This window comes from Kribbella deserti (assembly GCF_042434725.1).
GTDB lineage: Bacteria > Actinomycetota > Actinomycetes > Propionibacteriales > Kribbellaceae > Kribbella > Kribbella deserti.
The window spans coordinates 112,741-227,091 of the sequence record NZ_JBHLTC010000001.1 but is presented as its reverse complement, the minus strand read 5'-3'; the positions used below and the strand labels follow the sequence as shown (position 1 = coordinate 227,091).

The window sequence follows — 114,351 nt, the reverse complement described above, 5'->3', positions numbered from 1 at the left end:
GTCATCTGCCGCAAAACGCGAACGGTTACGCGGTAATCGTCTTCGGTCAGGCCGGCCAGCATGGTGGAACGAAGGGCGTGCACCTTCTCTTCGAGTGAGGCGTGTCCCGCGCGGCCGGCTGGCGTGAGGGTGTAGCGGCCAGCGTCGTCCTGGGCGAGCCAGCCGCGTTGAGTCAGTTCGCTGATCGTCTCGTCGAGGGTGATCGCGCCAGGGCCCCAGAAGGGTCGCATCACGTCGATCAGCGCGACTGCGTCTTGCGGTGCTGTGCGCACAGTGTTCATGGTCTGCCAGTGCCGCCGCGTGAGCTCTTCGGCAGCGAGGACGCTGTCGAACGCCGCCTCGAGGAGACCGTCGAGGCGCTTGAGCCAGTAGCCGATAGGCCGTTCCATCTTCATGCCTCCTGCCATGTACATGTTCGTTAGCAAGTAAATGCGGAAGAGCATATAGTGGACCGCTATGGGACGCGACCGGGATGAGGACGTCGAGGCAGTCGAACGGGCCATGGTGGCTCTGCGCCGCAGCCAAAGCAGGCGTACCCTGGCCCGTCTTGCCGCACGCCGGCCGACGCGATCTGGCAGCGGTCGCGGGACGACAGCGACCGCCGCATCGGGAGTCGGTGCCGAGGTGCTGGACGCCGTCGAGGAAGCCGAGGAAGCGGGCAGACCGGCGACCGTCAGCAGTGTGGCCATCGCGCTTGGGATCGATCAGCCACGTGCCAGCAAGCTGGTCGCCGCGGCCGTGACGGCAGGGCTGGTGCGGCGCGAGGCCGATCAGGCCGATGGCCGCCGAGCCCTGCTGGTGCGAACTCCGGCCGGGCGGCGCCTGTCAGCTGAGGTTCACACCTTCCGGCGACAGGTCGCCGACCATGCCATGGCCGACTGGCCGGCTGGCGACCGTGCTGACTTCGCTCGCCTACTCACCAGATTCGTCGACTCGCTGGGCGCGGTAACCCGCTGAAGCGTCTTCAAACACCTGCGCAGGTGTTTGCTACTGGAGCCAGCCGTTGTCGCGTGCCGCCCACGGGTTGCACTCGTAGACCGACGGCGACACGCGAGCCGAGGGGTCCATTGATGGGTGGCGGCCCCACTTGAACCAGTTCGCGATGTTGCGGTTGGTGCCGTGCTGCCGCAGCTCGCCGGGACGGTCGCCCGCATGGCTGTTGTTGTCGAGCGCCTGCCGGGAAAGCGACCTGGTGATGGACCCGCGGCCGGTGTTGGTGCCGTAGAACATGCCGGAGAAGCACCAGGCCTGAAGTTCCAGCTGGCGGGAGAGTAGTTGGCCGGCCTGGCTCGAATAGCCGACGGCCCGACCACGCGCCACGTATGCGTCGAATATCCCGGCCTGCTGCTGAAGGTGGTGTCCGTACTCGTGCGACAACACCGCCAGCGCGTACCCCTCGCCGTACCGGGCAATGGACCGCATCGTGTCGAACGGCATCACGATCGTCTCGTCCACCGAGCAGTAGAACGCTTCCCGGCCGGTGTCGTTGCTGCCGCACCCTCCGGCGTACTGGTTGCCTCGGGCACCCGCCCACAACCGTGGACTCGTCAAGGTCAGCCCGAAGTGCGCCAACGTCCCCCGCCAAGCCCGGTCATGACAGGCGATCGCGGCACTGTAGTAGGCCTTCGCGGCAGCAACCTGCAACTTCCACGCGGGCAGCCGGCAGTTCACCGCGCTGATCCCGTACCCCTGCTCGAGATGAATCGGGTTCGACCCCAGCAACGGATCGTTCCGTACCGGCCCGGAAACCGTCGGCGACCAGGTCGTTCTGCTCGCCGTCGGGGTCGGGACAACCGTGGGCGTATTGAAGCTGGTGGGCGTATTGATGCTGGTGGGCGTTGGGATGCTGGTCGGCGCGACCGGGGATGGGGTCGGAGTTGCCATCTCGGTCGGGCTGGGCGCGGTCGCCGTCGGTGTGTCCGCCGAGCCGGAAGGTTCCGCGGCACCGCACGCCGTCGCCACCATCGCGACCGCGGCCAACGCCGCCGGCCAGAACCTGGTCACCACAACACCAACTCCTCTTCGAGTTCCAGCCAAACGGTCAATCGACTGCCACGACGGCCTTCTGACGAGCGCGGGACCCACCAGGTTCCGCGCCCGGCACTTCCGGCGTACTGTTCGGCGTCGGCGCGTTCGCCGTACTTGCATGGCGCCGACCCCGGTACGGCGCCACGCGTCGCAGCCCACCGTCGGCCTGAGTCGTCTGAGCCTGTACGCCGGACGTGGCGGCTCCCCTGCTCGGCAAGGCGATTGCTACGCGCACTCGGTACAGGTGCGGGCGACCGGGCGGGCCTGAAGGCGGTCCGAAGCGATCGGGCGGTGACAGCGCTCGCAGATGCCGTAGGTGCCGGCCGCGACACGTTCGAGCGCCGCGTCGATCTCGGTCAACCGCCTTTGGGCCTGGTCCGCCAGGGCGCCGAGTTGCGAGCGCTCGAACGCGATCGTCGCGCCCTCCGGATCATGTTCGTCGTCGGCGTTGCTGTCGTAGGAGGCAGCGACGACCTGGTCGAAGTCATCACTCAAGTACGCGAGCCGCTTCAACGTCTCCCGCCGTTCCCGCTCCAGCCGCGCCCGCGGATCGTCCATCCACCCATTCTGCTGCAGAACCCACGTTGACAGCCGAGTGTGCGGCTGGCTGAATGAACGCCTCCGTGCCTGGAAGGAATCCCGTGCGTCTTGCTCGCGCTCTCGCCGCCATCATGCTCGTGGCCGCCACCTTGTCCACCCCGCAGCCCGCGCAGGCGGCCGCGTTCGAGCACCCCGGCGTCCTGGTCAGCCGCGGTCAGCTCGACTTCGTCCGCGCCAACCTCGGCAACGAACCGTGGAAGTCTGCCTGGGAATCTCTGCAGCGCAGTTCCTACGCCTCCCTGACCTACACGGCCACGCCCCGCGCAGTCGTGGAATGCGGCATGTACGGCAATCCCGACCACGGCTGCTCGGAAGAGCGCGAGGATGCCAATGCGGCGTACACCCACGCCCTGCAGTGGTACCTCACCAAGGACTCCCGCTACGCCAAGAAGGCGATCGAGATCATGGACGCCTGGTCAGCCGTGATCACCGACCACACCGGGAGCAACGCGCCGCTCCAGACGGGCTTTGCCGGCGCCAACTTCTCCCGCGCCGCCGAACTCATCAAGCACACCTACACCGGCTGGACGCAGGCCGGGCGGTTCGCCAACAAGCTGCGCAACGTGTACCTCCCGACCGTGATCACCGGAATGCCCAACCACCAGGGCAACTGGGAACTGATCATGACCGACGCCGCCATCGGCATCGCCGTACACCTCGACGACCGCGCCTCGTTCGACCGGGCGGTCACCACCTGGCGCGGCAGGCTGCCCGCGTACATCTACCTCGAGACGGACGGCGCGCTGCCCAAAGCACCACCGAACAGCAAGCACAACACCAGAGCCGAGCTCATCGAGTACTGGCACGGGCAGACCACCTTCGTGAACGGCCTGACCCAGGAAACCTGCCGCGACTTCGGCCATACCGGCTGGGGACTCGCAGCCATGTCCCACGTCGCCGAGACCGCCCGCCATCAAGGCGTGGCCCTCTTCGGCGCTGCCAAGGACCGCCTGCGCCACGCCATGGAGTTCCACTCCCGCCTACAACTAGGCGCGAAGCCGCCATCGTGGCTCTGCGGCGGAGCGCCCATCCTCGGCCTCGGCCCCAACCTCGAAGTCCCCTACAACGCCCTCCACCAACGCCTGGGCTTCGACCTCCCCCACACCCAAACCTGGGTCCAACAAAAACGCCCCGTCGGCGCCGCCCGCTTCCTAGCCTGGGAAACCCTCACCCACGCCAAAAACCCCCACTAACGCGGGCCAACCGAACTCACGCGGATGGCCGTCGTTTCCTGGGGCAGCTGGCGGTCCCGTCTACCCACGGCGGGCCTTGGGCGGCGTTGTTGTCCCGGCAGACGTGAGGTGGCGGGCTATCGGAAAGCGGTGGCAACCTCCCGGCGTATAAATCAGAGGCCCTCTCCCAATTGGGAAAGGGACCAGGCTGACGGCTATGTTCGGGGTCCGGCCCCGGTCTAGGTAAGTGCTATGCGCCGACCGACGCCCATCTCCTCGGCCTCGTCATCAGTGACGATGGCGTAAACCCCCGGTGGCAGCCCCGGCAGTGCGGCTACATCTGCGGCCACGGCCAGAAGCATCTCTTCGCTCGCCCCGGTGATGAAGTACAGGAAATCGTCGCCGAGCTCCTCACTGTCGTCGTACACCTCGAAGGCCCCGCCCGCTTCCCGTTCAGCAAGGTACTGCTCCACCTCACCGATCCATGGAAGCGGATAGTCGTCCGGCACAATGTCCGTGCTCCGAGGCCAAGTGGTGCCTGGAGGAGAACCTGTACTGATGAGCGGTACGTGAATCTCAACAATGCGCTGCGCCATGGCCAGATCCCAGTCAGCGACCAGCCTGACTACTCCGTGTCCGTTAACGGCCCACGCGTCGAGCACGCCGCGACCCCAAACCTCCGCATCGCGCCGACAGCTGCCGACCAGATGCGGTGCGGCGAGTATCAAGGGACGAGCTGAACGCGCGAAACTGGGCCAGCGCTTCCCCAACTTTCCCTTACTGACCCAACAACGAAAACAGGCCAGGAGCGACGTTCCTCCTGGCCTGTGGTTACTGCGGTGGAGCTTAGGGGATTCGAACCCCTGACCTCTTCCATGCCATGGAAGCGCGCTACCAACTGCGCCAAAGCCCCTTGCCTTGTGTCGGTCCGGCCGGATGGTGTCCGGCCCTTGCGACTCGGAAATACTAACCGAAGGCCTGCCCAGATACGAAATCGGGGGTCTACTGCTGGGGGTCGTCGCTCATCACGGGTTCGGGGAGGGAACCGGCGTTCCATTCCTCGATGCGCCACTGGCCCGTACGGCCTGGGAGCAGGGAGACCCAGTTGCAGTTCGAGAGGCCTCCGAAGGCGGGCCAGTAGGCCTCGGGGATGCCGAGGAACCGGCAGATGCCGACGCGGGCGGCGAGGCCGTGGGTGGCGACGACGACGGTTTCGGAGGAGTCGGCCGAGTCGATCGCGCGTTGCAGGGCCGGGGCGAAGCGGGCCGCGACCTCCTCGACGGTTTCGCCGTTGGAGCCGCGACGCTGGGATTCGCCGGCCTTGATCCGCGCGGCGGCTTCTGGGTGCATGGCGGCGAGTTCCGCCATGGTCAGACCCGCCCAGTCGTCGACGTCGATCTCGCGCAGGGCCTCGTCGTACTCGACCTTGAGGCCCGTCAGCGCGGCCAGCTCGCCCGCGGTGGCGGCGGCGCGCTGGAGGTCACTGGAGAAGAGCCGGGCAGGCGCCAGCGACGCGAGGCGCGCAGCGGCGGCACGCGCCTGGGCCTGGCCGACCTCGTCCAGCGGGATGTCGGCCTGGCCCTGGACCTTGTCCAGCAGGTTCCAGGAAGTCCGCCCGTGGCGCCAGACGATGAGCCGGCCGGCCGTCATTCGGCAGACTCCCCCGCGGCCTTGGTCCCGTCTGCGGCCTCAGCCGAAGCAGGCGCGTCGTCCGAACCCGAAGCGTCCGAATCCGACGCCGGAGCAGCGTCCGAAGCGGAAGCGTCCGAGGCAGGAGCGGGAGCGGGCATGGTGCCGTCCGCGTTGGGCAGGGGGATGATCGGGCAGTCGCGCCAGAGCCGCTCGAGGGAGTAGAAGGAGCGCTCCTCGTCGTGCTGCACGTGCACCACGATCTCGAGGTAGTCCAGCAGGACCCAGCGGCCCTCGCGCGCGCCTTCACGCCGGACCGGCTTGGCGTCGAGGGTGCGCAGCTTCTCCTCGATCGCGTCGACGATGGCGCGGACCTGGCGGTCGTTGGACGCCGAGGCGACCAGGAACGCGTCGGTGATGGCGAGCTGCTCGGAGACGTCGAACGCGAGAACGTTCTCGGCCTTCTTGTCGTGAGCCGCCTCGGCTGCGGCAATGAGCAGCTCGACGGCGCGTTCGGTGGCAGGCAATGTGTTCCTTCAGTCGGAGGTGTAGAGGCCGCTCTTGGCGATGTACTGCACGATGCCGTCCGGCACCAGGTACCAGGTGGGATCACCCTTGGCGACGCGCCGGCGGCACTCGGTCGAGGAGATCGCCAGCGCGGGCACCTCGAGCAGTGTGACCCGGTTCATCGGCAGTTGGTCCAGGGGCAGGTCGAGCGATTCGGTGCCCGGCCGGGTACAACCGACAAAACGCGCCAGCTCGAAGATCTCCCCGACGTCTCGCCAGGTAAGGATCTGGGCCAGCGCGTCCGCACCGGTGATGAAGAAGAGTTCCGCGTCCGGGTGCACCTTCGACAGGTCGCGCAACGTGTCGATGGTGTACGTCGGCCCGGGCCGGTCGATGTCGACCCGGCTGACCGAGAACCGCGGGTTGCTGGCGGTCGCGATGACCGTCATCAGGTAGCGGTCCTCGGCCGGCGAGACCTCGCGATGTGTCTTCTGCCAGGGCTGACCGGTCGGCACGAAGATGACCTCGTCGAGGTCGAAGTACGCCTGGACCTCGCTGGCGGCGACGAGGTGGCCGTGGTGGATGGGGTCGAAGGTTCCGCCCATCACGCCCAGCCGCCGCCTCGCCGGTGTGGCCATCAGTCAGCTCCGCCGGTCAGCGCTGTTGCCGGCCCTTGCCGAGGATCAGAGTGACCGCCAGCAGGGCGAACAGCACGATCAGCGCGAAAAGGCCGTAAAGCCACTTCGACGTTCCGCCGCCAGCCGCGGCTTCTTGCAGCGCCACCACCAGTGGCGTCAGGAGCGAGAGCATAGTGCGCAGCCTACCTCTTCGGCTCGCGCGCTCCCGCCCGGGTCAGCTCCGCTTGGCAGCGCGGGACAGCAGCTGGCGCCAGGTGGAGGGCGCGGCAGCGGCGCAGCGGTGTTCAGCCGCCTCGCGGTGCAGCTCGTCGATGTGGGCACGGGCAACGTCGAGGGTGATCATGATCCTTCACAAAGGTTTGGTATCGAAGCCGGGGCGGTCACCCCGTCTGCTTTAAATTGTACGACAATCAGACCAAGTTTTCCAACGAATCGATGGTCGATCGCCACTTTCACCAACGATTCTTCCCGAGGAGGCATTGTGGACGCTACGGATCGACGGCTCTTGGACGCGCTCCGTGAGAACGGCCGGGCCAGCTGGGCCGAACTCGGCCGAACGGTCGGCCTGTCCGGTCCCAGCGTCCAGGAACGGGTCCGCCGCCTTGAGGAGCGCGGCATCGTCCTCGGGTACCGCGCGGTGGTCGCGCCGGAGCGGGTGGGCCTCGGTACGAGCGCCCTGGTCGGCCTCTTCCAGCGCGACGACGCCGAGACCGATGACGTGGTCGCCGGCGTCCGGGCGATTCCCGCCGTCGAGGACTGCTGGTTCGTCGCCGGTGACGAAGAACTTGTCGTGAAGGTACGAGTGGCCGACGTGGCTCAACTCGAGGCCGTCGTCGGCAGCCTGCGCCGGGTCCAGGGCGTCGTACGGACGAGGACTACTGTGGTGCTCTCGACCCGCTGGGAGGCCCGCCCCGCGCCGTTGCCGGACAGCCCGAAGGAATGACCCGATGAGTTTGCGCGACGGCGATTGCGAAGTCTGGATCGCCCGCACAGACCTGGCCCGGACCACTCGCGCTGATGCGACGTACGCCGAGCCCGCACACGCCCGTACGACGCACAGCGGGCCGAGTTCGGCGTACGGCGGGACTGGTTCGGCGTACGGCGGGACTGGTTCGGCGTACGCGGGGTTGGAACACGCCGGTACGTCGTACCCCGGGTTGATCGGGGACTTGAACGAGGTGGAGCGCGAGCGGCTCGCGGCCTATCGGCGTACGGCGGACCGGAATCGGTTCGTACTCGGTTGTGCGATCACGCGACGGGTGGTCGGGGCTTACCTCGGCGTTGATCCGGCGGACGTGCCGCTGGATCGCACCTGCCAGGACTGCGGTAAACCGCACGGCAAGGTACGGGTGGCCGGGGATCCGCTTCGGTTGTCGGTGTCGCACTCGGGCGATCTGGTGCTGGTGGCGTTCCACCGGAGCAACGAGATCGGGGTCGACGTGGAGCAGGTCAACCCCGATCTCGATACCTCCACCCTTGCTTCGGTCGTGCTGGCCCCGGAGGAGGTAGAGGCCCTCGCGTCCGTGCCTTCGGCGGAACGGGCGCGAGCGTTCACGACGTACTGGACTCGCAAGGAAGCGGTGCTCAAGGCAACCGGTGATGGCATGCGGGTCGAGCTGTCGCGTCTGGTGATCTCGTCACCGTCTTCGGCCGCGAAGGTGCTGCGCTGGCGGCGGTTTCCAGCGGAGCACATCCACCTGCAGGACATCCGGTTACCCGATGCCGGTCACGTCGCTGCGCTGGCCGATCTCGGCCCGAAGGCTGTTCCCGTCGTCACGCGCGATGCCGCGACCATCCTGAGTTGATCCGAACGGTCAGTACGGGATCGGCTTCCACGCCGCGTTCTGGCCGACGGTGACATCGCCCTCGATCTCGCGGCGCATGTCCCGGATCTTCAGGCCGATCTTCTCCGCGAGTGCGAAGGTCTCGTCGGTGTAGACGGACTTGCGCCAGGCGTCGCACATGTACGCGCGTGTCTTCAGGTACTCGGTGTAGCGATCGTGGTGTGCGTCGTCCAGGCCGAGCGCCGCGAAGATCGCGATCCGATCGCCGTCCGGCTTGGCCTCCCGCCACCACTTCGGGTACTTGCCCTTCATCTCGGGCGTCGGGTCGAGCCACCACGGGAATTGCAGCAGGCTGCCGTTGCCGCTGTGGCTGGTCCGCAGACTCCAGACGGCGAGATCGCCCGGGCGGGTACGGACGTAGATGTTCTTGCCGTGCTTGAGTGAAACCGTGTTGTGCGACTTCTCGCGCAGGTTGAGACCACCGGTGTGCCGAGAGTGGTCCTGCAGGTAGATGCCGAATCGCAGGATCGTATAGCGCCCTTGCCAGTCCGGGGCGTTCTGGTCCTGCCGGTCCGCGTTGTCCTTGTGATAGCCGTGCTGCTTGGAGTTGATCGTGAACGAACTGTCGCCCGCGTAGACGATCTCCTCCTTACCGAGCAGCTTGCGCGCCACGTCGACCATCTTGCCGTCGAGCAACGAGTGCCGCAGCAATGGCCTGGAAAGCAGATCCCCGGCCACACCGAGCGACGCGTAAGCGCCATCCCGGAACGACTGGACCTCTTCAGGGCTGTAAGCGCCACGGATGATCTGGTAGCCGTTCTCCCAGAACTTGGGGACGTCCACCTTGAGACCAGACATCGACTTTCCTCCTAGTTCGCGCCTACCGCTCGCCCGGCGGTAGACCTGAGCACATCTCAACACCGTGATGCGCGAACCCCTTGGAATGTTGCGCCCGTTCCGCCCGACTTTCTCGTACGCCATACGCCACCCTCGAAATTCGTTGCCTCGGTCCCCCAACCGGCCGCCCGGCAGCAGCGCCGGCGCGGGCGCGACCGGGCGGCCGCGGCCTTCGCGCGGGGCGCAGGCTCGAGCGCACGGCCGGTTGCGCGGTCAGGTCGGGTCGGTCGGGTTGATCGGGGCGGTCGGGTTGATCGGGGCGGTCGGGGCGCCGACCAGGTCAAGCAGGCGGACCGGCGGCGCGATTCCGGTCCGTGGGTGAGCGAGGTTCGGCAATCGGCAGCTCATGGCAAGGCAACCGGCAGTACCGGCGAACGGGCATGCCGCTTCGCCGGTGCTAGCCGCCGGTGCCGACCGAAGGTGCTGGACGCCGGTCGTAGAAGCGGCGTCCGGAAGGGCCGAACTGTCTCGGATCAGCCCCGGATCTGGCCCTCGCCGACCACGACGTACTTCGTCGAGGTCATCTCCGGCAGGCCCATCGGCCCACGGGCGTGCAGCTTCTGGGTGGAGATCCCGATCTCGGCACCAAAGCCGAATTCCCCACCATCGGTGAACCGGGTACTCGCGTTCACCACCACCGCCGCGGAATCCACCGCCTGCACAAACCGGCGCGCGGCCGACTGCGACCTGGTCACGATCGCGTCGGTGTGGCCGGACCCGTACTGCCGGATGTGCCGCACAGCCGAATCCAGCGAATCCACCACTGCGGCGGACAGATCGAGCGAGTTGTACTCTGCCCCGAAGTCCTCCTCCGTCGCGGCAACCACATCCTTGCCGAGAGCAACCACCTTCGGGTCGCCGTGCACGGTGACCCCAGCCTCGGCCAACGCGGGCAGCGCCTTCGCCAGGAACGCCTCGGCCACATCCGCGTGCACCAGCAGGGATTCCGTCGCGTTGCACACGCTCGGGCGCTGGGTCTTCGCGTTCATCAGGATGCTCAAGGCTTGGTCAAGATCGGCTTCGGCATCCACGTACACGTGGCAGTTGCCGACGCCCGTCTCGATCACCGGCACGGTCGATTCGGACACCACGGCCTTGATCAACCCGGCACCACCGCGCGGGATCAACACATCCACCAGACCGCGAGCCTGCATCAGCTCCTTGACGGCTGCACGGTCCTCGGGCACCCCCTGGACCACGTCGGCGGGAAGACCAGTCGACTCGGCCGCATCACGCAGTACGCCGACGATGGCGGCATTCGACTTGGCGGCGGACGACGAACCGCGCAGCAGCACGGCGTTGCCCGACTTCAGGCAGATCCCAGCCGCGTCGGCGGTGACGTTCGGCCGGGCCTCGTAGATGATGCCGACCACGCCGAACGGAACTCGGACCTGACGCAGCTCCAGCCCATTCGGGAGGGTGTAGCCGCGGACGACCTCCCCCACCGGATCCACCAGGCCCGCGAGCTGCTCCAGCCCGACGGCCATCGCGTCCACCCGGCCTGGGTCGAGCGCGAGGCGGTCCACGGTGGACTCCGGCGTACCGGCTTCGCGGGCGGCGGCCACGTCGAGCGCGTTCGCCGCGACGATGTCGGTGGTGTGGTCGCGGAGGGCCTGGGCCATCGCCTTCAGCGCGGCGTCCTTGTCGGCGCGGGAAGCGGCCGCCAAGGCGTAGGAGGCCTCGCGGGCACGCTGGCAAAGCTGGATGATCTCGCTCACCCGACAATCGTAGGGCGAACGGCGACGGTGGTGTGTGCCGTGCCTGTTCTTCTGACTTGAGTTTACAGCGGAGGGCCTGTTTGAGCGGCCGGTTATCCACAGGGCGTGTGCTCAGATCGCTTACAGGTGGGCCGATTAGGCTCAGCGCCGAGTACTGCTGCACGGACTGGGCCGATGACCAGCTGCTGGACAGGTGATGTGGCGAGGCAGGATCCGGGCAACTCGTCGTGGGGCCTGCTTTCAGGAATGCCGACCTGGTCATGGGTCAGCGGGACAAGTCCATCTTGGTGAGTCCACTGGACATTTTCGGGGCCGGAAAATGGCTGGTGGACTCACTAAGATGGGCTGCGGCGGCAGACCACGCGAATCCGGGCCGCGGAGGCGTCGGCTGCTTGTCCAAGGGATGGCATGGCGCCCAGGGCGCCGCACGGTCCGCCAAGTCGGCCGGAAAGGGCCTCAACCCCACTTCGATTGGCGCCAAGCCCGCCGCTGGCGGTGCGGCCGTTGTGGTTCCAGCGCGAGTGCGGGCTGAGTGTGTGCAGTACGTGGGCTCGCGCGCTGACCGGACCGGGGAGGGACTCGGGGTCAGGCCTGACCTGGGAGGACTTGGGGTCAGGTAGAGGGGCGCGGCGGGTGCGGTGGTCGCGTTCGAGGGCTGTGGCGGAGGCGTGGGAGGCGGGCAAGGAGGTGGGCCGCGGGGACGGCTAGGGCTAGAGCGGTGGTCAAGGCTGGGTTGGTGGGGGCCTTGGGGATGTTGCGCATTTCGCGGCGGGCCCAGAGGGCGTATGGGATGACCACTAGCGGGGTTGTCATCAGGCCGGGTGTGTAGCGGCGAAGGGCGGCCGACTGGGCCAGATGCGTGACCGCATGCAAAGCAAAACCCGCCGAAGCGCTTTGGAATAAGGCACTTCGGCCTCCCGTGCGAGCGCCCTGGACGGATGCTGCTGCCATCACGACCCCGACCAGCCCGATCGCGGTCGCCGCCTCGGCACGGGACATCGGCAACGCCGAGCGCAAAACCGGGTCCAATCCGGAGTGCACCGACCCCGAAGGCACCCAGTGCGTCGCCCCCGGCGACGAGGGAGAGGTCGAAGGGAAGGTGGCGGGAAAGGCCGAGCGGAGCGCTGTGTTGATTTGGTCGGGTGCCTGGTGGGACCACCTGGGCATGGTGGCTAGTTCCTCGAGGTCATGGAGGATCCAGGCCGCTAGGAGGCCCCAGGCGAGCTTCATTTCAGGATGACGAGGTCGTCGCGGTGGACTACCTCGCGTTCGTACGAGGCGCCTAGTTCGCGAGCCAGATCCCGGGTCGAACGGCCTAGGAGATCCGGGAGTTCCGAGGCGTCGTAGTTCACCAGGCCGCGTGCGACGACCACGCCGTCGGGTGAGACCAGGTCGACGGGATCGCCGGCCGAGAAGACGCCTTCGACCTTGCTGATACCTGCCGGGAGGAGGGACGTACGGCGCTGAACGACGGCCCGTACGGCGCCTTCGTCCAGGCTGAGCCGGCCTAGGCCCGACGTGGCGTGGGCGAGCCACAGCAGCCGGGTCTTGCGACGTCGGCCCGTCGGGTGGAAGTACGTGCCGACCTTCTCGCCTCGGAGGGCCTCTCCCACTAGACCAGCCGAGGTGAGTACGACCGGGATGCTCGCCTCGGTAGCGATTCCAGCGGCCTCGACCTTCGTCTGCATGCCGCCAGTGCCTACGCCGGATGAGCCGGTACGGCCGATCTGCAAGGCCTGGAGGTCCGAAGGCCCACGAACCTCCGTCAGCATCGTCGTACCGGGCTTGCGGGGGTCACCGTCGTACAGACCGTCTACATCGGACAGCAGCACCAGCAGGTCGGCGTGGACCAGGTGGGACGTGAGAGCTGCGAGGCGGTCGTTGTCGCCGAAGCGAATCTCGGTGGTTGCGACGGTGTCGTTCTCGTTGACGATCGGTACGACGCCGAGCTCGAGTAGTCGCGCGAACGTCCGGAACGCGTTGCGGTAGTGGCTGCGCCGGGTGACGTCGTCAACGGTCAGTAGGACTTGTCCGACCTTCAGGCCGTGCGTGGCGAAGGCCTCGCTGTAGCGGGCCATCAGCAGACTCTGGCCTACGGAGGCGGCAGCCTGCTGGGTGGCGAGGTCGCGCGGGCGGGACCGCAGACCCATCGGAGTGAGACCTGCGGCGATCGCGCCGGAAGAAACCAGCACCACCTCGGTACCGTCGATGCGCCGGGCCGCGATCGCGTCGACGAGCAGGCGCATCCGGTCCAGGTCGATGCGTCCACGCTCGGTGAGCGAGGAGGAGCCGACCTTGACGACGATCCGGCCGGCTCCGGTGACCTGGGGCCGCAGGCTCATTCGATCGCGGCCTTCCGGGCGGCCTTGGCCGCGGCCTTCTCCGCCGCCTTCGCCTCGGCAGGGCTGAGGTCGACCTCGTCCTCGACCCAGCCCTTGCCGTACTCGGACAGGTCGGCGGGCGCTTCGAGCTCGCCCGCCTTGAAGGCGTGGTACTCCTCGTCCTTGTCGCGACGGCGCTTGACGGCCGGACGCGGCTCCTCAAGGCGGTGGTCCTCGCCACGGCGGGCCAGAATCTCGGCACCGGCCTGCACCTCGGGCGCGAAGTCGAACACGATCGCGTTCGGGCCGTCGCCGATGATGACGGCGTCACCCTCGACCGCGCCAAGCTTCAGCAGTTCGCGCTCGACACCAAGCCGATTCAAGCGGTCGGCCAGGTAGCCGGTGGCCTCGGCGTTGCCGAAGTCCGTCTGGCGGACCCAGCGCAGCGGCTTCTCCCCCTGTACGAGCCAGCCGTCGTCGGTCTTGATGACCTTGAACTCGGGCCCGCTGACGGCGGACGGCCGGATGATGATCCGGGTCGCCTCCGGCGCTGGCGTCTCCTCGCGACGGGTACGAACCACCTCGGCCATCGCGAACTTGAGGTCGTCCAGGCCCTCGTGGCTCGCGGTCGAGATCGGGAACACCTTCATACCGGCCTCGCGCAGCTCCGCGGTCACCATTTCGGCGATCTCGCGGGCGTCGGGCACGTCGATCTTGTTCAGCGCGACCAGGCGCGGCCGGTCCTCCAGCCCACCATGGGCGGCCAGCTCGGCCTCGATCACCTTGAGGTCGTTGAGCGGGTCGCGGCCCGGCTCGTACGTCGCGCAGTCGACCACGTGCACCAGGGCGGCGCAGCGCTCGACGTGGCGGAGGAAGTCGTGCCCAAGGCCGCGGCCTTCGCTCGCGCCCTCGATCAGGCCTGGTACGTCGGCCACGGTGAAGGTGGTCTCGCCCGCGACGACAACACCCAGGTTCGGGATCAGGGTCGTGAACGGGTAGTCCGCGATCTTCGGCCGGGCGCGGCTGATCGAGGCGACCAGCGAGGACTTCCCGGCGCTCGGGTAACCCACCAGGCCGACATCCGCGACGACCTTGAGCTCGAGCACGATCGTGCGGGCCTCGCCGTCCTCACCCAGCAGGGCGAAGCCGGGGGCCTTGCGGGCAGCACTGGCCAGTGAGGCGTTGCCGAGGCCGCCCTTACCGCCCTGGGCCGCGACGTACTCCGCGCCGGGGCCGACCAGGTCCGCGAGGACCTCGCCGTCGGGCGTGCTGACGACGGTGCCGTCGGGCACGGGCAGGATCACGTTGCCGCCGTTGGCGCCGGCCTGGTGATCGCCCTTGCCCTGGTCACCGTTCTTGGCGGAGCGGTGGCTGGACCGGTGGTAGTCGACCAGCGTGGTGACGTCGGGATCGACGCGCAGGATGACGCTGCCGCCGTCGCCGCCGTTACCGCCGTCGGGACCGCCGAGCGGCTTGAACTTCTCGCGGTGCACCGAGGCACAACCGTTTCCGCCGTTGCCACCGGTCACGTTGACGGTGACCCGGTCGACGAAGCTGGGAATTGCCATGGTGAACCTCTCCTACTGTTTGCCGTTGCCTCAAGCAACGCTTCTGCATGCTTCAGACAACAACGTGAAAGGCGGGCCGCGAAATTTCCGCGACCCGCCTCACTAAGGCTGTTACCGATACCGGGTGGCGGTACTACTCCGCCGCGACCGGGGTCGGCACGATGTTGACGACCCGGCGCCCGCGACGGGTACCGAACTCGACCTTGCCCTCCGCCAGCGCGAACAGCGTGTCGTCGCCGCCACGGCCGACGAGGCTGCCCGGGTGGAAGTGGGTGCCCCGCTGGCGAACGATGATCTCGCCGGCGTTGACCAGCTGACCGCCAAAACGCTTCACGCCGAGGCGCTGCGAGTTGGAGTCGCGACCGTTACGGGTGGACGCTGCGCCCTTTTTGTGTGCCATTTGTCAGCTCACTTCTTCTTAGCGTCGATCGCGGTGACCTTGACCTGGGTGTAGTGCTGGCGGTGCCCCTGGCGCTTGCGGTAACCGGTCTTGTTCTTGAACTTCAGGATGTGGATCTTGGGGCCCTTGGTCCGGCCCAAAACCTCAGCCGATACGGCAACCTTGGCCAGCGAAGCCGCATCGGTCGTCACGGTGTCGCCATCGACGACCATGACCGCCGGCAGGGTGACAGTGTCGCCCACCTCGTCGGTCAGGCTGTCGATCTCGATGACATCGCCGACGGCGACCTTCTGCTGGGTGCCGCCACTGCGCACGATCGCGTACACCGTGGATCTCGCTCTCTGTTTGTTCGGAAAAGTCTCTACACACACACTGCGGGGCCTGCGTCAGACCTGCTCGCGGCCCACACAAATGAGGCACGCGAGACGCGCGCCGAAAGGCAAGTTTACGGCGCGCGTCACAAGCGGGTCAAACTGGGGTCATCACACCGGTCGCCGCGGCGATCTCGGCCAGCCGCTGAGCAGCGTCACCGGGGTGTTCCGGCTGCTCCTCAACGGCGTCCTGCTTTGCCTTACCCCGGCCACGACCGCGCCGGGACGTCTTCTTCGCACCCTCGTCGGGCGCGTGACCGTTCGCGGCCGCCTGACCGCTCTGCTGGCCATTCTGGCCGTTCTGAGCGCCCGGGCCGGCCTGATGACCGTTCTGGCCGCCCTGGCTGTTCTGACCGCTCTGGCTGTTCTGGCCGCCTTGGCCGTTCTGCTGGCCACGGCCGCCATTACCGCCGCCACCCTGACCGCCGCCGGAGCCGGAGCCCGAACCGCCGTCGGACCGCTTCTTGGCGTCCTTCGGCTCGTCGTGCAGGATCAGCCCGCGCCCACCACAGTGGTCACAGTTCTCGCCGAAGGCCTCCAGCAGGCCGGTGCCGATCCGCTTCCGCGTCATCTGCACGAGGCCGAGCGATGTGACCTCCGCCACCTGATGCTTGGTCCGGTCGCGGCCCAGGCATTCGACCAGCCGGCGCAGGACCAGGTCCCGGTTCGACTCCAGCACCATGTCGATGAAGTCGACCACGATGATGCCGCCGATGTCGCGCAGCCGAAGCTGGCGCACGATCTCCTCGGCGGCCTCCAGGTTGTTCCTGGTGACGGTCTCCTCGAGGTTGCCCCCGGAGCCGGTGAACTTGCCGGTGTTGACGTCGACGACGGTCATCGCCTCGGTCCGGTCGATCACCAGCGAACCACCCGACGGCAGCCAGACCTTGCGGTCGAGCGCCTTCTTGATCTGCTCGTCGATCCGGTAGTTCGAGAACACGTCACCGGACTCCGGCGACCACTTCTCGACCCGGTCGGCCAGGTGCGGCGCGACGCCGGAGACGTACTCGCTGACCATGTCGAACGCGTTGTCGCCGGAGATGACCAGCTTCGCGAAGTCCTCGGTGAACAGGTCCCGGACCACGCGGATCAGCAGGTCGGGCTCGCCGTACAGCATCTGCGGGGCCTGGCCGGACTTCGACTTCTTCTCGATGTCCTCCCAGTACGCCTTCAGGCGGCTGACGTCGGCGGTCAGCTCCTCCTCCGAGGCGCCTTCGGCCGCGGTACGGACGATCACGCCCGCCTCGTCCGGAACGATGTCCTTGAGGATGCCCTTGAGGCGGTTCCGCTCGGTGTCCGGCAGCTTGCGGCTGATCCCGCCGTTGCCACCGCGCGGTACGTACACGACGTACCGGCCGGGCAGGCTGATCTGGTTGGTCAGGCGGGCGCCCTTGTGACCGATCGGGTCCTTGGTGACCTGGACGAGCACGGCCTGGCCCGACTTCAGCACGGCCTCGATCTTGCGCGGGCCGTTACCGGCGCCCAGCGTGGCCCAATCCACCTCACCGGCGTACAGCACGGCGTTGCGGCCCTTGCCGATGTCGATGAACGCGGCCTCCATGGAAGGCAGCACGTTCTGCACCCGGCCGAGGTACACGTTGCCGATCAGCGAGCTCTGCTCGGCCTGCGCGACGTAGTGCTCGACCAGCACGTTGTCCTCGGACACGGCGATCTGGGTGAGATCGTCGCGGGCCCGGATGACCATCGTGCGGTCGACCGACTCACGGCGGGCCAGGAACTCGGCCTCGGTGACGATCGGCGCGCGACGGCGGCCGGCGGCGCGACCCTCGCGGCGGCGCTGCTTCTTGGCCTCCATCCGGGTCGAGCCCTCGATGGCGGTGATCTCGTTCGCGGTGTTCTTGCTGCGGGGTTCGCGGACCCGGACGACGATCTCTTCGGGGTCATCCGGAGCGGCCGCGGCGTCCTCGCCCTTGCGGCGACGGCGGCGGCGACGGCGGCGCGAGGAAGAACCGCCCTCGCCGTCGGTGTCGTCGCCATCCTCGCCGTCGGCCTGGGCCTCGGCGTCGTCGTCCTGGCCGTCGGTCTCGCCCTCGGCGTTGTCCGCGGCGTCGGTCTCGTCGGAGTCGTCCGAACCGTCGGCGTCACCGTTCTTACGGCGGCGACGGCCTCCGCGACGACGACGGCGACGGCGGGTGCCCTCGCTCTCGCCCTCGGCGGCTTCGGTCTCTTCGGTCTCGTCGGCCTCGTCCTCGCCGTCGGTCTCCTCGAGCTCCGCGTCGACGTCCTCGTCCTCTTCGTCGGCCTCGACGGCAACCGGGGTCTCCTCGACCTGGTTGCGGCGCGACCGGCTCCGGCGCGAACGGCGCGGCGCCTCGTCGGCGTCACCCTCGCTCGGGACCTCAACGCTCGGCGTCTCGGTGACAGTCGTTTCGGCGGCCTCGTTGGCAGCGGCACCGCGCTCATCCACGGCGGCACCACGCGTACGGCGGCGACGGCTCGTGGTCGGGGCGGCCTCGGCCGGGGCGTCGGCCTCCGGCGCGGAGGTGGGCGCAGCGGGAACCTCGACCGGCGGCTGGAACAACACGGCCGCGACGGCGGGCGCACGGCGTCGGGTACGACGAGTGCTCTCGGGCGCTTCGGCCTGAACCTCGACCGGCGCCTCGGCAGGAGCCTCGGCGGCAACCGCAGCCTCGGCGTCCTCGGTGGAGTCCTCGGCGGAGGCGGCCTCGGCGAGCGCGCTTTCGGCGGCCTTGGCGGCGCGGTTGGAGCGGCTACGGGTACGACGGCTGGAACGGCTGCTGCCGCTTTCGGCCGGGGTCTCGGACCCCGCGGACTCGGCGGCAGAGGTCTCATCGGCGCCGGCGGTCGTGGCGGCGGCCGGAGCCTGCTCGGCATCGGCGGTCGGACCGTCGGTCACGGGCGAATCAGCCGACAGCAGGTCGGGCTGCGGCGCGGGCGCCTTCTTGGTCGCACGCTTGCGCGAGGTCTTCTTCGCCGGCGCGGCGTCAGCCGACGCAGCCTCGGCCGGAGCGGTCTCTACCGAAGCGGCCTCTGCCGAAGCGGTTTGAGCCGGAGCGGACTCGGCCGCGGTCTCAGCGGGGGCGAAGGCCTCGGCGGGCGCCTCGACCGGAGCGGCGGCGGCCTTCTTGGCCGTGCGCTTGGCGGGCGACTTCTTCGCGGCGGTCTTCGCAGCGGTGGTCTTGGCAGCCGCACTCTTGGCGGCGCGCTTGGTCGGCGCCGGCGCGGGGTCCGCGCTCGCGGCGTCGGACTGGGTGCTGACCTCGGCCTCAGGCGCCGATACCTCGGCGGCGGATGCGGCGGCCTTCTTGCTGGTTCGCTTCGCGGCGGTGCGCTTCGCGGTCTGGCCGGTGGCGCGCTTGCGGGCGGGACGGGACGAGGTGCCGGTCTCGCCGGTACTTCCGTCGGTCGCGCTCTCGTTTGTGGTGGTCGGCTCGTTTTCGAGCATGCGGTGCGGTCTCCTCAGGCCCCCGGCGCGCCCCCTGGCCCCTGTCACGGGCCCGGCGCAGCCGCAAGGCGGTCTCGGTTCGCCGCCCGCGACAGTGCCGGAGCGGCGGAAGCCTGCTGGATCCGCTCTCCCGCGGGTGCTAAGACGCAGGTGGAGCGGCGGCGTCGCTCTCCGCTGAATGCGTCTGGTGGGCGGGGTCCGCCTGTCCGGTCGCGGTCGCCTGGGTGGCGTCGCGGTCTCGGGCGAGCGGATCGTCCACAGTGCCGGTGTCCGCTTGCAGCGGCCCCTGCGCGAGCCTGGTCAATAAAGCCGGGCCCGTCACGGCGAGCGTCGCTACTTCGAGCACGCCGGCGAGAACGTCGTCGGGTCGAACAGACGGGGTTCCGTGCTGTACGACCACTTGCAGTATCGCACACGTCTGTGCGTCCGGCCCGCCAGTGACGACTGCGAGTCGGAGAACCGCTCCCCGGCAATCGAACGAGCGAATACCCCGTTTGGTCATGCGTTCGACCAGAACTTCTTCCGCCGCGAGGAATTGCTCGACCGCTTTGGCTGCCTCGTCAGGATCCGTACCGGGTAGGCGGATCTCCCACTCGCTGGCCTCCAGCTGGTCCGCCAGCGAACCCGGGCCAGCGACAACCACCTCGAGCACGTCCAGCCCGGGCGGCAGCGCCTCGTCGAGCGCCCGCCGGACCTGCTCGGGCTCCCGCTCGGATGTGAGCGAGATCTCCAAGTACTCCGCTTCGGAGGCGGCCCCGGTCGGCGCGGCGCCGGCGTACGAGATTTTCGGGTGCGGGCTGAATCCGTGCGAGAACGCCACCGGCAGCTCCGCCCGCCGGACGGCCCGCTCGAAGGCCCGCTGGAAGTCCCGGTGCGAGGTGAATCGCAGCCGCCCCCGCTTGGCGAAGCGGATCCTCAGCTTCTGGACGGCGGGCAACTGCTGTGACGGCGGGGCCTGAGTCGGTGACACCTCGCCATTCTGGCAGCCGCCGCCGGGAAACCGGTCAGAGCGTCGCGCATTGGCCTCCCCTGGGTCCGGCGACACGGTTCGGCGCCTGCAGATTCGTGGGCGCCTTGGTGTTGGCCGCACACCGCAACGGTCCCGCGATCGTGTTACCCGCGACGGCGGCGGGCTCACTGGTACGCGCGGCGGTGATCTCGACCGGACCGCCGATGGTGGAACCGATCACCTCGGCCGTGCCGGTGGTGCCGTTGAGGGCGACTGGTCCCGCGACCGTCGTCCGCAGCAAGTGGACCGCTGCCGCCGAAGTGGCCCGAACCGGACCGCCGATGAACGCGTCGGTCGCGACGAGGGTGGCGCCGGCCGCGACCTTGACCGGGCCGTTGATCCGCGCGCCGTTGAGGCAGGTGACACCGGAAGTGATCGTCAACGAGGCGTTGTGCGTGCCGGTCAGGGTTCGTCCGCAGGCGGCGGGTGAGCGCAGCAGGGTGGCGACGAACCTGCGCGGGTCACCAACGTTGCCTGCCGCATCGATCGCGCGGTACTCGATGCCGTGCCGCCCATAACCAGGCGGTACGTCGTCCCACGGCACGATCCGGGCCGGGCCGAGTTTGCCGTAGACGAGCGAGTCGATGACCGTGCCTTCGGCGGTGAAGGTGAACGGTTTGCTCGCGTCGGTCGGCCAGCCGAAGTAGTTGTACCAACCGTCGCCGTTGACCCGGAACTCAGGCACGACGTAGCCGTCGGTGTCGTCCGAGGTGGTGAGCCCCATCGTGAACGGACCGTTGTAGATGTACTCCGGGCCGGTCGCCTTCTGAACCGTGACCAGCGGTTTCGACATCTGGTGTTCCACCAGGGCTTCGCGGGCGTCGATCGTCCACGTCCGGGTGGAAGCGCCGACCGAGGCGGTCAGCGTGTGCCTGCCGGTCAGGCCCAGCGGCGCCAGCTCCAGGTCGCGGTCGTTGCCCGGGTTGGCGACGGGCTTGCCGTCGACCTGCCAGGAAACGGCCGGTACGGCGTCGTCGGCCTGCGTCGTCTCGACGTACACGACCTGATCGCCGCCCACCGGGTGGTCCACCGAGGTCGAGGCCACGATCTCGGGCTCCGCGTCGAACGATCCGGCCGAGAGCGAGGCGTTGACCGTCCAGGTCCGGCTGGCGGTTGGGCGGACGGCCGGGTCCCGGATGAAGTCGGTCGGGTCGGTCACGGTCGCCTTCAGCGTGTGCGCACCGGTCAGGCCGAGCTTCGCCAGATCCAGCTGGCGCCGGTTGTCCGTGCCCTGAACTGGGACGCCGTCCAGCGTCCAGGTCACGTCGAGCTCATGCGACAGCGGGTGCAACGTCTGCAACCACACCACCTGGTCGCCCGCGACGGGCCCGGTAGTCGGCGTACTCGCCTGGAACAAGGCCGCGCGGGACGAGATGCGCTGCGTCATCCGCTCGCGGGAGACCTGGTCGAAGTAGTAGCCGAGCACCTTCATCATCGAGTGCCGGCTGGGCCGCCAGACACCCGATCCCGCATACAACCCGGCCTCGTAGCGGCCGATCACGCCGCCGGACTCACTCGGCTCCCCCAGCCATCGGAACCACTTCTTCTGCTGAGCGGCCATCTGCTGCTCGGTCAGCAGGGTGTGGTGGATCGAGGTGGGCTCGCCACCCTCGTAGGGCGCGCCACGCTCGCCGCGGGCGTAGTAGTCGTACTCATCCTGCAGTCCGCCGAGGGAGTGCCCGAGTTCATGCGGGGTGATCAGCGCGGACATCGCGTTGCCACCGGAGGCGGTCGCGTAGGTCCCGCCGGTACCGCCGTAGGTGTCACTGTTGCCGATGGCAAGGACCTGGCGATTGGCCGCGGTGGTGCCGGGCACGAGATCGGCGTACTTGATGGCCGCGGCGGTGCCGACCACCAGGGCACGTTGCACGCTTGCGGGATTGCAACCGCCCCAGAAGCCCATGTTCAAAGGGGTTTCGACCTTGGGTGAGGTCAGGTTCGGATCGCAGTCGACGCCACTTTGCGGTGACGGGATCTCGATCGCGTAGACGTTGACGTAGCTGCGATAGGACTTGAACGGCTCGATGCTCCACAACACGTTCAGGTGTTTGTCCACCTGCTCGCGGAACTTCGGCAGCTCGGCCGCGGTGTAGCCGTCGCCCATCACGACCAGGTTGAACCGCGACGACGCGGGCCCGGTCACCTGGATCGGCACCACCTTCGCCGCCGGCTCAGCCGCCGCCAGTGGCGCCTCGAGTGGCGCCGAGGCCGCCGGCGCCAAGGGCAGCGCCGCCAAAGCCGTCGCCGCCACCGTGCCCGCCGCGAGCAGCCGTCGGAACCGAATCCGCATGATGAGCCTCCACCCCACGTCAGGCAGATCCCGGGCGGAACCTGACCACCCCAAAGGCTACGGACCGCCACCGACAATTGTCAGCGCGTGTCCGCGAAGGGTTTCCCGCGAAATCCCGCGCCGATCCGGCCGGACCGCTCGACTTCGGCGGTACGGCGGGTGAGCATGTGCGCACAGGTCGTACCGCGTCCGCCTGCCCGGCACCCGCCAGCCGCGGTCCGACAGAGTGGGGGTACGCCCGTATGACATGGACGAAGCGCCGCAGTACCGCGGTGGTCGGATGCGCGGCCGCTGTCGCCGCGGTGGCCACCGGGCTGCAGGGATTACCTGCCCCGGCCCAGGCCGAACCGCCGCCGGACAATCGATCACAACTGCTCGACGTGAGTACGCCGACCCGGGCCGATCGCGACAAGCTGATCAAGCTGGGTTTCGACGTGACCGAGCAGGCCGACGCCGACTCCGTCACGGTGTTCGCCGGTGACGAGCGCGAGCGCAGCCTGCTGAAGTCCGCCGGCTACGAGTGGACCGTCAAGGTCGCCGACGTCACCGAGCAGAACCGCCTCGACCGCGCCGCCGACGCCCGGTACGCCGCCGCGACGGCCGTCTCACCGCTGCCCAGCGGCCGGGACTCGTACCGGCGTCTGCCGGACTACGAGGCGGACCTGGCTCTGCTGGCCAAGAAGTACCCGAAGCTGGTCAAGCCGATCACGCTGCCCTACAAGTCCGGCGAAGGCCGCACGGTCCGGGGCATCGAGATCACCACCAACCCGGCCAACGTGAACGACGGTAAGCCCGTGTTCTTCCTGATGGGCGCGCACCACGCCCGCGAATGGCCGTCGGGTGAGACCGCGATGGAGTACGCGTTCGACCTGGTGAAGAACTTCGGCAAGGACAAGCGGATCACCTCGATCGTGCACAAGACCCGCACCATCGTCGTACCGATCGTGAACGTGGATGGCTTCAACACCTCCCGGGAAGCCCTGCCGAAGGGTGACTTCTCGAAGTTCGACTATGAGATGAAGCGCAAGAGCTGTGAGGTGACGGCCAAGACGCTGCCCGAGGAAATGGGTGGCGACTGTGGCAACAACCCGCAGGGCGTTGAGCGTGGTACCGACCCGAACCGGAACTACCCGGGCTTCTGGGGTGGACCGGGCGCAAGCTCCAACTACCGCAGTACGACGTACCGCGGCGACGGCCCGTCGATCCTGCCCGAGGTCCAGAACGTGCGCTGGGTCGTCTCGAACCGCCAGGTGACGGGTCTAGTCACCCTGCACACCTTCTCGAACCTCGTACTGCGTCCGCCGGGCCTACTGGCCGCAGGCGCTCCGCCGGACGAGCCCGTCTACAAGGCGCTCGGAGCCTCCCTGGCCGGTGCCAACGGCTACGTCAACCAGCCGAGCTACCAGCTGTACGACACCACCGGTACGACCGAGGACTGGAGCTACTGGGCCACGGGTGGCTTCGGCTTCACCTTCGAGATCGGATCCGCCTTCCACCCGCCGTACGCCGAAGGGGTGGTCGCGCATTACCTCGGCCAGGCCCCCGCGCCCGGCGCCGGTAAGGGCGGTAACCGCGAGGCGCTGCTGCGGATGAGCGAGGCGACGGGCAACGCCAAGCTGCACTCGACCATTCTTGGCGCCACCACGCCCGGCCGGACCCTGAAGATCAGCAAGACCTTCCAGACGCCGACCTCGCCGGTGATCCAGCCGGACGGCACGACGAAGGACCCGATCATCTACACCGACCGGCTCGAGTCGAGCCTGGACACCGGCCTCGGTCTGTTCAAGTGGTCGGTCAACCCGTCCACCCGGCCGTACGTCGCCGGCCGCTGGGGCCGTGACCCGGTCGCGCCGACGCAACCTGGTGTGACGCTGACGAACCCGGCGGGCATTCCGGCCAAGGGCCAGTCCGAGACGGCGACGTTCACGATCAAGGCGCCGCCGGAGGCCGACAACGGCAAGGCCACGATCAAGATCGGCTGGAACAAGCCGAGTGTGGACTGGGACGTGTACATCATCGGGCCGGACGGCAAGCAGGTCGCGCAGGCGGCCTCGGTGGCCGATCCGGAGGTGGCCGTGCTGCTTGACCCGGTTCCGGGGAACTACACCGTTCGGGTGGAGAACTTCGACGGTGGCGAGACGGCCGACTGGACCGGCTCGGTCGAGTTCGCTCCGCCCACGCCGGCGTCGTACACCGGCGTGAAGGAGAGCTGGAAGCTGAGCTGCTACACCAAGGGCGGCAAGCTGCTGGGCAATCGCGACGTGACCGTCGACCGGGGCAAGACGGTCTGGGTCGGCGACCCTTGCCGCCGCTTCAAGGGCTGACCGGCTGACAGCCGCTTCAAGGGCTGACCGGGCTGATACCAGTGGGGGCGGTGGACCTTCCGGCGATTCCAGGATCGCCGGAAGGTTCACCTGCCCGGGCCCGGGTACGGCATCATGAGTGCCCCGAGCACGTGAGGAAAGGGACCATCGATGACGGAACCGGCGGCACCGGTCGACCCGGCCATGGACGCCGGCGCGGGTGACGGCAAGGGCATCTACTGGATGCTCAAGCACGTGCTGCTCGGCCCGCCCGTGCGCCGCGTCTTCCGCCCCAAGGTCGAGGGCGCCGAGCATATTCCGGCGACCGGACCGGCGATCATCGCCAGTAACCACCTCTCGTACGCGGACTGGATCTTCATGCCGCTGGTGGTCGACCGGCGCGTCACGTTCGTGGCCAAGTCCGACTACTTCGTCGGCGGCGGGCTCAAGGGCCGGTTCCAGCGCGGGTTCTTCAAGGGCACCGGCCAGGTCCCGATCGACCGGACCGGCGGTTCCGCCTCCGACGGCGCGCTCAAGGCCGGGCTGAAGGTGCTCGACCGGGGTGAGCTGTTCGGCATCTATCCCGAGGGCACCCGGTCGCACGACGGCAAGCTCTACAAGGGCCGTACCGGTGTCGCCCGGCTGGCCCTGGAGGCCAAGGTGCCGGTGATTCCCTGCGGTGTGATCGGTACCGACGTGGTCGCCCCGCCCGGCAAGGTGGTCGCCTCGCTGGCCTCCCCCACGGTGAAGTTCGGCGAGCCACTCGACTTCTCCCGGTACGACGGCATGGAGGGCGACCGTCTCATCCTTCGGGCGGTCACCGACGAGATCATGTACAAGATCATGGAGCTGTCCGGCCAGGAATACGTGGATCTTTACGCCACCAAGGCCAAGGAACTGGCCGGCCGGGCGGTCACCGGGGCGCCGAAGAAGGTCCGCAAGGCCGACTAGCGTTCCGGAGCGAGGCGCTCAGCCGAGTAAGCTCGGGGTGTGACTCAGGGTGTGAACGGACCGATCGCGTACCAAGGTGAGCCCGGCGCCAACTCGGCGATGGCCTGCACCGAGATGTTCCCCGGCCGCGAGCAGTTGCCGTGCACCACCTTCGAGGACGCGCTGGAGGCGGTGACCAGTGGCCGGGCCGAGCTGGCGATGATCCCGATCGACAACTCGATCGCCGGCCGGGTCGCCGATATCCACCACCTGCTGCCGGAATCCGGGCTGCACATCATCGGCGAGCACTTCCTGCCGATCCACTTCCAGCTGATGGTTGCCCCAGGCACGGAACTCGCCCAGATCAAGACCGTGCGCAGCCACGTGCATGCGCTCGGCCAGTGCCGCAAGATCATCCGCGAGCACGGCTGGTCGACCGTCGTCACCGACGACACCGCGGGCGCGGCCCGGGAGGTGTCCGAACTGGGCGATCCGACCGTCGCGGCGCTGTCCCCCTTCGCGGCCGCCGAGTTGTACGGGCTGGACATCCTCGCCCGCGATGTCGAGGACGAGCACCACAACACCACCCGGTTCCTGGTGCTGTCGCGCGAGACCAACATCCCGCCGGTCGGCTCCGGCCCGATGGTGACCAGCTTCGTGTACCGCGTACGCAACGTGCCCGCGGCGCTTTACAAGGCGCTCGGCGGGTTCGCGACCAACGGCGTCAACATGAGCAAGCTGGAGTCGTACCAGCTCGGTACCTTCTTCGCCACCCAGTTCTACGCCGATGTCGAGGGCCATCCCGAGGACCCGAGCGTGGCCCTCGCGCTCGAGGAACTGGCCTTCTTCTCGGTCGAGGTGCGCCTGCTCGGCGTCTACCCGGCGCACCCCTATCGCGCCAAGATCGCCGAACCGCTCGAAAACCGCGCCCTCCGCCCCCACCACTGACCCCTCGCCCGGGCGCCGTACGTCCCCTGGGTTGCATTCATTCGTCGGAATCTGCCCTCGTGGCGCGCACCGACCCGTGTACGCAAGCCTCGGAAAAGGGCAGATTCCGACGACTGAATGCCATGGCCGTTAGCTGCCGGTCGGAGAGGTCCCTTTCGGTAAGCGATTCCCCTATGCTTCCCTCTCGTTGAAAGTTTCTTACGACGACAGAGGGGATCTCGTGAACCTGAACCGTGCTCGCATTGTCACTGTGCTGTCCGCCATCCTGCTCGCCTTCGGTGGGCTCGTCGCCACCACCGCACCGGCCCAGGCCTCGTCGCAGGCGTGTGACCTCCGGGTCGCGAAGAACGTCAACTACAGCGCCCTCATGCTGTACGTCGGTACCGGGCTGGACGGCTGCTCCACCAGCGTCACCGAGGTCTTGGTAGAGCTCCAGTTCGCACCGGCCGCCGCTGGTCCGTACGTCACCACCGCCCAGAACTACGCCTACTCCGGTGGCGCCGCTTGGTTCGAGGAGGCCGACGGCCGCGGCTGCGGCTACTACATCGGCGTCGCCCGCTGGCAGGACCAGGTGGAAACCACCCCGGACCCGGTCTACGCCTGCTTCGGCTGACCTCGTCGTGGCGGCCGGTGGCGATCCGCCCGGCCGCCACGGGCTGCATTCATTCGTCGGAATCTGCCCTCTCAGCGCGCACCAACCTGTGCACGCAGACGTCAGAAGAGGGCAGATTCCGACGAATGAATGCCACGGCGTGGCCGGTTAACCGGTCGCCGGGTGGACCGCGCGTGGATAGGGTCGCGCGCAATGGAACTCATTGAGATCGACGGCGTTGACGCCGCACAGTTCGCCCGTTTCCACGCGCTCCGCGACGACGTACGGCGCCACGACCAGGAATTCCCCGTCGGCCTCGGACTCACCGAGTGCCAGGTGCTGTTCGCCCGGCAGGACGCCGACCTACGGGTCGAAGGCCTTGCCGTGGTCGACGGCGACACCTGGCTCGGGATGGCCTGGCTGGACTGGTGGCTGCAGGAGAACACGCACATCGTCGAGGTGGAAATAGCGGTTCACCCGGCTCATCGTCGCCGCGGCGCCGGTACCTTCCTGCTGAAGGCCGCGACCGCTCGGGCGAAGGCGGCGGGTCGGACGGTGCTGTCGACCACGATCCTCGGCGACTACGAGACCGGCGATAGCGCTGGTACGGCGTTCGCCGCGGCGCGTGGGTTCAGCCGCAAGCACACGGAGTACCACCAGGTCTTCGAACTGCCGATGGCGGCGGAGCGGCTCGACGAGCTGGAAGCGCGGATCGCCGGGCAGCACGACGAGTACCGGTTGGTGCAGTGGCGCGAGCACACCCCGGACGAGTGGATCGAGCAGTTCGCCGACGCGTTGAGCGTGATGGGCGAGGAGGTTCCGATGGGCGAGCTGGATCGAGAACCGATGCGCTGGACGCCGGAGCGGATCCGCCAGGCCGAAGAACGACGGCTCGAGCAGGGCCGGTTCTGCCACACCACGGCAGCCATCGCGCCCGACGGCACCCTGGCGGCGTACACCCAGATGGGCGGGGCCGCGGGCAATCCGGAACGCCTGTACCAGTGGGACACGCTAGTCCGGCCCGAGCACCGCGGCCGGCGCCTCGGCATGGGCGTGAAGATCCCGAACCTGCGGTCATTGCAGGCCGAGCTGGATCACCCGGCCGTGCTGCACACCTGGAACGCGGTGGAGAACGGCCCGATGATCGCCGTCAACAAGTACCTCGGCTTCCGCCCGGTGGCGCAACGCACCAACTGGCAGCAGACCCTCTAAACAGCTGAGGGTCAGACGACCGAGAGCGGCAGGAGCTTTTTGCCGGTGGGGCCGATCTGGATCTCGGTGCCCATCTGCGGGCAGACGCCGCAGTCGAAGCACGGGGTCCAGCGGCAGTCCTCGACCTCGATGCCACCGTCGGGCTCGAGCGCGTCCTGCCAGTCCTCCCACAGCCAGTCCCGGTCGAGGCCGGAATCCAGGTGGTCCCAGGGCAGGACCTCGGCGTACTCCCGCTCACGCGTCGTGTACCAGGCGAGATCGACCGGCTCGCCGGCCAGCGCGGTCTCGGTGGCGGCGACCCACTTGTCGTACGAGAAGTGCTCGCTCCAGCCGTCGAACCGGCCGCCGTCGCGCCAGACCTGCTCGATCACGCGGCCGACCCGGCGGTCACCGCGCGACAGCAGGCCTTCGATGATGCCGGGCTTGCCGTCGTGGTACCGGAAACCGATGGCCTTCGCGTACTGCTTCTCGCTGCGCAGGGCGTCGCGGAGCTTGGCCAGCCGCGCGTCGGTACCCTCGGCGTCGAGCTGCGAGGCCCACTGGAACGGCGTGTGCGGCTTCGGCACGAATCCGCCGATCGACACCGTGCAACGAATATCCCGGCGGCCGGAGACCTCGCGGCCGGTCTGGATCACGCGCTTGGCGAGATCGGCGATGGCCAGCACGTCCTCGTCGGTCTCGGTGGGCAGACCGCACATGAAGTACAGCTTCACCTGGCGCCAGCCGTGGCTGTACGCCGCGGCGACGGTGTTGATCAGGTCTTCCTCGGTGACCATCTTATTGATCACCTTGCGCATCCGGTCCGAACCGCCCTCGGGGGCGAACGTCAGACCCGAGCGCCGGCCATTGCGGGAGAACTCGTTGGCCAGCGTGATGTTGAACGCGTCGACCCGGGTGGACGGCAGCGACAGCGACACGTTGCTGCCCTCATACCGATCGCCGAGGCCCTTGGCGACCTCCGCGATCTCGGAGTGGTCGGCGCTGGAAAGCGACAGCAGGCCGACCTCCTCGAACCCGGACTGCTTGAGGCCGTTCTCGATCATGTCGCCGATCGTGGTGATGCTGCGCTCGCGCACCGGCCGGGTGATCATGCCCGCCTGGCAGAACCGGCAGCCGCGCGTACAACCGCGGAAGATCTCGACCGAGTAGCGCTCGTGCACGGTCTCGGCCAGCGGCACCAGCGGCTTGCGCGGGTACGGCCAGGCGTCGAGGTCCATCACGGTGTGCTTCGCGGTCCGCCACGGCACACCCGGGCGGTTCGGCGCGACGCGCTTGATCCGGCCATCGGGCAGGTACTCGACGGTGAAGAACTTCGGCACGTAGACGCCACCCGACGCCGCGAGGCGCATCAGCAGCTCGTCACGCCCGCCGGGACGGCCCTCGTCCTTCCATTCCCGGATGACCTCCGAGATGGCCAGCACGATCTCTTCGCCGTCACCGAGCACGGCCGCGTCGATGAAGTCCGCGATCGGCTCCGGGTTGAACGCGGAGTGACCACCGGTCAGCACGATCGGATCGTCGTCGCCGCGGTCCACGGCGTACAGCGGGATGCCGGCCAGGTCGAGCGCGGTCAGCATGTTCGTATAGCCGAGCTCGGTGGAGAACGAGATGCCGAACACGTCGAACGCCCGCACCGGGCGGTGGCTGTCCAGCGTGAACTGCGGGATCTCGTTGTCGCGGAGAACCTTCTCCATGTCCGGCCAGACCGCGTAGGTCCGCTCGGCCAGGATCCAGTCCCGCTCGTTGAGCACCTCGTACAGAATCTGGACGCCCTGGTTCGGCAGACCGACCTCGTAGGCGTCGGGATACATCAGCGCCCAGCGCACGGTCGCCGCGTCCCAGTCCTTACTGACCGAGTTGAGCTCACCGCCGACGTACTGGATCGGCTTCTGCACCGTCGGCAGCAGCGGCTCCAGGCGAGGGAACAGGGATTCAACAGTCATCAAAGAGGAACTTCCACCCGGCAACAGAAACCCCACCAGCCTAACCCCCGCGCTCTACCGCTATTACCACCACCACCGTTCAGCGCAGGTGGTGGGCCAGCAGCGTGGTGAGGTGCTCGGGGTGGGCCAGGTTGATCAGGTGGGCCGAGTTCTCGATCAGCTCGAACTGGGAGCCTGGAATCGCGTCCGCAACGGCTCGTACGGCGTCGGCCGGTACGGACTCGTCCTGGTCTGCCGCGATCAGCAGGGTCGGTACGTCGATCGAGGCCAGCCCGTCGCGCAAGTCCATCGCGCCGATGGCCTCGCAGCAGGCGGCGTACCCCTCGTCGGGGGTGTTCACCACCTGGTGGCGGACAGCAGCGACTAGACCCGGGCTGGCCTTCGCGAAGTCCGGGAGGAACCACCGGCCGATGGCGGCGTCCGCGACGGCCTCAGTGCCCTTGGTCCGCACCAGCTCGGCACGCTCGGTCCACATCTGCGGAGAGCCACCAGCCACGGCAGGCGCGCACAGGAGCGCGAAGGCCTTGAACCGCTCAGGCGCGTTCTGCGCGAGCCAGAGGCCGACCATGCCACCGATCGAGATTCCGGCGTACGACGCCTGCTGCACGCCGAGGTGGTCCATTAGCTCGAGGATCGCTCCACCGAGATCAGCCATCTTGTACGGCCCAGGCGGTGTCTCCGAGCCGCCGTGCCCGAGGTGGTCGAAGGCCACTACCCGGAACCGCCCGGCCAATGCGTCTACTTGCGCCTGCCAGAGCAGGTGGGTCGTCCCGAGGGCGGAACCGAGAAGGACAACGGGAGCGTTCGAAGGACCGGTTGCCAGGTAGTTCAAAGCCATACCGAATACCTTAGCTTCGCTCGCGCTGGGTGGGCCCTAGGCTGGCGCGCATGGGGAGCCTTGGTGTGCCTGGTCTTGAGGCCGTTGTGCAGTTGGCGGAGGTCGTTCGCAGCGGGTTCGTGGAGAGCCGGCACTTCGGGATCGCCGTTGTGCTTTCTCCAGCCGGCGAGGTGTTGTGCGCGTTGGGGGACGTTGACGGGTTGGTGCTGCCTCGGTCGACGGCCAAGCCTCTGCAGGCGGTCGGAAGTCTTGTGGCCGGAGCCAAGCTCGACCAGCGACAGACGGCTGTGGCGGCTGGGAGTCACACCGGGGAAGACCAGCACGTGCTGGTCGTACGGGAGATCTTGGCGTCGGTGGATCTGGGCGAGGACGCGCTGGAGTGTCCGCCGGATTGGCCGGAGAACGAGGCGGCTCGGTTCGGGCTGATCCAGGCGTTTGGTGGGCCGGAGCGGATCTTGATGAACTGCTCGGGCAAGCACGCCGCGATGCTGGCCGCGATGGTGGCTTCGGGCAATGGTCCGGCGGGGTATCTGTCGCCGGGGTCGTACGTGCAGAAAGTGGTTGCGGCGGAGCTCGGGCGGTTGACGGGGCATACCGCGTCGGTGGTCGCGGGTGACGGGTGCGGGACGCCGTTGTACGACGTATCGCTGCGGGGGTTGGCTCGCGCGTTCGGGCGGCTCGCTGTCGCGTCGTCCGGTACGCCGGAGGGGCGGGTGGCTGCGGCCATGCGGGCTCATCCCGAGCTGGTGGGTGGTACCGGGCATGCGAACACGGAGGTGATGCGCCTCCTCCCCGGCTTCCTCGCCAAGGGCGGCGCCGAGGGAGTCCTGGCGATGGCGTCGCCGGAGGGGTATTCGGTGGCGCTGAAGGTGATCGACGGAAGCCCTCGAATCACGACGGCCCTGGCCCTGACCCTTCTCTCCACCGTCGGGCTAGACATGACGCCCGCGCATTCCCTCACCACTGTCGCCGTCCTTTCTGGCGGCAGCCCCGTGGGCCGCATCCAGCCCACCGTTTAGCCACCTTCGGTACGAGGCTGGTACTGCGGCGAGCCCCCACTGCGTCAGTTCGTCTGGATTCGCTCGCCCCTGCGTACTGCGGCTCGCTGTGGTCATCCACCTAGGCGGGCGAAGTCGGACGAATCGTCGTCTACGTCCGCGCTGAACCACCGAGCCGGTGGACGCGTGGGCACCCGTCCCCCTGGGTCTTTCGAATTGTCGGGCGGGCTATCAGGGGGACGGGTGAGGTGGGACCGGTTGCGTCGCCTGGTCCCGTGGAGGCGCGGCCCGCCACCAGGCGAGTGCCAGGTCCATCCGTTCGGCGATCCGCGTCCCGCTTGTCGGGGTTGCCCTCGGCGGGCGATCGGCGTCCGCTGATCCGGTTGGCTCGGGCACGCGCCGTACAGCCGCTGGCCGTCGTGGTGGAGGTGGTTCGCTGCCGAGTTTTTGCGCGACTGCCTGGCTGCAACCGGGTAGTCGCGCAAAAACTCGGCAGTGGGGACACCAAAAGCCGGTAGTGGCGTTAGAAGGAGTTGCTGCGGAGGTGGATGTTCTGGAGGAGGCCTACGGCTAGTAGGCCGGAGAACATGGATGAGCCGCCGTACGAGACGAACGGCAGCGGCAAACCCGTTACGGGCATGATGCCGAGGGTCATGCCGATGTTTTCGAAGGCCTGGAAGCCGAACCAGCAGACTATGCCGGTGGCCACGAGGCGGCCGAAGGCGTCGCGGGCGTTCACGGCGATTCGGAGGCCTCGCCACAAGACGATGGCGAAGAGCGCGATGATGCCGCCCGCGCCGATCAGGCCGAGTTCTTCGCCGGCGACGGTGAAGACGAAGTCGGTGTGTTGTTCGGGGACGAAGGCGTTCTGGGTTTGCGAACCGTGGAAGAGGCCTTGGCCGAAGACGCCGCCGTTGCCGATGGCGATGCGGGCCTGGTTCACGTTGTAGCCGATGCCGCGGGGGTCTTGTGAGGGGTCGGCGAAGGCGGCGAAGCGGGCGAGTTGGTAGTCCTTCAGGACGTGCAGCTCGATCGCCAGTACGGCGGTGGTGACCGCGACCAGGACCAGGCCGATCAGCCAGCGCTTGGAGACGCCCGATACGGCGATGATGCCGAACACCAGGGCGCCGAGCACCATCACCGTGCCGAGGTCTGGTTGCAGGACGACCAGGGCGACCGGGATGGCGGCGAGTGCGAGGGCCTGGGCGACGTCGATCGTGCGGGCTTCGTCGCGGTGGTTCGCTTCGCCTTTTTCGGCGATCAGCAGGGCCATGCCGACGATCACCGCCAGTTTGGCGAACTCGCTTGGCTGCATCGACAACCCGGGCATGTGGATCCAGGAGCGGGAGCCGTTCACGACGGCGCCTACGCCGGGGACCAGGACGAGGATCAGCCCGAGCATCGAACCGACGTACACGAAGGGGGCCAGGATGCGGACCCAGCGGTGCGGGGTGATGGCGGCGACGATGGCCAGTACCAGGCCGATGCCGAAGTTCATCAGGTGCCGCAGGAGGAACTCGTACTGGTCGCCACCGGTAAGGGTGTCGCGCTGGAACGTGGCGGACCAGATCAGCATCGCGCCTACCGCCGACAAGGCGCCCACCGCCAAGACGAGCAGCCAATCCGCCTGCCACAAGGTGGAACGACGATCCAGCCGCGAAGGCCTCGAACCGGTCAGCAGGCTCATGGCTTACGCGCCGGGGGTTTGATGTTGTAGAGGCTCTCCCAGATGTGGCGAACCGCCGTACCGGAACCGCCGGAGCCGGAACCGGCCTGGGACAGCATCATCACGACGGCGTAGCGATCGGTGTACGTCGCGAGCCAGGAGGTGGTCTGTTTGCCGTAGACCTCGGCCGTACCGGTCTTGGCACGGACCGGGACCTTGTCCAGCGGGAAGCCGACGAACTTCCATGCGGCCGTTCCGGACCGGGTGGTCTCCTTGAGCGCCTTGTCCATGTACGCCAGGACGGACGGCGAGACCGGCAACCGGCCGGAGGACTTCGGCGGGACGGTCTTGACCTTGCCGCCCGGGCCGACGAGGCGCTTCGCGACGCGGGGTTCCCAGAGGGTGCCGCCGTTGGCCAGCGCGGAGTACATCATTGCCAGCTGCAACGGGGTGATGGTGGTATCGCCTTGCCCGATGGAGAAGTTGACCGCGTCGCCGGCGCGATACCGCCAGCCGTCGACGCAGAACTCGCGCGAGAACTGCTTCAGGAAGGCGGACGTGCCCGGTTCGGGATTGGCCGCCATCTTGCAGTAGTAGTCCTTCTGCGCGTCGTAGTACTCCTTCTTCCACTTGCGATCGGCGACCCGGCCCGAGGCCTCCCCCGGGAGGTCGATACCGGTCGGGCGGCCGAGCCCGAAAGCCTTGGCCATGTCGACCATCGGGTCTTTCGCGTTGACGTCACCGGAGTTGCCGCCCGCGCGCAGCCACAGGTCGTACGCGATCCGGTAGTAGAAGGTGTCGCACGAGATCGCCAGCGCCCGGTCGAACCCGATCCGCCCGTACGACGCGGACTCGTAGTTCTTGAACCGGCGATTACCGACCTCGAAGTACGACGAACAGTCCAGCCGGCTCTTCAGCGAATAGCCCGCGTGGACCGCGGCGGCCGTGGTGATCGGCTTGAACGTCGACGCGGGCGCGAACTGGCCCTGCAACGCGCGCGACAGCAGCGGCGTACCAGCCTTTGGTGAGTACAGGCCGTCCAGCTCGCGCTGGCTGATCCCGCCGACCCAAACACCCGGGTCGTACGTCGGCTGGCTGGCCATCGCGACGATCTGACCGGTTTTCACGTCCATCACCACCGCGGCACCGGAGTCCGCGATGTACTTGCGGCGGGTGTTCTTGTCGTACTGCTTGCGCGCGGCGAGCATCGCGGCGTGCAGCTCGCGCTCGACCGTGGCCTGGATGCGGGCGTCGATACTCGTCACCAGGGTCGAACCGGGAACAGGCGCGGTCTGCTTGGCGATGCCGGTGGTGAGGCCCACGCTGTCCACGGTCACGCTCTTCACGCCGGGCGTTCCGCGCAGCATCGCGTCGTACGTGCGTTCGACGCCGGCCCGGCCGACGAGGTCCGATCGGTGCGTGAGGGGGTCCTGGCCGGCCGCCTTCATCTCGTCGAGTTCGCCGGTGGTGATCGGGGACAGATAGCCGAGCAGGTGTGCCGCGTTCACCTTGTACGGCGCGGGGTAGGCCCGCAGCGCGGCGGACTCCGCGTTGACGCCGGGGAAATCCTCGCGGTGCTCCATGATCGCGATCGCGACCTGCTCGCTGACGTCCTTCGCCACCGGGATCGGCTGGTACGGCGAACCGTTCCAGCAGATCGGCGGGCGGCTCGCGCCGGGCTCTCCGCACAGTTTCGTCCGGGCGGTGAGCTCGGCAGGGGTCTGGCCGAGCACCTTCGCGAGGCGGGTCAGTACCTGCGTGGCCTGGGCCTCGGGCAGCTTGACCAGGATGGTCCGGTCCACGGTGATGACAAGCGAGACGCGGTTGCCGACCAGGGTCCGGCCGGAGGAGTCGACGATGTTGCCGCGGGCCGCCGGGGTGAGCACCTCGCGAACGCGGTTCTGGTCGGCCGCGTCGGCGTAGTCGTCGCCGATCATCACCTGGAGCCACCAGAGCCGGGCGAACAGCGTGAGCAGCAAGGAGAAGATCAGCACCCGGATCACGAACAGGCGCAGCCGCGGTCGCTCCGGCGCGGGGTTGTAACTGCTCATGACAGCACCCTTCGCCGCTCGCCGGGCGGAACCACCAGGCGCATCAGCCAGAGCACCAACGGAATCACCAGCACGGCGGCGAGCAGGTCGTAGCCGGTCGCGATACCGAGCCGCTCACCGAACGTCGACCAGTCGACCGATGGGTCATGCAGCAACGAGCCGGTCGCGGTGAAAACCGTCAGTGACAGGGCGGTACAGACCACCACCGTGACGGCGGTCGCCCACGGGCCGACAAAGCTTTCGCGCCGGGCCAGGCCTGCGACATACCCGGCGAGGGCCAGCGCGAGCGCCCAGCGGCCGGCGGTGTGGTCGGCGGGTGGCGCGAGATCCAGCAGCAGCCCGCCCGCGAATCCCGCGATCGCGCCGAATTCCGGTCCGCGGGCGAGCCCGAGCGCGAGCACGACCACCAGCGCGACGTCACACGTCACACCCGCGATGGCCAGATGCGGAAAAGTCGAGAGTTGCAGGGTCACCGCGATCGTCAGGAGCAAGGCGGCGAGCCCGAGCCGCAGGCCGGTCATCAGCGCGGCCCCGGCAGCGGCCGGCGCGGGCCTCGGGCGGTGGGCCCGACGACCACACCGACGGTGTCCAGCCGGCCGGCATCGACGTACGGGCGAATAGTGGCGGTGGTGCCGAACGTTCCGGCCACCGAGCCGACCGAGGCGATGTAGCCGATCGGAACGCCCGGCACGTACGGCGCGTTGCCGCGCGAGCCCCAGGTCAGAATGCGCGCGCCGACCTTGGGACGGGCCTTGATGTCGACGAGGCGGTACTCCAAGGTGGCCTGCGAGCCGATCTCCCCGCGGCCGGTGACAAAGCCGAGGGCCTGGGTGGTGTCGAGGCGGCCGCCGACGGTCGAACCGCGATCGCCGATCAGCAGGACCGTCGCGGTGGCGGCGCTGGCGCGCACGACCCGGCCGATCAGGCCGTCGCCGTTCAGCACGGTCAGATCCGCCCGCACGCCGTCCGCCGTACCGGCGTCGATCGTGATGGTCTGGCCGAACCCCTGCGCCGGGCCGATCGCGATCACCCGCGCGGGCGCGATCTGGTAGCCGACGCTGCTCGCCACCCGCAGCAGCTTGTCGAGTTCGACGGCCCGGCTGCGGGCGTAGTTGCTGCCGCGAAGCTGTGCGGTCAGGCGGCTGTTCTCCGCGCGGAGGCGCTCGTTCTCCGCGGTCAGCCGGTCCGCGTCGGCGAACTTGGCCTTCAGGTCGTCCACCGGTTCGCGAGCAGACGTCGCGCCGGCCTGCAGCGGGCCGAAGATGCCGGCGGCGGTGTCCCGCAACGGGTCGATCGGCGAACCGGCCGAACGGCGCGCGTCGAGAATCATCAGGGTCAGCGAGGCGAGCACGACCAGGGCGAGCACGGTACGGCGGCGGCGGATGTCCTTGGGCAGGCCTGCGGACCGGACCACACCCCGGGTGGGTGGTGCGCCGAGATCTTTCAGCATTCGTCGGTCCCCAGGGCTAGCGGCGGTCGGTGACGAGGATGCGTTGCAGCGTCTCGATGTTGTCCACGCACTTGCCGGCGCCGAGCACGACGGCGTCGAGTGGGTTGTCCGCGACATGGATCGGGATACCGGTCTCGTGCCGCAGGCGCTCGTCCAGGCCCTGCAGCAGCGCACCGCCACCGGTGAGCACGATGCCCCGGTCGACGATGTCACCGGCCAGCTCGGGCGGCGTCTTGTCCAAAGTGGCCTTGACCGCGTCGATGATCGACGAGATCGGCTCCTCGATCGCCTTGCGGATGTCGGCCGCGGAGACCTTCACCGTGCGCGGCAGCCCGGACACCATGTCCCGGCCGCGGATCTCGGCGGTCGGTTCCTCGCGGGCCGGAAAGGCCGAACCGATGGTCATCTTGATCTGCTCGGAGGTTGCCTCGCCGAGCATCAGCGAGTACTCCTTCTTGCAGTACGTCTGGATCGCCTTGTCGATGGCGTCGCCGCCGACCCGGATCGACTGGCTGGTGACGATGCCGCCGAACGAGATCACCGCGACCTCGGTGGTACCGCCGCCGACGTCGACGACCATGTTGCCGGTGGCGTCGCGAACCTCGAGGTTCGACCCGAGCGCGGCTGCCATCGGCTCTTCGATGATGTAGACCTTGCGGGCGCCGGCCATGTAGCCCGCGTCGCGCACGGCACGCTGCTCGACCGCGGTGATACCCGAGGGCACGCAGACGACGATCCGCGGCTTGGCGAAGTACCGGCGGCGGTGCACGCGCTGGATGAAGTAGCGCAGCATCTGCTCGGCGGCGTCGAAGTCGGCGATCACGCCGTCCTTCAACGGCCGGATCGCGGTGATGTTGCCCGGGGTCCGGCCGATCATCTTCTTGGCCTCGTGCCCGAAGGCGACCGCCTCGCGTGGTTCGTCCGTTCGGGTCGCGACCACGGACGGCTCGTTCAGCACGACACCACGGCCACGCACGTAGACCAGTGTGTTCGCCGTGCCCAGATCCACCGCCATGTCGCGGCCGAGCATGCTGTTCGCCATCGCGCTGCCGCCTCCCCGCCGATTGCTTCGATCCTCAGGCTAGACGCGCCACGCCCGCTGCCCGGCGACCGACACGTCACCGGCAGCCGCTCACGAATCGTATCCGACCGACTACGCACTGGAGTTGCCCGGGGTTCGGGCCTCGTTACCGAACCGAGAAGGTCAACGAACGACCGCCGCCGAGGTTATCTGCCGAGGTCCGAATGACTGGGTTCTCAAGGCGGAAGCCTGTTCCGGTGCGGCAGCTGGCCGAGGGCGGCAGGGCGAGATCGGGCGCCGCCGACCGCGATGGTGCGGCTGCGAATCCGCTCAGCGGTTTAGGATCGGACTTCCGCGTGGGTCCAGAGTCCGGCTCCGGGGCTATTTGGTGTGCCTGACGGTGGGAGAAAAACCAATGACCGAGCAAGCCGGGGACTTCGGCAACCTGGCGATGAACCTGCACAACCAGACGGGTGTGCTGGCCACCGTCGAAACAGTGCTGGAGTTCGCCGTCGAGGCGCTTCACTACGACCACGCCTCAGTCATGCTGATGCGCCGCCAGCGGGCCGAGACGTTGGCAGCGACAGACTCGCTGATCACTGTCGCGGACCAGTTGCAGATCGATCTCGGCGAGGGGCCAAGCCTCCTGGCCATCACCGGTGACGCCAACGTACTCGTGAAGGACACCGCAACGGACGACCGGTGGCCGAAATGGGCACCGACCGCGGCCGCCAACGGAATCCGCAGTGCGCTGGCGATCCGGCTGTTCGCCGGACACGCCGCCAGCGGCGTCTTGAACCTGGTTTCGACGACGCCGTTCGTCTTCCATGAGGGCGATCTCGAAGCAGCTCAACTGCTCGCACTGCATGCTTCGATCGCGGTCTGCACCGCCCAGGTCGAGGCCAACCTGAACCTAGCCGTCGACTCGCGCAAAGAGGTCGGCCAAGCCGTCGGACGGCTGATGGAGCGCTACAAGATCGACTCCATCCAGGCCTTCACAGTCCTGCAGCGCTACTCCCAAGACCGCAACCAGCGCTTGCGCGATATCGCCCGCCACGTGATCGACACCGGCAATCTGCCGGCGTAGCACCGCCCCGCGCCGACCCCCAGGCGGCGACTGGACCTCGACGGTGACCTGCAGCGCCCTGAGACCGGATGCAACCAGCCGGCCCTGCCAGGACTCGTTGGTGGACAGCGCTTGCTCAGGGGAGGAACCATCATGAAGTTCTCAGTGCTCGCTTTACCGCTTGCTGCCCTCTTACCCGTCGTCGGGGCTCTACCGGCCGCTGCGACGGCTCCAACCGCTAGGGATTGCCTGGAGTCGTTGAACCAGCATGTGGCGTTCGGAAATCGCGGAATGCTCACGTTGGACCTGAAGCACCGAACGCTCAAGGTACGCGCTCACGACATCGAGGGCGGCCAGTGCGGTGACGCCTGGGTTTCGATCGCTATCAGCCGGTACGACGGCTCCAGCGTCCGCAACGTCAACGCCGTACCGGAGCCGGGTCAGGCCTACGTCGTCGCCTCGCACCCGATGGGATGGGCTGACACCGGCCGTTGGCGCGTCCGCCAGCTGGCGGTGACTATGAACGGCCAGACCGTCGTGAAGAGCTACACCCTGACGGACTCGCCTTCGACCGCCTTGGTACGCCGGGCCGCCGTACTAGCGGGGACGGTCGTACCGAACGACTCGACGGGCTTCACCGCGTCGGGGACGTTGAAGGCCTACAACTCCGTGGGCGGCCTGTCGCCACTTCCGGCCGGTAGGCAGATCTGGATCGAAGTACGCCCGCGCTCGGACACCTCCGCGCCGTACAAGATGGTCGGAGAGACCGTGACGGACTCCAGGGGGCACTGGAACTTCAGCACCACGAAGGAGTTCTGGAAGTACGACGTGCGGGCGGTCTTCGATCAGCCGATGGAGACGATCTCCCCGGCCTACAAGTGGCTCGGGCTCGTCCTGTAGCTCAAGGCAGGTCGGGGAACCAGAGCTTGATCTCGCGCTCGGCGGACTCCGGGGAGTCGGAACCGTGCACCAGGTTCTCGCGGTTCGACAGCGACAAGTCGCCACGGATCGTGCCCGGAGCCGCCTTGCGCCCGTCGGTGGCGCCGTTCAGCCCGCGAACCACCTCGACCGCCTCGTCGCCCTCGAGCACCAGGGCGACCAACGGCCCGCTGGTGACGAAGGTGCGCAGCGGCGGGTAGAAGTCCCGCTCGACGTGTTCGGCGTAGTGCTGGTCCGCCTGCTCGGCGTCGATCGTGCGCAGTTCCATCGCGACCAGGCTCAGGCCCTTCGCCTCGAACCGGCCGAGGATCTCACCGACCAGGCCACGCCGCACGGCGTCGGGCTTGAGCAGTACCAGGGTGCGCTGCGACATGTCACTCTCTCCGGGTGTTCGGGCGGAACTGGCTGGGACGGTCAGCCTAGCGGGTGAGCACGTTGTGAGCGGACTGGGATGCGACCGGCTCGCACGTTCGCCGCAACCAATCGCCGATCGTGCGCATCGTTGCTGGTGAAGGCGCGCACTTCGCGCTCAATCGATCTCGGAGGAACTTGCCGTGAAAACCCGTACCCGACTGCTCGCCACCAGCGCCGCCGCCGTGCTGGCCGCCACGACCCTCGGCACGGTCGCGCCCGCGCAGGCGTCCCCCCACGCTCTGCAGACCCCGCAAGCTCTGCAGGCCTCGCAGGCGGAGCTGCCGTGCATGGAAGGTGCGATGGGGAAGGGCTACGTAATCAACTACGCGATCTCGAACACGCAGACTTCGTCGAAGATGTACCTGACCTTCTGGGCGCAAGACGGCGAGGCGCCCAGCGACCCGCCCAGTCAGCGGTTCGTGAGCCGGCCGGACGGATCGAAGAAGCACACCGTCACGTTCAACTTCGGCCACGCTTCCGGGGGCAGCCCCACGATTGCCTATGGCAACGACACCTACAGCTACGGTCCTGACGACGCCGGCACCTGGATCCTGTACGACAAGGCCGGTAAGCCGTGGCGCCGGTACGCCGCGGTCTGGGCCACCCGCTTCACCGCACCGCCCGCGCCGCGGGTGGTCACCGCCGGCACCCGCGTGACCATCAACCACCAACTGCTCGCCTCCACCGCCACCTCGGCCATGGTCGGCGTACCGGGCAACCGAACTGTGTCGCTGCGGACGCCGGCCAACACCTTCACCAACCTGAGCACCGTCGCCGGTTCGACCGGTAAGTCGTCCGTCACCTATACCGCGACCAGCAACCGCACGATCGACGCCTGGTACAACGGCCGCGTGACCTGCAAGTCGTACAACAACGCCAGTTCCGCACCGCAGATCGTGAACGTACGGCGCAAGATCACCCGGACTGTCAGCGACAGCACCCCGGCGGTCGGCCAGTACGTGAAGGTCACCGGCACGGTCTTCCCCGCGGCCAACGGCCAGAAGGTCTACCTGCAGCGCTGGAACGGCAGCCAGTTCGTCAACCTCGTCGCGGTTGGTACGACCAGCGGCAAGTACACGACGTACTTCAAGCCGGCCACCAAGGGCACGCACATCCTGCGGCTGTTCACCGCGGCGGACTCCTGGAACGTCGCCAGCATCTCCCCCAACGTGAGCGTCAGCGCGCACTGATCCGCGTTCCACCTGCCCGGCTCCGGAAAACTTCTTCCGGGGCCGGGCAACCTTTTGTTCGCGGGCTTCCGTCTTGCAGTCGTCAACTGCCAACTCACGGAGGTCCTCCATGATCGGAACCACAGGGCGGCGCACAGGTGCGATCGCCGCTGCGATCGCGCTGGCCGGCGCCGGCGCGTTCGCCGCCGCCCCGGCCCACGCGACAGGCTCGGCGGGTTCAGCCCGTACGGCGGGCTCGGCTGTCGCGGCCCCGGCGCCCTCGGCCCAGGCCTGCCTGGACAGCGTCAAGAACGTGCGCTTCCACGGCACCAACGGCCAGCACGTGATCGGCTATCCGCGGTACAACGTCTCCACCACCGCGGTGGGCGAATCCGGCGCTGAGCTCAACCACAAAGTGGTGTCGATGCATCAACGGCTGATCCTGAACCAAGGCTTGTCCGTCTCAGCCATCAACGCGCCACACGTCTGCAAGGGCGCGGTGACGACCTTCGGCATCAGCAAGGCCGACGGTAGCGCCTACCGGAACGTTCCGGCGGCGTACTTCATCACGCGCACCGCCGACGGAGAGCTCCAGGGCTGGCTGAACGCGTCGCATCCGATCGGCCTCAAGGACACCGGTGTGTGGAAGGTCCGCCAGGTCGCGGTCGGCCTGGGCGGAAAGCTGGCGGTCAAGCCGATCAGCAACGCCAGCATCCGCGTGCTGCGCGCGTCGTACCTGACGGTTGTCAACAACAAGCACCACGACGTCCGGTACAACGTCCTCCTGAGCCGCATGAAGTCCGGCGAGCGCGGGAACGAAGGCCGCGCCATGCTCAACAAGCTGAGCCAGTCGAGGAAGACGGGTAACCAGTGGGTCGTCACAAAGCCCGGTAACCGCACCGTCAGGCTCGGCGAACGCCAACTCGGCGTCACCGGCCACCTCCGCGCCCTCGCCAGCACCCACGGCATCGTCGGCCTGAAGGACCAGACCCTCATGCTCCAGGCCCGCAGCGGCGGAGCCAAGGGAGCCTGGCGAACCATCCTGGTGGAGAACAAGAGCACCCACGCCAACGGGTACTTCCTGATCCAGATCAACCACGCGAAGGTGACCGGCCAGGAACTGCGCCTGCACTACCGCTCCCCCTACCAGACGATCGCCTCGTCCTACCGCTACATCGGCAAAATCCGCTGACCAACCCACTCAACCGCACCTGCCGCGACCCGTCTCGGGGCCGCGGCAGGTGCTTTTTCCCCTGCCTCCGGCGACCCGCCACCCACGGACCTGCGTGCGCCGCGCGACGCCTGGCCGCGCATGCCGGATCCCGGCCCTTATTCCGACGGTCGACCGTCGGAATGGGGGGTGGACCCCTCTTCAGATTTGGCACGTCGACCCCCTGCTTCAGGGGTCGACCTTCGCCACCGGCAGACGGAAACCCCCGCCAGCGACCGAGTGCGGCGCGTGACCCGGTCGACCTGCGGCCGGGGCCCGCGAGACGCGGGGAAGTCGCCAGGGCCGCGAGGCGCGGGCCGCGGGGCGCGGGGTAGGTCGCCAGTGATCAAGGGTTGACCTGGGCCGCCTGGCTAGGCGACCGGGGCAGGCCGTCGTACGGAGGGCGGGCGGGCGAATGCGTAGTGCAGGCGAATGCGGACGCATCGGCGTAAGCGTGGGGCGTGCTGTTGCCACCCGGGCGAGATGGCGGGTTAGGCCGGGTCGGTGGTGGCGGCGGCGTTGGCGGCTTTGGCTTCGTCGATGCGGCGGCCCAGCTTGATGGCCATTACCCAGAAGGAGGCGAAGGCCAGGCCGAGCACGAACATGACCGGGACGATGAAGCCGAGGCCGACCGCGCCTACCTGCACGATCCAGCCGAGTACGTAACCCGCCTTGTAGCGCAGCAACCCGGCCGCGATCAGGGTGAACAGCGCCAGACCGAGGCAGACGGCCAGGGACACACCCTTGGAGATGTCCGCGACCGAGATCATCACCGGGGTGACAAGGGCCAGCACGATGGCCTCGAAGGTCAGCACGATCGCCGCCAGGGACCTCATCGCTTGGATCCCTTCAGCAGGTGGCGGGCCTCGCCGGCGGTGATGACCGAGCCGGTGATGAGTACGCCGCCGCTGCCCATCGGGGAGTTCTCCTCGGCCAGCCGGACCGCCTCGCTGATCGCGTTGTCCAGGCGCGGTTCGACCAGGACGCGGTCCTCGCCGAAGACCTCCATCGCGATTTCGCCGAGTTCGCGGGCCGACATCGCCCGCGGGGTCGAGTTCTGGCTGCAGACGATCGTCTCCATGATCGGCTCGTACGCCTCGAGTACGCCGTACACGTCCTTGTCCCGCATCACCCCGACCACGCCGATCAGCGGCGCGAACGCGAAGGCCTCGGACACCGCCTCGGCGGTCGCCTTCGCGCCATGCGGGTTGTGCGCCGCGTCCACCAGCACGGTCGGGCTGCGGCGGATCACCTCGAGCCGTCCGGGCGAGGTGACCTCGTTGAAGCCGTTGCGGATCATGTCGAGGTCGAGCCGATCGTCCTGCGCCCCGGCGCCCAGGAAGGCTTCGACCGCCGCGAGAGCCGTCGCAGCGTTGTGGGCCTGGTACTCCCCGTGCAGCGGCACGAAGACGTCCTCGTACTCCGCGCCGAGGCCGCGCAGCCGGAGCAGCTGGCCGCCGACCGCGACCTCGCGAGCCAGTACGCCGAACTCGAGGCCTTCGCGGGCGATGGTGGCGCCGACCTCGGCGGAACGGCCCATGAGTACTTCGAACACCTCGACGGTCTGTTGGGCCATCACCGCGGTGGCCCCGGCCTTGATGATGCCGGCCTTCTCCCCCGCGATTCCGACCGGATCGTCGCCGAGCAGGTGGCTGTGGTCCACGTCGATCGGGGTGATCACGGCAACCGTGCCGTCGGCGACGTTCGTGCAGTCCCAGGTGCCGCCGAGGCCGACCTCGATCACGGCCACGTCGACCGGCGAGTCCGCGAACACCGCGAAGGCCATGGCCGTGATCACCTCGAAGAACGACAGCGGTACGTCGAACTCGGCGTCGACCAGTTCCAGGTAGGGCGCGAGTTCTTCGTACGCCTCGACAAAGCGTTCCTCGCTGATCGGCTCACCGTCCAGCGTGATCCGCTCGCGCACGCTCTCCAGATGCGGGCTGGTGAACCGGCCGGTACGCAGGCCGGCCGACCGCAACAGCGAGTCGATCATGCGCGCCGTGGAGGTCTTGCCGTTGGTGCCGGTGAGGTGGATGACCGGGTAGGCCTGCTGCGGGTCGCCCAGCAGCTGGACCAGGCGCTGGATCCGCTCCAGCGTCGGCGAGATCTTGCTCTCCGGCCAGCGGGCCTGGAGCTGCGCCGAGACGTCGGCGTACGAGGTGGTCGTCATGAGAGCACCTACTGTAGTAATGCGGTCGAAGCACCCCTTGACGGGCACTAGGATTGCATGCATGACCGAGACGTCCCGCGTTCCTGACAAGCCCACCCTCGAAGGCCTCGAGGAGAAATGGGCTGCGGTATGGAAGGAGCGGCAGACCTACGCCTTCGACCGGACGGCCGAGCGGGCCGATGTCTACTCGATCGACACCCCGCCGCCGACCGTGTCCGGGTCGCTGCACGTCGGGCACATCTTCAGCTACACCCACACCGACCTGGTGGCGCGGTTCCAGCGCATGCGCGGCAAGAAGGTCTTCTACCCGATCGGCTGGGACGACAACGGCCTGCCGACCGAGCGCCGCGTGCAGAACTACTACGGCGTCCGCTGCGACCCGACCCTGCCGTATGACCCTGACTTCACGCCGCCGGCCAAGCCCGACGCGAAGAAGCAGGTCTCGATCAGCCGGCAGAACTTCGTCGAGCTGTGTGGCGAGCTGACCCACATCGACGAGCAGGCCTTCGAGGCGATGTGGCGCCAGGTCGGCCTCAGCGTCGACTGGTCGTATCTCTACACGACCATCTCCGACGACTCGCGCCGCACGTCGCAACGCGCCTTCCTGCGCAACTTCGCCCGCGGCGAGGCGTACCTGTCCGAGGCGCCGACGATGTGGGACGTCACGTTCCAGACCGCCGTCGCGCAGGCCGAGCTGGAGGCCCGGGAGTATGCCGGCGCCTTCCACCGCGTCGCGTTCCACGGCCCGGAAGGCCCGATCTACATCGAGACCACCCGGCCCGAGCTCATCCCCGCCTGTGTCGCGCTGATCGCGCACCCGGACGACGAGCGCTACCAGGCCCTGTTCGGTACGACGGTCCGCTCGCCGCTGTTCGGTGTCGAGGTGCCGGTCGTCGCGCATGCCGCCGCCGAGCCGGACAAGGGCGCGGGTATCGCGATGTGCTGCACCTTCGGCGACCTGACCGACGTCCAGTGGTGGCGTGAGCTGCAACTGCCGGTCCGTACCGTCATCGGCCGCGACGGCCGGCTGCTGCGCGACACCCCGGAATGGCTCGAAGGCTCCGAGCTGTACGGCGAACTCGCGGGCAAAACGATCTTCAGCGCGCGCGAGCTGATCGTGGCGAAGCTGCGCGAGAGCGGCGACCTGGACGGCGAGCCCAAGCCGACCACCCGGATGACGAACTTCTTCGAGAAGGGCGACAAGCCGCTCGAAATCGTCTCCACCCGCCAGTGGTACATCCGCAACGGCGGCCGCGACGCCGAGCTGAAGTCGGAGTTCCTCGAGCGCGGTGACGAGCTCGGCTGGATCCCCGAGCACATGAAGCACCGGTACATGAACTGGGTCGACGGCCTGAACGGCGACTGGCTGATCTCGCGCCAGCGCTTCTTCGGCGTGCCCTTCCCGGTGTGGTACCCGATCGGCCACGACGGCGAGCCGGACTACGACCACCCGCTGATGCCGTCCGAGGCCGATCTGCCAATCGACCCGACGTCGCAGTGCCCGAGCGGCTACGACGAGTCCCAGCGCGGTAAGCCCGGTGGCTTCGAGGCGGACCCGGACGTGATGGACACCTGGGCCACCTCGTCGCTCACGCCGCACATCGTCTGCGGCTGGGAGCGGGACAACGACCTGTTCGAGCGCACCTTCCCGATGGACCTGAACACGCACGCGCACGAGATCATCCGCACCTGGCTGTTCTCCCGCGTCGTCCGGGCCCACTTCGAGAACGGCACGTTGCCGTGGGCCCGCTCGATGGTCTCCGGCTTTGTCGTCGACCCCGATCGCAAGAAGATGTCGAAGTCCAAGGGCAACGCGATCGTGCCTTCGGAGATCCTCGACAAGTACGGTTCGGACGCGGTGCGCTGGCGTGCCGCGATGGCCCGGCCGGGCATGGACTCGCCGTTCGACGAGTCGCAGATGAAGGTCGGCCGCCGGCTTGCGATCAAGGTCCTGAACGCGTCGAAGTTCGTGCTGTCGTTCGGCGCCACCGAGGAGAACCCGGCCGCCGTCACCGAGGCCAACCCGACTGTGGTGACCGAGGCCGTCGACCTGGCGATGCTGCAGAGCCTGCGGCAGACCATCACCGAGGCCACTGCCGCCTTCGAGGCCTACGACTACACCGGCGCGCTCGAAATCACCGAGCGGTTCTTCTGGACCTTCTGCGACGACTACGTCGAACTGGTCAAGGAGCGGGCGTACGGCGGCCGCGGCGAGGCGGCGGCGGCTTCCGCAAAGTCCGCCCTGGCCATCGCGCTGTCGGTCCAGCTCCGCCTGCTCGCGCCGTACCTGCCCTTCGCGACCGAAGAGGTCTGGTCGTGGTGGCAGGACGGGTCGATCCACACGTCCTCGTGGCCCGAGCCGGAGGTCGACGTCGCCGTCACCGCGCACGACCCGCAGGTGCTGGTCGCCGCCGGTGAGGTGCTCGGCAAGATCCGCGGCGCCAAGTCGACGGCCCAGGTCTCGATGAAGACCGAGGTCGCCAAGATCGAGGTCACCGGCCCGGGCGAACGGCTCGAACTGGCGGCCCAGGCCGAGGCCGATCTGCGCGCCGCCGGCCGGATCGTCGGCGAGATCGTCTGGACCAAGACCGACGCCGAGACCATCGAGGTCGTCGCGACGCTGTAATTGCCACGCGGTGTGGTGGCCCCGGTGCCCGCTGGAGTGTGCGAGCATCGGGGCGACGCGGCGCGAACGCGACGCACGTCCTGAGGAGCCTGAGGCGATGAGCGACCCCAAGACCCCGGCGGAAACCCCCGCCAAGCCCCCGGCAACCCCGGCCCCGGACCCCACCCCGGCGCAGTCCGACCCGGCCGCGGCGACCCCGGCGACCCCTGGTGGCACGGCAGCGCCTGCCGACCCGTCCGCGGCGACTCCGGCCGCCCCGGCGACTCCGGCCGGCCCGGCGACTCCGGCTGCCCCGGCAGCTCCAGAGGCGGCTAAGGCTGCGGAAGCACAGGCAGGTCAAGAGGCCAAGTCGGCGGAGGTTCCGGCGGCTGAGGCGGCTAAGCCTGCGGAGGCCGTAGTACCGGCTGCAACGGCGGATGCCGGTACCGCGTCCGTTGAGGCCACTGCTGTCGACGAGAAGCCTGCTGCCGGTGAAAAGCCCGCCGACGTCAAGGCGGCTGACGAGACGGCTAGCGAGGCGACGGCTGGCGGTACGGCGGCCAAGGCTGGGGAAGCTGACAAGAGTGACAAGTCGGCGGACAAGGAGGACACCGGGGAGATCCCGGTGGTGCCGCCTGGTCCGCCTGGTCCGCCTGGTCCGCCTACTGACGGGGCTACCCCTGCTGATGGGGGTGACCCGGGCAAGCCGGCTAAGGCGAAGCGCAGCCCCTGGCTGACCGTCGGTACGATCCTGGCGGTGCTGCTGGTCCTGGCCGGCTTCGGGTACTTCGCCGGCCTCGGCCCGATGAGCCGGCTGAGCACCACCCGGGACATCAAGACCCCGGACAAGCTCGGCGGCCTGAGCCGGATCACCGACGCCGAGACGCGCAAGCAGCTCGAACTCGACACCACCCGGGAGACGTTGAGCCGGGTCAACAACGGCAAGAAGGCCACTGTCGAGGCGTACGGCGATCTGAACGGCGACAAGATGTTCATCGTGATCGCGCTGCGCGGCAAGATCGACCTGGACAAGACGATCAAGGTCGATGGGGCCACGCCGGACCAGGTCAAGAAGATCGGCGAAGCCTCCTGCGTGCCGAGCGCCGAGAAGCTGATGACGCGCTGCTTCCGCATCTCGAACACCCTCACGGTGATCGCGCAGGACGCCATGAACAAGCTGAACGTGGACGCCGTCGGCCCGATCGCCAACGAGGCCTACGAAGCAATGAAGTAGTAATTTCGCCAGCAGAGCAAGGAAGATCGCCCGGACCCCTCACCTGGATCCGGGCGATTCCTTTGCGCTGACCTCAGAACAGCAATGGCCAGCGAGACCTCAGAACAGCGGGGTCATCGTGGTGGTGTTCTTCGCCTTCATCGGCAGCGGGTCGAACGGCTTACGGTCCTGCTCGCAGGTCGTGCCGTCGGCCGGCGCCTTCAGATCCACCAGGTAGTTGGTGATCAGGTTGTCGGCGCACTTGCTCTTGTAGAGCATCGTGTGACCCCAGCCGTTGACCGTGACCATGCGCCCGTTCGGCCAGAAGTCCGTGTACGGCCGGGTCGCGCGGTACGGCGTGGCCGGGTCGAACTTGGTACCGATCACCAGCACCGGCTCCTTGGTGGTCTGCTTCCACGGACCGAGGTAGGCGTCCGTGTCGCGGATCGGCATGAACTCGCACGGCTGGCCGATCCAGGTCCGGGCGCGGCCGAAGTGCGGCGCCACCTTGTCGGCCGCGTCGGCGTACTGCGGGTAGGCGAACGGACGGCCGCTCTGCCGGGACTCGATGCACGGCTGCAGGCCCGAGCCGATACCGCTGTAGTCCTCGGCGCGGCGGATCCAGCTCAGCACTGACGACGGCACCCGCTGCGTGGCGACGGTCGCGCGCTTGGCCGACTGACCCGAGGCGACGGCCAGCTGAGTGATCAGGGCCGAGAGGTCGGCGTATCCGGCCGGGTCGTACAGGCCGAAGAAGATCGTCATCACGGCCGTCTGGTAGTTAACGGAGAACTTGGTGCCGTCGGGCAACGTGACCACGGCCGGTTCGACCTTCAGCCGCTGCAGCATGGCCTCCGTGACCTTGGCGGGGTCGCCCAGACCTGCCAGCGGGCAGGCGCTCGCTCCCGCCTGCGCGCACTGCCGGTTGAACTCGGCTAGCACCTCGGTGCCACCCTCGCCCTGCCGGATGCGGGCCCCGAGCGGACGCGAATCGCCGTCCGAACCGGAGTACCACTCGGGCTGCATCGTGCCGTCGAGCACCAGCGCCCGGACCTTGCCCGGGAAGAGCTTCGCGTACGTCGCGCCGAGGTAGGTGCCGTACGAGTAGCCGATGTAGGTCAGCTTCTTGTCACCGACGGCCTGTCGCAGCAGGTCCATGTCGCGGGCCACGTTGGCCGTCGACATGTGCGCGAACCGGTCCGGCGAGGTGGTCATGCAATTCAGGGCGAGCTGAATGCTGCCCTTGAGGTACTCCCGCTCCTGCGCCTTGCCGAGCGGGAAGATCTCCTGGCCTTCGAAGAACTTCGCCTCCTCGGCCGCCGTCGGGAAGCAGGTCGTCGGGTCGGACAGCCCGACACCTCGCGGATCGAAGCCGAGGATGTCGAACCGGGCCCGGAGCTGTGGGCTGTAGGCGGTCAGGCCGATCTGGTGCAGCGTCTGCACGCCGGGACCACCAGGACCGCCCGGGTTCATGAAGACCGTACCGAGCTTTGCGCCCGGGTTCGTCGCGGGGAGCCGGGTGAGCGCGATCGTGGTGGTCGCACCACGTGGCTTGTCGTAGTCGGTCGGCACCTCGACCGAGGCGCACTGGAACGGCTTCAGCTCCGGCTTGTCACCGCAGCTACCCCAGGCGATCTTCGGCACCACCGGCCCACGCGCCGCGGTTGAGGCGGCGGTGGGGGCTGCCGCGGTCGCGGCGGGTACGGCGATGGCAAGCGGAGCTACCAGGGCAGCGGCGAGGACCAGGGCCGAGGTCCGTCTTCTCGTGAGCATGGCTCTCCAAGTCGTTGTGGACACGTCGCGTCCACCCTAGAAAACGACCGTGCGACCGCGCGTCCACCTCTGGGCGGGGCCGACCCCTCCCCCTACAGACGGTCCCTATAGCCGCGTCCCTGAGCGCGATCCGTGCAGACCGGTCCAGAACGCGAAAAGGGCCCCGGTTGAATCCGGGACCCTTTTCGCTGTGCCTGCTGGTCGATCAGGCGGTCTTCTCGCGCCGTTCGCGCTTGCGCTCGATCTGGTCGCGCGGGATCAGCGTCGGATTGACGTTGTCCAGCACCACCTCGGCGTTGATGACCACCTTGGCGACGTCATCACGGCTGGGCACCTCGTACATCACGTTGAGCAGCACCTCTTCCATGATGGCGCGCAACCCACGCGCGCCGGTGCCGCGCAACAGTGCCTGGTCCGCGATCGCGTCGACCGCGTCGTCGGTGAACTCGAGCTCGACGTTGTCGATCTCGAACAGCCGCCGGTACTGCTTGACCAGCGCGTTCTTCGGCTCCGACAAGATCTTGATCAGCGCGTCGCGATCCAGCGGCGAGACCGTGGTGATCACCGGCAACCGGCCGATGAATTCGGGGATCAGGCCGAACTTCAGCAGATCCTCCGGCATCACGTCCGCGTAGCCGCTGGTCTCCTTGATCTTCTCGTCGTCGCGGGCCAGCGTGAAGCCCAGCGTCTTCTTGCCGACACGCTGCTCGACCATGTGGTCCAGACCGGCAAACGCACCGCCAACGATGAACAGCACGTTCGTCGTATCGATCTGGATGAACTCCTGATGCGGGTGCTTGCGGCCGCCCTGCGGCGGGACCGAGGCCGTCGTACCCTCGAGGATCTTCAGCAGGGCCTGCTGCACGCCCTCACCGGAGACGTCCCGGGTGATCGACGGGTTCTCGCTCTTGCGGGCGATCTTGTCGACCTCGTCGATGTAGATGATGCCGGTCTCGGCCTTCTTGACGTCGTAGTCAGCGGCCTGAATCAGCTTCAGCAGGATGTTCTCGACATCCTCACCGACGTACCCCGCCTCCGTCAGCGCGGTCGCGTCGGCGATCGCGAACGGAACGTTGAGCATCCTGGCCAGCGTCTGCGCCAGATAGGTCTTGCCACAGCCCGTGGGGCCGATCAGCAGGATGTTCGACTTGGCGAGCTCGACCGCCTCGTCCTTCGCGTGCCGGCCCGAGCTGGCAGAGCTCTGGCCGTCGCGGACCCGCTTGTAGTGGTTGTACACCGCCACGGCGAGTGCCTTTTTCGCCACGTCCTGACCCACGACGTAGGCGTTGAGGAAGTCGTAGATCTCGCGAGGCTTCGGGAGCTCCGTCAGACCGACCTCGGAGCCCTCGTTCAGCTCCTCCTCGATGATCTCGTTGCAGAGATCGATGCACTCGTCGCAGATGTAGACGCCTGGACCGGCGATGAGCTTCTTGACCTGCTTCTGGCTCTTGCCACAGAACGAGCACTTGAGCAGATCTCCGCCGTCACCTATGCGTGCCACCGGGAGTGATCCCTTCTCTCAACAGTCGAGGTCGACCGGTGTTCCGGGCCGAACCCGGACCCAGTTCGACGGTACCGCGCCGAGGGGCGATTCGCCGTGCTTACCCACGCGTCGATCGCTACGCCGGTGGCGAACGCACGCCCCTCTTGACAGCACCGTCGATAACCGGTCATCCGGAATCAGACCCCGGCCGGGACCGGTGCCTTGCGGCTCTCCAGGATTCCGTCGATCAGGCCGTACTCCACGGCCTGCTCCGCGGTGAGGAACTTGTCCCGCTCGATATCGCGCGAAACCTCCTCGATCGACTTGCCGCTGGCGTCGGACAGCATCTTCTCCAGCAGCGAGCGCAGGCGCAGGATCTCGTTCGCCTGGATCTCGATGTCGCTGGACTGCCCGTAGGTGCCCTCGGTGGCCGGCTGGTGAATGATGATCCGGCTGTTCGGCAGCGCCAGCCGCTTACCCGGCGAACCGGCGGCGAGCAGCACGGCGGCGGCCGAGGCGGCCTGGCCGAGGCACACCGTGGCCACGTCGGCCTTGATGTATCGGATCGTGTCGTAGATCGCCGTCAGCGCCGTGAACGAGCCACCGGGCGAGTTGATGTAGATGCTGATGTCGCGGTCGGGGTCCATCGACTCCAGGCACAGCAGCTGCGCCATCACGGCGTTCGCGATCTCGTCCGAGATCGGGGTGCCGAGGAAGATCGTGCGCTCCTCGAACAGCTTCGTGTAGGGATCGACCCGGCGCATGCCGTAAGACGTGCGCTCCTCCCACTGCGGGATGAAGTAGTTCATGGTGTGTCCTTAAGGTTCAGTGGAAGGTCAGGAGTTGGGGCTACCGCTGCTGAGCTGAGCGGCACTCGCGACCACGTGGTCGATGAAGCCGTACTCCTTCGCCTGGTCCGCGGTGAACCAGCGGTCACGGTCGGCGTCGTTCTCGACCTGCTCCAGCGGCTGACCGGTGTGCTCCGCGATCAGCTTGAACAGCTGGGCCTTGATGTGCAGCGACTGCTGCGCCTGGATCTTGATGTCCGACGCCGTACCGCCCATACCGCCGGAGGGCTGGTGCATCATGATCCGCGCGTGCGGCAGGGCGAAACGCTTGTTCTTCGCGCCGGCGCAGAGCAGGAACTGGCCCATCGAGGCGGCCAGGCCCATGCCGACCGTGGCGACGTCGTTCGAGATCCACTGCATGGTGTCGTAGATCGCCATACCGGAGTCGACCGAACCACCTGGCGAGTTGATGTAGAGCCAGATGTCCTTGTTCGGGTCCTCGGCGTTCAGCAGCAGCATCTGAGCGCAGATCGCGTTCGCGTTGTCATCCCGGACCTCGGACCCCAGAAAGATGATCCGGTTGGTCAGCAGGCGCTGGTAAATGTGGTCGTCGAGTCCGCCTGATCCGCTGCCGCCGGCGGCGGTGGGGATGGCTGCGTTTGTCTGGTTCACGAAGCCGACATTACTGGGCCGCATCGACAGACCTAAGCGGGTCCGGCGGGTGTTCGCTCACGGCGCACTGTGTCCGCCGTCAGCCAGCGACCGAAAGCGGTGCAGCCGGGCCTCCCCAGCACCCAGTCGTACGTCGAACGCGGACCCCACGGCTGGCGAAAACAGAACAGCGGCCGCCTTTGCGGGCGACCGCTGTTCGGAGTTTGCTGCTGGAGATCAGGCCTTGACGGGCTCTTCCTCAGCGGCCGGCGCGGCCTCGGCCTCGGCGGCCGGGTCGGCGTACGTGCCGTCGGGCTGCAGGGTCTTCAGCTCGACCACGTTGCCGGAGGCGTCGGTGACCTTGGCGTTCTCGACCAGGTGGGCGAGCGCCTTGCCGCGAACGACCTCGGACACCAGGCTCGGCACCAGGTTGTGCTCGACGGCGTGCTGGGCGAACTGGTCCGGGCTGACACCGGAGCGCTGCGCGTGCCGGATGATGTGCTCGGTCAGCTCCTGGTCGTTGACGCTGAGCTCCTGCTGCTCGGCGACCATGTCCAGCACGAACTGCGCGCGAATGGCGTCCTCGGAGCGCTTCTTCAGGTCCTCGTCGAACTCTTCCTCGGTCTGCTCCTCGGTCTCGAGGAACTGCGCGAAGGTCATCCCGGAGTAGCCGAGCTGCTGCTCGAGGTTCTCCCGGCGGGCGGCGAGCTCGTCGGTCAGCAGGCCCTCGGGCACCGGCACGTCGACCAGCGTGAGGATCTTCTCCAGCACCGCGTCGCGGGCGTCGCCGGCCTGCTCGAGGCGCTTGCCACGCTCCAGGCGGGCGCGCACGTCGGCCTTGAGCTCCTCGGCGGTGTCGAACTCCGAGGCGGTCTGGGCGAAGTCGTCGTCGAACTCCGGCAGCTCCTGCTCCTTGACGGCGGTGACGGTGACGTCGACCTGCACGTCCTCACCCTTCAGCTCACCGCCGACCAGCTGGGTGGTGAAGGTGGCCGACTCGCCGGCGGACAGACCGAGCACGGCCTCGTCCAGCCCGTCGAGCAGCTGACCGCTGCCGACCTGGTACGACAGGCCGGTGGCCTGCGCCTCCTCGACCTTCACGCCGTCCTTGCTGGCCGACAGGTCGAGGGTGATGTAGTCCTTGTCCTGCACCGCGCGCTCGACCGGGTTCAGCGAGCCGAAGCGCTGACGAAGGGCCTCCACCTGCTCGTCGACCTCGTCGTCGCTGATCGCGATGTCCTCGACGCTGGCCTCGATACCGTCCAGGTCGGGCAGGGTCAGCTCGGGACGAACCTCGACCTCGGCGGAGAACTGCAGGCTCTCCTTGTCGTTGAACTCGGTCACGTCGACCTCAGGCCGGCCGATCGCCTTGACCTGGTTGTCCTGCACGGCCTGCGAGTACAGCTTGGGCAGCGCGTCGTTGATGGCCTCTTCGAGAACCGGTCCACGACCGACCCGCTGGTCGATGACCTGCGGGGGAACCTTGCCCTTGCGGAAGCCCGGGACGACGATCTGCTGGGCGATGCTCTGGTACGCCGCGTCGAGGCTCGGCTTGAGCTCCTCGAACGGCACCTCGACGATGAGCCGGACCTTGGTCGGGCTCACGGACTCGACGGTGCTCTTCACGGTGGCGGTTCTCCTTGGTCGGTGACGCTGATCGGTACTGCACCCGCGCAGCCGTTTACACGGCCTCGCGGAGGGTTTTGTCGGGGCGACAGGACTCGAACCTGCGGTCTCCTGCTCCCAAAGCAGGCGCGCTAGCCACTACGCTACGCCCCGGTGGCGACCGCACGAGTCTAGTGGACGCAGACCCATGCTCGCTGCCACCCCCTGTTCGGCCCCGATTGGGCACTCCCGGACGAGTTGTGAAATCATGTCCGGGCGCCACTGGAAACCGGCGCGAACGCGGGTGTAGCTCAATGGTAGAGCCCCAGTCTTCCAAACTGGCTACGCGAGTTCGATTCTCGTCACCCGCTCCAAGAAAAGGCCCCCAGCCACCCGGCCGGGGGCCTTTTGCGTGCGGTGAACACCCGCGCTGGCAGAGTCGCCGGTATGGGCGACGCGGATCGGGACCGGCAGGTGCTGGTTGTTGGGAGGACAGGCGGGCCGCCCTGCTCGGATTTGTCAGGCACGACGCCGAATTTCTCAGCCAGCGGATCGCCCGGACCCTGACCCCCTGCCAGGACCCCGTTCCCCAGGTGGGCCACGCGCGGCCGCCCGCGCTCATCTCCTCGTTGTCAGTGGTTGAGGCGGTAGTGGAGGTGGGTTACGCCGGAGTCGCCGGGGAGGACTCGGGTTCGTTCGAGGGTGCGGGGGTCGGGGCCGGGGTGGCCGAAGAGGGGTTGGCCGGCGCCGAGCAGGATCGGGACCAGATGGAGCTCGAGCTCGTCGAGTAGGCCTGCGGCGAGGGCGCGTTGGGTGATGCCTGAGCCGTGGACCAGCACGTTCTTGTCCCCCGCGGCTTCCTTGGCGGCGCGTACGGCGAACTCGAGGTCGTTCACGTAGTGCACCAGGGGCCAGTCGGCCGCCCAGGCGGGAGCCGGGTTCCGGCTGAGGATGTAGATCGGTACGCCGTCGTGGTGGTCGCCGCCCCAACCGCCCGCGGGTTCGAACGTGGCTCGCCCGGCGATCACCGCGCCGGTCGACATCATCTCGTTCCAGATCTGCCGGTTCGCCGGTCCGAGCCTCTGCACGGCGGCATCGAAGTCTCCCGCGTGGTCCGCCGGGAAGATCCACTCGTGCAGCCGCTCGCCGCCGTCGCCCAGGCCGTTCTCGGGACTGACGTTGGGTCCGGTGACGAAGCCGTCGAGAGATACCGACATGTAGAGCACGGTCGAGGCCATGGCTGGCTCCTTCGGTTCGGTTCTGGCGTCACCGGGACATCGGAACAGCGTCCGGAAATTCGACATGGCCGCCAACGGTTTTCGTCTAGGCTCACGCGCTGTGGAGTACTTCGTCTATGGCCGTGACCTGCCCGGCGCCTTCGACCTCAAGGTGCGGCTCCGCGAGGAACACTGGTCCTTCATGGACGAGTACGCCGACCGGCTGATCGCGCGCGGTCCGACGATGACCCCCGACGAGTCGGCTTCGACCGGCAGCCTGCACATCGTGGACCTCCCGGACATCGCGGCCGCTCGGGCCTTCGCCTACGAAGAGCCCTACTACCTGGCCGGCGCCTTCGAAACCGTCCTGCTCCACCGCTTCCGCAATCTCGCGGGTCGCACGATGTGGGAGTTCACCGAGGCGGTCGAGGACTACGAGCGGTTCCTCGTCTTCAGCCTGGATCCGACGGCGCCTGAACCCGCCGCGTCGAAACACCTGATCGTGTACGGCGATCTGCTGGCCCTCGACGGCGAAACCCGCATCGGCCACGCCGTACTGCTCGAAGCGCCATCCGCCGAGTCCGCCGCCACCGTCTTCCCCGCCACCGCCAACGCCGAAGTCCACCCCTGGCGCTTCGGCGGCCGCAACTAGCCACCCCGGAGGACGTCCGCACCTCCTCGCCGTACACCAGAGGGCGATCCGACGGTGGTTACGGAGCGTGGCGGTGCCGGCCTCGTCCAGGGAGTCTGGGAGGCCGGCCCGCGGTTTTCGTCAACCGGCGATAGTGCGCCGATTGGGCACTGTTAGCCGACGATGCCGGATTCGGCGTGGGAGATCTGGACCGTGGTGTTGAGGGCGGTGATGCGTAGTTCGACCGCCGTGACCGAGATCCAGCCCGTGGTGCGGCTGAGCTTGTTGAAGGTCAGGGTGCCCAGGCCGGCCACGTTGATCTGCTGGTTGGGAGCTGTCGGTACGGGGACCGAGCGGCCGTTGATGACCAGGGAGCCGATCGAGGTGCTCCAGGACGTGTAGTACCTACCGCCGGTCTTGGTGGCCGACGTTCGGGCTGTCACGGCGGACAGCTTCACCGCGCCATTGCCAAGATTGACCGAGGCAACGGTCGCCGACATGTTGCCGGTGGCAATGGTGGGTCGCAGTGATCCGGCCTGGCTGGTGCTCAGACCGTTGACGGTGACAACGTTCGGCACGGTGAGGCCGGCCACGTTGACCGTTCGCAGGGCGCCGTTGGTGCCGTAACAGGTGGTCTGCAGCGAGGTCGGCCCGGAGGTGACGATGTTGCCGACGTTCACCTGGGTCGTGTAGGCCTTGCCACGCAGCAGCGCGGTGCTGGGTCCGCCGACCGAGGCGCTGGTGAGCAGCAGTGCGATCGTCGCGCCCTTGGGCAGATACGGGTTACTGACGGTCGAGTGGATCAGGACCGCTACCGAACTGGCCGTTGCGCTCTGCGGCGTCTGGGTCTTGATCGTGCGGTTCAGCTGCAGGAATCCCAGCCCCGGCACGTTCACCGTGGTGTTGGGCGCGGGGTTCAGCAGACCGGGAACGGACAGGCCGGCGATCTTGACCCCCGCGAAGCGGGACCCGGAGACCATCTGGAACTTGCCGTTCTTGTAGACCGCCTGCGAGTAGCTCTGCGCGCCGACCAGCTCGAACAGCAGGCCGATCCGGATGTTCGCGGCCGTTGCGAAGCTGGTGGTGCCGTCGCCGCGCGAGTCGTTGTGGGTAAAGGTGCGGGTGGCAACAGTATGCGCCAGTGCCTGTCCGCCCACGACGGCCGACGCCAGGGTGTTCGACCGGAAGAGCGGTACTTGCCTGGTGCAACCGAAGAAGCTGGCTGCCTGCGGGCCGGAGTTCACCAAGCCACTGGCGACCAGCGTGCCGTGCGCATAGCCGCTGTAACCGAACTGCGCCGACGCGTTCGCCGGGAGCGTTGCCGCCACCAGACTCGATCCGGCGACGACGAGCGCGACGGATGCCGCCGTGAGTGCCCTGATCCTGGTTCTGACTGTCATGACATGACTCCTCTTGGAGTGCGATGTGCGGGCCCCACGCGCGGTCGATGCGATCGAACCGCGGCACGGTGGAGAACCCTTGTGCAGCATTGCTCTGCTGCGGAGTGACGGACGCGATGAGGCGCGGCCGTCAGGAGCCCCGTTCACTGGCTACATCGTGGCCGGAGGCAACAGTGTTACAGAGGGTAACGATTTGACTGTCATTGTCAGCGGATCCCGATCAGAGCGGCTTATCTGCCAGCAAACGGGTACCGAGACTGGTTAACAGCGTGCCCAACGTCATCGCAACGGCGAGGGCGAGCGCCCCCAGGGCCTCGGAAACCGGCTTCGTCTTCGTCATGCCTGGAATCCTGGCGCCCGCCCACGCCCTAACGCCTGAGTAGCACTACCCGATCACGCTAGGCGCCGCACCGGCCGGCGAAGACGTCGGCTCGTCCGTCGCCGGTCAGGTCGGCGAGTTCCAGACTGCCCAGCGGGCACGTGGCCGACGCCAGTGGCGCCCACGACACGCGTCCGCCCGAGGAGTAGAACCACTGGGTTCCACTCGTGCGGAACACGTCCGTGCGCCCGTCGCCGTCCAGGTCGCCGAACCGCAGCGCGGATACCGGCGCACCGGACGTGGCCAGCGGCGTCCAGTTGCCGGCGCCGCCCGCCGAGTACTGCCAGCGGTCGCCAACGAGCGCGAACACATCGGTTCTACCGTCGCCGTCGAAGTCGCCGAAGCCCATCCAGCCGACATCGAGCCGAGCCGTGGCAAGCGGCCGCCACGCGGACGTCCCGGCCGACGAGTAGTACCAGCGGGTGCCGTCCGTGCGGAACACGTCGGTCTTGCCGTCACCGTCGAAGTCGCCGAACCGGAGATCCGCCAGCGGCACCGAAGAGGTGTTCAGCGCCTGCCAGTTCCCGGTCGCCCCGGACGAGAAACGCCACTGCTCCCCGGCGACGGAGAAGACGTCGGTCCTGCCGTCGCCGTCGAAATCGCCGAACCGCGTCCCGGCCCGGGTCACGTTCGACAACGCCCCGGCGACAAACGGCCCGGTTCCACCCGGCGAGTAGTAGAAGCGGTGCCCGGTAGCGCGGAACACGTCCGTCTTGCCGTCGCCGTTGAAGTCGCCGAAACCGAGTTCGGACACGTCGAACGTGTACGGCCGGAGGTCCTGCCAGTTGCCCGTGCCGGAGGCGGACATCCGCCAGCCGACGGGACGCCGGCCGCCCAGCTGGTGACAAGTCCCGGTGGTGGTGCCGTAGGTGTTGGTGCCGACGGTGAGGTTGCCGGTGAAATGACGCTGCAGTACGGCGGCATCGCGGCTGGCGTGCGCGAAACAGTTCCCCGAGACCCAGGCGCCGGTGTACGGCCTGCCCCGTACGGCGATGGCGGCCTGCGCGCTCGAACGGAAACTGTTGTGCTTGATGTGGATGACGTCCCCGGCGTACGGCGCGCCGTTGCCCAGGGCCTCGTTCTCCCCGTGCATGTCGAAGCCGTGCGAGCGGGCGTTGTCGACCACGAGGTTGTACCTGGCGTCGTACCGCTGCGTGCGCAGGCCGTTGCCCGCGATGGCGTGCCGGTTCTGCCGGAAGGTGTTGAACTCGATGACCGCGCTGGAGTTGTTGTACAGCACGACGCCATAACCGAGGCCCGTACGCCGGTTGTTGTGGATGTCGTTGTTCGCGATCCGCGCCTCCAGCGTGTCGGCCAGATACACCGCGCCGTGCGACCAGGCGGACAGCTCGTTGTTGTCCACGGTCAGATCCGAGGCGTCGACGGCCTCGATGCCACGGGAGTTGTCGTACTGGTAGGCGTCATCGCGGATCTCCGGGTCGGGCCCGCGCAGCCGCAGGCCGGTGATCCGTACTCCGCTGCCCTTGAGCGCGAACTGCGCCCAGGCCTCCCGCTGCCCGAGGTCCAGCTCGGTGTTGAACAGCAGAGCGCCGGGCGAACCGGCCTGGCCGCGGTCGCTGGCCAGGGTCACACCGGCGGGAATGGCGATCCGCTTGAGCCCGGTCAGGTTGATCGACGCCGTCCCGGTGACGAAGACGGTGTCACCCGCCTTCGCTGCGGCCAGCGCGGCGAGCAACTCCTCCTTCGTATCCACCTCGATCACGGCGGCAGCCGAGACCGCAGCGGCCGGAGGTGGAGCTGCGGCGGCCGGAGCTGGAGCCGCGGCGGCTGGAGGTGACACGGCGGCGGCTGGAGGTGGCACGGCGAGCGCGAGCACCGCCATCACGCTGATCGCGCCTCGGGAATAGAGCGTCTTCGCTGACACCATCTGCCCCTTCATTGAGCCTCACTGTCCGCGACGGGCGCGCCGCGGGCCGTCACCATACAGTCCGCCCAGGCCTTCCGCGAGGGCTACGAAGCAGTACGGCGAGGTGGTACTCATAGCGGTTCGCAATGAGTTCGCGGGGCTCTGGGCGAGCGCGGCCGGTGCATTGATCACGGGACACGCCGGTAGCCGAAGCCGGCACCGAAAAGACAGGACAAGCGCTTACCGGCTGGGCGATACTGGAAATCGCGCCGTTTTGCGGTCGCCGATCCCCACTGCCGAGCATGATGGGAAGTGCGCCCCTCCAGATGCCGTCCGAGCAGACAGTCAAAGCTCCCTCGATCCGACCCGTCTCCTCCAGAACCCCTCGCCGCAGCCGTAATCTGCTCCGGCTGACCCCCTACCTCCGGCCGCACAAGTGGCGGCTGGTCACGATGTTCAGCACCGCCATTCTCGGCGTCGCAGCCAGCCTCTCGATTCCCCTGGTCATCCGCGCTGTCATCGACGGGCCGGTGGTCCGCCGCGAACTCGACCTCCTGCTCCCCCTGGGCCTGCTGGCGCTGGCGCTCAGCCTCGCCGAGGCCGGCCTGGTCCTGATGCGCCGCTGGGCCCAGTCCCGGGCCGTCAGCGATCTCGAAGCCACTCTCCGCCGTGACCTGTACGTCCGGTTGCAGGCTCTGCCGATGGACTTCCACACCCGCTGGCAGAGCGGGCAGTTGCTGTCCCGCGTCACCGTCGACCTGTCCACGATCCGCCGGTTCATGGGCTTCGGCCTGTTGTTCCTGGTGATCAACATCCTGCAGCTGGTGGTCGTCACCATCCTGCTGCTCAATCTCTACTGGCCGCTGGGCATCATCGTGGTCGCCGCGGCCGTGCCGATCATCTGGATGTCCCTGCGGTTCGAGAAGAAGTACCTGGCGATCTCTCGCCGGGTGCAGGACCAGCAAGGGGATCTGGCCACCACGATCGAGGAGTCCGCGCTCGGCTTCCGCGTGATCAAGGCCTTCGGCCGCCGCGAGCACGTGAAGTCGCAGTTCAACGACGACGCGGTCAAGCTCTACGGCTCCTCGATCGAGAAGGTCCGGCTGGCCTCGCGGTTCTGGACCTTTCTCGAGGTGATCCCGAACCTCACGCTGGTGATCGTGCTGCTGCTCGGCGCGTTGGCCGTCGGCAACGACACCATCACCTTGGGCACGCTGGTCGCCTTCCTCACGCTGATGCTGTCGCTGATCTGGCCGGTGGCATCCCTCGGCTTCATTCTCGCGATGGCCCAGGAGGCGATGACCTCGGCCGACCGGATCACCGAGATCCTCGACACCCATCCCACCATCACCTCCGGTCCGGACGAGCTCACCGAGCCACGCGGGCATCTGCGGTTCGAGGGCGTGGGGTTCCGGTTCTCGCCGGACTCCCCCGATGTACTGCACGACATCAACCTCGACCTGCCACCCGGTACGACGCTCGCTCTGGTCGGCGCCACCGGTTCGGGCAAGACCACCCTGACCGCCTTGGTCCCGCGGCTGTACGACGTCACCGCCGGGCGGATCACCATCGACGGCCACGACGTGCGGGACCTGACCTTGCCGTCGCTGCGCTCTGCCGTCGCCTCGGCCTTCGATGACCCGATCTTGTTCTCCATGAGCGTCCGGGAGAACCTCACGCTGGGTCGGCCGGATGCGACCGAGGAAGACATCCAGCAGGCTCTGGAGATCGCCCAGGCCACATTCGCGAATGACCTGCCGTGGGGCCTGGAGACCCGCGTAGGTGAGCAAGGCATGTCGTTGTCCGGTGGCCAGCGCCAACGACTTGCGTTGGCCCGGGCGGTTCTGGCGAGGCCTGCGGTGTTGGTACTGGATGACACCCTCTCGGCGCTCGACGTACACACCGAGGCCTTGGTGGAAGAAGCGCTGCGCAACGTGCTCTCGGAGACCACCGGCATCGTGGTGGCGCATCGGGCCTCCACGGTGATGCTTGCGGATCAGGTCGCGCTCCTGCAGGGCGGAACGATCACCCACGTCGGTACGCACGCGGAACTGCTCGCCACGGTTCCGGCGTACAGGAACCTTCTTGCGGCGGAAGAGGGGGTTCACGCATGACCCAGACGTCAGAACAGGCTTGGCGCGGCTATGCCGAGGAGAACGGCGACGACCTTCCCCAGGCGGCTTCACTCGTACTGAAGGAGCAATCGCGCAAGCTGCTTGGCGAGCTCCTTCGCCCGCACAAGAAGCTCATCTGGCTACTAGTGGTCATCGTGGTCGTGGAGAACGCGGCCCGCCTTGCCGTGCCGTACTTGGTCCATCTCGGTATCGACCACGGCATCCCGCCCATCCTGGCGGGAGAGGGTGCAACCACCCTTGTCACGGTAGTGAGCTTCGTACTGGCCTCGGCGATCATTCAGGCCTTCGCCCGGCAGATGTTCCTCATGCGGTCTGGGAAGCTCGGGCAGACGATTCTGCTTGGACTGCGTCGCAGGGTGTTCGACCACTTCCAGCGGCTCAGCCCGTCGTTCCATGACAAGTACACCTCGGGCCGGGTGATCTCGCGTCTGACCTCGGACGTGGATGTCATCGACGAGATGCTCGAGACCGGGTTCGACGGCCTGGTGACGGCCGTACTCACCTTGTTCGGTACGGCGATCCTGCTGCTGACGCTGGACCTCAAGCTCGGGCTGGCCGCGCTGCTGTCGTTCCCGGTCCTCTTCGCGATCACGGCCTGGTTCCGCCGCCGTTCGGCCCAGGTCTACCGGCGGACCCGCGAAACCGTCGCGCTGGTGATCGTGCACTTCGTGGAGTCGATGACCGGCATCCGCGCGGTGCAGGCCTTTCGCCGGGAGCCGCGCAACGAGGAGATCTTCCATGGGGTGAACGACAAGTACCGGGCGGCGAACCTCGAGTCGTTCCGGATCAACGCGATCTTCATGCCGTCGGTCAAGGGCGTCGGCAACATCACGATCGTCGCGATTCTGGTGTACGGCGCGTGGGAGGCCTACCACGGCCGGGTGACGGTCGGCGTACTGACGGCCTTCACGTTGTACCTGCGGCAGTTCTTCGAGCCCCTGCAGGAGATCAGCCAGTTCTACAACACGTTCCAGTCGGCCAGTGCCGCGCTGGAGAAGCTCTCGACCGTCCTGGCGGAGGAGCCGGACGTACCCGAGCCGGCCGAACCGGCCAAGCCGGCTGACGCCCGCGGGCAGGTGGAAATGCGCGACGTGCGGTTCTCGTACGTCGACGGGGTTGAGGTCCTGCCGGGGCTCGACCTGGAGATCCCGGCGGGCCAGACGCTCGCGCTGGTCGGAACCACCGGCGCGGGCAAGACCACGATCGCCAAGCTGGTGGCCCGGTTCTACGATCCGACCGGTGGCGACGTTCTGCTCGACGGGATCGACCTGCGCCAGTTCACCGAGGACGACCTGCGCGAGCGGGTGGTGATGGTGACGCAGGAGAACTTCCTCTTCACCGGCACCGTCGCGGACAACATCCGCTTCGGTAAGCCCGACGCGACGATGGCGGAGGTGGTGGACGCGGCGAAGGCGATCGGCGCGCACGACTTCATCTCGGCCCTGCCGGACGGCTACGACACCTCGGTGGAGAAGCGCGGCAGCCGGTTGTCCGCCGGCCAGCGCCAGCTGGTCGCGTTCGCCCGGGCCTTCCTGGCGGATCCGGCCGTGCTGATCCTCGACGAGGCCACCTCCAGCCTCGACATCCCGAGCGAACGGCTGGTTCAGCGCGCGCTCCGGACCATCCTCACCGATCGGACCGCCATCGTGATCGCGCACCGGCTGTCCACCGTCGAAACGGCCGACCGGGTGGTCGTACTCGAACACGGCCGCATCCTCGAAGACGGCAGCCCCGCCGACCTGATCGGCAGCGGCGGCCAATACGCCGGCCTCCACCAGGCCTGGGCCGACTCCCTGGCCTAGACGCCGAGCCGTCGTGGCTCTGCCGGGACGCCTTGTTCAAGGTAGTCCCGGTAGAGCCGCGGCAGGGCCCGCGGGGAGAAGAGCGCCTCCCCGTCGTACTCTTCGAGCTCTTTGAGTGACCACCACCGGAACTCGGTCACGTTCTCCGCGGCCAGCTCCTCGTCGGTCATCGCACCGCGCGCCTCGAACCGTCGAACCTTCAGCACGAAGTGGTCGTTGATGACGCCATCGAACCCGGGCGCGTAGCGCGGGTCCTCCACCTGCTGGTTCCACAGGTGTCGCGGGTCCAGGCCGTCGAGTTCCAGGCCGATCTCCTCCCTCAGCTCCCGGGTCAGGGCCGCCAGCAGGGATTCGCCTGGCTCGATCCCACCGCCGGGCGCCGCCAGGATGACCTTGCCGGCCGTGTCCACCAGGTCGAACCGGCAAAGCAGCACGTGGTCCGACTCGTCGACGATGAGGGCCCGGACTGCGTGGCGGAACGTTGTCATCCAACCACTCTAGAACTGTCGGCGGGCCTGTGTACGTTGCGGTTCATGCTGAAAACGCTGGCGATCGAGAACTACCGGTCACTGAGGCGACTCGTGCTGCCGCTCGGCCGGTTGAACGTGGTGACCGGGTCCAACGGCACCGGGAAATCCAGTTTGTACCGGTCGTTGCGGTTGCTCGCGGACGCGTCACGTAACGGGGCGGTGGCCGCGCTCGCGCGGGAGGGCGGCCTGCCGTCGACGTTGTGGGCCGGGCCCGGTGTGATCGGCAAGGCCGTACGACGTGGCGAGCATCCCGTGGAGGGCACCGTCCGGGCCGGGCCGGTGTCGTTGCGGATGGGCTTCGCGTCGGACGACTACGGCTACGCGGTCGACTTCGGACTACCGAAACCGCACGGGCGTACCGCCTTCAGCCTGGATCCGGAGATCAAGCAGGAGGCGTTGTGGGCCGGGCCGTTCCTGCGGCCTGCGGCGCTGCTGGTCGAGCGCAAGGGCGGGCGGGTCCGGATCCGCGGCGAGGACGGCGGCTGGACGGATGGCGGCCATCAGCTGCAGACGTTCGACAGCATGCTGAGCGAATTCGCCGATCCTCAACGGGCGCCCGAGCTGATGACGCTGCGGGAGCGGATCAGGTCGTGGCGGTTCTACGACCACCTGCGAACGGACGCGGATGCCCCCGCGCGACAGGTACAGATCGGGACGCGGACGCCGGTGCTCGGGCCGGAAGGTGCCGACGTGGCGGCGGCATTGCAGACCATCCGGGAGATCGGGCCGCCCGGAGCGCTGGACGACGCGATCGAGCAGGCGTTTCCGGGCAGTCGAGTGGCCGTCACCACTGACAGCGGCCGGTTCGAGGTGGCGTTCCACCAACATGGGTTGTTGCGGCCGTTGTCGGTGGCCGAGCTCTCGGACGGCACCCTGCGCTACTTGCTCTGGGTCGCCGCTCTGCTGACTCCACGGCCACCGGCCCTGCTGGTCCTCAACGAGCCGGAGACGAGCCTGCATCCGGATCTCCTGCCGGCATTGGCGAATCTGGTCGTCACCGCGGCCAAGGACACCCAGGTGATCGTGGTGACGCACTCCCGGCCGTTCCTGGCGGCCCTGGAAGGCGGCTCGGGTGAGCTCGGCATCGAGCTGAGCACGATCGAGCTGATCAAGTCCTTCGGCGAAACCACCCTCGACGGCCAAGGGCCTCTCGACGAACCGGCGTGGAAATGGCCGAGTCGCTAAGCCGGGGCCTGCGCGCCGTTCGAAGCCTCATCGGAAGGCTCGCCTGGTTCGCCGGGTTGTGCTGGGGTTTCGTCGCGCACGCGCTCGAAGCGAACCAGGACGATCGCGCCCGCGGCGGTGATCGCGAACCCGGCGATCGCGCCAACGGCCCAACCCGCCCGGATCTCGTCACTCAGCAGTACGACGCCAACAACCGCGGGCGTGATCGTCTGCATCGCGATCATCGACGCGGTCGCGACGGTTACCGTGCCACGCTGCAAAGCCATCGAATACAGCAGGAAGGCCAGCGCCCCACTGGCCGCCAAGGTGTACGCCGTGGGCCCCCGCAGCATGGCGCCGAGGCCCCCCTCGGGCAGCAGCCGCGCCGAGATCGCCACCCCGGCGAAGCCGAAGCCCGCCAGCAATCCCAGCACGGCGGTCGCGATCGCGTGCTGCGAACGCGAGACCAGCAGCCCGATCACCGCGATGACCCCCAACGCCACCGCCAGGCCGACCTTCAGGCCGGTGCCGGCGGTGTCCACCCCAGCATGACCCGAGGAGGCGGCGAGCAAAGCCAAACCAGCACACATACCGACTACGGCCGACCATTCGACCGCGCTGAGCCGGTCGTGCATCACCCGCGTGGCGAGCAGGGCGGTCACCGCGAGGCTGCCCGCGATCCCGGCTTGCGCCAGGTAAAGCGGGAGGTGCCGCAGCGCGATGAAGTGCAGCACGAAGCCGATCAGGTTCAGCAGCAGCGCCGCGAGGAAGGCGGGCTGCCGCAGCAACCTGCCGACGAACTGGACCAGGTCGCGCGGGTCGAGCTCGGATTCGGTCGGCACCTTGCGCGAGCCAATCGCCTGCAAGATGGCCGCCACTCCAAAGAGCGCGGCGGCCCCGAGTGCCGCACCGAGTCCCAGAACCACCGGTCAGTCGCTCGCGACCGTGGCGGGCTGTGGCTCGCTCTTTCGGGAGGCCTTCGCGGTCAGATAGAGGCTCAACCCCGCGTAGTACGCCAGGTAGGCCAGCGAGATGACCACCACCACCGTGCTCGGATCCGGCATCTGCGTCAGCAGTACGGCGTACGCGATGAGCCAGACGCAGGTGGTGAGCAGGTTCAGCGAGCGGAAGGCCTTGGTCCGCGACGGGTACACGTACTTCACCGGGACGAAGACCAGCACCGAGCAGACCGCCAGGATGATGCCGGTGACGGTCGGGCTGAGGCTGAGGATCACCACGTAGAAGGCGACCACGTTCCAGTAGCTGGGGAAGCCCAGGAAGAAGTGGTCATCGGTCTTCGCGTCGACCCGGCAGAACTGGTAGCTCGAGGCCAGCAACGGCAGCGCCGCCAGCACGGCGCCGATCGCGCCCTCCGGCAGGTAGTCGCCGGTCCACAGCAGCACGATCGGCGCGAACGCGTAGGTCAGGTAGTCGACGATGTCGTCGAGCCGGGCGCCGTCGAACCAGGGAATGGTCTCCTTGACCCGCAGCCGGCGCGCGATCATGCCGTCGGTGCCGTCGATGATGAGCGCGGCCAGGCCGAGCCAGAGCGCCCGGACCGCGTCACCATCGATGGCGGCGATCACGATCAGCAGCGCGAGCACCGAACCGCTCGCGGTGTAGGCATGCAGCGCGAGTCCGGCCAGCCGCAGTCTCGTCGAGACGGCGAAGGGCTCTTGCACCGCGTCGTGTGTGGTCAGGAGGACTCCCAGATCTCGGTCGACGCCGTGCGTCGGACTACGCGCCTCAGCGTCTCACATGGGAGAGCTCAGCCCTTGGTGGGCTCCAGCAGGAAGACCGGGATGATGCGCTCGGTCTTCTTCTGGTACTCGGCATACTCGGCGTACACCTCGAGAGCGCGCTGCCACCACAGGTCCCGTTCCGCGCCGGAAACCTCGCGGGCGACGAACTGACCGATCTCGGTGCCGTCCTGCAGGGTGACGGTCGGGTTCTTGACCAGGTTGTGGTACCAAACGGGGTTTTTCGGGGCGCCGCCGTCGGAGGCCACCGCCGCGTACACGCCCTCGTGCTCGATCCGCATCAACGGCACCTTGCGGATCGCGCCGGTCTTGGCACCCTTCATCGTGATCAGCACGACGCTCATACCGTTGATGCCGGCCGCCTTGGTATCGCCGGCACTCTCGATCGTCTCTACGGCCTCCCGGACCCACTGCGTCGGGCTGGGAATGTAGTCATTGTCGGTGTTCATACGGCAAGTGTTCCAGCACTGACAGCCACATCAACCCGCGCCGCGACGGTCACGAGGTCGCGACGCGGTTGGCGGCGGCCTGAAGCAGGTGGACGGTCAGGGAGTTGCGGGGCGGGAGACGGCTTCGCGAGCGGCTTTGGCGCGGGCCACCTTGGCGGCGCGCTGACGCTTCAGCTGCTGGCGCGGGTCGAGGTGATCGGGCAGCTGGGCAGGGCCGTAGATGTGCAGCAGGACGTACTGGAACCGCCAGAAGAAGCGGTACCCCAGGGTCAGACCTTCGTTCTGCGGTTTGCCCATCGTGACCATCCTCCAAATGTCTTGGTGCCCCAATGATTGGTGTACCAACTGTTACTCTAGTCAACAGCACACGGAGGTGGGAAATTGCCAAAGTCGCCCGAGACGACGGTCACAGCGGCCGAGGACCTACTGGCGCTGGACCGCCAGGTCTGTTTCGCACTGGCGGTCGCGTCGCGCAACGTCATCGCGCTGTACCGGCCGTTGCTGGAGCCGATGGGCCTGACCCATCCGCAGTACCTGGTGATGCTCGCGCTGTGGGAGGACTCTCCCCTCACGGTCAAGCGGCTGAGCGAACTACTGGCACTCGACCCGGGCACCCTGTCGCCCTTGCTCAAGCGGCTCGAGGCGGTCGGCTATCTGACCCGCCAGCGGGATCCCCGCGACGAGCGCGCACTGGCCGTGACCCTCACCGAATCCGGCCGGGCCTTGCGCGAGGAGGCCCTCAAGATCCCGCCGGCCATCATCGCCCGGCTCGGCATGTCCCTGCCCGAACTGGAAACCCTGCACAAAGCCCTGACCACGGTCATCAAAGCGGCCACCTGAGCATCCGGCGACGACCCGTTCACTCCGGCGGTGCTTCGCATTCCTTCAGCTGGGCGGCCGTCGCGATCTTGCCCTCGATCCAGCGGCGGCGCAGGAAGTGCGCCTTGGCCAGGCGGTGTACGCCGTCCAGTACGACCAGGCGACCGCGGTACGCGACCAGGTGGATCGGGAAGTCGAGATCGGCCTCCATCACCCGTTCGTAGTGCGGCCGGAAGTTCATCGGGGTGGCGGTGACCTGGTTCGGGGTGACCTTGAAGCGCTCGCCGTTCAGCTGCCACAACGGCAGGTCGAACATCCAGATCAGGTCGGCCACCTCGATCGGTTCGACCTTGAGATCCAGCGCCCAGAGCTTCTCGATCTGCCAGCGCGTGGTCGGAAAGACCTCCCGGACCGACGGCGGCATCAACGCGACCAGTTCCTCGAAGGACACGTCCGGCGCGATCCGGTCCGCTCCCACCCCATCACCCATCACAGCCCCGAACGCTACGGCATCGCGGCGTCAACGAGCGGCAATCACGGCACCCGGTCGGCCGACACCACGGTGTTGCTCAGATAGACCTTGCCGTTCCAGTCCTCGCACGTGACCAGCATCAGCCGGCCCGGTATGCGCTGACTGAAGATCTTCGCCGCCACCTTCGCGAGGGCCTGTTTGCGATAGATCACCACGTCGCGGACGACGTACCGGATCGGGCCGCGGTTGGTCGTCACGGCAAGGCGATCACCTGGACGCAGGTCCTCCAGGTCGTCGAAGGCCCCGCCACCGGCGCGCACGGTATGCCCGGTAATGACGGCAGCACCGTTTTGCGCGCCAGGCTTGGCCCCAGCGGACCACCACCCCACCGTGCGCGGGTTGGACGGCGGCGTCAGCGCTCCCCCGTCGGCCCGGATCGGGACCACCCGCGCGGATACATCGAGCGACGGCATCAGCAACTGGCGCGGGATACCCGGTCGGGGCGCGAGCGCCTTCGCCGTACGGGCTGCAGTGGTTTTGACCGGCGGCCGCGCCGAGGTGGGCACCGGCGTGTGCGCCGAAGCGGACGTCGGCGTGGGCGCCGCAGGCATCGGCGTGGACGGCTCGATACCGGCCGGCCGCGACGGAATCGGCGAATCCCCCGGTGATGACTGAGCCACCCCGCTTGGCGCGGGCGAAGGCTGTCCCCACTGGAGGTATCCGCCGAGGCCGATCGCGGCCACCCCTAGTAGGGCGATCAGCCCGCCGCCGAGGAGGGCGGCGGGCCGATCGTGTTTGCGGCGGGACATCCTCAGACCGTGTGACGTCCACGGCGCCGGAGGCCGAGGTAGGCACCCGCGGCCAGCAGGACACCGCCAAAGCCGAGCAGCGCGATCCCGGCCGGGCCGGTCGGGCTTCCACCGCTGGACCCGTCACTGCCGGACGAAGCTCCACCCAGGCCGGCGTCGAACGACGTCGGTACGGGCTCGAACGTCTCGTCCTCGGTCGCCTGGCTCGTCGGCCGCGTGGTCGGCCGCTCAACCGGCGGCTTAGTGGTCGGCGGCTTGGTGGCCGGCGGTTTCGTGGTCGGCCGCTTGGTGGTCGGCGGAACCGTCGTCGGCGGAACCGTCATCGTCGGCGGCTTGGTGGTCGGCGGCTTGGTCGTCGGCGGTTTCGTGGTCGGCGGTTTCGTGGTCGGCGGTGTCGTAGTGGGTGGCTTGGTGGTCGGCGGAGTACCGCAACCCTCGACCCAGAAGACCTTGTGCTTGACGTCCGCACCCTTCGAACCGTCAGCGTGAATCGTCAGCTTGACGTGATAGCCCTGCTTTTTGTGCGGCTGACCGCTGAACGACAGCTTGTACGTCTCTCGAGCGTCGAGGTCGTTACCACCGCCCGCGGCGTCCTCACCGATCGACAGCGAGGTGCTGCCCGACACGATCTGAACACCGCCGTCAGAGGTCGGCGCCTGGTCCGTAAACGCCACCGTCGCCTTCAGATCGGCGCCGAGGTCGTAGTTGTAGAACTCGATCTGGAACGTACAGCCCTGGTGCGGGTTGTTGTCCGGCTGCGCGGAGATCTCAACGCCTTCAACCTTGATGAAGCCGTTGTTACCTCCTGGCGCGTCGGCGACCGGCGCCTGGGCCGCAGCCAGTGAAGGCGCCAGCAAAGTCAGTGCCCCCAGCAACACCGCGACCGATCCGCCCCCGGCCATGGTCGTCACCACCCGTTGCCCGGCCAGCTTTTTGGTGGACATCAGGCCTCCCTCCCTATGATGACGGTGACGAATGTCACCCACAGTTGCAGTATGCGCGCCTGGTTGCCTGAATCAACAACACAAAGTGACGATTGAGCAACGACTCCCCGGTACTGTCCAAAACTGTTGCCATCGGCATCAGTACAAGCTGCCCTGGGCAACTAAATCCCACTCCAGCCCACCGGACCAGGGCCTTGCTGCGCACAGCAATCACCCGCACTCAATCCGTCACCACCACCGCCACCGCCCACAAACCCGCAACGGTTCGTAACCTCCCGTGCGCGTCGGGTTCGCCGTCGCTTGGGCCGGACGGGTGACGGGTGACGGACGGGTGACGGGTGACGGGTGACGGGTGACGGGTGCGGGTGACGGGTGACGGATGACGGGTGACGGGTGACCGGGTGACGGGTGACTGATGGCGGCCATCGGCGCCTACGCGTTGATCCGCGAGCAGCTCCCGACCAACGAGGTTGCGGCTGTTCGTGCCGCCAGTGGCCGGGCGGCCCGCTGCCGACTTTTAGCGCGAGCACCTGGTTGCAACCGGGTAGCGGTACAACAACCCGGCAGCGGATCCACCACAACCGGGTAGCCGGTCAAAACCCCGGTACCCGCGCCGCGTACAGACCCGGAACCTCGGCGCGGCACATCGGCACCTGACCGTACGGCGTCGCGGCCGCGCGCCGAGCCGCCGCGCGAGACGCCGCGCCGAGCGCCGTGCCAAGGCGCCGCGCGAGACCCGTGCCGAGCCGCCGTCCCGAGCCGCCGCGCGGGATCCCGCGCCGAGCGCCGCGTCGAGCCGCCGCGCGAGACCCGTGCCGAGCCGCCGTCCCGAGCCGCCGTGCGGGATCCCGTGCCGAGCGCCGCGTCGAGCCGCCGCGCGAGACGCCGCGCCGAGGTGCCGTGCGAGGTGCCTTGCGAGGTGCCTTGCGAGGTGCCTTGCGAGGCAGCTTGCTGGGACAACTGACGCCGAGCCACTTCGACGGGGACAGGTGCCGCGCGGGGCCGCCTCGCCGGGACCACCTGGCCCGTCGGCGCCGTACTGGGGACACCTGGTGGGAGCCGAGCATCCCAAACGGCGTCCGAGCGGGTGTTATAACCCCTGCCGGGAAACCGTTGCCCCTGCTAGCACCCCGTTTCCCCTGCTAGGCAGACCCGGCCAGGTGAAGGCAGTCCAGCGGCGGCGGGACGTGCGACGGGTGGGGATGCGGGTGGGGGTTAGGCGGCGGTGCGGGGTTTTATGCGGATCAGGGCGGAGCGGCGGCGGCGGAGCAGGGACTGGGACTTGACGCGGCGGCAGTCGGTGGGGAGGACCAGGTCGGCGGGATTGACCTGGCGGTGGATCAGCACGAGGGCCGAGTCGTCGCCGGGGCCGCCGATCTCGTGCACGAGTTCTTCGGCGGCGTTCTTGAAGCCGGTGCCGACGAGGCGTTCGGCGTGACCGGCCAGGCGGTCCGTACCGAGGCCGATATCGCGTCGCCGGGTTTCGACCATGCCGTCGCTGTAGAGGAACAGCGCGTCGCCTTGTTTGAGCGTGCCGTGGTTACTGTCGAAGACCGGGTTGTCGACCAGGCCGAGCAGGGGCCCGTCCGCGTCGCGGGTCTGCCAGCGGCCTGACCAGGCGTCGAACTGGATGGCGGGCGGATGGCCGGCGGTGCGTACCTCGAACTCGCCCGTGACCATGTTCACCGCGACGTGGACGACCGTCGCGAAGTCGTCGTCCCAGTCCTGGCGGCGCAGGTACTGGTTGGCCGCCGGCAGGAACTCCGCGATCGGAACGACCCCGAGCAGGCCACCGAAGGCGCCGGACAGCAGGAGAGCCCGCGTGCCCGCGTCGAGGCCCTTGCCGGAGACGTCGACCAGCGCCACCTCGAGGATGTCGTCGTGGGTCGAGGACACCACGAAGTCCCCCGCGAACGACGCTCCCCCGGCCGATCTGATCGCCACCTCGGCCCGCCACCCCGGTGGTAGCCGGGGCAACTCACCCTGCATCGTGAGCTGGTCCCGCAGCTCGATCAGCATCGACTCGCCCCGGGTGCCCTGCACGCCGAGCTGGGTCCGCACCTTCGCGCCGGCCAGCACGATCCAGGAGACGACGGCGAGCACGGCGATGCCGACCTTCGGCTGGTACCAGGTCGGCGAGGTGATCGCGTACGAGCCGAGCGCGAGGCTCAGGCAGGTCAGCACCACCAGCGCGCGGAACTTCAGCAGCAATCCGCCGATCAGAACAGGAATGATCAGTGCGGATACGGGTATCACTAGGGGCATCACCAAGGCGGAGACGCCCAGGAACACGGCGAGTGACATCAACCCGACCGCGGCGAGGGCGTGGCTTTCGCGCGCGCGACGAACCAGCGAACCGGACAAATAACCGGCTCGCCGCATGCTCGCGCCCATCGAGGCAGGCCCGCCACGGCTACTCATCGTGAGAAGAAGATAACGGCACCGACCGGTCCGCGCATCACATCGGCGAAATTCACTCAGGCTTTTCTGGTCAAACCGGTGCGCTGGCACTTCGGGCACCAGAAAAGGTTGCGTCCGGCGAGGATCTCCGTGCGTACCACCGACTGGCACACATGGCAGCGATCGCCGTGCCGCCGGTACACGTAGACCTCACCGCCATGGTCGTCCCGGCGCGGATCGCGGCCCATCGCCTCCGGGGTGTGGTCGTCGCTCACCGTGTCGATCCGCCCGGTCTCCACGCCGTACTTCATCAGCCCGACCAGATCGGCCCAGATGGCGTCCCACTCGCGCTTCTTCACGAAGGCGCCAGGGGTCATCGGATGCAGGCGGGCCCGGAACAGCGCCTCGGCGCGGTACACGTTGCCCACCCCGCTGAGCACGTTCTGCTCCATCAGCAACTGGCCGATCGGCAGCTTGCTGCGCTGGATCCGTTTCCAGGCCAAGTCCGGGTCCGCGTCGTCGCGCAGCGGATCCGGTCCGAGCCGCCCGATCAGGGCTTCGCGCTCGCCGTCGGTCAGCAGCTCACAGACGGTGGCGCCGCGCAGGTCGGCGTACGCCGTGTCGTTGCGGAGGCGGAGCCGGACCTGCCCGACCGGTTCCGGCGCCGGGCCCTGGCCGAAGCCCATCTTGCCGATCAGGCCGAGGTGGATGTGCAGCCAGCCCGCGCCCTCGAACTCGGCGAGGAAGTGCTTGCCGTGGGCCTCGGTCTGCACCAGCAGGCGGCCGTCGATCCGGGCCGCGCCGTCGACGAAGCGGCCCTGCGGGCTACTGGCCCGCACCGGGCGGCCGCCGAACGCCGCGAAGACGTCGGCCGCCAGGCGGTGCAGGGTGTGACCTTCGGGCATGATGCCTCCATGGGTGAGAAGAGAGGCGCGCCGACACCGGCCGTCGTCGGTACGGCGCGATCCATGCGGGCCCGGGACGTCTCACGGCCGCCGACAACCGCCAAGGACGGCCCCGGCACAGTGCCAAAGCCCAAGCCGAAGCCAGCGGCCAAGACAGCACCCGCACCAAAGCACGGGAACCCACGTCAGGAAGCGGACGGCGGCAACGGCGGCAGTTCGCCGGTCTCCTCGTAGCGGCTGAGCATGTCGATCCGGCGGGTGTGCCGGTCCTCGTCGGAGTAGGCCGTGGCGAGGAAGGTCTCGACGAACTCGACCACGTCCTCGACCGGGTGCATGCGGGCCCCGATGCCGACCAGGTTGGCGTTGTTGTGCTCGCGCGCCAGCTTGGCCGTCTCGACGCTCCAGGCCAGCGCCGCGCGGGCGCCCTTGACCTTGTTCGCCGCGATCTGCTCGCCGTTGCCGGAGCCGCCGATCACCACGCCCAGACTGTCCGGCTCGGCCACGGTGGCCTCGGCCGCGCGCAGGCAGAACGGCGGATAGTCGTCCACCGCGTCGTACACGATCGGGCCGTGGTCGACGACGTCGTGACCCGCCTTGATCAGGTGCTCGAGGAGGTGGTTCTTGAGTTCGAAGCCGGCATGGTCGGAGCCGAGATGCACACGCATGCCCGAAGTCTCGCATGCCCACTACTGGCAGTCCGGCACCCCTGGCAGCTTCGCCGCACCGGAGCCGACGTACACGTTGGTGACGTAGCCGCCGTACTTCGGCAGATAGGCCCACCAGTCGCTGGTCCGGGGCGGCGCGGAGATCACCTGGCCCTTCTGCTGGCACGACACGAGTACGTCGACCCCGGCCGGCAACGTGCCGAGGACGCCGCCGGAGGTGTTCGGGGCGGTCCGCACCCGCACCCCCGAGCCGTACGTCGTATGCCACGAACCGGGCGCGCGGATACCGCCCGGCACGTTGAGGCCGCGTGTGATCCGGGTGAGGTCGGTGTAGGCCTTGCCGTACGGGGTGCCGTCGGGGTGCAAGGTGTAGACCGCGACGATCGACCGGTCGTCCGTACCGACCGTGCCGGTGGTGTGCAGGGCCTCCTGCACGAGATCCACGCCGGCGGCCTTACTGGGCGTCGCGCAACCACCTGAGTTGTTGAAGCCGGACCAGCCCTGCTTGACCGAGAACGCCAGATCGAAGACCGACGCGATACCGAAGTACTGGTCGAAGCCGTCCGTGCCGCATCGGGTCGCCTGGTAGAGGTTGCCCATCACGTAGTCCCGAACGGGCGCCGGGGCCTGATCCAGCAGGTAGCGGTAGATCCGGATCGTGTCGGCGGCGGTGAGCGCGACGTATCCCCAAAAGCCCGGGTGGGTCGCCGGCGGCCGGGTGGTGTGGGTCAGGCCGAGGCGCGGCACCATCCGGTCGATGATGGCGCCGCCGCCCCGCACGTCCCAGTAGTAGCTGGCGGCCGAGTCGTCGCTGCTCTGCAGCATGACGTCCAGCCGGGCCCGGTCCGCGGCCGGGATGTCGTACGCCGGGCCGCGGTCCCACAGGTAGTCGAGCACGATCAGCAGCTTCACCACCGAGGCCGACCGGAACTGCAGGTCCGGGTTCAGCCGCTCGGTGAAGGTCCCGGTCCGGCGGTCGAACACGGCCACTCCGGCGGTCACGCCCGGCGGCACCACCACCGCGTCGGCTCCGGCCGTCGACGGCAGCGGATTCACCGCGGCCGCCAGCAGCACGCTCGAACCGGCCAGGGCGATGCTGAGGGTGCCGCGAAGAAATCCCATGCCGTAACCCACCTACCGTTAGACGACCTTGATTGGTGGATCACTTTCGCCTGAAGAACGGAACAGATTCAACCTTTGAACGTCAAACGAAAAGGCCTGGCTGACCTGGGCGTTCGATGCCGCATCGACACGCTCCGGCCGGGAAAACCCTTTTGATGTCGTTCGAATCAATCGAAGCTGGGCTCCTTGTCGCGGGTCCGCTTGATCTCGAAAAAGCCTTCCGTACCGGCGACGAGCAGGACGCCGTCCCAGAGCCTGCCGGCCGCTTCACCCTTCGGCGCGGGCGTGACGACGGGGCCGAAGAAGGCGGTGCCGTTGACCGAGATCACCGGGGTACCGACATCCATGCCGACCAGGTCGATCCCGGCCTTGTGCGACTTGCGCAGCAGGTCGTCGTACTTGCCGGTGTCGCCGGCCTCGATCAGCGACGCGGGCAGACCGACCTCGTCGAGGGCCGCCACGATCACCTCGCGGGACAGTCCACGTCCTTCGTTGTGGATGCGCCGGCCCATCGCGGTGTAGAGCGGGAGCAGTACGTCGTTGCCGTGGGCCGCTTCGGCCGCGATCAGCACCCGCACGGGGGCCCACTGGTTCGAGCGATCGCCTTCACGATCCTCGTTCAGCACCGCGAGGCTCATCACGTGCCAGCTGGTCTGCACCGCGCGGACCTGCTCGACCTCGAGCATCCAGCGCGAGGTCATCCAGGCCCACGGGCAGGCCGGATCGAACCAGAAATCGGCGGCTTCCAGCTGAGTGTCAGGGGTAGGGGTCATGTCACCAACCGTACAAACCGGCACCAATCCATCACCGCCTGAGGCGGGCTGATCACAGTGTGAGACGACGCGGCGACTGGTTGAGAACGCTTTCAATACGATGCCGAAGTCGAGGGGAAACCCGTGCGTGCAAGTCCCAGGGCCTGCATAGGATGCCTGCATGCCTGGAACCAACCTGACGCGCAATGAAGCGCGCGCCCGTGCCGGACTGATCAGCGATGTCCGCTACGCCGTCGACCTGGATCTCACCGGTGCCGCCACCGGCGCCGCGACCTTCCCGTCCATCACGACGGTGAACTTCACCGCCGAGCCGGGAGCCGCCACCTTCGCGGACCTGATCGCCTCGGCCGTGCACGAGATCACGCTGAACGGCCGCTCGCTCGATCCCGCCACCGTGTACGACGGTGCCCGGATCCAGCTGGACGACCTGGCCGCCGACAACGAACTGCGCGTGGTCGCGGACTGCGTCTACTCCCGCACCGGTGAAGGGCTGCACCGCTCGGTCGACCCGGCCGACAAGGAGACCTATCTCTACACCCAGTTCGAGGTGCCGGACGCGCGCCGCGTTTTCACCACCTTCGAGCAGCCCGATCTCAAGGCCCCTTTCACTTTCACCGTGTCCGCGCCCGCCCGCTGGGTCGTCATCTCGAACGCGCCCACGCCGGAGCCCACGACGTACACCGGTGAGAACGGCGAAGAGCTGGGCCGGTGGGAGTTCCCGCCGACCAAGCCGATCTCGACCTACATCACGGCGGTTGTCGCCGGGCCGTACCACGTCGTCACCGACGCCTACGAGGGCCCGCACGGTACCTACCCGATGGCGCTGCTGTGCCGGCCGTCGCTGAAGCACGCGCTCGACGTGGACGACCTGTTCGAGGTGACCAAGCAGGGCTTCGAGCTGTTCGAGAAGGCCTTCGGTACGCCGTACCCGTTCGAGAAGTACGACCAGGCGTTTGTGCCCGAGTACAACATGGGCGCGATGGAGAACGCGGGCTGCGTGACCCTGCGCGACGAGTATCTCTTCCGCAGCCGCACCACCCAGGCCGAGCTGGAAAGTCGCGCCAACACGGTGCTGCACGAGCTCGCGCACATGTGGTTCGGCGACCTGGTCACGATGACCTGGTGGGACGACCTGTGGCTGAACGAGTCGTTCGCCGAGTGGGCCAGCCACTGGGCCCAGGCCACCGCCACCACCAAGTACGCCGGCGCCTGGACCACCTTCTGCAACGCCCGGAAGAACTGGGCCTACCGCCAGGACCAGCTGCCCTCGACGCACCCGATCGCGGCCGACATGGTCGACTTCCACGCGGTCGAGGTGAACTTCGACGGCATCACCTACGCCAAGGGCGCTTCCACCCTGCGCCAGCTGGTCGCGTTCGTCGGCGAGGACACCTTCATCGCCGCGCTGAAGGAGTACTTCGCGGACCACGCCTTCGGTAACACCGAGCTGGCCGATCTGCTCAAGCCGCTGGAGAAGGCGTCCGGGCGTGACCTGGACGACTGGACCGAGCGCTGGCTGCGCACCGCCGGTGTGAACACGCTGCGCGCCGACTTCACCGTCGACGCGAACGGCGCGTTCGAGTCGTTCGCGATCGAGCAGACCGCGGCGCCGGAGTTCCCGACGCTGCGCCCGCACCGCCTCGCCGTCGGCCTCTACAACAAGACCGACCAGGGTCTGGTCCGGACCGAGCGCTTCGAGGTCGACATCGACGGCCCGCGCACCGAACTGGCCGAGCTGATCGGCGCCGGCCAGCCCGATCTGGTGCTGCTCAACGACGACGACCTCACCTACGCCAAGATCCGGCTGGACGAGCGTTCGCGCGAGACCCTGGTGTCGTCCGGTGACGCGCTGACCGAATCGCTGCCGCGGGCACTGGCCTGGGGCGCGGCCTGGGACATGACCCGGGACGCCGAAATGCCCGCCAGCCAGTACGTCGCGTTCGTGCTGCGCGGTATCCGTGGCGAGACCGACCTGACCGCGGTCCGGTCGCTGCTGCAGCAGGCCACGGCGGCCATCAACAGCTACGCCGCCGTAGAGAACCGGGACGAGCTGCGCGCGCAGATGGAGACGGCCGTGGCCGAGCTCGTTGCGAGCGCAGAGCCGGGCAGCGACCACCAGCTCGCGTTCGCCCGCGCGTACATCGGTTCGGTGTTCTCGGCCGAAGGCACCGACCGGCTGGCGGACTGGCTCGCCGGTCACGGCCTGCCGGAAGGCCTGGTCATCGACACCGACCTGCGCTGGACGTTGCTCGCCGGTCTGGCCCGGCTCGGCCGGATCGACGCCGCCGAGATCGACGACGAGCTCACCCGCGACTCCACCATCACCGGTCAGGAGCGGGCCGCCCAGGCTCGCGCCGCCCGGCCCAGCGCCGAGGCCAAGGCTGAGGCGTGGCGGATCGCGGTGGAGTCCGAGGACACCCCGAACGAGACGCAGTTCCGCACCATTCTCGGCTTCAGCCAGCCCGGCCAGGAGGACCTGCTCCGGCCGTACGTCGGTAAGTACCTCGAGGCCGCGAAGGATGTGTACGGCCGGCTCGGCTCCTCGATGGGCGAGAACGTGCTGGTCTACCTCGCGCCCAAGAGCCTGCCGGAACAGGCCACGCTCGACGCGCTGTCCAACTGGCTGGAGACCGAGGGCCAGTCCGTCGACGCGCCCACCCTGCGGTACGTCGGTGAGGCCCGGGCCGATCTCGCCCGCGCACTCGCGGCGCAGGGGTGCGACGCCGCACGGTGACCGATCCAACGCTTGCGGGCGCGTCCGCGGTGGCACTGACCGGTCTGGCCGGGGCTTACCGGCCACGACCGGTCACACCGCTGATGCCGTGGCGGTTCGCGCACCGCCTGGTCAAGCCGTATGTGATCACCGCGCCGCGGCGACCCTGGGACGACGTGATGGTGGTGAAGGTGCGCGACTTCACCGCCCGTCAGCTCGACTTCGATGAGTCCCAGGGCGGGCTCGGCCTGGCCGTGGTGATTCTGCACCTCGGTACGGACGCGGCGTACGTGGTGATCCAGACCTGGGCGAAGGACTTCCAGAGCCGCCTCAGCCTCTTCCGTGGTCCCGATCTCGATATGTTGCGCCCGGCGCCTAGTGGCGTCGGGCCGTGCGTGTGGGAGCTCGAGGTGCTCAGCCACGAACGAGCGGCGTACGTCTCCAACATCCTGGCGGGCGGCGTCAACGTCGAAGCCTGGCTGGACGACGTTCTCGACACCCGTCCCTCGCCACCGCTGGACGGCATTCCCTCCGGGATCTAGTTCGTCGCGGTGGCTTGGGCCAGTAGACCGTCGACGAGTGCGGTCAGCCCATTGAGGAAGTTGTCTTCCGCGGCGAGCGGTCCCCATTGCGCGCCGATGGCGGCCAGAACTGGGAGCCGCTCGGGGTCGAAGCTGCTCAGGCGGGCATCGAAGTCGAAGTCACCCTGGATGGCGGCCTGATCCCGCTTGGAACGGGCGCGGACGAGGATCTCGCCGACGGTGTAGTACCAGAGGCTGCGGAAGACATACACGCTCTGGGCCGGTGTGCAGCCGTAGTCGACGGCTCCGGCGAGAACGACCTCGACGAGCCAGAGCGCGTGGTCACCCAGCCGGCCGATGAACCCGTCGACGATGACGACCTCCGCCGCCCACGGCCAGGCCGCGAACGCGTCATGTCCCGCTTTCATCGCGACGATGATGCGGTCCCGCGGTTGTTCCGGTAGCTCCGGATGCGGGATCTGGTTCGCGTACTCGGTGATCAGCAGGAGCAGCAGATCTTCCTTGTTCCGGACATGGTGATACAGCGTCGTCGCGCCGATCCCGAGTTCCGCCGCCACCTGCCGGATCGTCAGCTTCTCCCAGCCCTGCTCGTCGATCAGCCGCCGAGCCGCCGCCAGGATCTCCGCGCGCGACGTCAGCCGCGGCCGTCCGGTCCGGCCCTTCCGCGCTGGGGTACGCCCATCTGCTGCTGACGTTCGGCCGTCATCTGCTGACGTTCGGCCGTCATCTGCTGACGTTCGGCCGTCATCTGCTGCTGACGTTCGGCCGTTTCGGGCTGGCGTCCGGGGCATCGTCCCATCATGCCCTTTCGCGATCGCCGAACCGTCGTTGGTCGACAGCGGGTCGTTCCCGGTGCTACTTTCGGAACATGTTCGAAAAGTCCTCCACCCGACGCCCCGGCCTCGTCCTGGCGGCAGTCGCTGTCGTGCAATTCCTGGTGTCACTCGACCTTTCCGTCGTCAACCTGGGCCTGCCCCGGATCGCGGACGCACTCGGCTTCAGCGAAGTCGGGCTGACCTGGGTGATCCACGCGTACGCGCTCACCTTCGGCGGCCTCCTGCTGCTGGGCGGCAAGCTCGCCGACCGCTTCGGCCGAAAGCGCGTACTGCTGCTCGGCTTGGCCCTGTTCGGCCTCGCGTCTCTCCTCGGCGGCTTCGCGCAGAATCCCGGCCAGCTGGTCGCCGCCCGCGCCGCCCAAGGTGTCGGCGCCGCGGCACTCGCGCCAGCCGCGCTGTCGTTGCTAACAGCAACCTTTCCCAGTGGCAAGGCGCGCGTCCGGGCGTTCGGCATCTGGAGCGCGATGAACGCCGCCGGCGGCGCGCTCGGCGTACTGATCGGCGGCGTGCTCACCCAGTACGCCGGCTGGCGCTGGGTGATGTTCGTGAACGTGCCGATGGCCGTCATCGCGTTCGCCCTCGCCTCGCGCAGCATCGCCACCGATCTCCCCGCGCAACCACGCGGTCGTCCGGACGTGCTCGGCGCCGTACTGGCCACGGCCGGCATGACGTTGTTCGTCTTCGGCATCGTCCGCACCGACCAGTACTCGTGGACCTCGCTCGTCACGTGGGGAACGCTCGCGCTCGCCATCGCGTTGCTGGCCGCGTTCATCGCCGTCGAACGAAGGACCACGCGTGATCCGCTGATTCGCCTTGGTTTGTTCGGCAATCGCGCGGTCGCCGGGGCCAACGCGTACAACCTCCTGCTCGGTGCAGCTATGGCCTCGTCGTTCTACTTCATCTCGCTTTATCTGCAACGGGTACTCGGAACCAGCCCTGCACTGACGGGACTCCAGTTCCTTCCGCTGGCTCTTGGCGTGGTCGTCGGATCCGTACTCGCCGTGAAGCTCGGCTACCGGGTAGCGCCGCGCACGCTCGTCGTTGGCGGTGGACTGCTGACCGCCGCCGGTTTCGCCTGGTTCGGCCTGATCAGCTCGGACGGCTCGTTCGCCAGCGACGTCCTAGGGCCGTCGATCGTGCTCAGCCTCGGGTTCGGGCTTTGCCTGGGCCCGGTCGTCTCTATCGCCACGACGGGCGTAGCGCCGTACGAAACCGGTACGGCCTCGGGACTGCTTGCCAGCTCACGACAGATTGGGGCGTCGCTTGGACTGGCCGCACTCGGCACAGCGGCCTACGAGCGGACCGGCCCGGCCGCGACGCCGGAGGCACTTACAGCGGGATACGCGCTCGGGATGACGCTTGGCGCCGCGCTACTGCTTGTGGCCGTTGCAGTTGCCCTGACAGTCCTCCCCCGCGTGAGCCCAGCAGAACCCGTCGTACTGACGAAGAAGGGATTGCAATGACCACTACTACCTCCAGCGCTGGCCCGAGCGTGGCGGGACTACTGCGGCCGTACGTTCCCAGCTTCGCCGCTGTGATCGTGCTACAGGTGATAGGCGCTGTGGCCGGCCTAGCCCCGTTGCTGGCCGTCGTCGAACTAGGGCGGCTAATGCTGTCCCCCGGCGCTCTGGACGCCGATCGAGCTTGGACCGCTGTGACGGTCGGAGCCGCCGGGTTATTCGTCCGGCTGCTGTTCACGGCCGCATCGTCGGGAATCGGGCATGTGCTGGACGGCCGGGTACAACTCGCGCTTCGCCGGCAACTGGCCGCACGACTGGGACGCGTACCGCTCGGCTGGTTCTCCCGGCGCCGGACCGGCGAACTGGCGAAGGTGGTGGGCGACGACGTGAGCGCCGTCCACCCGTTCATCGCGCACACTCCGGGTGAACTCGTCGCGGCGTTCGTCGTACCGCTGGTGTCGCTGATCTACCTGTTCACGATCGACTGGCGGCTCACACTGATCACGTTGATCCCGGTGGTGCTGGCCGTGGCGCTGGTCCCGCTGATGATGACCCCGGCGCGGCAGCGGGAGCAGGCGGACTTCGACGAGGCGATGGGCCGGATCTCGGATTCAGTGGTGGAGTTCGTGCAGGGCATCTCGGTGGTGAAGGCGTTCGGTGGATCCGGGCGCGCGCATGAGAAGTTCCGCACGGCCACGGAGGACTTCATCACCATCTTCTACCGGTTCGTGCGCGGCCTCTCCGCGATCGCCGCCGGCATGCAGCTCGCGCTGTCGCCGCCGTTCGTCCTGCTGGTCGTGCTCATCGGCGGCGCAGGACGGATCACCTCAGGTGGTCTGGCACCGGCCGACCTCCTGCCGTTCGTACTTCTCGGCCTAGGCCTGACCGCGCCGGTCGCGGCTCTCGGCCACGGCTTCGACGAACTACAGGCCGCTCAACGCGCGGTCGGCCGGATCCGCGAGGTGCTGGCTGTGCCGTCACTCCCCGAGCCCGAGCAGCCGGTCGCGCCGAAGGGCCATCGAGTGGAACTACGTGGCGTGCGTTTCGGGTACGACGGCGAGCACGAGGTCCTGCGGGGTATCGACCTGGTGCTCGAACCCGGCACGGTCACGGCGCTCGTCGGCCCTTCCGGCAGCGGGAAATCCACGCTGGTTCAGTTGTTGCCGCGGTTCTTCGATCCGAGCGCCGGTTCGATCAGTCTGGGTGGTGTCGATCTACGCGAACTCGGCAGCGACGACCTTTACCGCCGGGTCTCGTTCGTCTTCCAGGACGTACGACTGTTGCGCGCGACCATTGCCGAGAACATCGCGCTGGCGGTTCCGCATGCCGACCATGGCGACATCGTTCGCGCCGCCAGGCTGGCAAACATCCACGACCGGATTCTCGAACTACCCCGCGGCTACGACTCGGTGATCGGCGAAGATGCCGGGCTCTCGGGTGGCGAGGCGCAACGGGTCTCGCTCGCCCGCGCCCTACTCGCCGATGCGCCCGTGCTGGTGCTCGACGAAGCGACGGCCTTCGCCGATCCCCAGACCGAACAAGCGGTACGACGCGCGCTGTCCACGTTGGGAGGCCATCGCACGATCCTGGTCATCGCCCATCGGCTGGAGACCATCGTTGACGCCGACACCGTCGTACTGCTGGAGAACGGGTCGATCGTCGAACGAGGCAAACCCGCCGACCTGTTGGCCCGTGACGGCCGGTTCGCCGCGTTCTGGCGGTCGTCCTTCGCTGCACCGCACGCCGTGCAAGGAGATGAGGTCCGATGATCCGAATGCTGCTTCGCGTGCTGGGAAACGAATACGCCCAGCCCGTGCGTCGTACCGTCGCGCTGATGACGGCAGCGGCGATCGCCGAGGGTTTGTCGTACGCCTTGCTCGTGCCTGTGTTGCGGGCGTTGTTCGGGACCACCCCCGGCGACGCGTGGCCTTGGCTGATCGCGTTCGGAGCGGCGGTCGCGGCCTATGCGGGATTGCGCTACATCAGCGACCTGGCCGGCTTCCGGGTCGGTACGACGCTGCTGCATGGCATGTACAACCGGATCGGCGATCACCTGGCTCGATTGCCCATCGGCTGGTACAGCGCCGGCCGCGTCGGCGAGGTGTCAGTGCTCGCCAGCCAAGGCGTCTTGCAGGCGATGGGGGTTGTCGCGCATCTGCTGGCGCCGTTCATCTCCGCGGGTGCGACTCCCCTGACGATCGTCGCGGTGATTCTCGTCTACAACTGGCAGTTGGGCCTTGCCGCGCTTGCCGCCGTACCGATCGTGGCGGGGGTTCAGCTGTGGACGGGCCGTCTGATCGCCTCGGGCGATGCGGATCGCGCCGAACGGGACCATGAATCCACCGCGCGCGTGATCGAGTATCTGCAGGCGCAGCCCGTTCTTCGGGCCGGCGGGCGAACCACCGAACGCTTCAGCCTGCTGGACGATTCACTGCAGGAAGTCCAGCGCTCCTCACGACGTACGACGCTGACGGTGCTTCCCGGGGTGGTCGGGTTGACGCTCGCGGTACAGACGATGTTCACCGCGATCCTTGCCCTAGGCACCTATCTGGCGCTCGGCGGGAACGTTGGCGCTGTGGAGGTCCTGACGATCCTGGTGCTCGCTGCCCGGTGCGCGGATCCCCTGCTGTCGCTGGCGGATATCGGCGGCAAGCTCCGCGGCGCCCGGGCCGAACTCGCCCGGCTCGACGCGCTACTCCACGTCGAACCATTACCGGAACCGACCGAGCCAGTCGAGCCGAAGAGACATGATCTGCGCTTCGAGTCGGTCGTGTTCCGCCACGGTGACCGTACGGTGATCGACAACGTGTCGCTGGACGTACCGGAAGGCCAACGATTGGCCATTGTCGGACCGTCCGGCGCGGGCAAATCCACCTTGCTGCAACTGCTGGCCCGGTTCTACGACGTGGACGCGGGCGCCGTACGCATCGGCGGTGTGGACGTACGCCAACTGAGCACCGAAGCCCTGATGGCACGAATCGCCATCGTCTTCCAGCACGTCTACCTCTTCGACGGAACGATCGAGGAGAATATCCGGCTGGGCCGTCCCGGCGCCAGCACCGCCGACGTACGAGCCGCGGCCGCCGCGGCGCGCCTCGACGAGGTGATCGGGCGTCTGCCCCACGGCTGGGAAACCAACGTAGGCGAAGGCGGCGCGCGGCTGTCCGGCGGTGAACGCCAGCGCGTATCGATCGCCCGGGCCTTCCTGAAGAACGCGCCCATCGTGCTGCTGGACGAGGTCACCTCCGCGCTGGACCCGGTCAACGAGGCCGCCGTCCACGAGGGCATCGAACGCCTGATGGCGGGCCGCACCGTCATCATGGTCGCCCACCGCCTACGCACCGTCGAACGCGCCGACCGCGTCGCCTTCCTGGAAGCCGGCCACATCCGCCACCAAGGCTCCCACCCCGACCTCCTCACCCACCCCCACTACGCCACCTTCTGGCCCAGCGTGGAAGTGGCTGGCTGACGGGCCGGTGGGTACCACCTCGGACTGCGAGGTGGTACCCACCGGAAGAGGTGGCCCGGTTAGAAGGTGCCGGTGGTGGTGCCGGCCGGGCCGGTTGCAGGTGTGGTGAAAGTGTTGTTCGGGTTTGGCCCCCATTGGTCGGCCGTGGCTGGATAGTTGGCTTCTTGGCGTTTGACGCACTTCCACTCGACCACCGTGTTGGGCGGCAGGTTGGAGATGGTGCCGGTCCAGGTCGGGTAGGACGTCGGGTTGAGTTTGACCGCGCTCGCGACGGACCAGGCGCCGAGTTGCGGGATGTTGCCGACGGCATAAACCGACTGGCCCGCGGTGGTGGTTCCGTTGGTGCAGCTGAAGGTCTTCGAGACCACCGCCTGGCCGAGGGTGAAGACGAACGACTTGGCCGTTGCCGTGGACAACGAGGCCGACTTCGCCACGATCAGGTTGCCGCCCGCGTTGTACCAGCCGCTGGTGGCCGCGTCGAAGGCCGCCTTGTTCGAGTGCTGGGTCAGGGCCGTGCCGTTCAAGGTCACCGCTGACGCCTGGGTGTCGGCGACCAGCTCGACCACGTTCGACCGGCTGGTCACGGCACCGGTGTAGGTCCCGGACGAGGCGGCGATGCCGACCGTCGCGGTGGACCCGGAGCGGGACTGGCTCAGCACGGTCGTGCGCTTCGCTCCGGTCTGGTACCCGGTGGAGGCGCCGTCGTCCTCGGCGAGAGTGAACGACGTCGAGGCGGTGTCCGAGAAGACCCGGGCGATCAGCTCGTTCCGGCTCGAGCCGTCCGCTCGTTTGCCGAGCACGTTCATGGTCTGGTCGTCCACGTGCATCTTCGGCAGGATCGCCCCGGCCCGGGCGTACGTCGGCAGCTGGAACTTGCCGTTACGCCACAGCGGTACGTCGGTCAGGGTTTGTCCGGTGCTGACCGTCTTCGCGTTCGTGTGGTAGTCGAACCACGTGCCGGCCGGGAGGTAGACGTCGCGCTTGCGCTGTCCCGCCCCGGCGACCACCCCGACCAGCAGGTCCTTGCCGATCAGCTTCTGGTGGCCCATCTCCCGCACGTTCGGGTCGTTCTGGTACTGGTAGACCAACGGCGGGATCAGCGGTTCACCCGTGCTGTGGGCCCGATGCGCGAGCGAGTAGTAGTACGGCGTGAGCTCGTACCGCTGGCGCAGGTTCGCCAGGTTGCTCGGCACGTCGCCGATGGAGTCCGGCGAGGTCTCCAGGCAGTTGCACAGGTTCTCGGTGTGCGGCCGGATCGGTACGTCGAACCAGGACGAGTTCGCGAACCACTGGGTGTAGAGCTCGTTCAGATCCGAGTTCAGCATCTCCCGCCGGAAGCCGCCGATATCCGAGCCGAAGTAGTCCACTCCCGACATCGACATGTGCAGCTGCGCGTTCTGCTGCGCGGCCAGCGCTGTCAGCTTCGAACCGATATCGCCTGACCACATCGCCGCGCCGGTCCGCTGGATACCACCCGCACCGGCCCGGGCCAGCAGGAACGGCCGTTTGGTCGAACCGCTGTCGGCGTACCCCTTGGCGATGCCGCGAGCCCACTCCAGGTTGTAGAGGTTGTGGTAATCCGAGTGCGCGTGCTTGCCCGGTAGTACGCCGGCGGTCCAGTCGTTGCTGTCGTACATCTCAGGTTCACCGAGGTCGAGCCAGTGGCCCATCACGCCGGCGTTGATCAACGGCGTGCGCTGAGTCGAATGCCAGTGCGCACTCGCCGCGGGCTGGGTCCAGTCGATCATGCCGCCCCGGCCCCACCAGTCGTTCCCGGTCAGGTAGACCGGCGCACAAGTCGAACAACCCTGGCGGATCAGATAACCCGTCCCCGCGAGGTCGGCATGCTCGGGCAGGTTCTTCCCGACGTACGACTCCTCGATCGCCATCACGCCAACGCCTTGGTTGGTCTGGTACGACGCGAGCTTGGCCGCCGGGTTCGGGAAGTTGACGGTGTCCCAGTCGAGCGAACCCATTCGGGTGTTGTCCGATCCCGCGGTGACGCCACCGAACCAGTCCACGTCCAGCATCACGCCGTCGGTGGGGAACTTGGCCGCGCGCAGTCCGGCCAGGGTGGTGTCGATCTCACCCCAGTTGTCATAGCCGAACTCCGACATCCACAACCCGAAGGCCTTCTTCGGCGGAACCGGCGGCCGTCCGGTCAGTTCGAGGTAGTCCTTGCGCAGGTCCGGGAGATCCGGGCCGCTCATCACGAACCACCGCAGCTGGTCGCCGTACGTGTCGAGAGTCCACGGATCGCCGGTCAGGTCCCACTGCTGCTTGTAGACCTGGTCGACGAACAGGCCGTAGTTCGCGTTGGCCGCGCCGACCGCGAACAGCACCGGGATCTGGGTGTTGCCGACCGGGCCGTTGTCCGTGTCGTAGAGCATGGCGTTGCCGAAGGCACCGGAAGTTCGTTGCCGGCCCACCCAATCGCCGTCGGCACTACCGCCCATGAAGAACTGCTCACCGAGTCCATAAGCGTTCTGCATCGAGGACTTGGTGAACGACAATCCCTTCCAGGCCTGGGAAAGGTTGCGCGGACATGTGGTCGTGAGCAACAACTGCGGCACCCGGGTGGTGTCGTAGACGGTCGCGCACAAGGTCGAGGTGTTCACGTCGACCTTCAGCCCCGGCGTGGTGAGCACGCCGCCGCTCTGGGTCAGACTCGTCGGCCCGGAATAGTCCGACTTCGCCACCTGCGTCGTGGTGAACAACGGTGCTCCCGTGCCCGGGCCACTACCGGTACCGAGCTCGAAATGCACCAGGTCGTTGTCGAGGAACTCCACCACCAGGTAGTTGCCACCCGCAAGGAACTGCACCCGCTGCACGGCGGCCTGCGCGACGGAAGGTGGTACGAACAGGGTGGCGGCCACCATCGCGAGGACCAGCATCAGCCGCCTCATGGCCGTGCCACCGTGATGTTGTCGAGGTTGATGCCGATCGAACCGTAGTTGACCTTGATCGTGCGTCTACCCGCGGTCAGATTGGTTGTCAGCGTGGCCGTGCCCCAGGTATCCCAGTTCGGCAGCGACGGCAGATTCACCGTGCCGACGGCGACACCGTCCACCAGGATGGACCTGGTCGCCGTACTGCCCGACGCGTTCGCGTAGCGGAACTTCAGCACGTGGCTGCCGGTCACCGAGGCGTTCACGTCGACCGAAACCGAGTCGCCCGCGGTTTCGAAGCCGTCGACAAAACCGGTGCCGGTGTAGCCCGGGTGATCGGTGTTCACCGACGTACCGGTGTTGGTGCCGAACTCGGCCTCGTACGCCGCCTTGTCGACGCCGTTCAGCACGATGCTGCGGGCCGACGCGCTCGACGCGGTCTTGACCAGCGTGAGCTGCTGGACCGGATCCCAGTACCAGCCGTCGGTCGCGGCCTTGAGCGCCGCCAGCGTGGCGTGCGCAGTCATCGCCACACCATCGCGGGTGACAGACGTCGGCTTGGTCGAAGCCACCTGCAGGGTGCTCTTGGTCGTCAGCGGCGGCACGCTCACCGTCACCTGGTGACCCGTGAAGTTCTCCGTGCTCGTCACGGTCCGCATGAGTCCGGCCGAGTCCTCGAAGTAGTTGTAGCTGGACGTGCCCGACGGGTAGACCCGGAAGGTCAGGTTCGGGTAGGTCGTGACGCTGTTACCGATGGTGCCACCGAGTTCGTAGTCGGCGTTCAGGTTGAGCGGCACGATCGCGCCGGCCTTCGCGAACACCGGAATGCTGTCGGTCCCAGCGTTGTAGACCTTCGTCCCGGCGCCTTGGGCCCGGCCGCCGTTCCAGAAGTCGTACCACTCGCCCGCGGGCAGGTAGACGCTCTTCGAGGTGGCGCCCTGGGCGGTGATCGGTGCCACCAGCAACTGCCGGCCGAACATGTACTGCTGGTCCTGCGCCGCCGCGGTGGCGTCGTTGCCATAGGCAATGCTCATCGCCTGCATCAACGGCAGACCGGTCGTGGACGCGTTCTTCGCCTCGGTGTAGAGGTACGGAATCAGGTTCATCCGGGTGTTGGCGAACTTCTTGAACTTCGGCACCACCGTGTTGTCACCGGTTCGCGCCTGCACGTTCCACGGCGTCCGGGCCTCGGAAACGCCCGGGTTCGACTTCTCCGAGTGGTACTGCATGATCGGCGAGAACGTCGCCTGCGCCGCCGACCGCAGGTACAGCTCGCTCGACGGGAAGGTGCCGGTGAATCCGGCGAGGTCCCAGGACCAGAAGGGAATACCGGACTGCCCGGCGCTGATCCCGGCCCGCACGGCCTCCTGGAAGGCGCCGAAGGTCGAGGCCTGGTCACCCGCCCAGAAGATCGAGTTCGCCTGCGCGCCCGACGTGCCGGCCCGGCTGAACAGCGTGCCCTGTCCTGCCGTCTTGGTCTGCACGAAGTCGTTGTAGGCGCGGGTGTACTCGTTCGGGTAGGCGTTGTGCAGCTCGTCGCCCTTGCGGCCGCTGCCACTGGTCACGTTGCGGCCGAACACCGCCTCGCTGCCGTCGGTCTTGAGGCCGTCGATACCGACCTGGTCGAACAGGTAGGAGCGCTTGCTCATCCACCAGTTGGTGGCGGTCGACTTGGTGAAGTCCGGCACGGTGCCGTCGCCGAACCACTGCCCACTCGGCACCCGGTACGGGCCACCGGCACCATCACCGAGAACGTAGCCCTGGGCAACGGCGTAGTCCCGGTCGTTGATGTGCTGTTGCGGCGCCGTCGGTGGATTGCTGTCGAAGTTCTGCTTGAGCACGGGAATCTGCCAGAGCACCACCTTGATGTTCTGGTTGTGCGCCGCCGTCACCATCGCCTTCGGATCGGACCACGCCGACCCCGGTGGAAAGGTCAGATCCGTATAGGACAAGGCCTGCGCACCCGGCTTCGGCGTGTACGTCGCGCCATGCCACAGGTAGAACGTGGCCTCGTCACTCCACTGCTCCAGCACCATCGCGCTGTGCGGAATACCGGTCGAGGTGACGTTGGCCAGCTCGGCGTTCACCTCGGCCTGGGTGTTCCACTCGTTCGCGGACATCCAGAGCCCGAAGGTCCACTTCGGCGGCAGCTTGGGACGGGCGGTCACGGCCGTGTACTGGTCGAGGATCTGGGCCCGCGTACCGGTGAAGAAGTGGTAGTCGACCGTCGAGTTCAGCGCGCCGCTGGTGTCCACGGTGAAACCGGCCATGTCGGCCAGATGCGTGCCCAGGTTGAAGATCGAGTACCGCGTACTCGGCACGTAGATGCCGTAGCCCGCGGAGTTCGTGAAGAACGGCACCGACAGGTACGTGCGAGACGTCGCGCCCTGATCCTGGTACTGGTTGTACACGTAGTTGTGTACGTCGCGCCCGCGCTGGTTGATCTGGTCGTACCGCTCGCCAAGGCCTTCGAACCGCTCCCCCGCGGGTGAATGCCAGTGGTCCTCCACCTTCGTCACGCTGGTACTGCCGTCGCTGGCCCATCCGACGTTGCGGAAGGTCGCGGGGTCGTACTGCCGGGCGATCAGCGTCACGCCGTCGGCCTTGTAGACCGAGACCCGGTACGGCGACTTCTGGATCCGCACCTGCAGTTGCGAGGTGGCGATCTGGAGCTGAGTCGCGCTGTTCGTGATCGTGTAGCCGGTGGTCCCGCTGATGTTCAGCCCGGTACCGGTCGGCGCGATCTGCACGTGGAACCGGTTGGCCGCCGGGAAGGCGAACCGCACCTTCGGCGTGAAGCTGCCCGCGGTATCACCGGTGGTGACGTCGACGGAGGTGCCGTTGTCGACGTACGAGCCGACGCCGGTCGGGCCGCTCCAGGAGGTGACCGCGAACGAGAACGGCCCGGTCGTCTTCTGGTTCCCACCGTCCACGTCGGCGTTGACCGTATAGGTGATCTTGTCACCCCGGGCGAACGTGCCGAGGTTGAGCTTCCAGTACGTGTTGTTGCCGCTGTTGTAGTCCCAGGCGGCACCGATCGGCGTCTGGGCGACACCGTTCTTCGTCCAGGTCACCCACAGGGTCTGGCCGGTGGAGACTGGCCAGGTGCTGGCCTTGATCTGCACGGCCTGACCGGCCATCGGATCACGCGGCGAGCGCTCGGTCGGCTGCGCGGCGTACAGCTCGTCGGCGCCGGTCGGCGCGTGGAACACACCGGTCAGGGTCCCGGCCCAGGCGGGCGCGGGAGCGAGTTGGAAGGCCAGGAGCGCCAGCACCACAACGGCGGCCCGGAGCCTAAGACGGGATCTAAAACGGGACCTCACAACGGCCTCACTTCCCGGCCCCAGCAGGGGCCGACGTCACAACGGTCAGCTGGCCGAACGGGCGGTCAGCGAAGGCCTGCCGGCCTCGTCCGGCCGCAGGTTCGGCTCGAAGAGCTCCCCCAGGAACAAGCCCGCGGCGCCTTGCGCCCAGGCCTCGTCATCCCATGCGCCGATCACGATCTCGAGATCCCGCTGCAGGCCGTCGAAGACGGTGGCGCGCAGGGACGAGTCGAACTCGGTCTTGAACAGATCGCCGACGCGCGTGCCCTCACCAGCGAGCACGATCAGCTTCGGATTGAGCAGGTTGATCAGATTGCCGACGGCCACACCGAGTGTGCCGCCGAGGTCGGAGAAGATCGTGGCGAGCCGCCGGTCACCTTGCCGGGCCAGTGCCGCCACCTCGTCGAGATCGGCCTCCCGGCCGAGGATCGTGGCGGCCCGGGCGGTGAGCGCCGGTTCGCCGATGAGCGTTTCCAGACAGCCCCGGCCGCCGCACGGGCAAAGGGGGCCATTGGCAACGACCTTGGTATGACCGAACTCGCCCGCGCCGCCACCGGCACCGCGATAGAGCCGGCCGTCCAGCACCATGCCCAGACCGATACCGCGGCCGATACTGACCACGGCCACGTCCGAGACTCCCCGCCCGGCGCCGAACCACTGCTCGCTCGCGACCAGCGTGTTCACGTCGTTGTCGACCACGACCGGTTGACCCAGCTCGCGCTGCAGCAGTCCGGCCAGGTCCACGTCGTGCCAGTCCGAGTACGTGCCGTGCCGGACCACCCCCGCGGCCCGGTCGATCACCCCCGCGAGGCCGACCCCGACGCCGTACAACCGGCTGGGTGAGTCGGCCGCGAGAGCGCGCACGGCCTTCGCGACGGTCTGGATCACCCGCGGCACCGACGTCCGCGGCAACGGCAGCGTGATCCGGCCGAGAATGCGCGCGTTCAGGTCGGTGAGTACGGCGATGACCTGGGTCTCGGTGAGCTTGATGCCTACTACGGCACCCGCGTCCGGCCGCAACGCCAGCAGGATCGGGCGCCGGCCGCCGCCGGACAAGCCGGTGGCGCGTTCTTCGATGACACCGGTTTCGATCAGCTCGGCGGTGATCTCCGAGACCGTCGGAAGACTCAGTCCGGTTCGCTTCGCCAGCTCCGTGCGAGACAGCAGCGACTCGGCCCGGAGCTCGTGCAGCACGAGGGCGGCGTTGATCTCACGGATCAGTTCCTTACTGCCCGTACGGACCGGTTGCATGCCGTCACCCCCTTACTAAGGTCACCGAAGTAAGCCGGACGTTAGCTGCGAATTCGTTACCGCGTCAATGGTTCGCAGCTCTTGACTCCCAGGCCGCCAGTGACTTAGTTTCTCGCTAAATTTAGTGCCGAAGTAAGTCCCTTGAGCGCGGAACGGCGGTGTGGAGTGGCGACAGGACAGGGCCCGATCCCCCGGGGAGACCTGGTGCCCGCGGGCATCGTGGGTCTGCTCGGCACCCGGGGACCGACCTCACGGGTGGACATCTCCCGCGAGCTCGGCCTGAGTCCGGCCACCGTCACGCAGGTGACCAAGGACCTGATCGCCCGCGGCCTGGTCGAGCAGCTGGAGTCGGTGCCGTCGAACGGCGGCCGCCCCGCGCGACTGCTCGGGTTGGTCCGGCAGGCGGGCGTCGCACTCGGCGCGAAGGTGACCGCGGACCACATCGCGATCGTCACGGTCGAACTCGACGGTTCGGTCCGTACCTCGACGACCCGGCCGTTCGATCCGAGCGCGCCGGACGCCGTCCACCTGCTCGGCCGGATCCTCGCGGCGGAGGTCGACGGCCTGGCCGAGCGGCTTCTCGGCGTTGGCGTCGGCGTGCCCGGTTCGGTCGACGCCCAGGCCTCCGGCGTGGTGGACGCACCCACCTTCGGTTGGCAGGCCATGCCGGTCGGGCAGACCCTGCGCGACCGCCTCGGTACGCCCGTGCTGGTCGACAACGACGTCAACACCCTCGCCGCGGCGGAACGCCTGTACGGCGTCGGCCGGGCCCACTCGTCGTACCTGGTGGTCACGATCGGGCGCGGTATCGGCTGCGGCATCGTCGTTGACGGTTCGGTCTATCGCGGCGCGGCGGGCGGAGCCGGCGAGATCGGGCACATCCCGGTCACGGCCGACGGCCCGGTCTGTGGTTGTGGCGCGACCGGCTGCCTGGAGGCCTACATCGGCGCGGCCGCCCTCAAAGGCCGTGGCGTGGAGGCTTTTGCCGAGGCGGGCGAACTGCTGGGCCGGGTCCTCGCCGGCATCGTGCACACGGTCGACCCCGAGGTCGTCGTACTGATGGGTGAAGGCGTGGACGACTGGCAGCACTGGGAACCGGCGTTCGAGGCCTCACTGCGCAGGTGCCTACTGCCCGCGCGCCGGGGACTGCCGGTCGTGGTCGAACCGTGGACCGAGGACCAGTGGGCGCGCGGCGCGGCGTCGCTCGTACTCGCCTCGCCGTTCGACTCCTCCGGCAACGGCGGAGAGCAAGGCCGCCTGGTGCGGGCCCGGCTCGGAACGGCGGACGTGTGATGCGCCGCAAGCAGTACGGCTGGGTGCTGTTCTTCCTGTTGCCGAGCGCGATCCCGCTGCTGATCTTCACGCTGATCCCGATGGTGTCGTCGATCTGGGTCAGCCTGCACAAGTGGAACCTGATCTCGCCGATGGAATGGGTGGGTCTCGGCAACTACCGCAACCTGCTCAGCGAACCGGCGACCGGCCGGGTCTTCCTGCACACGCTGCTGTACGTGGTCGGCTATCTCCCGCTGGTGTACGTCGGTGGGCTCGCGCTCGCCTTGGCGTTGAACCGCAAGCTGAAGGGCCGCGCGTTCCTGCGGGCGACGTACTTCCTGCCGGTGGTGACGAGCTGGGTGGTGGTCGCGCTGGTGTGGAAGTGGCTGCTCAACCCGACCAACGGCCTGGTCAACCAGGTGCTCGGCGCGATCGGCCTGCCCGAGCCGGGCTGGTGGACCGATCCCGCGTGGGCCCTTCCCGCGGTGATCCTGTCCTCGGCCTGGAAGGACCTCGGCTTCGTAATGGTCATCCTGCTGGCCGGCCTGCAGTCGATCCCGGCCGATCTGTACGAGGCGGCGGAGGTGGACGGCACCAGCCCATGGCAGCGGTTCACCCGGATCACGCTGCCACTGTTGTCCCCGTCGACCTTCTTCGTGGTGGTGATCTCGCTGATCAACGGTTTCCAGGTCTTCGACCAGGTGTACGTGATGACCGGTGGCGGGCCGTCCGGCTCCAGCCAGGTGGTGGTCGGGCAGATCTACGACCTGACCTTCCGCTACGGCCGGGCCGGTGAGGCGTCCGCGCTGTCGTGGATCCTCTTCGCGGTCATCCTGATCATCACGGTCTTCCAGATCCGCGGCCAGCGCCGGTGGGTGCACTATGCGTGAGTCCCGTTCGCCGGCCGGCCGGATCCTGTTGTACGTCGGCGTCATCCTGGGCGCCGCGATCATGCTCTTCCCGTTCCTGTGGACCGTGATCACCTCGATCACGCCCGAGGGTTCGCTGGCCGACGGCCCGACGCTGTTCGTGCAGGACCCGACGCTGGACGCGTACCGCACGCTGCTGGACGCCGTACCGATGTGGCGGATCGTGCTGAACTCGCTCGGTATCGCGATCGCCTCGACCGCGTTGCAGCTGGTGACCGGTTCGATGGCGGCGTACGCCTTCGCGCGATTGTCCTTTCCGGGCAAGAACATCGTCTTCGGGTTCTACCTGGCGACGCTGATGGTGCCGCTGCAGGTCCTGGTGGTGCCGTTGTTCATCGAGATGAAGACGCTGAACCTGCAGGACACGTACTTCTCATTGCTGGCGCCGACGATCGCCTCGGCGTTCGGGGTGTTCCTGCTCCGCCAAGCCGTGGCCGGCGTACCGATCGAACTGGACGAGGCCGCCACCCTGGACGGCGCCGGCCATCTGCGCATCTTCGCCCGGATCGTGTTGCCGTTGATCCGGCCGGCCCTGGCCACCGTCGCGGTGTTCGCGTTCATGGGCAGCTGGAACAGCTTTCTCTGGCCGCTGGTGGTGATCCGGTCGCCCGAGTTGATGACCCTGCCGCTGGGTCTGTCCACCCTGCAAGGCCAGTTCACCACCCAATGGGACGTCGTGATGGCGGGTTCCGTCGTTTCGATCGTGCCGATCGCCGTGGTCTACCTGCTCGCGCAGCGCCACATCATCGCCGGTGTCGCACACACCGGTATCAAGTGAAGGGATCCCCTGATGCGCACCATGAAACTCGCCGCCGGCCTGCTGGCCGGGGCACTGGCGCTGACCGCCTGCGGGCAAGGTTCGGCCACCAAGCAGGAGGCCGGGCCCGACGGCAAGACCGTTGTCCGGTACATGAACTTCTCCGCCAACGACGGCCACGAGAAGGACCTCGACGCGATCGTCGCCGCCTTCCAGACGGCCAACCCGGACATCACCGTCCAGGTCGAGACCATTCCCTACGCGGACTACTTCACCAAGCTCCAGACCGCCGTGGCCGGTGGCACCGCCGCGGACACGTTCGAGCTGAACTACGAGAACTTCGTGACGTACGCGAAGAACGGTTCGCTGGCGGAGCTCAAGGACGTCGACTCGGCGGTGTACAAGAAGTCGCTGTTCGACGCCTTCACCGACGGCGGCAAGCAGTACGGTCTGCCCGAGTCGTTCTCGAACGTGGTGCTGTTCTACAACAAGGCGCTGTTCAAGAAGGCGGGCATTGCCGAGCCGACGGCCGAGTGGACCTGGGCCGACGAGCAGGCCGCCGCGCAGAAGCTGACCAGCAAGGGCGTGTGGGGCGACTACCAGCCGATCACCTATAACGAGTTCTACAAGGCGCTCGCGCAGGCTGGTGGCTCGTTCTTCAACGCCGACAAGTCGGCCGCCGCGTTCGACTCGCCGGAAGGCCTTGAGGCCGCGAACTGGCTGATCGGCAAGAACGGCAAGACCATGCCGACCGAGGCCGACGGCGCGGGCACGCCCGACTTCGACTCGAAGCTGTTCAAGTCCGGCAAGCTGGCGATGTGGCACACGGGCGTCTGGATGTTCAGCGCGATGGCCGATGCGCCGTTCGACTGGGACGTCGTGGTCGAGCCGGGTTCGAAGCAGAAGGCTTCCGCGATGTTCGTGAACGGCCTGGTCGTTTCCGCCGCCTCCAAGAACGCCGAGGCCGCGCAGAAGTGGATCACCTTCCTCTCCTCGTCCGACACCACCACCAAGACCCGGCTGGCGACCTCGTGGGAGCTGCCGCCGATCGCCGACGAGGCCCAGCTCGCGCCGTACCTGGAGCAGAAGAAGCCCGCCAACCGTAAGGCCGTACTGGAGGCCCTCGAAGCGACCGTGCTGCCGCCGGTGATCGAGCGTCAGCAGGAGATGCAGGACATCGTGACGCAGGAACTGACCGCCGCCGCGGCCGGCCGCAAGCCGGTGGCGAAGGCGCTGACCGATGCCCAGACCAAGGTGAACGGGCTTTTGAAGAAGTGAGCGAATTCAGCGTGGAACAGCTGCGGGCCCTCGCTGTTCACAGTCATGCGGTGATCGTGGCCAACCAGCACGACGGCGGTGCCTATCCGGCCGCGCCGACGTTCTCCGCCTACCGGGGTTATGCCTGGCTGCGGGACGGTTCGTTCACGGCCGAGGGCATCTCCCGGTACGGCGACACCACGTCCGCCGGGCGGTTCCACGACTGGGTGAACGACGTACTCGGGCGCCGCCGGGACCAGGTCGACGACCTGCTCGCGGCGGTGGCCCGGGGCAAGCAACCGGCCGTCGAGCAGATGTTGCCGACGCGCTTCACCTTCGACGGCAGCAACGGCTCCGATCCGTGGTGGGACTTCCAGACCGACGGCTACGGCATGTGGCTGTGGTCCGTGGTCACCCACGCCGCGCGGCACGGCCTGTCGCTGGACCCTTGGCGTACGGGCATCGAGGTCGCGGCGGACTACCTCTTCGCGTTCTGGGATCGGCCCTGTTACGACTGGTGGGAGGAGCACGTCGAGCAGCGGCACGTGTCGACGCTCGGCGCGATCTACGGCGGCCTGATCGCGGTCGCCCCCGAGCTGGATGAGGAGCGTCGTACGACGGCCCTGAAGGTGGCCGCCGAAATCCGGTCGCTGGTCGCCGCCGAGGGAATCAGCCGCGGCCATCTGTCGAAGTGGCTGGGCAGTCCGCATGTCGACGGCTCGTTGCCCGCTTGCGTGGTTCCGTTCGGCCTGGTCCCCATGGACGACTCGTTGGCCGGCGCGACGCTGGACGCGGTGGCGCGCGATCTCGATGTCGATGGCGGGGTGCATCGGTTCACCGCGGACGTCTTCTACGGCGGTGGCCAGTGGATCCTGCTGTCGGCGTTGCTCGGCTGGAACCTCGCCGCGCGCGGCGATACCGACGGCGCGCATCGGCATCTGCAGTGGATCGCCCGGCAGGCGCTGGACAACGGCGATCTGCCCGAGCAGGTTCCGCATCACCTGCTGCATCCGGATTCTCGCGACGAGTGGATCGCCCGCTGGGGCGAGGTGGCGACACCGCTGCTCTGGTCGCACGGCATGTACCTGATCCTCGCCGACGAACTCGGCATCATCTCGAGGGATAACGCCTGATGATCCAGCACCGCCCGCACGGTATCGAGCACCCGTACGCCGCCTCACCCGACCAGCGCATCCCGGTCATACCGCTCGCCGGTGAAACCGTCCGGCTCGGCGTGGTCTCGTCGTCGCCGGCGGTCTGTGAATGGGCCGCGGACGGCGAACCCGTCGTGTCGTTGCCGATGGCCCCTGGTTCGGTGGCCGCGGCCGACGCGGCGGCGCTCGCGGGTGGCGAAGGCCATCTCAGCGAGGCCCAGGCCAAGGCGCTGGGTGGCGACGACGCCTGGTCGGTGGAATCGCCTCCGCTGGTGGAGGGCACGTCGTACCGCTATCGCTTCGTCTCGTCCTCATCGGCTGCTGAGACGGAGTGGTTCGAGCTGACGCCGGCGGTTTGGACGGCGGAGGCGCGCGGCACGGTGACCGGCGCGAAAGTGCTTGGCCCGGTCGAGTGGCTCGTCGCGGGTGCAGTGGTGCATCGCGCGCGCTTTGCGTTGCCGTTGGCGCCGGACGATCATGTGGTCGGCTTCGGCGAGCGGTACGACGCGGTGGATCAGCGCGGGCGACAGCTCGACGCGGTGGTGTTCGAGCAGTACAAGTCGCAGGGCGTGCACGGCCGCACGTACCTGCCGATGCCGTTCGCGCAGGTGATCGGCGCCGACGGCAACGGCTGGGGCTTTCACGTCCGCACCTCCCGGCGCAGCTGGTACGACGTGGGTGTCTCCGCGCCGGACCGGCTGACCGTGGAGGTCGAACTCGGCGCCGAACCGACCGTCGACCTGGCCATCTACGAGGGCGGGCCGGGCAAGGTACTGACCGCCTTCCTGGACGAGGTCGGCCGGGCCGAGGAACTTCCCTCCTGGGTCTTCCGGTTGTGGGCCTCGGGCAACGAGTGGAACACCCAGGAACTGGTGATGGCCCAGCTGGACCGGCATCGCGATACCGACATCCCGGTCGGGGCGGTGGTGATCGAGGCGTGGAGCGACGAAGAAGGCATCACCATCTGGCGCGACGCGACGTACCGCGTGAACGCCGATGGCGCGGCGCATCGGGCGGAGGACTTCAGCTATCCGGCCGACGGCGCGTGGCCGGATCCGAAGGCGATGATCGACGAGCTGCACGCACGTGGCATCAAGGTCATTCTGTGGCAGATTCCCTTGCAGAAAACGGATCTCGAGCTGACCGGGCAGGTTCGCGCGGACGCCGAGGCGATGGTCCGGGACGGCCATGCGGTGCTGGAGGCCGACGGCTCGGCGTACCACAACCGCGGCTGGTGGTTCCCGAAGGCGCTGATGCCGGACCTTTCCGTCGAGCGCACGCGAGAGTGGTGGACGGACAAGCGCCGCTATCTGGTGGAAGACCTGGATGTGGATGGGTTCAAGACCGACGGCGGTGAACATGCCTGGGGTCATGATCTCCGCTACGCCGATGGCAAATTAGGAGCTGAAGGCAACAACCTGTTCCCGGTGCACTACGCCCAGACCTTCGGGGATCTGCTGCGCTCGGTCGGCAAGGCGCCGGTGACGTTCTCCCGAGCCGGGTTCACCGGGTCGCAGGCTCATGGGATCTTCTGGGCCGGTGACGAGGACTCCACCTGGGAGGCGTACCGGTCGTCGATCACGGCCGGGTTGACCGCCGCGACCTGCGGGATCGTCTACTGGGGCTGGGACCTGGCCGGCTTCTCCGGACCGGTGCCCGACGCCGAGTTGTACCTGCGGGCCGCCGGGGCGTCGACGTTCATGCCGATCATGCAGTACCACTCGGAGTTCAACCACCATCGCCGTCCGCTGCGGGATCGCACCCCGTGGCATGTCGCGGAGACCACCGGTGACGAACGGGTGATGCCGGTGTTCCGGCGGTTCGCCCAGCTGCGGGAGGACCTGGTCGGCTATCTGACCGAGCAGGCCCGGATCAGCGTGCGTACGGACCAGCCGTTGATGCGTCCGCTCTTCTTCGACCACGGCGACGACCCGGCCGTTTGGGACTACCCGTTGCAGTACCAGCTCGGCGACGACCTGCTGGTCAACCCGGTCACCGAAGCCGGGGTCACCAGCTGGTCGACGTACCTGCCGAAGGGTGATTGGATCGACGTGTGGACCGGCGAGGCGGTGCGCGGTGGCCGGCTGATCGAGCGATTGACGCCGATCCACGAGCTCCCGGTCTACTGCCGGGCTGCCGCCTGGCCCGAACTGGCGGCGATATTCGGCTTGTGACGTTCCACCCCGGAGTTGTAATCCAGGTAAGGTTAGTCACCTTGTCTTTTGGTCGTTGGTGACAGCACCGGCGCCGGTGCTCGAGAGGGGCTGAAGGTGGCTCGACCGGCCGGTTCGTCGCGACTGCTGCGAACTATGAATGAGACCGCCGCGCTGGCCTTGCTGTTCGAGCGCGGCCCACTCACCCGCAGCGACCTGCGCGACCTCACCGGGTTGTCCAAGCCGACCGCGTCCGAGGTGCTCCGGCGCCTCGAGGACGCGGGCCTCGCGATCGTGGTCGGGCACGCCAGCGGCGGTCCCGGCCCGAACGCGGCGATCTACGCGGCGAACGCCGCCGCCGGGTTCGTGGCCGCGCTGTCGATCCGCGATGTGGGCGACACCGACCGCCCGGCTGTTGCCGCGAGCATCGCCGACCTGGCCGGTGAGGTGCGCGGCAGTGTCGAGGTCGAGGTCGACTTCGCCACGGTGGACGCGGTCGACAAGATCGTGGAACTGGTCGGCGACCTGTGCCGCAAGGCCCGCGTACCGCGCAAGCAGCTGATGCAGGTCCAGATCGGCGTGCCCGGCTCCCCCGATCCGCGCACGGGCTACATCCGCTACATCGACGTACCGGGCTTCGGCCGTCCGGGTCTGCTCAAGGACCTGCGCACCCGGCTGCGCACGGAGGTGGCCGTCGACAACGACGTGAACCTTGCCGCCTTCGCCGAACGCGCCCACGGCGTCGCGGCCGACGTCGAAGGCTTCACCGTGCTCTGGCTGGCCGAAGGCGCGGGCTTCGCGATCGACCAGGGCGGCACGCTGATGCGCGGCGCCCACGGCTGCGCGGGTGAACTCGGCTACATGCCGGTGCCGGCCACCCAGGACACCCCGGCCCTCGAATTCCAGGACCTGGTCGGCGGTCCGGGCGTGATGAAGCTGGGCGAACGCTTCGGCCTCACCGGCGGTACGTCGTCCGAGGTGGTCGCCGCCGCGATCGCACCGGACGCCCCGGCGGGCGCGGCCGACTTCCTCGCCGCCCTGGCCGACCGGATCGCGCTCGGCCTGATGACCGTCGTGACCTTGATCGACCCACCGCTGATCGTGCTCGCGGGCGAACTCAGCCAAGCCGGCGGCGAACCCCTCCGCGACGCGGTCGTCCAGGCCCTCGCCAACCGCTCCCCCTTGGACACCGAGATCGCCGTCACCGGCGTGGCCGACGACGCCGTGCTCCGCGGCGCCCTGAGCTCCGGCCTGGCCACCCTGCAAGACCGCCTCCTAACCGGCCTAGCCACCCCCGCCCACACCCCCTGACCCCACCACCCGCCGAGCCGCGGGATACGCCCTCCCTTGCCGCGTCGTCGCGCGTACTCGCAGGTGGTCGCGTGTGCCCGCTCCCGAATCTCGCTGCCCTTTCGCACCTTGCCTGTTTCCGCGGGTCGACCTTTGACCTCGGGGGTCGACGTGCGAAATCTGACGCACCCACCCCCGATTCCGACCGTCGACCCTCGGAATAAGGGGCGCGATGCCGGACGCAGCGCCGCCGACGCCCTGCCGCGAGTGGTCGCGTGCGGGCGAGCGATCGGCGATTGCGAGGTTAAAGGGTTACGCATCTTGACCGGCGCGCTACGCAAGGTCATGATCGAAGCGGATTAGTTAAGTAGGCTTTCTAACCGTACGGCGCGCGACCTACCGCCCATGGCGCGCCGCCCGCCAGCCAGCCACGCCATCGCGACTTCGCGCGGTGGCAGTGCTGTCGAGCTCCCTGGGAGGTCGTCTGGTTCCTGAGTCTGGTTCTTGCGTTTGGTTCCCGCCCAGCCGAACAGTTGAGAGGAAAGCGATGACGCGTTACAGATTTCGGTGGCCTGCCTTGCTGGCCGCCTTGCTGCTGATACCAACCTCGGCGTACGCCGCCACCCCCACCGAGACCGCCTCCCCGGCCCTTGCGCCGGTGGACTATCAGGCGGAGAACGCGACGATCTCCCAAGGAGTGGTGGAGGCGAACCACGTCGGCTACACCGGCACGGGGTTCGTCAACTACAACAACGTGACGGGCAGCTACGTCCAGTTCGCCGTGAACGCGGCGACGGCCGGGCCCGCCAGCCTGACGTTCCGGTTCGCGAACGGAACCACCACCGACCGCCCGATGACCATCACGGTGAACGGCACCACCGTCGCCACCGCGCGCTCGTTCGCCGGTACCGGCGCGTGGACCACCTGGCAGGAAACGGTTCTGAACACGAGCCTCGTGGCCGGTAGCAACACCATCCGCGCCACGGCGACCACGGTGAACGGCGGGCCGAACCTCGACCGTCTACGCGTCGATGCGCCCACCGATACCGAACGCCCGACGGCGCCGGGGCAACCAGTCTGCAGCGCGATCAGCTTCGACTCGCTCACGCTGACCTGGCCGGCCTCCACCGACAATGTCGGGATTGTTGCCTATGACATCTATAACCAGGGCCAGCGGATCGCGGCGGCGCCGGCTTCACCGCATCGCCTGACCGGGCTCCGGCCGAACGCGACGTACGAGTTGTCCGTCTTCGGCCGTGATGCCGCGGGCAACGTATCCGAGACCAGCCCGCAGGCGATCTGTACGACGACCTCGGACCCGGGTGATCCGACCGCGCCCACCGCGCCGGGCCAACCGACGGCATCCGGCGTCGGGTCGACCTCGGCCACGTTGACTTGGGCTGCTTCGAGCGACAACCGCGGCGTCACGCGGTACGAGATCCGCAACACCACGGACACCGTGGTCGACTCGGTCGTCGGCACGCCCCCGGCCACGACCAAGCAGCTGACCACCTTGGCCTGCAACACGGCGTACACCCTGCACGTGGTCGCGAAAGATGCCGCAGGCAACACTTCGGCGCGCAGCGGCACGGTCAGCTTCACCACTGGAGCCTGTGCCGGCGGCAACAATCCGGGTAAGCCGACCCAGTTCTCCACCGGCTGGACGATTCCCTGGGACGTCGACTGGGCCCCGAACGGCTCGATCGCCCTGGTCACCGAGCGGGACAACTTCCGGGTCTGGAAGATCAACAAGAACGGCACCGGCAGAACCCAGGTCGGCACCGTGCCGAACAGCCAGACCACCGACGGGGAAGGCGGCCTGATGGGTGTCGCGTTCTCGCCGACCTGGAACGGCACCACCGACCAGGAGGTGTTCTTCATGCACACCTCGACGGACAACAACCGGATCGCCAAGATGAACTTCAACGGCACCACGCTGTCCGGTTACACCGTGGTGCTGAACGGAATGCGCAAGAGCCGGTACCACAACGGCGGCCGGATCCGCTTCGGCCCGGACGGCTTCCTGTACGTCGCCATCGGTGATTCCCAGCAGAGCAATCTCGCCCAGAACCGGGACTCGCTGAACGGCAAGATCCTGCGCATCACCAAAACCGGCGCACCCGCACCGGGCAACCCGTTCGGCACCGCCATCTACAGCCTCGGCCATCGCAATCCGCAAGGCCTTGCCTGGGACTCCGCCGGACGGCTCTGGTCGTCGGAGCTCGGCGATTCGATCGTGGACGAGCTCAACCTGATCCTGCCCGGCCGCAACTACGGATGGCCGACCTGTGAGGGCAACTGCTCGGTCGCGGGTATGACCAATCCCAAGCAGACGTGGACCACCGCCTCGGCATCACCGAGTGGACTGGCCTACGCCAACGGCGCGTTGTACATGGCGGCGCTGCGCGGGCAGCGGCTCTACCGGATCGTGCTCAACGGCGAAAACGTCAGCTCGGTGACTTCGCACTGGACCGGCACGTACGGCCGCCTTCGCGCGGTCGCGAAGGTCCCGGGCGAGAACGCGATCTGGTTCGGTACGACGAACGCGGACAACAACGGCGGCCAGCCGGACGGGTCGGATCGGCTGCTCCGGTCCAACCTCTCCTAGCGCCGGCCGAGACCTAGCCGGGCCTACTGCTGGTGGATCTGGTCGGCGTGGAGCATCGGCAGCTGGCGGGCGTGCTCGCCGAGCTGCTGGATTCCCGTCACCAGACCACCGGTGAGGTCACCGGCCGCGAACGACGTCTGCATGGTCAGCGCGGCCAGGCCGGCCTGCTGGTCGGGCAGTGCGCGCTTGGCCTGCGAGCCGGTCACGATCTCGAGGCGGCGGCCGGCCGGGTCGACGTACACCAGGACGCTGTGGTCCGGGTCGTCGAGCTGGCCGAGCAGCTCAAGGGCGAACGGCCGGGTCTCGGAGTCGGCGCCACCGACGTAGACCGAGAAGTGCAGGCCGGAGGCCGCCTCGGCGTGCCGGACGGCGCGCTCGATGTCGTGCAACTGCTCCGGGGAGAAAGCCTCACCAGCTGGCACTTGCGCCTCCAGTGCTCTGGACGACGGCGGTGGGCTTCGCCGCCGACTCGCCTGCGGTCAGTTCGGGTGCCGAGGTGGTGGTCCGGTCGCCGGGGCCACCGATCCACACCGGCGGCGCCCACCAGGACAGGCCGGGGCGGTACCGCGGGCCCTTCGCGATGGACGGCGCGTACACGAGCAGCGTCACCACGGCGATGATCAGGGCCGGTATGCCGATGAACACCGCCACGGTCTGGCCGGAAAGCTGAGCGATCACGGCTACAGACTAGAGCCCGCACCGATCCCCCGGGCGTCCGGGGGCCGATGCGGGCTCTGTGTCTTCGTCGGCGTCAGCCGCGGGCGTCAGCAGCCGCCGCAGTTGTAGTAGAGAACGTCCCAGTGGTTGCTCTCCCGGGCGTAGATGTTGCCGGCACCGGACTGCCAGCGCGGCGCGTTGTCACCAGGCCGGTTGGAGATCCGGGTGAAGTTGGCGTTGATGTAGTTCTGGATGCAGGTCGACAGCGCCCAGTCGATCTTGTAACCGTTGCGGTGGCTGTACGTACCGCTGGCGTGGCCGACCTCGGTGCCACCGGTGACCCGCATCGCGCAGCCACTGGCCTGCTTGAACGTGCGCGCGCCGTAGACGGTGGTGTCGTTCATGTTGGTGAACGACGTGCAGGTGGGCACGTTCCAGTCCGAGCAGTTGCCGGTCGAGGACCAGGTGATGCCGGCGGCACTGAAGATCGCGGCGGCCTGGGAGTGGGTCATCTTGGTGATGGCCTCGGCCTGCTGGACCACGATCACGCCGGGCAGCAACCCGGCAACCAGCGCGGTGAGTGGCACGAGGACGCGGCGAACAAAACGATTCATGGCGGGCTCCTCCGGGCGGGAAAAGGTTACCGATCTGACGTTGCCCCTCGAAAGATACTGCCCGAAGCCGTGCCTGGCGAGCGTTTGGCACTTAACCGCCGACATGGATCGTTTCAGCTTTAGGTAATTGGCACGAAAATGCCAGGCCGGACCACCGGCTGACCTATTTGGCCACCCGGTGCTCCGGCATTGTTTATCCGATGTTTTATCCGAACCGCACGTCCGAACACTGGTAGAACGCGTTGGCCGTGTCGTGAATGGTCCAGACGGCGAGAATCAGGTGCCGGCCGGTCCGCGACGGCATCGTGCCGACATGGCTGGACTGCGTTGGCGGCTGGGCGCCGTTGAGGTTCACGGTCAGGAACGGCGCGAGCTCAAGCGCCGATCGGGTCAGCGGCGCGCTCGGATTCCAGCCCTGCTTGGTGATGTAGTACTTGAAGTTGGTGGTGCGATGGGGAGCCGTGAGCTGCCAGCGGAACGTGTACGACTGGCCCGACTGGACCGAGGTGGTGGGCCAGGTCCCGTTGCGCGGGTCATCCAACTGGGCGAAGTGGCTGATCCCGGCGGAACAAAGCCTTCCATCGGCAGGCCCGCCGCTCGGGAACCCCTTCGGGCCCTCCACGCTCTGCGGTTCCCACTGGATCGCACCACAGTTGGTGACGGTGCCCTGCTGGCAGAACTTGGCCCGGCTGGTCGGTGCGGAGGTGTACCCGTGGCCGTAGGCCAGTGGTACCGAGGTGGTGACCATCAAGGACGCCGCCCCGAGGGCGATACAGGCCGAACTGAGCTTGCGAAAACGCGGCACGCTGACCACTCCTTCTGATTCCCGGACGGTGGGGGCACAGGGGATGACAAGGCGGGACGCAGGGGAAAGAAAAGATCCTTGCAAAACTCATGCTGGCAAATAGGTAACAACGTTGCTTTTGTACTGTCAACGGTTCAACCAGCAGAAATGCGGAATTCACCCGGAAACCCTAGGAGGCCCGGGTGTGCATTGCGCCGAGCGCAATCAGATCGACAGCGTGCCGACCAATCGCCGCAACCGCGCGTTGTTCGGCAGGTCCTCGAGCAGAACCGCCGTACCGTCCGGGCCGCCCAGCGGCACCCGCCAGTTCGGGTACTCGTTGGTGGTGCCGGGCTGGTTCTGAGTACGGCGCTCCCCCACCGCGTCGGTCAGGGCCACCCCGAGCAGCCGCGACGGCGTCTGGGCGACGTACCGGTGGAGGGCCTCGACCACGCGCTCCACGTCGGTGTCGTCCGGGCCGAGCAACCGGCGCTGGCGCAGTACGTCGAGCCAGGCGTTCCGGTCTGCCGAGTCGACCGCGATCTCCTCGGCCAATTCACGCGTGAGCAGGCCAAGGTCGCTGCGAAGCTGGACGTGGTCGCCGGCCAGGTAACCCGCTGTCGGCGGCAGGTCGTGCGTGGTCACGGTGGCGAGGCACAGTTCGCGCCAGCGCTCAGGCGGCAGCGGCTGACCGTCGTCGCCGCGTTCGAACCACAGCACCGACGTACCGAGAATGCCGCGCTCGGTGAGGTAGTCCCGCACCCACGGCTCGAACGTGCCGAGGTCCTCGCCGATCACGACGGCACCTTCGCCGGCGTCGGCCCGAGTCGCCTCGAGCACCAGGATGCCGAGCAGCGCCTCGTGGTCGTACCGCACGTACGTGCCGTTGGTCGGCTGGTCCGGCGTGGTGACCCACCAAAGCCGGAACAACCCGAGGATGTGGTCGATCCGCAGACCACCGGCATGCCGGAGCACGCTGCGCACGAGATCACGCCAAGCGGCGTACCCCGTCTCGGCCAGGGCGTCCGGCCGCCACGGTGGTTGCGACCAGTCCTGGCCCTGCTGGTTGAACGCGTCCGGCGGTGCGCCCACGTGGATGCCGGCGGCAAGCACGCGCTGCAAGGCCCACGCGTCCGCGCCATCGGGATGAACGCCGACCGCGAGGTCGTGCACCACGCCGAGCGACATCCCGGCCGAACGAGCCCGTCCCTGCACGCGTCCGAGCTGTTCGTCGAGTTGCCACTGCAGCCAGCAATGGAAGTCGACCAGATCCGCGTGCTCCTTGCGGAACGACGCGACCTCCGGTGCCAGCGGATCCGCCAGCTCCTCGGGCCAGTTGCTCCACTCGGGACCATGTACGTCGGCGATCGCGGCCCAGGTGGCGAAGTCGATCAGCCCCTGGCCTTCGCGATCGCGGTAGGCGCCGTACTCCGCGATGCGGCCGACCGAGGGCCGTACCGCGAACAGCAGTTGCAGGGCCTCGCGCTTGATGGCCCACGCGACATCCCGTTCCAGCTGGGTGGCGTCCTCATTCAGCGCGCGGGCCTGCAGGGCGAGGGCGCGCACCTGGTCCCGTTCGGCGGGCGCGAGATCGCCGTACTCCTCGATGTCCTCGACGCGCAGGTAGATCGGATTGGAGAACCGCCGCGAGGCCGGCAGATACGGCGAAGGCTCCATCCGGCCGGCAGTCTCGGCCGCGTGCAACGGGTTGATCAGCACGAATCCCGCGCTGAGGTCATGCGCGGACCAAGCGGCGAGATCGCCCAGGTCGTGCAGGTCGCCGATCCCCCAGGACCGGCGGGAGCGAACCGAGTACAGCTGGAGCACCCAGCCCCAGGACCGCTGCCGCTGCCGCGCACTCGGCTCGATCCGCTCGGGGGTGACGATCAACGAGCAGGTGGCCACGTCGGTCTGCCCCGCGATCCGGGCGCGGATCCGGTGATAGCCGAGGGGAAGATCGCCCGGCACCTGGTACGTCGCCTCGCCGATCTGCGCGCCGTCGATCCACTCGGGCTCGACCCAGTGCTCCTGCTGGGCGACGTCGCGACGCTGCCCGCCGTCCTCCAGCTCGATCCACACCTCGGCCGTCGAACCGTGCGGCATGTGCACCGGGAACCACGGGGTCCACCCGGCCCGGATCACCAGCGTCGCGGGCAACGTCCGCCGCCAACGCGACTGCTGGTGATCGACCAGGGCCTGGGCGGCCCGCTGCGGCGTGGAGGCGTCCACCCCGAGGGCGGCAAGTACCGCGGCAACAACGTCAGTCGGTACGACGACGTGTTCACCCTGCCAGTCCCAGTACTCGGTCGCGACGCCATGCGCGACGGCCAGCTCGACAAGGGCAGGCGTAGGTGCGGTCACCAGCACGAGTCTGCCCCATCCACCGGGCCGGGGTGAACTCCGGCCGCGACTGGGGTGTCGCCGCCGGCTTCACGCCGATTCGGTCAGCGGGTGGAAGTGGGATTCGGCTTCATCGGGGAGGTGTGACTGTAGATAGGCCCCTGCTGTCCGGCCGAGTTCTGGCAACGCCCAATCCAGATGGCCCGCTGCCCCGGTCCCCTGAAGCCGATGTAGACCTGCAGGCCGTGGCCGTCCGGATGGGTCGCCCACTGCACCTTGTCGTCCGCCACTGACCGCGACCAGCCCGACTTGACGATCGCCCGGTAGTCGGTGACCACAGACTTGTCGCAGCGAAGCTTGATCGTCGCCATCGGGGACTCAATCAGGGTCCACGTTCCGACGGCGGCCTTCCGCGGCGGCGCTGCCGGGCTCGCTGAGGTGGCGAGCCGCTTGGTGATGTCGGCGGAGGTCAGGACGGTGGTGCCGTTCTCGCCACCGGCGACCGCCACGGCCGTGGTCGCGCCGCCGGCAACCATCAGCGCCGCGGCGATCCAGAGTGTTACCAGTTGAGTTGTTTTCATGTCACCACCGTCACCCGATCGCGGTTATGGCCACACTAAGGCCATCGGAAGGCTTTGTTCGCGGCGGCCGGAGGGCCCTGGTTCGGGGTTACGGTTCCACCCATGCCCCACGTTCTGGTGGTCGAGGATGACGCTGGTGTCCGCGAGGCCCTGTTGCGCGCCCTGGCCGACAAGGGCTACGCGACCAGTTCCAGCGGCGCCGGACTGCCCGGACTGGCCGAACTGACGACAGGCTCGCCGGACCTCGTCCTGCTCGATCTCGGCTTGCCAGATGCCGACGGGCAAGAGGTGCTCCGGATGCTGCGGGCGATCAGCCAAGTGCCAGTGATCGTCGTAACCGCCCGGGACGAGGAGCAACAGCTCGTTCAAGCCCTCGATGGCGGCGCTGACGATTACCTGGTCAAGCCCTTTGGCCCGGGCCAGCTCGACGCCCGCATCCGGGCGGTACTGCGCCGGTCGACGGCTGGACATCGGCCACCTGTGTTGCGCGTCAGCGGGTTGGTCGTGGATACCGCCGCGCGGATCGCCCGGCTCGACGGAATCGAGCTGGACCTCGCTCCGCGTGAGTTCGACCTGCTGCGCTATCTCGCCGAGCACGTCGATGAGGTGGTCACCCGGCGCCAGTTGCTGATCGAGGTTTGGCAACTGGCCTATGGCGGCGCCGAGAAGACGGTCGACGTCCACCTGTCCTGGTTACGCCGCAAGCTCGGTGAGACCGCTGCCGAGCCGCGCTACCTGCACACCATTCGCGGGGTCGGCGTACGGCTCACGACGCCGCGAGCTGACTGACATGCGAAAGCGGCTCGCCACCCTTGTAGCGGCGACAACCTCGCTTGTGCTGCTTGCGTTCCTGGTGCCGCTCGCGTGGCTGCTGCGTTCGGAAGCGGCCGAGCGAGCTACTACCGCGGCCACGTTGACTGCCCAGTCCGTCGGCCAGCAATTGCCCGATCTGGCCGAAGGCTCCTTGCCGACGTCAAGCCGCGTCACCGTGTTTCTCCCGGATGGCCGGGTTCTCGGTTTGCCTGCCGACCGTACGCCTGCCGTCGACCTTGCCGCGCGCGGCCAGTCCTTCGTCGCCGAGGCACCCGGCGGCCGTCAGGTGCTGATCAGCGTCCTCAGCCTGACCGCACAGCCCGCCGTGGTGCGGGTCTTCGTGCCTAACTCCGAGCTGTACGCCGGAGTGGTCCGGACCTGGACCTTGCTGGCGCTGCTCGGGACCATCCTGTTCGTTCTCGGGATGATGCTGGCGGATCGGCTTGGGCGTCGGTTGGTGGGGTCGATTACGGCGTTGGCTGGTACGGCGGATCGGCTGGGGCGAGGCGAGTCCGGCGCACGGGTCGAGCCGGATGGGCCGCCTGAGGTGCAGCACGTCGGCCAGGAACTGAACCGGCTCGCGGACCGGATCGACGAGCTGCTGGTCGCTACCCGGGCCGAGACCGCCGATCTGGCTCACCGGCTGCGTACGCCGTTGACCGCGCTGCGGCTGGATATCGGCGGGCTGCGCGATCCGGCCGAGTCGAGCCGCCTCGGCGCGTCGCTGGACGACCTATCGGCCGAGGTGGACGAGCTGATCCGGACGGCCCGGCGGCCGGTTCGTGACGGGAGCGGTGCGGGGTCGGACCTGGCGGCGGTAGCGCGTGAACGTCTGCACTTCTGGTCGGCGCTTGCCGAGGACACGGGACGTCCATTGACCGGAGAGCTGCCTGAACGCCCGGTACCGGTCCGGGCCGGCTCGGACGATCTGGCCGCCGCGTTCGACGTACTGCTCGATAACGCGTTCCGTCATACGCCCGGCTCTACGGCGGTACGCATGGTCGTAACGGTTTCCCCGTTCTCAGCGGCCGCTTCGGTTGAGGATGACGGACCGGGCTTCGGCGGCTCACCGGCGACTGAGGCGGGTACTACCAGGTCGGCAGGTTCGACCGGGCTGGGGCTTGATATCGCGCGGCGTACGGCTGTTGCGGCGGGTGGCCGGCTTGAGCTCGGCCGCTCGGGCTCAGGTGGTGCGAAGGCCGTGCTGGTCCTGCCGTTGCTTTCGCCGGCCGGGTCAACGGGCGCGGCGGGCGAGCACGATGACCGTCGCGATCAGGGCTGAACTGGCGATCAGCAGGCCGATCGCCACGCCCGCGACGTTGCCGGTCAGGCGGTAGAGGCTCGTCGGCCAGACCACCAGCAGGATCGAGCACCCGGCCACGACGTACGCCGGTGCGCGATGGCGGGCGTACGCGAGCAGCAGGGCGGCGGAACCGGCGGTGCCGACGGCCAGGGCCATCAGCTCGCCGCGGTCCTGGACCAGCCAGCACATCGAGGAACTGAAGGCCGCAGCACCCGACAGCGACCACGCTGTGACCCGGTCGCGGACCTGTCCGAGCGCCGCCAGGATGCCCGCCACCACGATGAAGCCGACTCCGGCCAGGCCAGCCGTGTCGGACCGGCCACCGGTGGTGTCGATGACGTCGAAAACGAGCTCGAAAACTCCGACCGACAGGATCGCGAAGGTTGCCACCAGCAACGAAGTGCCGCGCAACAACCAGAGCCCAAGGCCGGCGGTGACCAGTGCGACCACTACGCCGATCACCCGGCCGGGCGCGTCCGGGATGATCACCGAGGTCGCGAAGCCCGCCGTACACGCGCCGAGCGCCGCCAGCGCGGAAGACGGCTGAGCCCGGTCCCGGAGGTACGCGACTACCGCCGCGGCTGCGAGCAGTACCACCGCCGAGACGACCGCGGTGGAGATTCGGGAGGCCCGGCCCATCAGGGACCAGTTCGCGACAGTGAGTAGACCGACCGCTCCGAGCAGTAGTACGCCGCCGATGTACCCGAGGATCTCGATCAGCGCCGAGCCCTTGCGACGGTCCACGGCCTGAGTACGCCGTACAGGCTCCTCGCGAGACTGGCCGCCGTTAGGGGGTTCGAGTCGCTCAAGCCGACTGGGACGGCCCGAGCGATTGGAAGACCCGGCACCGCTGTCGGGCCGCTCTAAGCGGTCGGAGCGGCCTAGCGGGGTCTGGCCTGCGACGGCCTCGGCGCGGGCGGCGGCCGCATCAGCCTCTGCGGCGGCGCGCAGGGCGTCCGCCTGGTAGATCCGGAGCACTCCGGCTCCGACCAGGCGGCGTAGCTCGTCGTCGAGACGGCTCGTCATTCAGCCCCTCTCCCGAAAGCCTTACCCGGGCGTCTATACAGTAGGGCGACGAGATGGAAAATCAGCTGCTACCCCTCGTGTCCAGCCTCGAATTCCCGACTCTGTGGCGAGTGGGCAACGACGGCAAGCTCGAACTGACCGACCAGGTCGTCGTGCTGCCCGCCAAGATCGTCGGGCTGTTCCTCGGCTTCGTCGTGATCCGCTGGCTGCTGCACCGGGCGATCCGCAAGCTCGCCCGCAGTACCGGCAACGGCAACGGTCATGTCGCCGGCCTGCTCGCGAAGTCCAAGCGCGGCAGCCAGTTCGTCGAGACCACCCTGCTGAACGAACGTCGCGCCCAGCGCGCGGAGACCGTTGCCTCGTTGCTGTGCAGCGCCATCACGATCGTGCTCACCGCCGTACTGGTGGTGATGGTGCTCTCGGTACTCGGCTTCAACGTGCTGCCGCTGGTCGCCTCCGCCAGCATCATCGGTGTCGTTCTCGGTTTCGGCGCCCAGACCCTGGTCAAGGACTTCCTGGCCGGCGTCTTCATGATCTTCGAGGACCAGTACGGCGTCGGCGACCTGGTCGACATGGAGAAGGCCACCGGCGTGGTCGAGTCCGTCGGGCTGCGCGTCACCCGCCTGCGCGGCGACGACGGCACCCTCTGGTACGTGCGCAACGGCGAAGTCCTGCGGGTAGGCAACCT

General features: G+C 68.0%; 99 protein-coding genes and 3 tRNA genes (2 of these 102 cut by a window edge). 38 read left to right on the top strand and 64 right to left on the bottom strand.

Going from position 1 to position 114,351, the window contains the following annotated elements; genetic code table 11:
- Window positions 1-395 carry the 5' portion of a MarR family winged helix-turn-helix transcriptional regulator gene (locus ACFFGN_RS01060; protein ID WP_380043307.1) on the bottom strand. Its footprint begins 64 nt before the window's first position, so only the first 395 of its 459 coding nucleotides appear in the window; the start codon lies at window positions 393-395; the stop codon falls past the left edge of the window.
- Window positions 396-456: 61 nt separating this feature from the next.
- Between ACFFGN_RS01060 and ACFFGN_RS01055 the strand changes: the two genes are divergently transcribed.
- Entirely contained in the window at window positions 457-957 is a 501-nt protein-coding gene (locus ACFFGN_RS01055; protein ID WP_380043306.1) for a MarR family winged helix-turn-helix transcriptional regulator, read from the top strand.
- Window positions 958-987: 30 nt separating this feature from the next.
- On the opposite strand, the gene ACFFGN_RS01050 is transcribed toward ACFFGN_RS01055, so the two are convergent.
- Both ACFFGN_RS01050 and ACFFGN_RS01045 read right to left on the bottom strand, forming a co-directional pair.
- The gene (locus ACFFGN_RS01050) at window positions 988-2,004 is read right to left on the bottom strand and encodes a neutral zinc metallopeptidase (RefSeq protein ID WP_380043305.1); all 1,017 of its coding nucleotides are present in this window, start codon (window positions 2,002-2,004) and stop codon (window positions 988-990) included.
- A gap of 249 nt (window positions 2,005-2,253) precedes the next feature.
- The gene (locus ACFFGN_RS01045; protein WP_380043304.1) at window positions 2,254-2,586 is read right to left on the bottom strand and encodes a TraR/DksA family transcriptional regulator; all 333 of its coding nucleotides are present in this window, start codon (window positions 2,584-2,586) and stop codon (window positions 2,254-2,256) included.
- An 83-nt stretch (window positions 2,587-2,669) separates the two neighbouring features.
- Here ACFFGN_RS01045 and ACFFGN_RS01040 point away from each other — a divergent pair, with 83 nt between their 5' ends.
- On the top strand, window positions 2,670-3,821 hold the full coding sequence (locus ACFFGN_RS01040) for an alginate lyase family protein (protein ID WP_380043303.1): 1,152 nt from the start codon (window positions 2,670-2,672) through the stop codon (window positions 3,819-3,821).
- Between the two features lie 218 nt (window positions 3,822-4,039).
- Here the strand turns inward: ACFFGN_RS01040 and ACFFGN_RS01035 are convergent, their stop codons facing one another.
- The 7 genes from ACFFGN_RS01035 to ACFFGN_RS01005 all read right to left on the bottom strand — a co-directional run bounded on the left by ACFFGN_RS01035 (window position 4,040) and on the right by ACFFGN_RS01005 (window position 6,917).
- Entirely contained in the window at window positions 4,040-4,309 is a 270-nt protein-coding gene (locus ACFFGN_RS01035; protein WP_380043302.1) for a hypothetical protein, read from the bottom strand.
- 331 nt (window positions 4,310-4,640) lie between these two features.
- A tRNA-Ala gene (locus ACFFGN_RS01030) sits at window positions 4,641-4,713 on the bottom strand.
- A gap of 89 nt (window positions 4,714-4,802) precedes the next feature.
- Window positions 4,803-5,450, bottom strand: a complete 648-nt coding sequence (locus ACFFGN_RS01025; protein ID WP_380043301.1) for a histidine phosphatase family protein — start codon at window positions 5,448-5,450, stop codon at window positions 4,803-4,805.
- Complete coding sequence (gene rsfS, locus ACFFGN_RS01020; RefSeq protein WP_446685158.1) at window positions 5,447-5,956, bottom strand: ribosome silencing factor; 510 nt, start codon at window positions 5,954-5,956, stop codon at window positions 5,447-5,449. The genes ACFFGN_RS01025 and rsfS overlap by 4 nt, the downstream gene beginning before the upstream one ends.
- 9 nt (window positions 5,957-5,965) lie before the next feature.
- Window positions 5,966-6,574 (bottom strand): nicotinate-nucleotide adenylyltransferase, encoded by a 609-nt coding sequence (nadD, locus tag ACFFGN_RS01015; RefSeq protein ID WP_380043300.1) that lies wholly within the window; start codon window positions 6,572-6,574, stop codon window positions 5,966-5,968.
- A 16-nt stretch (window positions 6,575-6,590) separates the two neighbouring features.
- Window positions 6,591-6,746, bottom strand: a complete 156-nt coding sequence (locus ACFFGN_RS01010) for a hypothetical protein (protein ID WP_380043299.1) — start codon at window positions 6,744-6,746, stop codon at window positions 6,591-6,593.
- 42 nt (window positions 6,747-6,788) lie between these two features.
- Window positions 6,789-6,917: a hypothetical protein gene (locus tag ACFFGN_RS01005; protein ID WP_380043298.1), complete on the bottom strand. Its 129-nt coding sequence runs from the start codon at window positions 6,915-6,917 to the stop codon at window positions 6,789-6,791.
- A 138-nt stretch (window positions 6,918-7,055) separates the two neighbouring features.
- On the opposite strand from ACFFGN_RS01005, the gene ACFFGN_RS01000 reads away from it, so the two are divergent.
- Window positions 7,056-7,517, top strand: a complete 462-nt coding sequence (locus tag ACFFGN_RS01000) for an Lrp/AsnC family transcriptional regulator (protein WP_380043297.1) — start codon at window positions 7,056-7,058, stop codon at window positions 7,515-7,517.
- A 4-nt stretch (window positions 7,518-7,521) separates the two neighbouring features.
- Window positions 7,522-8,379 (top strand): 4'-phosphopantetheinyl transferase family protein, encoded by an 858-nt coding sequence (locus tag ACFFGN_RS00995; RefSeq protein WP_380043296.1) that lies wholly within the window; start codon window positions 7,522-7,524, stop codon window positions 8,377-8,379.
- A 9-nt stretch (window positions 8,380-8,388) separates the two neighbouring features.
- On the opposite strand, the gene ACFFGN_RS00990 is transcribed toward ACFFGN_RS00995, so the two are convergent.
- The 11 genes from ACFFGN_RS00990 to ACFFGN_RS00940 all read right to left on the bottom strand — a co-directional run bounded on the left by ACFFGN_RS00990 (window position 8,389) and on the right by ACFFGN_RS00940 (window position 22,359).
- Window positions 8,389-9,216: a phytanoyl-CoA dioxygenase family protein gene (locus ACFFGN_RS00990; protein WP_380043295.1), complete on the bottom strand. Its 828-nt coding sequence runs from the start codon at window positions 9,214-9,216 to the stop codon at window positions 8,389-8,391.
- 252 nt (window positions 9,217-9,468) lie between these two features.
- The gene (locus ACFFGN_RS00985) at window positions 9,469-9,603 is read right to left on the bottom strand and encodes a hypothetical protein (RefSeq protein WP_380043294.1); all 135 of its coding nucleotides are present in this window, start codon (window positions 9,601-9,603) and stop codon (window positions 9,469-9,471) included.
- A gap of 125 nt (window positions 9,604-9,728) precedes the next feature.
- Window positions 9,729-10,973, bottom strand: coding sequence for a glutamate-5-semialdehyde dehydrogenase (locus ACFFGN_RS00980; protein ID WP_380043293.1), 1,245 nt, complete (start codon window positions 10,971-10,973; stop codon window positions 9,729-9,731).
- A gap of 612 nt (window positions 10,974-11,585) precedes the next feature.
- Window positions 11,586-12,203: an HXXEE domain-containing protein gene (locus ACFFGN_RS00975; RefSeq protein ID WP_380043292.1), complete on the bottom strand. Its 618-nt coding sequence runs from the start codon at window positions 12,201-12,203 to the stop codon at window positions 11,586-11,588.
- The gene (gene proB, locus ACFFGN_RS00970; protein ID WP_380043291.1) at window positions 12,200-13,315 is read right to left on the bottom strand and encodes a glutamate 5-kinase; all 1,116 of its coding nucleotides are present in this window, start codon (window positions 13,313-13,315) and stop codon (window positions 12,200-12,202) included. Before proB ends, ACFFGN_RS00975 begins: the two co-directional genes overlap by 4 nt.
- Complete coding sequence (gene obgE, locus ACFFGN_RS00965; protein WP_380043290.1) at window positions 13,312-14,862, bottom strand: GTPase ObgE; 1,551 nt, start codon at window positions 14,860-14,862, stop codon at window positions 13,312-13,314. Before obgE ends, proB begins: the two co-directional genes overlap by 4 nt.
- 133 nt (window positions 14,863-14,995) lie before the next feature.
- Window positions 14,996-15,262 carry a 50S ribosomal protein L27 gene (gene rpmA / locus ACFFGN_RS00960; RefSeq protein WP_380043289.1) on the bottom strand — a complete coding sequence of 89 codons (267 nt, stop codon included), beginning with the start codon at window positions 15,260-15,262 and terminating at the stop codon, window positions 14,996-14,998.
- Window positions 15,263-15,270: 8 nt separating this feature from the next.
- Window positions 15,271-15,588 carry a 50S ribosomal protein L21 gene (gene rplU / locus ACFFGN_RS00955; RefSeq protein ID WP_380043288.1) on the bottom strand — a complete coding sequence of 106 codons (318 nt, stop codon included), beginning with the start codon at window positions 15,586-15,588 and terminating at the stop codon, window positions 15,271-15,273.
- Between the two features lie 142 nt (window positions 15,589-15,730).
- Window positions 15,731-19,060, bottom strand: a complete 3,330-nt coding sequence (locus ACFFGN_RS00950; protein ID WP_380043287.1) for an Rne/Rng family ribonuclease — start codon at window positions 19,058-19,060, stop codon at window positions 15,731-15,733.
- A 139-nt stretch (window positions 19,061-19,199) separates the two neighbouring features.
- A complete protein-coding gene (locus tag ACFFGN_RS00945; protein WP_380043286.1) occupies window positions 19,200-20,030 on the bottom strand; it encodes a TIGR03936 family radical SAM-associated protein in 831 nt (276 codons plus the stop codon).
- Between the two features lie 34 nt (window positions 20,031-20,064).
- On the bottom strand, window positions 20,065-22,359 hold the full coding sequence (locus ACFFGN_RS00940) for a M64 family metallopeptidase (protein WP_380043285.1): 2,295 nt from the start codon (window positions 22,357-22,359) through the stop codon (window positions 20,065-20,067).
- A 242-nt stretch (window positions 22,360-22,601) separates the two neighbouring features.
- Between ACFFGN_RS00940 and ACFFGN_RS00935 the strand changes: the two genes are divergently transcribed.
- From ACFFGN_RS00935 to ACFFGN_RS00915, 5 genes are all read left to right on the top strand, one after another.
- Window positions 22,602-24,683: a M14 family zinc carboxypeptidase gene (locus tag ACFFGN_RS00935; protein ID WP_380043284.1), complete on the top strand. Its 2,082-nt coding sequence runs from the start codon at window positions 22,602-22,604 to the stop codon at window positions 24,681-24,683.
- A 150-nt stretch (window positions 24,684-24,833) separates the two neighbouring features.
- Window positions 24,834-25,613, top strand: coding sequence for a lysophospholipid acyltransferase family protein (locus ACFFGN_RS00930; protein WP_380043283.1), 780 nt, complete (start codon window positions 24,834-24,836; stop codon window positions 25,611-25,613).
- 51 nt (window positions 25,614-25,664) lie between these two features.
- Window positions 25,665-26,540, top strand: a complete 876-nt coding sequence (locus ACFFGN_RS00925; RefSeq protein WP_380043646.1) for a prephenate dehydratase — start codon at window positions 25,665-25,667, stop codon at window positions 26,538-26,540.
- 220 nt (window positions 26,541-26,760) lie between these two features.
- A complete protein-coding gene (locus tag ACFFGN_RS00920; RefSeq protein WP_380043282.1) occupies window positions 26,761-27,153 on the top strand; it encodes a hypothetical protein in 393 nt (130 codons plus the stop codon).
- Window positions 27,154-27,345: 192 nt separating this feature from the next.
- Window positions 27,346-28,344, top strand: a complete 999-nt coding sequence (locus ACFFGN_RS00915; RefSeq protein ID WP_380043281.1) for a GNAT family N-acetyltransferase — start codon at window positions 27,346-27,348, stop codon at window positions 28,342-28,344.
- An 11-nt stretch (window positions 28,345-28,355) separates the two neighbouring features.
- Here ACFFGN_RS00915 and ACFFGN_RS00910 read toward each other — a convergent pair whose 3' ends face one another.
- Together ACFFGN_RS00910 and pcaD are read right to left on the bottom strand one after the other, a co-directional pair.
- Window positions 28,356-30,287, bottom strand: coding sequence for a TIGR03960 family B12-binding radical SAM protein (locus tag ACFFGN_RS00910; RefSeq protein WP_380043280.1), 1,932 nt, complete (start codon window positions 30,285-30,287; stop codon window positions 28,356-28,358).
- A gap of 79 nt (window positions 30,288-30,366) precedes the next feature.
- Window positions 30,367-31,125, bottom strand: a complete 759-nt coding sequence (pcaD, locus tag ACFFGN_RS00905; protein ID WP_380043279.1) for a 3-oxoadipate enol-lactonase — start codon at window positions 31,123-31,125, stop codon at window positions 30,367-30,369.
- 50 nt (window positions 31,126-31,175) lie between these two features.
- Between pcaD and ACFFGN_RS00900 the strand changes: the two genes are divergently transcribed.
- Window positions 31,176-32,144, top strand: a complete 969-nt coding sequence (locus tag ACFFGN_RS00900; RefSeq protein ID WP_380043278.1) for an asparaginase — start codon at window positions 31,176-31,178, stop codon at window positions 32,142-32,144.
- A 502-nt stretch (window positions 32,145-32,646) separates the two neighbouring features.
- Here the strand turns inward: ACFFGN_RS00900 and rodA are convergent.
- Genes rodA through ACFFGN_RS00875 form a run of 5 tightly spaced genes read right to left on the bottom strand, consistent with a single transcriptional unit; the run spans window position 32,647 to window position 38,332 of the window.
- Complete coding sequence (gene rodA, locus ACFFGN_RS00895) at window positions 32,647-33,810, bottom strand: rod shape-determining protein RodA (protein ID WP_380043277.1); 1,164 nt, start codon at window positions 33,808-33,810, stop codon at window positions 32,647-32,649.
- Window positions 33,807-35,840, bottom strand: coding sequence for a penicillin-binding protein 2 (gene mrdA, locus ACFFGN_RS00890; protein ID WP_380043276.1), 2,034 nt, complete (start codon window positions 35,838-35,840; stop codon window positions 33,807-33,809). The genes rodA and mrdA overlap by 4 nt, the downstream gene beginning before the upstream one ends.
- Window positions 35,837-36,361 (bottom strand): rod shape-determining protein MreD, encoded by a 525-nt coding sequence (gene mreD / locus ACFFGN_RS00885; protein ID WP_380043275.1) that lies wholly within the window; start codon window positions 36,359-36,361, stop codon window positions 35,837-35,839. Before mreD ends, mrdA begins: the two co-directional genes overlap by 4 nt.
- On the bottom strand, window positions 36,361-37,290 hold the full coding sequence (gene mreC, locus ACFFGN_RS00880) for a rod shape-determining protein MreC (RefSeq protein ID WP_380043274.1): 930 nt from the start codon (window positions 37,288-37,290) through the stop codon (window positions 36,361-36,363). The genes mreD and mreC overlap by 1 nt, the downstream gene beginning before the upstream one ends.
- 16 nt (window positions 37,291-37,306) lie before the next feature.
- Window positions 37,307-38,332 (bottom strand): rod shape-determining protein, encoded by a 1,026-nt coding sequence (locus ACFFGN_RS00875; protein ID WP_380043273.1) that lies wholly within the window; start codon window positions 38,330-38,332, stop codon window positions 37,307-37,309.
- Between the two features lie 394 nt (window positions 38,333-38,726).
- Between ACFFGN_RS00875 and ACFFGN_RS00870 the strand changes: the two genes are divergently transcribed.
- Both ACFFGN_RS00870 and ACFFGN_RS00865 read left to right on the top strand, forming a co-directional pair.
- Window positions 38,727-39,398 carry a GAF and ANTAR domain-containing protein gene (locus ACFFGN_RS00870; protein WP_380043272.1) on the top strand — a complete coding sequence of 224 codons (672 nt, stop codon included), beginning with the start codon at window positions 38,727-38,729 and terminating at the stop codon, window positions 39,396-39,398.
- A gap of 132 nt (window positions 39,399-39,530) precedes the next feature.
- Window positions 39,531-40,277: a hypothetical protein gene (locus ACFFGN_RS00865; RefSeq protein ID WP_380043271.1), complete on the top strand. Its 747-nt coding sequence runs from the start codon at window positions 39,531-39,533 to the stop codon at window positions 40,275-40,277.
- A 1-nt stretch (window position 40,278) separates the two neighbouring features.
- Here the strand turns inward: ACFFGN_RS00865 and ndk are convergent, their stop codons facing one another.
- The gene (gene ndk, locus ACFFGN_RS00860; protein WP_380043270.1) at window positions 40,279-40,689 is read right to left on the bottom strand and encodes a nucleoside-diphosphate kinase; all 411 of its coding nucleotides are present in this window, start codon (window positions 40,687-40,689) and stop codon (window positions 40,279-40,281) included.
- Window positions 40,690-40,870: 181 nt separating this feature from the next.
- On the opposite strand from ndk, the gene ACFFGN_RS00855 reads away from it, so the two are divergent.
- Both ACFFGN_RS00855 and ACFFGN_RS00850 read left to right on the top strand, forming a co-directional pair.
- Window positions 40,871-41,920: a hypothetical protein gene (locus tag ACFFGN_RS00855; RefSeq protein ID WP_380043269.1), complete on the top strand. Its 1,050-nt coding sequence runs from the start codon at window positions 40,871-40,873 to the stop codon at window positions 41,918-41,920.
- 109 nt (window positions 41,921-42,029) lie between these two features.
- The gene (locus ACFFGN_RS00850; protein ID WP_380043268.1) at window positions 42,030-43,091 is read left to right on the top strand and encodes a hypothetical protein; all 1,062 of its coding nucleotides are present in this window, start codon (window positions 42,030-42,032) and stop codon (window positions 43,089-43,091) included.
- 509 nt (window positions 43,092-43,600) lie between these two features.
- Here the strand turns inward: ACFFGN_RS00850 and ACFFGN_RS00845 are convergent.
- Entirely contained in the window at window positions 43,601-43,945 is a 345-nt protein-coding gene (locus tag ACFFGN_RS00845; protein ID WP_380043267.1) for a DUF4233 domain-containing protein, read from the bottom strand.
- Window positions 43,942-45,282, bottom strand: a complete 1,341-nt coding sequence (locus ACFFGN_RS00840) for a bifunctional folylpolyglutamate synthase/dihydrofolate synthase (RefSeq protein WP_380043266.1) — start codon at window positions 45,280-45,282, stop codon at window positions 43,942-43,944. Before ACFFGN_RS00840 ends, ACFFGN_RS00845 begins: the two co-directional genes overlap by 4 nt.
- 61 nt (window positions 45,283-45,343) lie before the next feature.
- Between ACFFGN_RS00840 and valS the strand changes: the two genes are divergently transcribed.
- Window positions 45,344-47,908, top strand: a complete 2,565-nt coding sequence (gene valS, locus ACFFGN_RS00835; RefSeq protein ID WP_380043265.1) for a valine--tRNA ligase — start codon at window positions 45,344-45,346, stop codon at window positions 47,906-47,908.
- Between the two features lie 97 nt (window positions 47,909-48,005).
- On the top strand, window positions 48,006-49,121 hold the full coding sequence (locus ACFFGN_RS00830) for a hypothetical protein (RefSeq protein ID WP_380043264.1): 1,116 nt from the start codon (window positions 48,006-48,008) through the stop codon (window positions 49,119-49,121).
- Window positions 49,122-49,220: 99 nt separating this feature from the next.
- On the opposite strand, the gene ACFFGN_RS00825 is transcribed toward ACFFGN_RS00830, so the two are convergent.
- The 6 genes from ACFFGN_RS00825 to ACFFGN_RS00800 form a co-directional block, all read right to left on the bottom strand.
- Complete coding sequence (locus ACFFGN_RS00825) at window positions 49,221-50,873, bottom strand: alpha/beta hydrolase (RefSeq protein ID WP_380043263.1); 1,653 nt, start codon at window positions 50,871-50,873, stop codon at window positions 49,221-49,223.
- A gap of 205 nt (window positions 50,874-51,078) precedes the next feature.
- Window positions 51,079-52,374 (bottom strand): ATP-dependent Clp protease ATP-binding subunit ClpX, encoded by a 1,296-nt coding sequence (gene clpX / locus ACFFGN_RS00820; RefSeq protein ID WP_380043262.1) that lies wholly within the window; start codon window positions 52,372-52,374, stop codon window positions 51,079-51,081.
- Between the two features lie 179 nt (window positions 52,375-52,553).
- A complete protein-coding gene (locus ACFFGN_RS00815) occupies window positions 52,554-53,165 on the bottom strand; it encodes an ATP-dependent Clp protease proteolytic subunit (RefSeq protein WP_380043261.1) in 612 nt (203 codons plus the stop codon).
- A 27-nt stretch (window positions 53,166-53,192) separates the two neighbouring features.
- Window positions 53,193-53,816, bottom strand: a complete 624-nt coding sequence (locus ACFFGN_RS00810; RefSeq protein WP_380043260.1) for a ClpP family protease — start codon at window positions 53,814-53,816, stop codon at window positions 53,193-53,195.
- Between the two features lie 216 nt (window positions 53,817-54,032).
- Window positions 54,033-55,421, bottom strand: coding sequence for a trigger factor (gene tig / locus ACFFGN_RS00805; protein ID WP_380043259.1), 1,389 nt, complete (start codon window positions 55,419-55,421; stop codon window positions 54,033-54,035).
- Window positions 55,422-55,501: 80 nt separating this feature from the next.
- Window positions 55,502-55,574 (bottom strand) — tRNA-Pro (locus ACFFGN_RS00800).
- Between the two features lie 126 nt (window positions 55,575-55,700).
- On the opposite strand from ACFFGN_RS00800, the gene ACFFGN_RS00795 reads away from it, so the two are divergent.
- Window positions 55,701-55,774 (top strand) — tRNA-Gly (locus tag ACFFGN_RS00795).
- Window positions 55,775-56,032: 258 nt separating this feature from the next.
- Here ACFFGN_RS00795 and ACFFGN_RS00790 read toward each other — a convergent pair.
- Window positions 56,033-56,638, bottom strand: coding sequence for a dihydrofolate reductase family protein (locus ACFFGN_RS00790; protein WP_380043258.1), 606 nt, complete (start codon window positions 56,636-56,638; stop codon window positions 56,033-56,035).
- A 100-nt stretch (window positions 56,639-56,738) separates the two neighbouring features.
- Between ACFFGN_RS00790 and ACFFGN_RS00785 the strand changes: the two genes are divergently transcribed.
- A complete protein-coding gene (locus ACFFGN_RS00785; RefSeq protein ID WP_380043257.1) occupies window positions 56,739-57,269 on the top strand; it encodes a YciI family protein in 531 nt (176 codons plus the stop codon).
- 152 nt (window positions 57,270-57,421) lie between these two features.
- Here the strand turns inward: ACFFGN_RS00785 and ACFFGN_RS00780 are convergent, their stop codons facing one another.
- Both ACFFGN_RS00780 and ACFFGN_RS00775 read right to left on the bottom strand, forming a co-directional pair.
- On the bottom strand, window positions 57,422-58,648 hold the full coding sequence (locus ACFFGN_RS00780) for a choice-of-anchor P domain-containing protein (protein WP_380043256.1): 1,227 nt from the start codon (window positions 58,646-58,648) through the stop codon (window positions 57,422-57,424).
- Between the two features lie 398 nt (window positions 58,649-59,046).
- A complete protein-coding gene (locus ACFFGN_RS00775) occupies window positions 59,047-60,915 on the bottom strand; it encodes an FG-GAP-like repeat-containing protein (protein WP_380043255.1) in 1,869 nt (622 codons plus the stop codon).
- A 431-nt stretch (window positions 60,916-61,346) separates the two neighbouring features.
- On the opposite strand from ACFFGN_RS00775, the gene ACFFGN_RS00770 reads away from it, so the two are divergent.
- Both ACFFGN_RS00770 and ACFFGN_RS00765 read left to right on the top strand, forming a co-directional pair.
- Complete coding sequence (locus ACFFGN_RS00770) at window positions 61,347-63,008, top strand: ABC transporter ATP-binding protein (RefSeq protein ID WP_380043254.1); 1,662 nt, start codon at window positions 61,347-61,349, stop codon at window positions 63,006-63,008.
- A complete protein-coding gene (locus ACFFGN_RS00765; RefSeq protein WP_380043253.1) occupies window positions 63,005-64,831 on the top strand; it encodes an ABC transporter ATP-binding protein in 1,827 nt (608 codons plus the stop codon). The genes ACFFGN_RS00770 and ACFFGN_RS00765 overlap by 4 nt, the downstream gene beginning before the upstream one ends.
- Here the strand turns inward: ACFFGN_RS00765 and ACFFGN_RS00760 are convergent.
- Complete coding sequence (locus tag ACFFGN_RS00760; RefSeq protein ID WP_380043252.1) at window positions 64,828-65,319, bottom strand: NUDIX domain-containing protein; 492 nt, start codon at window positions 65,317-65,319, stop codon at window positions 64,828-64,830. The two genes, ACFFGN_RS00765 and ACFFGN_RS00760, sit on opposite strands and share 4 nt — an antisense overlap.
- Before the next feature lie 45 nt (window positions 65,320-65,364).
- Here ACFFGN_RS00760 and ACFFGN_RS00755 point away from each other — a divergent pair, with 45 nt between their 5' ends.
- Window positions 65,365-66,546: an AAA family ATPase gene (locus tag ACFFGN_RS00755; protein WP_380043251.1), complete on the top strand. Its 1,182-nt coding sequence runs from the start codon at window positions 65,365-65,367 to the stop codon at window positions 66,544-66,546.
- On the opposite strand, the gene ACFFGN_RS00750 is transcribed toward ACFFGN_RS00755, so the two are convergent.
- The 4 genes from ACFFGN_RS00750 to ACFFGN_RS00735 form a co-directional block, all read right to left on the bottom strand.
- Window positions 66,543-67,451, bottom strand: coding sequence for a DMT family transporter (locus tag ACFFGN_RS00750; RefSeq protein ID WP_380043250.1), 909 nt, complete (start codon window positions 67,449-67,451; stop codon window positions 66,543-66,545). The two genes, ACFFGN_RS00755 and ACFFGN_RS00750, sit on opposite strands and share 4 nt — an antisense overlap.
- Window positions 67,452-67,454: 3 nt before the next feature.
- Window positions 67,455-68,207: a CDP-alcohol phosphatidyltransferase family protein gene (locus tag ACFFGN_RS00745; RefSeq protein WP_380043249.1), complete on the bottom strand. Its 753-nt coding sequence runs from the start codon at window positions 68,205-68,207 to the stop codon at window positions 67,455-67,457.
- An 86-nt stretch (window positions 68,208-68,293) separates the two neighbouring features.
- Complete coding sequence (locus tag ACFFGN_RS00740; RefSeq protein ID WP_380043248.1) at window positions 68,294-68,734, bottom strand: nitroreductase family deazaflavin-dependent oxidoreductase; 441 nt, start codon at window positions 68,732-68,734, stop codon at window positions 68,294-68,296.
- 96 nt (window positions 68,735-68,830) lie between these two features.
- Complete coding sequence (locus ACFFGN_RS00735) at window positions 68,831-69,031, bottom strand: hypothetical protein (protein ID WP_380043247.1); 201 nt, start codon at window positions 69,029-69,031, stop codon at window positions 68,831-68,833.
- A gap of 84 nt (window positions 69,032-69,115) precedes the next feature.
- Here ACFFGN_RS00735 and ACFFGN_RS00730 point away from each other — a divergent pair, with 84 nt between their 5' ends.
- Window positions 69,116-69,574 carry a MarR family winged helix-turn-helix transcriptional regulator gene (locus ACFFGN_RS00730; RefSeq protein WP_380043246.1) on the top strand — a complete coding sequence of 153 codons (459 nt, stop codon included), beginning with the start codon at window positions 69,116-69,118 and terminating at the stop codon, window positions 69,572-69,574.
- A 19-nt stretch (window positions 69,575-69,593) separates the two neighbouring features.
- On the opposite strand, the gene ACFFGN_RS00725 is transcribed toward ACFFGN_RS00730, so the two are convergent.
- The 8 genes from ACFFGN_RS00725 to ACFFGN_RS00690 form a co-directional block, all read right to left on the bottom strand.
- On the bottom strand, window positions 69,594-70,043 hold the full coding sequence (locus ACFFGN_RS00725) for a hypothetical protein (RefSeq protein WP_380043245.1): 450 nt from the start codon (window positions 70,041-70,043) through the stop codon (window positions 69,594-69,596).
- A 44-nt stretch (window positions 70,044-70,087) separates the two neighbouring features.
- The gene (locus ACFFGN_RS00720; RefSeq protein WP_380043244.1) at window positions 70,088-70,834 is read right to left on the bottom strand and encodes a class F sortase; all 747 of its coding nucleotides are present in this window, start codon (window positions 70,832-70,834) and stop codon (window positions 70,088-70,090) included.
- A gap of 2 nt (window positions 70,835-70,836) precedes the next feature.
- Window positions 70,837-71,778, bottom strand: a complete 942-nt coding sequence (locus ACFFGN_RS00715; protein ID WP_380043243.1) for a hypothetical protein — start codon at window positions 71,776-71,778, stop codon at window positions 70,837-70,839.
- 1,215 nt (window positions 71,779-72,993) lie between these two features.
- Window positions 72,994-74,199: a PP2C family protein-serine/threonine phosphatase gene (locus ACFFGN_RS00710; protein ID WP_380043242.1), complete on the bottom strand. Its 1,206-nt coding sequence runs from the start codon at window positions 74,197-74,199 to the stop codon at window positions 72,994-72,996.
- Window positions 74,200-74,255: 56 nt separating this feature from the next.
- Window positions 74,256-75,083, bottom strand: coding sequence for an Fpg/Nei family DNA glycosylase (locus ACFFGN_RS00705; protein ID WP_380043241.1), 828 nt, complete (start codon window positions 75,081-75,083; stop codon window positions 74,256-74,258).
- Between the two features lie 185 nt (window positions 75,084-75,268).
- A complete protein-coding gene (locus ACFFGN_RS00700; RefSeq protein ID WP_380043240.1) occupies window positions 75,269-75,748 on the bottom strand; it encodes a ribose-5-phosphate isomerase in 480 nt (159 codons plus the stop codon).
- A 21-nt stretch (window positions 75,749-75,769) separates the two neighbouring features.
- Window positions 75,770-76,870: an SH3 domain-containing protein gene (locus ACFFGN_RS00695; RefSeq protein ID WP_380043239.1), complete on the bottom strand. Its 1,101-nt coding sequence runs from the start codon at window positions 76,868-76,870 to the stop codon at window positions 75,770-75,772.
- Window positions 76,871-77,037: 167 nt separating this feature from the next.
- Window positions 77,038-77,643 (bottom strand): mycothiol-dependent nitroreductase Rv2466c family protein, encoded by a 606-nt coding sequence (locus ACFFGN_RS00690; RefSeq protein ID WP_380043238.1) that lies wholly within the window; start codon window positions 77,641-77,643, stop codon window positions 77,038-77,040.
- A gap of 160 nt (window positions 77,644-77,803) precedes the next feature.
- Between ACFFGN_RS00690 and pepN the strand changes: the two genes are divergently transcribed.
- Both pepN and ACFFGN_RS00680 read left to right on the top strand, forming a co-directional pair.
- Window positions 77,804-80,377, top strand: a complete 2,574-nt coding sequence (gene pepN, locus ACFFGN_RS00685; protein WP_380043237.1) for an aminopeptidase N — start codon at window positions 77,804-77,806, stop codon at window positions 80,375-80,377.
- Window positions 80,374-80,898: a hypothetical protein gene (locus ACFFGN_RS00680; protein ID WP_380043236.1), complete on the top strand. Its 525-nt coding sequence runs from the start codon at window positions 80,374-80,376 to the stop codon at window positions 80,896-80,898. The genes pepN and ACFFGN_RS00680 overlap by 4 nt, the downstream gene beginning before the upstream one ends.
- Here the strand turns inward: ACFFGN_RS00680 and ACFFGN_RS00675 are convergent.
- Complete coding sequence (locus ACFFGN_RS00675) at window positions 80,895-81,536, bottom strand: TetR/AcrR family transcriptional regulator (RefSeq protein WP_380043645.1); 642 nt, start codon at window positions 81,534-81,536, stop codon at window positions 80,895-80,897. The two genes, ACFFGN_RS00680 and ACFFGN_RS00675, sit on opposite strands and share 4 nt — an antisense overlap.
- Before the next feature lie 230 nt (window positions 81,537-81,766).
- Here ACFFGN_RS00675 and ACFFGN_RS00670 point away from each other — a divergent pair, with 230 nt between their 5' ends.
- Genes ACFFGN_RS00670 through ACFFGN_RS00660 form a run of 3 tightly spaced genes read left to right on the top strand, consistent with a single transcriptional unit; the run spans window position 81,767 to window position 86,663 of the window.
- On the top strand, window positions 81,767-83,197 hold the full coding sequence (locus tag ACFFGN_RS00670; RefSeq protein WP_380043235.1) for an MFS transporter: 1,431 nt from the start codon (window positions 81,767-81,769) through the stop codon (window positions 83,195-83,197).
- Window positions 83,194-84,963 (top strand): ABC transporter ATP-binding protein, encoded by a 1,770-nt coding sequence (locus ACFFGN_RS00665; protein WP_380043234.1) that lies wholly within the window; start codon window positions 83,194-83,196, stop codon window positions 84,961-84,963. The genes ACFFGN_RS00670 and ACFFGN_RS00665 overlap by 4 nt, the downstream gene beginning before the upstream one ends.
- Window positions 84,960-86,663 carry an ABC transporter ATP-binding protein gene (locus tag ACFFGN_RS00660; protein WP_380043232.1) on the top strand — a complete coding sequence of 568 codons (1,704 nt, stop codon included), beginning with the start codon at window positions 84,960-84,962 and terminating at the stop codon, window positions 86,661-86,663. Before ACFFGN_RS00665 ends, ACFFGN_RS00660 begins: the two co-directional genes overlap by 4 nt.
- A 59-nt stretch (window positions 86,664-86,722) precedes the next feature.
- Here the strand turns inward: ACFFGN_RS00660 and ACFFGN_RS00655 are convergent, their stop codons facing one another.
- The 3 genes from ACFFGN_RS00655 to ACFFGN_RS00645 all read right to left on the bottom strand — a co-directional run bounded on the left by ACFFGN_RS00655 (window position 86,723) and on the right by ACFFGN_RS00645 (window position 94,125).
- Window positions 86,723-89,569, bottom strand: a complete 2,847-nt coding sequence (locus ACFFGN_RS00655) for a TIM-barrel domain-containing protein (RefSeq protein ID WP_380043231.1) — start codon at window positions 89,567-89,569, stop codon at window positions 86,723-86,725.
- Window positions 89,566-92,829, bottom strand: a complete 3,264-nt coding sequence (locus ACFFGN_RS00650; RefSeq protein WP_380043230.1) for a TIM-barrel domain-containing protein — start codon at window positions 92,827-92,829, stop codon at window positions 89,566-89,568. The genes ACFFGN_RS00655 and ACFFGN_RS00650 overlap by 4 nt, the downstream gene beginning before the upstream one ends.
- 90 nt (window positions 92,830-92,919) lie before the next feature.
- Complete coding sequence (locus tag ACFFGN_RS00645) at window positions 92,920-94,125, bottom strand: ROK family protein (RefSeq protein ID WP_380043229.1); 1,206 nt, start codon at window positions 94,123-94,125, stop codon at window positions 92,920-92,922.
- A 165-nt stretch (window positions 94,126-94,290) separates the two neighbouring features.
- Between ACFFGN_RS00645 and ACFFGN_RS00640 the strand changes: the two genes are divergently transcribed.
- From ACFFGN_RS00640 to ACFFGN_RS00605, 8 genes are all read left to right on the top strand, one after another.
- Entirely contained in the window at window positions 94,291-95,418 is a 1,128-nt protein-coding gene (locus ACFFGN_RS00640; RefSeq protein ID WP_380043228.1) for an ROK family protein, read from the top strand.
- On the top strand, window positions 95,418-96,287 hold the full coding sequence (locus tag ACFFGN_RS00635) for a carbohydrate ABC transporter permease (protein WP_380043227.1): 870 nt from the start codon (window positions 95,418-95,420) through the stop codon (window positions 96,285-96,287). Before ACFFGN_RS00640 ends, ACFFGN_RS00635 begins: the two co-directional genes overlap by 1 nt.
- On the top strand, window positions 96,280-97,104 hold the full coding sequence (locus tag ACFFGN_RS00630) for a carbohydrate ABC transporter permease (protein WP_380043226.1): 825 nt from the start codon (window positions 96,280-96,282) through the stop codon (window positions 97,102-97,104). Before ACFFGN_RS00635 ends, ACFFGN_RS00630 begins: the two co-directional genes overlap by 8 nt.
- A gap of 12 nt (window positions 97,105-97,116) precedes the next feature.
- Entirely contained in the window at window positions 97,117-98,361 is a 1,245-nt protein-coding gene (locus ACFFGN_RS00625; RefSeq protein WP_380043225.1) for an ABC transporter substrate-binding protein, read from the top strand.
- Window positions 98,358-99,473, top strand: a complete 1,116-nt coding sequence (locus tag ACFFGN_RS00620) for a glycoside hydrolase family 15 protein (protein ID WP_380043224.1) — start codon at window positions 98,358-98,360, stop codon at window positions 99,471-99,473. The genes ACFFGN_RS00625 and ACFFGN_RS00620 overlap by 4 nt, the downstream gene beginning before the upstream one ends.
- Complete coding sequence (locus ACFFGN_RS00615) at window positions 99,473-101,668, top strand: glycoside hydrolase family 31 protein (protein WP_380043223.1); 2,196 nt, start codon at window positions 99,473-99,475, stop codon at window positions 101,666-101,668. Before ACFFGN_RS00620 ends, ACFFGN_RS00615 begins: the two co-directional genes overlap by 1 nt.
- A gap of 135 nt (window positions 101,669-101,803) precedes the next feature.
- On the top strand, window positions 101,804-102,958 hold the full coding sequence (locus ACFFGN_RS00610) for an ROK family transcriptional regulator (protein WP_380043222.1): 1,155 nt from the start codon (window positions 101,804-101,806) through the stop codon (window positions 102,956-102,958).
- A 526-nt stretch (window positions 102,959-103,484) separates the two neighbouring features.
- Complete coding sequence (locus tag ACFFGN_RS00605) at window positions 103,485-105,545, top strand: PQQ-dependent sugar dehydrogenase (protein ID WP_380043221.1); 2,061 nt, start codon at window positions 103,485-103,487, stop codon at window positions 105,543-105,545.
- Between the two features lie 23 nt (window positions 105,546-105,568).
- Here ACFFGN_RS00605 and ACFFGN_RS00600 read toward each other — a convergent pair whose 3' ends face one another.
- The 6 genes from ACFFGN_RS00600 to ACFFGN_RS00575 all read right to left on the bottom strand — a co-directional run bounded on the left by ACFFGN_RS00600 (window position 105,569) and on the right by ACFFGN_RS00575 (window position 110,521).
- Window positions 105,569-105,967, bottom strand: coding sequence for a DUF5130 family protein (locus tag ACFFGN_RS00600; protein ID WP_380043220.1), 399 nt, complete (start codon window positions 105,965-105,967; stop codon window positions 105,569-105,571).
- Window positions 105,954-106,223: an aa3-type cytochrome oxidase subunit CtaJ gene (ctaJ, locus tag ACFFGN_RS00595; protein ID WP_380043219.1), complete on the bottom strand. Its 270-nt coding sequence runs from the start codon at window positions 106,221-106,223 to the stop codon at window positions 105,954-105,956. The genes ACFFGN_RS00600 and ctaJ overlap by 14 nt, the downstream gene beginning before the upstream one ends.
- Window positions 106,224-106,309: 86 nt before the next feature.
- Window positions 106,310-106,816: a hypothetical protein gene (locus ACFFGN_RS00590; protein ID WP_380043218.1), complete on the bottom strand. Its 507-nt coding sequence runs from the start codon at window positions 106,814-106,816 to the stop codon at window positions 106,310-106,312.
- A 205-nt stretch (window positions 106,817-107,021) separates the two neighbouring features.
- The gene (locus ACFFGN_RS00585; protein WP_380043217.1) at window positions 107,022-107,621 is read right to left on the bottom strand and encodes a lytic polysaccharide monooxygenase auxiliary activity family 9 protein; all 600 of its coding nucleotides are present in this window, start codon (window positions 107,619-107,621) and stop codon (window positions 107,022-107,024) included.
- 204 nt (window positions 107,622-107,825) lie between these two features.
- Window positions 107,826-109,961 carry a 4-alpha-glucanotransferase gene (gene malQ / locus ACFFGN_RS00580; RefSeq protein WP_380043216.1) on the bottom strand — a complete coding sequence of 712 codons (2,136 nt, stop codon included), beginning with the start codon at window positions 109,959-109,961 and terminating at the stop codon, window positions 107,826-107,828.
- An 83-nt stretch (window positions 109,962-110,044) separates the two neighbouring features.
- Window positions 110,045-110,521 carry a hypothetical protein gene (locus ACFFGN_RS00575; protein WP_380043215.1) on the bottom strand — a complete coding sequence of 159 codons (477 nt, stop codon included), beginning with the start codon at window positions 110,519-110,521 and terminating at the stop codon, window positions 110,045-110,047.
- 102 nt (window positions 110,522-110,623) lie between these two features.
- On the opposite strand from ACFFGN_RS00575, the gene ACFFGN_RS00570 reads away from it, so the two are divergent.
- Window positions 110,624-111,310 (top strand): response regulator transcription factor, encoded by a 687-nt coding sequence (locus ACFFGN_RS00570; RefSeq protein WP_380043214.1) that lies wholly within the window; start codon window positions 110,624-110,626, stop codon window positions 111,308-111,310.
- Window position 111,311: 1 nt separating this feature from the next.
- The gene (locus tag ACFFGN_RS00565) at window positions 111,312-112,616 is read left to right on the top strand and encodes a HAMP domain-containing sensor histidine kinase (protein WP_380043213.1); all 1,305 of its coding nucleotides are present in this window, start codon (window positions 111,312-111,314) and stop codon (window positions 112,614-112,616) included.
- Here ACFFGN_RS00565 and ACFFGN_RS00560 read toward each other — a convergent pair.
- The gene (locus ACFFGN_RS00560) at window positions 112,569-113,663 is read right to left on the bottom strand and encodes a hypothetical protein (RefSeq protein ID WP_380043212.1); all 1,095 of its coding nucleotides are present in this window, start codon (window positions 113,661-113,663) and stop codon (window positions 112,569-112,571) included. The two genes, ACFFGN_RS00565 and ACFFGN_RS00560, sit on opposite strands and share 48 nt — an antisense overlap.
- Window positions 113,664-113,716: 53 nt before the next feature.
- Between ACFFGN_RS00560 and ACFFGN_RS00555 the strand changes: the two genes are divergently transcribed.
- A protein-coding gene (locus ACFFGN_RS00555; RefSeq protein WP_380043211.1) for a mechanosensitive ion channel family protein crosses the window boundary here: on the top strand, window positions 113,717-114,351 show its 5' portion. The gene runs 109 nt beyond the window's last position; only the first 635 of its 744 coding nucleotides appear in the window; it begins with the start codon at window positions 113,717-113,719; its stop codon lies off the right edge, out of view.

What these genes read in the sequence shown, in the direction of transcription:
- pepN (WP_380043237.1), top strand. Translation starts at nt 77,804, where the DNA reads ATGCCTGGAACCAACCTGACGCGCAATGAAGCGCGCGCCCGTGCCGGA.
- rpmA (WP_380043289.1), bottom strand. Translation starts at nt 15,262, where the DNA reads ATGGCACACAAAAAGGGCGCAGCGTCCACCCGTAACGGTCGCGACTCC.
- ACFFGN_RS00705 (WP_380043241.1), bottom strand. Translation starts at nt 75,083, where the DNA reads ATGCCCGAAGGTCACACCCTGCACCGCCTGGCGGCCGACGTCTTCGCG.
- ACFFGN_RS00990 (WP_380043295.1), bottom strand. Translation starts at nt 9,216, where the DNA reads ATGTCTGGTCTCAAGGTGGACGTCCCCAAGTTCTGGGAGAACGGCTAC.
- ACFFGN_RS00930 (WP_380043283.1), top strand. Translation starts at nt 24,834, where the DNA reads ATGACGGAACCGGCGGCACCGGTCGACCCGGCCATGGACGCCGGCGCG.
- ACFFGN_RS01025 (WP_380043301.1), bottom strand. Translation starts at nt 5,450, where the DNA reads ATGACGGCCGGCCGGCTCATCGTCTGGCGCCACGGGCGGACTTCCTGG.
- ACFFGN_RS00610 (WP_380043222.1), top strand. Translation starts at nt 101,804, where the DNA reads ATGAATGAGACCGCCGCGCTGGCCTTGCTGTTCGAGCGCGGCCCACTC.
- ACFFGN_RS00660 (WP_380043232.1), top strand. Translation starts at nt 84,960, where the DNA reads ATGATCCGAATGCTGCTTCGCGTGCTGGGAAACGAATACGCCCAGCCC.
- ACFFGN_RS00870 (WP_380043272.1), top strand. Translation starts at nt 38,727, where the DNA reads ATGACCGAGCAAGCCGGGGACTTCGGCAACCTGGCGATGAACCTGCAC.
- ACFFGN_RS00780 (WP_380043256.1), bottom strand. Translation starts at nt 58,648, where the DNA reads ATGACAGTCAGAACCAGGATCAGGGCACTCACGGCGGCATCCGTCGCG.
- ACFFGN_RS00995 (WP_380043296.1), top strand. Translation starts at nt 7,522, where the DNA reads ATGAGTTTGCGCGACGGCGATTGCGAAGTCTGGATCGCCCGCACAGAC.
- ACFFGN_RS00975 (WP_380043292.1), bottom strand. Translation starts at nt 12,203, where the DNA reads ATGAAGCTCGCCTGGGGCCTCCTAGCGGCCTGGATCCTCCATGACCTC.
- ACFFGN_RS00700 (WP_380043240.1), bottom strand. Translation starts at nt 75,748, where the DNA reads ATGCGTGTGCATCTCGGCTCCGACCATGCCGGCTTCGAACTCAAGAAC.
- ACFFGN_RS00630 (WP_380043226.1), top strand. Translation starts at nt 96,280, where the DNA reads ATGCGTGAGTCCCGTTCGCCGGCCGGCCGGATCCTGTTGTACGTCGGC.
- ACFFGN_RS00665 (WP_380043234.1), top strand. Translation starts at nt 83,194, where the DNA reads ATGACCACTACTACCTCCAGCGCTGGCCCGAGCGTGGCGGGACTACTG.
- nadD (WP_380043300.1), bottom strand. Translation starts at nt 6,574, where the DNA reads ATGGCCACACCGGCGAGGCGGCGGCTGGGCGTGATGGGCGGAACCTTC.
- ACFFGN_RS00755 (WP_380043251.1), top strand. Translation starts at nt 65,365, where the DNA reads ATGCTGAAAACGCTGGCGATCGAGAACTACCGGTCACTGAGGCGACTC.
- ACFFGN_RS01005 (WP_380043298.1), bottom strand. Translation starts at nt 6,917, where the DNA reads ATGATCACCCTCGACGTTGCCCGTGCCCACATCGACGAGCTGCACCGC.
- ACFFGN_RS00590 (WP_380043218.1), bottom strand. Translation starts at nt 106,816, where the DNA reads ATGAATCGTTTTGTTCGCCGCGTCCTCGTGCCACTCACCGCGCTGGTT.
- ACFFGN_RS00900 (WP_380043278.1), top strand. Translation starts at nt 31,176, where the DNA reads ATGGGGAGCCTTGGTGTGCCTGGTCTTGAGGCCGTTGTGCAGTTGGCG.
- ACFFGN_RS00935 (WP_380043284.1), top strand. Translation starts at nt 22,602, where the DNA reads ATGACATGGACGAAGCGCCGCAGTACCGCGGTGGTCGGATGCGCGGCC.
- mrdA (WP_380043276.1), bottom strand. Translation starts at nt 35,840, where the DNA reads ATGAGCAGTTACAACCCCGCGCCGGAGCGACCGCGGCTGCGCCTGTTC.
- ACFFGN_RS00770 (WP_380043254.1), top strand. Translation starts at nt 61,347, where the DNA reads ATGTTCAGCACCGCCATTCTCGGCGTCGCAGCCAGCCTCTCGATTCCC.
- rodA (WP_380043277.1), bottom strand. Translation starts at nt 33,810, where the DNA reads ATGAGCCTGCTGACCGGTTCGAGGCCTTCGCGGCTGGATCGTCGTTCC.
- ACFFGN_RS00825 (WP_380043263.1), bottom strand. Translation starts at nt 50,873, where the DNA reads ATGCTCACGAGAAGACGGACCTCGGCCCTGGTCCTCGCCGCTGCCCTG.
- ACFFGN_RS00775 (WP_380043255.1), bottom strand. Translation starts at nt 60,915, where the DNA reads ATGGTGTCAGCGAAGACGCTCTATTCCCGAGGCGCGATCAGCGTGATG.
- ACFFGN_RS00565 (WP_380043213.1), top strand. Translation starts at nt 111,312, where the DNA reads ATGCGAAAGCGGCTCGCCACCCTTGTAGCGGCGACAACCTCGCTTGTG.
- ACFFGN_RS00695 (WP_380043239.1), bottom strand. Translation starts at nt 76,870, where the DNA reads ATGGGATTTCTTCGCGGCACCCTCAGCATCGCCCTGGCCGGTTCGAGC.
- ACFFGN_RS00715 (WP_380043243.1), bottom strand. Translation starts at nt 71,778, where the DNA reads ATGTCCACCAAAAAGCTGGCCGGGCAACGGGTGGTGACGACCATGGCC.
- ACFFGN_RS00670 (WP_380043235.1), top strand. Translation starts at nt 81,767, where the DNA reads ATGTTCGAAAAGTCCTCCACCCGACGCCCCGGCCTCGTCCTGGCGGCA.
- ACFFGN_RS00570 (WP_380043214.1), top strand. Translation starts at nt 110,624, where the DNA reads ATGCCCCACGTTCTGGTGGTCGAGGATGACGCTGGTGTCCGCGAGGCC.
- ACFFGN_RS00615 (WP_380043223.1), top strand. Translation starts at nt 99,473, where the DNA reads ATGATCCAGCACCGCCCGCACGGTATCGAGCACCCGTACGCCGCCTCA.
- ACFFGN_RS00710 (WP_380043242.1), bottom strand. Translation starts at nt 74,199, where the DNA reads ATGAGTAGCCGTGGCGGGCCTGCCTCGATGGGCGCGAGCATGCGGCGA.
- ACFFGN_RS00765 (WP_380043253.1), top strand. Translation starts at nt 63,005, where the DNA reads ATGACCCAGACGTCAGAACAGGCTTGGCGCGGCTATGCCGAGGAGAAC.
- ACFFGN_RS00875 (WP_380043273.1), bottom strand. Translation starts at nt 38,332, where the DNA reads ATGGCGAACAGCATGCTCGGCCGCGACATGGCGGTGGATCTGGGCACG.
- ACFFGN_RS00735 (WP_380043247.1), bottom strand. Translation starts at nt 69,031, where the DNA reads ATGGGCAAACCGCAGAACGAAGGTCTGACCCTGGGGTACCGCTTCTTC.
- ACFFGN_RS00645 (WP_380043229.1), bottom strand. Translation starts at nt 94,125, where the DNA reads ATGCAACCGGTCCGTACGGGCAGTAAGGAACTGATCCGTGAGATCAAC.
- ACFFGN_RS00690 (WP_380043238.1), bottom strand. Translation starts at nt 77,643, where the DNA reads ATGACCCCTACCCCTGACACTCAGCTGGAAGCCGCCGATTTCTGGTTC.
- ndk (WP_380043270.1), bottom strand. Translation starts at nt 40,689, where the DNA reads ATGTCGCAGCGCACCCTGGTACTGCTCAAGCCCGACGCCGTGCGGCGT.
- ACFFGN_RS00605 (WP_380043221.1), top strand. Translation starts at nt 103,485, where the DNA reads ATGACGCGTTACAGATTTCGGTGGCCTGCCTTGCTGGCCGCCTTGCTG.
- ACFFGN_RS00950 (WP_380043287.1), bottom strand. Translation starts at nt 19,060, where the DNA reads ATGCTCGAAAACGAGCCGACCACCACAAACGAGAGCGCGACCGACGGA.
- mreC (WP_380043274.1), bottom strand. Translation starts at nt 37,290, where the DNA reads ATGCTGAAAGATCTCGGCGCACCACCCACCCGGGGTGTGGTCCGGTCC.
- ACFFGN_RS00560 (WP_380043212.1), bottom strand. Translation starts at nt 113,663, where the DNA reads ATGACGAGCCGTCTCGACGACGAGCTACGCCGCCTGGTCGGAGCCGGA.
- ACFFGN_RS00865 (WP_380043271.1), top strand. Translation starts at nt 39,531, where the DNA reads ATGAAGTTCTCAGTGCTCGCTTTACCGCTTGCTGCCCTCTTACCCGTC.
- ACFFGN_RS00910 (WP_380043280.1), bottom strand. Translation starts at nt 30,287, where the DNA reads ATGACTGTTGAATCCCTGTTCCCTCGCCTGGAGCCGCTGCTGCCGACG.
- ACFFGN_RS01045 (WP_380043304.1), bottom strand. Translation starts at nt 2,586, where the DNA reads ATGGACGATCCGCGGGCGCGGCTGGAGCGGGAACGGCGGGAGACGTTG.
- ACFFGN_RS00850 (WP_380043268.1), top strand. Translation starts at nt 42,030, where the DNA reads ATGATCGGAACCACAGGGCGGCGCACAGGTGCGATCGCCGCTGCGATC.
- ACFFGN_RS01010 (WP_380043299.1), bottom strand. Translation starts at nt 6,746, where the DNA reads ATGCTCTCGCTCCTGACGCCACTGGTGGTGGCGCTGCAAGAAGCCGCG.
- ACFFGN_RS00985 (WP_380043294.1), bottom strand. Translation starts at nt 9,603, where the DNA reads ATGAGCTGCCGATTGCCGAACCTCGCTCACCCACGGACCGGAATCGCG.
- ACFFGN_RS00830 (WP_380043264.1), top strand. Translation starts at nt 48,006, where the DNA reads ATGAGCGACCCCAAGACCCCGGCGGAAACCCCCGCCAAGCCCCCGGCA.
- proB (WP_380043291.1), bottom strand. Translation starts at nt 13,315, where the DNA reads ATGAGCCTGCGGCCCCAGGTCACCGGAGCCGGCCGGATCGTCGTCAAG.
- ACFFGN_RS00940 (WP_380043285.1), bottom strand. Translation starts at nt 22,359, where the DNA reads ATGCGGATTCGGTTCCGACGGCTGCTCGCGGCGGGCACGGTGGCGGCG.
- ACFFGN_RS00740 (WP_380043248.1), bottom strand. Translation starts at nt 68,734, where the DNA reads ATGAACACCGACAATGACTACATTCCCAGCCCGACGCAGTGGGTCCGG.
- ACFFGN_RS00575 (WP_380043215.1), bottom strand. Translation starts at nt 110,521, where the DNA reads ATGAAAACAACTCAACTGGTAACACTCTGGATCGCCGCGGCGCTGATG.
- pcaD (WP_380043279.1), bottom strand. Translation starts at nt 31,125, where the DNA reads ATGGCTTTGAACTACCTGGCAACCGGTCCTTCGAACGCTCCCGTTGTC.
- ACFFGN_RS00760 (WP_380043252.1), bottom strand. Translation starts at nt 65,319, where the DNA reads ATGACAACGTTCCGCCACGCAGTCCGGGCCCTCATCGTCGACGAGTCG.
- ACFFGN_RS00845 (WP_380043267.1), bottom strand. Translation starts at nt 43,945, where the DNA reads ATGAGGTCCCTGGCGGCGATCGTGCTGACCTTCGAGGCCATCGTGCTG.
- ACFFGN_RS00655 (WP_380043231.1), bottom strand. Translation starts at nt 89,569, where the DNA reads ATGAGGCGGCTGATGCTGGTCCTCGCGATGGTGGCCGCCACCCTGTTC.
- ACFFGN_RS00720 (WP_380043244.1), bottom strand. Translation starts at nt 70,834, where the DNA reads ATGTCCCGCCGCAAACACGATCGGCCCGCCGCCCTCCTCGGCGGCGGG.
- ACFFGN_RS01055 (WP_380043306.1), top strand. Translation starts at nt 457, where the DNA reads ATGGGACGCGACCGGGATGAGGACGTCGAGGCAGTCGAACGGGCCATG.
- ACFFGN_RS00790 (WP_380043258.1), bottom strand. Translation starts at nt 56,638, where the DNA reads ATGGCCTCGACCGTGCTCTACATGTCGGTATCTCTCGACGGCTTCGTC.
- ACFFGN_RS00635 (WP_380043227.1), top strand. Translation starts at nt 95,418, where the DNA reads ATGCGCCGCAAGCAGTACGGCTGGGTGCTGTTCTTCCTGTTGCCGAGC.
- obgE (WP_380043290.1), bottom strand. Translation starts at nt 14,862, where the DNA reads ATGGCAATTCCCAGCTTCGTCGACCGGGTCACCGTCAACGTGACCGGT.
- ACFFGN_RS00725 (WP_380043245.1), bottom strand. Translation starts at nt 70,043, where the DNA reads ATGGGTGATGGGGTGGGAGCGGACCGGATCGCGCCGGACGTGTCCTTC.
- valS (WP_380043265.1), top strand. Translation starts at nt 45,344, where the DNA reads ATGACCGAGACGTCCCGCGTTCCTGACAAGCCCACCCTCGAAGGCCTC.
- ACFFGN_RS00915 (WP_380043281.1), top strand. Translation starts at nt 27,346, where the DNA reads ATGGAACTCATTGAGATCGACGGCGTTGACGCCGCACAGTTCGCCCGT.
- mreD (WP_380043275.1), bottom strand. Translation starts at nt 36,361, where the DNA reads ATGACCGGCCTGCGGCTCGGGCTCGCCGCCTTGCTCCTGACGATCGCG.
- ACFFGN_RS00815 (WP_380043261.1), bottom strand. Translation starts at nt 53,165, where the DNA reads ATGAACTACTTCATCCCGCAGTGGGAGGAGCGCACGTCTTACGGCATG.
- ACFFGN_RS00625 (WP_380043225.1), top strand. Translation starts at nt 97,117, where the DNA reads ATGCGCACCATGAAACTCGCCGCCGGCCTGCTGGCCGGGGCACTGGCG.
- ACFFGN_RS00840 (WP_380043266.1), bottom strand. Translation starts at nt 45,282, where the DNA reads ATGACGACCACCTCGTACGCCGACGTCTCGGCGCAGCTCCAGGCCCGC.